Consider the following 112,914-nt stretch of genomic DNA (forward strand, 5'->3'; position numbering starts at 1 on the left):
ACAGACCGCATCTCGTGCAGCGATCACATCCCACCACTACCACACCTGCTTGAACAACGCCTCCTGCGCTCTGCTTGAACAGGGTGCCGCCGTTCGCCCCGGGTTATTGAGCAGTTACGAAATTAGATGTTAAGTCATTGATTTTTCGGGAAACGCAGTCCAGGGAATTCTGGTTCCTCACAGATCTGTAGGAAACCGGAATTAGCCGGACTACAGATCAGTTTGCTGGACTGGAAATCCGGAATTAGCTGGACTGCCGTGCAATTCTCGCCGACGCTGAGCCAGGATCTGTAGGTCAGTTCGCTCTTTGCTCACCGGGCGTGGCTCAAGAAGTCGGCGAGGCGGCCGTCAATACGGGACTCCATTCCGTGTCATCGCCATGCGTTACATCCCGATCCGCGACCAGCACCTCACTATCCTCGCCCGCAACCGCGATGCCTGGCGGGCTCGGGCGGAACGACGCTTTGACGTCGAAGATCTCATTCGGGCATGCGTTCCGGATGCCGCCACTTGCGATCCAAGCATTGTGGCCGACGCGATCCGGGAGTGGTTCGACAGCTTCGACGACGGCACTCCGACATGGCGGCTGTCGTCGCAAGAGCGATAAGAAGCCGGCCCAGGCGGATCCAGCGCCGAGGTTCGGCGTGCTGGGGAGGGCCGTTGTCGGCCATTCTCGGCCGTTCGCTCTCGCGGTCATGCGGTCACTCAAGCGACCGGTCCGTGCCGTCAACGGACCCTGGAGGCAGCACAGCTTGCTTCTCGCCTCGGCATTTGGGCGTTCGGCATTGCAGGGCGGACGACTGTTGTTTCCAGGAAGCGGGCATCCTGTTCGCGCCGGTTCGAACGTCCCTTGTGGGGTCATCTTCTGCCCTACGCAGCCGGTCAAGGAGGAACAATCGGGTTGCGCTCGGCATTGGGCCGCACCCGGCGAGTCTCGGTCGGTCAAGACAATGTATTTGAAAGGCTGAAGTCTGCTCTACTTCAGCCTTTCCTCTTTGGTGTGCAGGCGAACGCGCCATACTAGCGAAGCTGCGCAAGGAGCCCGCACCCGATCCCTACTTGACCCACTGCCTAATCGATTCAGCCATCACGCTTGCTGATATGCCATAGCGCTCGTGCAGCGTTGGGAGCGCCCCTGCATCCAGGAACTCATCCGGCAGACCGATCTGTCGGAACGGTACTACGTAGATGTCGAAGCGCGCAGGGCCGCCATGCATATGCCGCATCACTGCCCCAAGTCGCGCGACCAACTCCAATCCCGTTGCTGCGCCGCCCGCCAGGCCTCCTCACTTTCAGACAGCTTCATCGAGCAACGGGTAGTCGTTGTAGCCAGTTTCGTTATCCGTGTAGAGCGTTTCCGGCTTGATGCTACTGAGCGGCGCACCGCGTCGAAAACGCTCGACTAGATCAGGGTTCGCGATAAACGAACGACCAAATGCCGCCGCGTCCGCCTCGCCCCGTTCGATGGCCAGCTCAGCGCTCTCCCTGGTCAGCCCTTCGTTGAGAATATAGGCCCCTTGGAAGATTCTTCGCACGTCACGACCGATGCGTTCGTCGCCGCGATCCAGCGCCTCGCGCGCAAAAATGAAAGCGATGTTGCGCTCGTTGAGCTGCTCGGCGACATACGTAAACAGCGCGCGCGGATTCGAATCGCTCATCGAGTATGCGCTCGACATCAGGTTCAGATGCACGCCGATGCGGTCCGCCGGCCAAACCGTGAGCAATGCGTCGATTGCCTCAAGCAGGAACCGCGCGCGATTCTCGATCGAACCGCCATAGCGGTCGGTCCGCTGATTTGATCCGTCGTGCAGGAACTGATCAAAGAGGTAGCCATTTGCCGCGTGAAGCTCGACGCCATCAAAACCAGCGCGCTTTGCATTTTCGGCGCCGATCCGAAAATCCTCGACGATCCCGGGAATTTCATCGCTCTCCAGCGCACGCGGTACAGCGTACGGGCGCTGGGGCCGCACTCGACTGACATGGCCTTCCGGCGCAATGGCGCTCGGTGCGACCGGAAGTTGGCCATCATGGTAGACGGGATCGGAAACTCGCCCAACGTGCCACAACTGGGAGACGATCAGGCCGCCCGCATCGTGTACTGCGGCAGTTACCTCGCCCCAGCCAGCGATCTGCCTCTCCGTCCAGATGCCCGGCGTGTTGGGATAGCCAACGCCTTGAGGGGTCACTGAAGTGGCTTCGGTAATGACGAGTCCTGCACTCGCACGCAGCGCGTAATGCCGAACGTTGATGGCACTTGGGCTGCGTTCAGCGAAGGCACGCATGCGCGTGAGCGGTGCCATGACAATGCGGTTCTTCAGCTTTAGCGCGCCAATCTGGACGGGATCGAAGAGTGTGGACATCTGCGGGGTTCTCGTTTCGGTATTGAAGATCAAGGGACGACTGCTTCGTTTCCGTCTGGCTATGGAAACGTCGTAGCGCCTACGCGTATCGGCATTACGTTCGATGTAACTAACTCAGTTACACCGTAAACCATCCTCGCCATCAGCACAAGTCTTTCTTCATGAAGAGTTGACGTCCACGGACAGGAAAACGGTATGGCCGGGTGCTGCATCAAACCATATCGAGTTGACAACCCTTGCTGTAATGAATATGGTTACAACTAAATTGACTAATACAGGCTTCCGATGAGCGCCAATAGCCGCTTGACCGTGGCGACCCACATCCTCGCGTGGATGGCACTCGTCACGAGAGAAAATCCCGACCCGGTGACGTCCGATCGGATCGCTGCGAGCGTTAACACCAATCCGGTGGTAATCCGTCGCACGCTAGGGTTGCTGGCAAAAGGCGGCCTTGTCGAGAGTTTTCGCGGCATCAATGCGGGATGGCGCCTGACCAGGAGCGCGGACGCAATCACCCTGCTCGACGTCTTTGATGCGCTTGAAGAGGGCGCGCACTTTGCGCTTCACCCTTCAAAACCCAGCCAGGCCTGCCCCATCGGGCGAGGCATCGGGTCGACGCTGAGCCACGTCTATGATTCGATCGAAGATGGCGTTCGAAAGTCACTTGCTGCAATCACGATCGAGGCGGTACTTGCAGACACACTTGCATCGCGATCATCAAAACCGCGCCGCTGATCTGTAGAACGATGAGCTTTTGTGTAATCCACCACCACTACCTAGGCGAAAGTTAAAGGGCAGACGGTAGGCAAGGCCGGCTGCGCCATCAAGTTGCCAATGATGTGCGGTCCTAGGTTTTGATACCGTACGGATCTATGACCGCAATGAAGCAAATCATGCGCGATGTGGAGAAACTCGCGTCGCGGATGGGCGCTGACCGCGCTGTGTTCACGAAGCGCCTGCAAAGCGATGGAGCGCGGGAAGCGTTCACGGCCCTCAGCGAAACGCGCCGGCCCGACTTCACCCGGATCAACGGCCCCTAAGCGACTGAAGTTTCCGGAACTGCCCGGGCGGTCATTGGGTCTTCGCCAACTGCCCTTTGCCGCCGCCCTCGGCAACGTATCCGCCCCCCAACACAGTCGCCAGGGTCACCGCCGCATGGATCTGCCGGCTGCGGATCTCGACGGCCTGGCTCTGCTCCGTCAGCACCGGCAGCATCGCCTCTCGCGCTGTGACCTTGTCGAGCAGGCCTCGCCGGTAATGCGCGGTGGCGCTATCCGAAGCAAAGGTGGCGGTCTTTAGCTTGCCGGCCTGCATGGCCTGCTGCTCGCCCAGGTCATCCAGTTCGATGCCGGCTTGCGCAACTTCGCGCACCGCCTTCAGTACCGCTTCGTTGTACTGGGCGATCATCAGATCGCTCTGCGAGCGCGTTGCGGCAAGGTTCGCATTCAGCCGCCCGCTGTCGAGTATCGGCAGGCTCAGCCCCGGAATCAGGTTAATCTGGCGGCTCGACTTGCGCAGCAGGTCGGACAGATGGATCGAATCCAGCCCGATGAATGCGCGGATGTCGAAGCTCGGATAGAACTCGGCCTTCGCCGCGTCGATCTGGTCCATCGACGCCTGCACATACCAGCGCATCGCCTGCAGATCGGGCCGGCGCGCGAGCAGCTCATAGCCGAGCGTCGGCGGGACGCCGCCGACGCTGTCCGGCAGCGGCCGTGGCGCGATCGCGGGCAGGCCATCGGGTCCTGCTCCGGTCAACAGCCGCAGCATTTCATGGAGCGTACGGATACGCGCCTGTGTCGAGCGGATCTGCTGGTCAAGCTGCAGACGCTGGGCCTCGGCGCTTTCCACCTGCGTGCGAGCCACCAGGCCGCGCGCGGCGCGGGTCTGGCTGGCTTGCACCTGCTCCTGCCGAATGTCGCGCGCCTTTACCAGCAGGTCGTGCAGTGCATACGTGGTCTGGATGTCGTAATAGGCATGGACCACCTGCGACGACAGCACTAGGGCCGCCTGTGCGGCCTCGGCCTGGCTCGCCCGGGTCACGCCCAGCGCGGCGTTGACGCGCGCCCTGTTTTTTCCCCACAGATCGACCGAGTATCCAGCGACAAGGCCGATCGTGCCTTCCGTGTACCAGGGACCGGTCGTGCCGATCTGAGGGTTGGTATGGGCGAACGGCCCGAGGAAACCGTTCTCGGACACGCGCTGCCGGTTGACCGATGCAGACAGCCCTACCAGCAGGCCGGTCGACGCATCGACCAGTTTCGCCTGGGCACGACTGGCTTCGACGCGTGCCTGAGCCACCGCCATCGTCGGCGAATCCTGTAGCGCCCGCGCCACCAGCGCATCGAGCCGGTCATCCGCGTAGGCCTTCCACCATTCGGTCGATGGCCAGTCGCCCTGCGGCAACTGGCTGTCCTGGGCCAGGCGAACCTGTTCGGCGGATATCTGTGCCGCCGGGGCCTTCTCCTCGCGGATCAGCGCACAACCGGCGCCGGAAAGCAGCAGCGAGACGGCCGCTGCGATGGCGGCGAGCCGCGTCGGGAAAAGTCGATACGGTGCGCGGGTGTGCATGGTTCAGTCGTGGGTCATATGAGCGGCGGCGACAGACGGTGGTCAAGCTGCGCGATGCGATCCTCCAGCACATGCGCGGCTTGCACGATGTCGGCCAGCGGCTCGCGCAATGCCGCGCTGGCGCCGGCCACGGCCGGGAAGGCGTCGGCCGGGGGCTGCGCCGGCGGGGGCAACACCTGCCCGTCGAGGCGGCCCGCAATCCGTTCCAGCCGAATGGCAACATACTCGTGCCACGCCCGGAACGAATCGGCAATCGGCTGCGGCAGGTTCGGGCCGGCGTGCTGCATTCGGAGATGGAGCCAGTCGACTGCGAACAGGATTTCCTGCGCCTGCGCCAGAGCCGTTGTAATTTCCGGGGTGACCGAGTCGTGCGCATACTGCCAGCCAGGTTCGAGCGCCACGCGCGCCTGCATCTCGCGGTTCTGCGTCAGCAGCGACCAGCCCCGCAGGCGCGCCTTGTCGACCGCGTCGCGCCGGGCGGCAGCGTCCCGGCTGTCGTGCGCGGCGCGCACCAGATCGGCGACGCTGCGCACTAGTCGCCCGAGCATGTCCTTCAGCGCGTCGCCCTCGCGCTCGGGCCAGATCGCCGCAGAAACGGCGATCGACACCGCGACACCGACCAGGATGCCGATCATCCGGTCGCGGATCTCGGTCAGGTCGATGCTCGGCCCGAATTGGCCGAGCTGGGACAGGCCGAAGGCGAAGACAAACTGGAGGCCGATGTAGTTGGTGCGCGGGGAGCCGGCCGCGACCCAGGCGCCGGCCGCGATGATCGGCAGGGTCAAGGCCAACAGGCCGGTGATGGTATCGAGATGCGGAATGATGATGACCGTCGCCGCCAGCGTCACGACACTGCCCAGCGCGCAGCCGACCACGCGCGCCAGCCCTTTGTGCGACATCGCGCCGAGGCTCGGCAGCGCAATGACGAAGCAGGTCAGCATCGCGGTGTGGATGCCCGGCCATTGCACGGCGGAATAGAACAGGTAGCACAGCATGGCGCTCAGCACGGTTTTCAGCGCAAAGCGGCCATAAGCGGGATTGCTGAAGGCATCGGGGTAGACCAGGGGCTCTCTCTTCATGGGCGCCGCGGGCAGCGGTTCCGGCTCGCCAGCCGCCTGCAGCGCATGCCCCATTTCGCTCAGCACGCTGTCCAGCGGGCCGTCGGCGGTGCCGACAGCCAGGGGGGCGCAGGTGAACGGCGTGCCGTCGTGCAGCGATGTGCGCAGCGCCCGGCAATGCGCGTGCAGTACGCCAACCTTTGCGGCCTGCGCCGGCGATAGCGCCCCCATCGGCAGCCGTGACAGGTGCGCGGCGGCGGTGGCAAGACGGTCCATCGCCGCGATGCGCGCCAGATGGCGCGCGCGGTCGCGCCGCCAGGCTTTGTCTCCCTCGACCGCGAAGGCCACGTGACGGTGCAGCAGCAGCACGCCCTGCGCGACCGATGCCATGCTGCGCGGCCGCAACGGAGTTTGCGTGCGGCGCGCCTCGAGCTGGTCCAGCACGTGGTCGAGCTGGCGGCGCATCTCGTCGATCAGCAGGCGTGCCGGGCGGCTCGGCAGGAACAGCAAGTTGACCGTGATCGTCAGGACGATCGCGTAGGTCATCGCGACCCATACCCACAGCAGTGTGCGCACCAGCGCCTCAGGCCCGATCCCCAGGTCGACAAAGCTCTGGAAATAGAAGACGAACATTGCAACCAGGAAGCCGATCGGGCCCAGCTTGCTGATGCGCATGAAATACATGCCGCAGAAGGCGATCGCGCAGGCGCCGAGAATGCGCAGCAGCGGGTAGTCAATGGTGAACTTCACCAGCAGCAGGCCGGCCGCTACCGCCATGACCGCGCCGATCACCAGGATGATCCCCGAGATCCGGGTCAGTACGGTGTTCTCCCTCGCAGTGATGAATACCACTATCAGCGACAGCGGCAGGTTCGGCACCTGCAGCGCCATCGAGATCACGGTGACCAGCGCGGCGCTCAGCACGAAGCGCCACGTCGCTCGCGTACGCCCGGGGAACGGCGCCAGTTCCGCGCGGATCCATGCCGGCATCCATGCCAGCGCCGATGCGCTACTGGCGCCCGGGCGATGGGCGGCTTGCGTGCTCATGGCTCTGCTCCTCAAGAAATGGCAGGGATTACGCCTTGGGCGTCACGATCGCCACGGCCGAAGCGCCGATGCGGAATACTGCCGGGTCGGGTTTCTCGACCAGGATGCGAACCGGGAAGCGCTGCGCCACACGCACCCAGTTGATCGAACGGGGCACGTGGGGCAGCCCGCCCGCGTCGGCGCCGCCATCGTCCGGGAACACGCCGTAGCCGACCGAGTCGACCACGCCGCGGAAGCGCTTGTCCGCCTGGCCGAGCACGTAGACCTGCGTCCGCTGTCCCGGCTTGATATGCGCAAGATCGGTTTCGCGGAAGTTCGCGACCACATACCAGCGGGTGGTGTTGACCAGCGTAAACACCGGATGGCCTGCCGCGGCAAACTGGCCGACCGAGGTCCTGAGGTTGACCACGATGCCGTCGAATGGCGCGCGCACGATCGCGTATTCGAGATTGAGCTCGGCCAGCGCGATTTCGGCTTTGACCACCTCGCGCCTGGCGACCAGCGCATCGACGCCGCTGATGCCGGCGGTGGCGCGCTCCGCATCGAGCACTGCGGCGTTCAGTTGCGCCTGCGCGGAGCGCCTGGCGGTCCGCGCTTGGTCGACTTGTTCGGCCGACACGTATTCGGTGCCTAGCAGCGGCTCCGTGCGGGCCAGGGTATCCTTCGCCTGCTCGGCGGCCGCCCGTGCGCGCTCGATGTTGGCCGCCGCCGCGGCAGCACCGAGTTTCTGCGCGTTGACGGACCGTTGCGTCAGTTCGATCTCGCGATCGAGCGCGGTCAGCGTGGCGCGTGCCTTGGCCAGTTGCATCTCGAACGGCCGCGGGTCGATCCGGTACAGCACGTCGCCGCGCCGGATTGCCTGATTATCCTTGACGGCCAATTCAACGATGCGCCCGCTGACCTCCGGCGCCACATTGATGGTGTCCGCATACGCATAGGCATCGTCGGTGCGCGGGGCGGCATCGAGCCGCCACACGACGAAGACAGCCAGGCCGATCGCCGCCACGGCCAGCAGTATCGCAATAGCGCGGCCATGACGGCTTCGATCTACAGTTTCTTCGGGCATCACCATATCTCAGAATCAGTTTTGGAAGAAGACCAGCCAGCCGGACAACGCCAGGATCGCCGTCAGTGCGGAATAGGCCAGCGGCAGGGTCAGTTCGCCAGGCTGCGGCAAACGGCCGGCGGCACGCAATGCGGTGTGAACCAGTGCGGTCCCGACGATGGCGCCGACAATGCAAAACAGCCAGTCGGGAAAGTAGGCGCCCAGCACGCCGATCGACGGCGCCGTTGCGCAGCCGCTTAACAGGGTCCAAGGGAGCAACACGGCTGCCAGGCGTCTCATTTCGCTCTCCATTGCGAGAAAACCGCGTAAATCAATCGGCAGCCGATTCGCTTTCATCTGCCAAGCCACCCACGCATGGGTGTCGCTCACAAGGCGGACTGCATCAGCATCCCGATGTCATTCCGGTCGCGGCCGAACGCTTGAGCGGGGCGGACCGATTGCGGCAACTCCGAGATGTCGATCTGCGTGAAGCCCAGGCGCGCGAAATAGCCGGACGCACTCCTGGTTTGCAGCACGATCGACTCGACGCCTTGCAGCCGAAGGTCAGCCACGATGGCGGCGATCAACAGTTCGCCAAGGCCTGCGGACCTTGCGCGTTGCACGACGGCGAGTGCCAGAAGCACGCACGTCGTCTCGTACCGCTCAATGCCGGCGCAACCCAGAAGTCCAGCCTTGTCACGGACCACGAGGAACTGCGTGAGGTGCTCGTGCATCCCATCGAGAGCCAGTGACGAAGCGCTCAGAAGCGCTTCCACCTCTGGCCAGTCCTTCTCGGTTGCATAGTGCGGGCGCATAGTGCACTCCTTCAAGCAAGGGCGTCCTCTGACGGATGACGCAATGGGGCTCACCATGCGCTAGCGTAGGACGCAACCCAGGCGCCCAAGGGCAATACTCATGACGTACATCGAACCTGCCAGTACCATCAGTAGCATGGCGGCCGTCAGCGATGCGCTCATGGTCTGGGCGGCAATCGTCGACAGCGATCCGTAGCCACCGGCGCCTGGCCGAGGGCTAAGCCGTTGCCCCGACGTGCTACGCAGCCGACGCACGCCAGGACTGATACCTGGTGCGGATATCCCCACGAAAAGAACCGCACCGTCGCGGCTCATTTTGAGCGTCTCGAACGTCATAGATGACTCCAATGGGTGGGTTGCCAAACCGAAGCGCGAGGCGAATCGCCGAGCAGCGCTGACCGATGCTCCGGCACGGCCTGGCTGTTCGGAAATTTATGCTCCTGCCGATCTGTTGAATAGCTGTAGAATTGAGAACTACCCTCTCATTGGTGGAAGGCCATGGATCGGCTCGAGGCAATGGTGATTCTGCTGGCGGCTACCGATACCGGAAGCCTTTCCGCCGCAAGTCGGAAACTTCGAATTCCTCTGGCCACGGTGAGCCGACGGCAGGGACTGGTCAGCAAGGAGCTCACCCTCGAAGAAGGCATGCAGGCAGCCGAACTGGCGGCGCTCAACGTCCTAGCTCAGATCCCATGCGTGCCTGGGCGGCTGGGAACGCCTGCATCACATTGTCCACAAGTTGCCGTGATCATTGGCGCGTCCCAAGGCATCGGCGCCCAACTGGTCAACGCGTACCGCGAGCGCGCCTACGTCGTCGTCTCCGCCGCCCGCAGCATCTAACCGTGGGAAGACCCGGTCGTGCTGGCCGTCCCCGGCGACATCGCCGACCCGGCTACGCGCGCCGCGTCATCAGATATTCGCCGGCGGCCGTGCGTTCGATTTCCGAGATGTCTACTTCCAGCACGCGCCGGCAGGACGCCACATAGCCGTGCCCGGCTTCCGCCAGTGTCACCTTCCGCGTGCCGCGCACCAGCAAGCGCACATTCAAATGCGCCTCCAGTTCGGACGGTTTCGCGAACATTGCCAGCACCTCAGCGGGGTGTGACACCGCGTACCGGGGGCGTCTGCGTTATTGGCTATCCGGTGGCGGGGGCGGCGGAGCCGCCGCAGCTCCTGAGCACTCGGCGGGGGCCTGTTCAAGAAGGCGCAGGTGCGCAACATGGGGGCAGAGACCGGCCAGGAAGCGCCGTTGCCATTCGCGCACAGCCGGTCATTCAGATGTCGGACATGGCCGCGCTAACGGTCCGCTTCTAGAGGCCAAAAAATAGTCCCATCGGCCTGCCCCCACCTGGGACGCCGGGCAAATAGTGCCCAACGCACAGCCGATTTCCCTCTTTTTTCAAAGATGGAGGCGCCTACTTTGCTTGGCACCTCGTTTCGGCAACACACGACGCGCCTCAGGGTTGTTCTGCCTTGTCAGTCCAACAGTCAGGCCATCGCCGGCGCCCGCAGCAACCCGGATAGCTGATTGGAGATCAGCCCTTCGGCCTCTTCCATGATCCGCGCAATCAATGCGCTTACAGTTGGGATATCGCGGATCAGGCCGACGACCATCCCACAACTCCACGCGCCCGCATCCATTTCGCCCTCCACCATCACTCTCGGATAGACACCTGCCACCTGTTCGTAAATGTCGGAGATCTTCAACGATGCGCCCTTGTCCCGCTCGATTTCCAGCAACTGCTCCACACCGACGTTCTTCAGCACACGCTCTGTGTTTCGCAGCGGCCGCATTACCAGTCGCGTATCAAGCTCCGACGCCGCCACAATGGCCTGTTTGACGTTATCGTGGACCGGCGCTTCAACAGTCGCCACAAAGCGCGTGCCCATGTTGATACCGTCCGCACCCAATGCAAGTGCCGCAACGAGGCTGCGGCCGTCCGCCATGCCACCCGAAGCGATAAACGGAATGGTCAGTTCTTCGGCGGCACGTGGCAAGAGAATCATGTTTGGCACATCGTCTTCGCCAGGATGGCCTCCACACTCGAACCCGTCCACACTGACCGCGTCGCAGCCAATCTTCTCGGCATTCAGTGCATGGCGCACGGATGTGCATTTGTGAATCACTTTGATGCCCGCAGCCTTGAGCAATGGCATGTACTCCTGGGGACTACGCCCCGCCGTTTCGACAATACGTACCCCACCCTCGCGAATGGCGGCAATGTACTCCTCATAAGGTGGCGCATTGAACGAAGGCAGGAACGTAAGATTCACGCCAAATGGTTGATCCGTCATGCTGTGGCAGCGTTCGATTTCGCGGGCCAGAAGCTCCGGCGTCTTTTGCGTCAGGCCGGTAATGATGCCAAGCCCACCAGCATTCGACACAGCGGCGGCCATCTCCGCGAAGCCAACGTAGTGCATACCACCCTGAATGATAGGATGCTGGATGCCAAACAACTCCGTAATACGCGTTCTCATAATGTTTCCGATTGGTTTTCCAAATGCAATCTGCGCGCAGCCCCATAGAGAACCGGCATTACAGCAACTCGACGTCTGCCTCCATCACCACTGCGGCCCCCGCGCGAATCTCGGCGCACAACGCCAGTGTTTCCGGAAGCAGACGCTGGTAGTAGAAGCGTGCAGTCGACAGCTTCGCGGCGTAGATCGGATCGCCAGAATCGAGTTTGCCCAGGGCAATGACCGCCGCGCGCGCCCACATCCAGGCGAGCACCAGGTGCCCAACCAGACGCAGGAACGGTGCAGCGGCAGCGCCCACCGTGTGCGCGTTCCCAGCGGCATCCGAGAAGATGATCCTCGTCGTTGCCTCCACTTCACCGATCAAATCACCGAGAGGTTGCGTGAAAGCCTTGAGCGCGTCTACGCCACCATGCTCGTCGACGAATGCCGAGACCACCTGCAGGAACGTCGCCAGACGGCGGCCCTCGTCCGCAAGGACTTTACGTCCCAACAGATCCATCGCCTGCACGCCGTTTGTTCCCTCATAGAGACCGATGATTCTCACGTCCCGCAAATGCTGCTCTACGCCGTTGTCCCGGATGTACCCATGCCCGCCGTAGACCTGCATGGCGAGTAGTGTCGATTCCACAGCGACATCGCTTGCCATGGCCTTCAGCACCGGCGTCATCAGCCCGAGAAAATCAGTCGCCTGATCGCGCACCACGAGATCAGGATGGAGGCGTTGCGTGTCGCTCAACTGAGCCGTCCACAGTGCGACGGCGCGCAAGCCTTCGACGTACGCTTTCTGCGTCAACAACATGCGCCGGACATCCGGGTGCCCGACGATGGGATCTGCCGCCGCATTCGCCGGATTTCCAGCCGTGCGGCCCTGCACGCGTTCTTTCGCATAGGCCAGGGCCTTCTGATATGCAGCCTGCATGACACCGATTGCAGTAATGCCGACCATGATTCTGGCGTGGTTCATCTGTACGAACATGGCCGCCAGACCTTTGTTCGCCTCGCCGAGCAACCAGCCGATTGAACTGTCGAAATTGAGCGTACAGGTTGAATTTCCGTGAATGCCCATTTTCTCTTCCACGTTCCCGCATGTCACGCCATTGTGACGGCCTGGCAATCCATCCTTGCCCACCTGGAACTTCGGGACGAGGAACAGCGAGATACCCTTCACACCTTTCGGGGCATCCGGCAACCGCGCCAGGACCAGATGCACGATGTTGTCCGTCAGGTCGTGATCGCCACCCGAGATGAAGATCTTGGTGCCCGTGATCTCATAGCTGCCGTCTCCCACGGGGACTGCACGCGTGCGCAACAAGCCGAGATCGGTTCCCGCGTGCGGCTCGGTCAGGCACATGGTGCCAGCCCACTCGCCCGATGCCAGTTTTGGCAGATGTTGCGCCTTCAGTTCCGCCGAGCCATTTGCCTCGATGTTGACGTACGTCGCGTGCGACATACCGGGATAGGCCGCCCATCCCATGTTGGCGCCGCTCAACATCTCGGTGACGGCGCTATCGATCACCGACGGGAATCCCTGGCCTCCATACTCCGGGCTGCAGCCCAGGCCACACCATCCGCTTTCCGAAAACTGGCGATACGCGGCCACGAATCCGGTGGGTGTCGAGACCTTTCCCTCACTATCGAGGCGGCATCCCCTGGTGTCGCCGATGGCGTTCAGCGGGGCAATCACTTCATTCGAAAAAATGCCAGCCGCGTCGAGAACCTGGTCGATAACTTCGACATCGAGCTCCGGCAGACCGCACGCCTTGGATACTTCCGATACCTGGAGCAGTTCATGCAAGACGAACTGAAAATCACGAATGGGGCTTTCGTAGACTGTCATGTTGGTGGTGTGCTGATTGAGTTGAAGGGACTGAAACCAGGAGACAACGACGGATCAAAGCACTTCAAACAGGCCAGCAGCACCCATTCCGCCGCCCACGCACATCGTGACTACAACGTAGCGTGCCCCTCGCCGCTTTCCTTCGATCAGCGCATGCCCTACCAGGCGTGAACCGGTCATGCCGAACGGATGACCGATGGAAATCCCTCCACCGTTGACGTTCAACCTCTGCGGATCGATGCCAAGCTTCTCGCGACAGTAGAGCACCTGACATGCGAAGGCTTCGTTCAACTCCCACAGGCCAACGTCATCCACCTTCAGCCCATGCTGCTTTAGCAGCTTGGGTACCGCGAAGACCGGGCCAATCCCCATTTCCTCGGGCGCCAGCCCGGCTACCGCGATGCCCCGATACACACCCAGCGGCGTCAGTCCCCGCCGCTCGGCGACGGCACGCTCCACCAGGACGCACGCCGACGCACCGTCGGACAACTGGCTGGCGTTGCCAGCAGTAATGCATCCCCCTTCCACTACCGGTTCAAGCTTGGCCAGGCCTTCCATCGTCGTGTCCGGCCTGCTACCTTCGTCCCTGTCCAGCGTGACTTGCCGGTGCGACACGACTCCGGTCTGCTTGTCGGCAATGGCCATGCTGGTCGTGATCGGAACGATCTCGGCATTGAACAGGCCCATCTCCTGCGCATTAGCCGTACGCCTCTGGGCTTCAAACGAATAGGCGTCCTGCGCTTCCCGGCTGATGCCATACCTTTTCGCAACGATCTCCGCGGTTTGCAGCATGGGAATGTAGGCATGTGCCACGCGACCCACGAGCGCGGGATCCACCGTGTCGCCAATCCATTTGAAGAACGGCTGCAGCACCGCGGAGATATTCTCCTGGCCGCCACCGATGACGACATCCATCCCGTCGACCATGATCTGCTTGGCGGCTGTCGCAATGGCCATGAGCCCGGAGGCGCACTGCCGGTCAATCGTCTGGCCGGACACGGTGACTGGCAGTCCGGCTGCCAGCGCGGCCAACCTTCCGATGTTCGAGCCCGCCGTACCCGCTGCCATGGCGGTACCGACTACCACGTCTTCCACTTCGCCCGCCTCGATGCCGGCGCGCAGCACGGCATGATGAATCACGTGTCCCATCAGCGTCGGCGACTTGATGTCATTCAGCGCGCCTCGGAACGCACGTCCAATGCCAGTCCGGGCAGTCGAAACTATGACGGCTTCTCTCATTCTTGATCTCCAGGTTGATCGATGTCGCGTGGTGCAGGCTTCAAGCGGTGTGCAGGACGTAATCCACCAGCATCTCGCGCACTTTTGTTTTCAACATTTTTCCAGTAGCACCCAGCGGAATCGCGTCGACAAACACCACATCGTCGGGCACTTGCCACTTTGCCGCTTTCGAGACATAGAACCGAAGCAACTCTTCGCGCGACACGTCATGGCCCGCGCGTTTCATCACGACAAGGATCGGGCGCTCGTTCCACTTGGGATGGGGTACGCCGATACAGGCGGCCATCTGTACCGCAGGGTGCGCCATCGCGATATTCTCGATTTCTATGGAGCTGATCCATTCCCCGCCAGATTTGATAACGTCCTTGCTTCGGTCCGTGATCTGCATGTAGCCATCTGGATCGATTGTTGCGATGTCCCCGGTACGGAACCAGCCGTCGTGGAGCAGTGGGCCGGCTTCCGCCTTGAAATATTCCCTGACTACCCAGTGCCCCCTGACCTCCAGTTCGCCCTGGGTTTCGCCGTCCCAGGGCGCCTCGTTGCCGTCGCCGCCGATCGTGCGCATGTCGAATCCAAATGCGACCCGCCCCTGCTTGAGCCGTTGCGCCTCCCGTGCGTCGGCAGGCAATCGTGCGTGGGTGTGTTTGGGCGAACTGGCCGTGCCGGTCGGACTGGTTTCGGTCATGCCCCATGCGTGGCGTGCCTCTACGCCTTTCTCATGAAAGGCCCGAACCATGCTGGAGCTTGCCGCCGCACCGCCGATTACCGCCATCTTGAGCGTTGAAAAATTCAGCCGGTTGGCTTGTACATGGTCCAGCAGCATTTGCCATACTGTCGGAACCCCGGCGGTGCGCGTGACGCCTTCCTTTTCGATCAGTTCGTAGATGGATTTTCCATCCATCGCCGGGCCAGGCAGAACCAGCTTGCAGCCAGTCAGCATCGCCACGTACGGAATGCCCCAGGCATTCACGTGAAACATGGGGACGACAGGGAGAACGACATCGAGCGCCGATATTCCGAGCGCGTCCGGGAGCGGCATGGCATACGTGTGAAGCATGGTCGATCGATGGCTATACAGGATGCCCTTCGGGTTTCCTGTCGTGCCACTTGTGTAACACATGCTCGATGCGGTGCTTTCGTCGAACACCGGCCACTCGTATTGCTCGGCGTGACCGCCAATCCAGGCTTCGTAGCTCTCGAGGTTGGGAATACCACTATCCACCGGAAGTTGCTCCGGCTCGCACAGCATCACGTACTTACGGATAGTGGTGCAGCTTGAATGAATCGCCTTGACCAGAGGCAGGAAGGAAGCCTCGAAGCAGAGAATCCTGTCTTCCGCATGATTTGCAATCCAGGCGATCTGGTCAGGCGGAAGGCGCGGGTTGATGGTGTGGAGCACGCGTCCCGAGCTGGACACAGCGGCGTACAACTCCAGATGCCGGTACCCGTTCCACGCCAATGTGGCTACCCGATCCGAGAAGGAGAGCCCTTCCGCATCGATGGCATGCGCGAGTTGATGCGAGCGTCTGGCAACGTCTCGCCATGTGTAGCTGTGCAGCGTCCCATCGGAACGCCTGGTCACGATCTCTCCCTCGGCATGGTGTCGCTTCGCATGATCAATCAGCGAAGAAATCAGCAGAGGATAGTTCTGCATCAGTCCAAGCATGCTGTCTCCTTGAATATGTTCTTCTTGGTGTCGCCTGGCTTCTGGCGTCAGACCATGAGCGCTTCCTTCACGAAATCGAGCTTGTCCTGCCCGAAGAACATCTCACCATTGACGAATGTGGTCGGGGCACCGAAGACGCCCCGCGTCACTGCTTCCTCGGTGGCCGCCTTCAAGGCCTCCTTGATCTGGGGGTCATTGACGAGTCCATCGACCTGCTCGGGTGACAGTCCTGCCTCCGACAACGTGCGGCTTGCGAGTACCGGGTCGTTAAGGTCAAGATCGTCGACCCACATGGCCTTGAAGAGCACCGCGAGCAATGCATGGAAGCGTTCGGGGTGCCGTATCTGCATTCCCGTGACGACACGCATGAGATGAAGCGTGATGATGGGAAAGTGAGAGTTGGTCTTGAAAGGCACGCCATACCTGCGTGCGTAGCGGCCATACTCCAGTTCCACGTAGCGCCCCTTTGCCGGAACCGAAACGGGAGACGCGTTCCCGGTCGCGCGAAAAACACCGCCCAGCAGCATCGGCCTGAAGACCAGCGTGCCCCCTCCTTCATCGCAGATCTTTGGTAGCTGCGTCCAGGCCAGGTACGCAGCAGGACTACCCACGTCGAAAAAGAACTCAACGATCTTGCCCATCCAGACTCCTCCCATTGCCATACTGTCGTTTGGTAAACGGAGACTATGCTATGAAGTATGGTGTGTCAATCGTGATGGGCTAGGAGAAATACCTACGCGAGATTGCGCTTCGAGCCTATGACGCTGGTCGCTTGCCGTGCAGGGTTACCAAACGACCGTCATGCTAAGATCCTTGTATCTACCTACAGCCATATGAGGAAACCCGAGATGCGCTACTCAAGCACCCACAAACAGGAAACACGAAAGAAGCTTCTGGACAGTAGCCGGGCGATCGCAAAGCGGGGCGGCTTCGGCTCCACCGGGATCGATGCGCTGATGGCAGCCATTGGACTGACCGGGGGCACCTTCTATAGCCACTTTGGCTCCAAGGCCGAGTTGTTCGCCGAGATCCTCGAACTCGAACTGGCGAACAGCAGCAGGATGCTGGCCGGAACAGACGACGAAGACTTCGACAGGTGCATCCGGAATTATCTGAGTAGCTGGCACGCGCAACATCCTGAATCGGGCTGTGTGTTGCCCGCCTTGGGGGCTGAGATTGCCAGATCCAGTCCGGAGGTCCGCGGCATTGTCGAGCGGAGCGCAAAGGGGCTTCACAGCGAATGGCAGAAACGGCTGGGGGATTCCGAAACAGCCTGGGCCTTACTTGCCCAGTGTGTGGGAGCCATCCTGCTGTCTCGCGTGATGGAAAACGAAAAGACACGGCAACAAGTTCTCGCATCCAGTCGCCATTTCCTCGGAGAGGCAATCGAGCAACTGGAGGCGCTCCGAAAAAGCTGACCGTTCGCTTGACGCCGAAGCCCCCGATGAAGTAACGTCCGTTTACCTAACGATCGTTTAGTTAAACAGGAGACTGGGATGACGGCAAAGGAACGGAAGGTTGCGCTTGTAGTAGGAGCCGGCGACTCGACTGGTGGAGCAATTGCCAAGCGATTTGCTGCGGAGGGCATGATTGCCTGCGTGACACGCCGGTCGGCGGACAAGCTTGAGCCACTGTTGGAGGCTATCCGGGAAGCGGGCGGTACTGCCTATGCATTCGGCACCGATGCGCGCAAGGAGGAGGAGGTAGCCGCGCTCATTGAAAAGATCGAGGCCGAAATTGGGCCCATTGAGGTACTGGTTTTCAATATTGGAGCCAATGTTCCCTCCCCTATCCTGGAGGAGACCGCGCGAAAGTACTTCAAGATCTGGGAGATGGCATGTTTTTCTGGCTTCCTGAACGCCAGGGAGGTCGCCAGACGCATGGTCCAGCGCGAACGCGGGACCATCATATTTACCGGAGCCACCGCAGGGCTCCGCGGCAAGGCAAATTATGCGGCGTTCTCAGGCGCCAAGCACGCTTTGCGTGCGCTTGCACAGAGCATGGCTCGGGAACTCGGTCCGAAGAACATCCATGTGGCGCACGTTGTGGTGGATGGAGCCATTGATACGGAGTTTATCCGCACGAACTTCCCGGACCGCTACGCGTTGAAGGATCAGGACGGAATTTTGAATCCCGAACATATTGCCAACAACTATTGGTACCTTCACACACAGCCACGGGACGCATGGACTTTCGAGCTTGACCTGCGGCCCTGGATGGAAAACTGGTGATTGCTTCACCATCCTGGTGCTGAAGATCGCCATCGTTGCGAGCCGTGCTCATCGTTCCTGTGAGCGCGGCCTTTCGGCAAGACACACACAACTGTCTTGTGAATGCGATGGCATAGCCACAACATTGGCCATAGCGCACCGCATCATCTTCGCACTAGATGTATCTCCCTGAAGGCGAAGCCTCTTGGGTTGCCGTAGACCGCATTAATTCGTAGACGCTAAGCACCGGGATTTCCGATCGCGGTCCATGAAAGGCGGCCCTGGCCGCAGGGATACCCCGGCCGCGGCAGGCGGGGCGTCGTGCGGGTCACCGCCCTGTCGGCGGCGAGGCCACCTTGCCGACGAAGGCGCGTACCGCCTCGAAATGGTCCTCGCTCATCGCCGATTCCACCAGCCGGACCGCCTCGCGATCCAGCGCCTCCTCGAACCCGAGCGCCAACGCGTCGTCCAGGTTGTCCTTCATATGGCCAAAGACGGTGCCCGGGCCGTTGGCGAGGCCGCGTGCCATGGCAAAGGACGCCTCAGGTAGCTGATCATCGGGCACCACCCGGTTGAACAGCCCGAGCGACTCGCAGCGCCCCGCGTCGACCCGTTCAGACAGGAACATCAGCTCCCGGGCGCGGCTGGTCCCCACCAGGCGCGTCAGCAGCCAGGCGATGCCGTAGTCGCCACTGAGCGCGATTCTGGCGTAACCCGTGCTGATGAACGCGGACGCCGCGCCAATGCGAAGATCGCAGGCCAGCGCGATCGACAAGCCGGCGCCGGCCGCCGGGCCGGGCAGCGCCGCGATCGTTGGCTTGCGCAGCGCCACGATCGCGCCGGTCAGGCGGCGCTGCTTGTCCTGCAGGTCCAGGATCCGCTCTTCCGGCGTGCGTTCGCGCCGGGTATCGGCGTCGCCCATTCCCTTGACGTCGCCACCGGCGCAGAACGCCTTTCCGGCACCGGTGATCAGCATCGCGCCAACCTCGGGATCGTCCCCGCAGACGCGAATCATGGTCCGCAGCGCGGGCGTCAACCGGTCGGACAGCGCATTACGCGCCTGCGGCCGGTTAAGCGTGATCACGGCGACGCGCTCGCGGACTTCGCATTGCAACTCTTCTGTGCCGGTGTCCACCGGGCGTGGTGATGCAGTGTGCATGGCTAGGTTTCAGTCAGGTTGGGTGGTCAGCTTGGAGTGAGGCAATGCTGCGGAGGCGGCGTGTGGGAGATGGACAGGGCTGCCGAGCCTGCCTGCCCGTGCCACTATCGAGTAGCTGCGTGCAGTCACGTCGTCGGTCTACCGTTAGTCACCCGCATGCTTGAAATACACCGAGGTTGCCGTAGCCACAACCTCCCGTTCGACCTGGACTTCTACCTCCACTGTGGTAAAAATCCCCCTTTCGACTGTCTTCACGACACGATTCAGCGAGGTGAAATCTGTTACGGCAGTCGCCCGAGCGTGATAGCGAATGAACAACCAGGTGGGTAAGTCTCCGGCGATGCGCAGTAGATCGTCTTGGAGGACCTCGCAGGCCCTCGTCACTTGGAGAACCGATTTACTCTCGGTTACACCCGTGGCCCTGTTCGGGACCGGACACCCTTTCCCCCACGGCACGTAGGAAATTGAAGGGTCCAGGCACTCCAATACAACCGAGGCGAAGCCCACCGGATCGCCCTCTTGAATAAGTTCCAGTTTCCAGAACTGCAATCCCGCATTGCCGCGAGTCAACTCGGGGACGACCTCCACAGGCACGCCCGGCAGGAGCGGCGATGCAAGCTGAAGAGAGACCGACACTGGAACTGCGCCATGCATGGCAGCGTGCATTGCCGCATTGAGTACGACCGCTCCGATCCCCCTTCCCTCACCGGCTGCGAAGCCGATAGATGCATCAAGGCCAAACCTTGACCCGGTTAGAGTTACCCGAGATTGCTCCATCATGTCGTATCCCCTTTCATGCAAAACCAAAGTCATAAAATCTCCTCGGTCTGCCGCATCTATTCGCGTTCAAGTTTGATATCGCTTGCCAGACGTGCGAAACGGCTGGATTCCTGGCGGTAGTAGGCAGAGGCCTGTTCCAGGCTCATAGGCGTCCCTGCCGAATTACCTTGCTCGGTTATCCAGTCTCGATAGCTTGGTTGGCTAACGATGCGGTTGACAGCCTTGCCAATTTCCTCAGCCGTCGCCTCCGGAACCTTTGGCGACACGAATAGACCGTTCCACAATGCGTGGTGGAAGCCGCGCAACGCCGGGATGTCATCCACCGTTGGGACATTCGGCATGCCTGCGTGTCGCTCCGCCGAAAGCACGCCCAGTACCTTGATCTTCCCGGCCTTTGCCGACTCGATGGAGTTCGGGATTAGCGGCAGGAAGGTGACATCTATCTGGCTACTCATCACATCCTGTAGTGCGGGTGCGCCCCCCTTGTAGGGCACGTGGGTCATAGGGATGTTCAGACGTCGACCAAAATCGACACCAACCAGATGGAAGATGGAGCCTACGCCCGTGCTGGCAAATGACAAAGGCCGCGCGCCGGGTTGCTTCGCCTTCTCGATGAACTCCTTTAGATTATTGGCTGGATAGTCAGGTCTTGCGATGATGGCCAGCACGCCGCTGCTGAGCAGTGCCACCATGCGAAAATCCTCGGGCTTGTAGCGCACGCTCTTCATCGCGAGCGTAGGCAGCGTCAGTTCGTTAGGCGATGCCAACAGCATCGTCAGCGTTTTGCCGTCGGAGTTGAGCAGTCGCTGTGCACCAAGAGAACCGGAAGCGCCACCGTTGTTCTCCACGATGACCGTCTTGCCCAGGCTCGTGCCCAGGTCGGTCTGAATGCGGCGCGCCACCATGTCGAACGCACTTCCCGCAGGATAGGGAACAATCAGCGATGCCGCGGCACGCGTCAGCGCTTGAGCCATCACGCCAGTACCCATGCTCATAGCGGCAACCAGTAGAGACGCAGTAGCTACACCGCGTCCGAGTCTCTGCAGAAGAAAAGCCATTGTGTTGTCTCCAATCTCTGAAGAACTATGCCCGCGACATACCAAGCAAGCGAGCCTCGATGATTTCCTCAGCTTCTCGGATGATTCTGTCGATCAGATCTTTGACCGACGGTACGTCGTCGATCAGACCGGCGACCATGCCGCACGACCAGGCGCCTGCGTCCATTTCTCCTCCTTTCATGACCCGGGGATAGACGCCACCGACTTCTTCCACGATGTCCTCGAACGTGATGTCCGAACCCAGTCGTTGCTCCTTCTCGAGCAACCGTTCTACGCCGACGTTGGTCAACACCCGCTCGGTGTTTCGGAGGGGGCGCATCACCAGGCGAGTGTCCAGTTCCGTTGCAGCAACGATTGCGTCCTTGACGTTCTGGTGAACCGGCGCGTCTTTCGTCGCCACGAATCGTGTTCCCATGTTGATTCCCGCGGCTCCCAATGCCAGTGCCGCCACTAACGAGCGACCGTCAGCCATCCCGCCGGAGGCTACGAATGGCACCTTGAGTTCGTCCGCCGCACGGGGAAGAAGGATGAAGTTCGGAACATCGTCCTCACCTGGGTGCCCGCCACACTCGAAGCCATCTACACTGACGGCATCGCATCCGATACTTTCGGCCTTAAGCGCATGACGTACCGAGGTACATTTGTGGATGACTTTGATGCCAGCCTCGTGGAGCGTGGGCAGCCATTTCTGGGGGTTGTTGCCGGCAGTTTCGACGATTTTGATGCCGCCATCGATGATTGCGCGGATGTACCCCGGGTAATCGGGTGGATTGCGCGCGGGAAGGAACGTCAGATTGACACCAATAGGCTTGTCTGTCCGTTCACGTGCTTTTCGAATCTCGTTCGCAAGCGCCTCCGGCGTAGGCTGGGTCAAAGCCGTGATGATTCCAAGCCCACCAGCGTTCGAGACCGCAGCCGCGAGTTCGGCGAAACCGACGTAGTGCATCCCGCCCTGGATAATTGGGTGCTCAATTCCAAAGAGTTCGGTGATCTGTGTTTTCATGATGTTCTCTTTGTTGAAATACTCAGAAGAGCTCGGCGGGCAGGTCCATCAGGCATGCCGCGCCAGTCTTCACCCGGTTGCTCAGTGCGAATACCAGCGGCACTTCGCGTTCAAACCAGTACCGACACAACGCCATCTTGCGCTCCAGGAACGTTGCGTCTCCCGCCTGTTCCAATTTGGATACCGCGGCAATACCCATTCGCGCCCACATCCACCCACAGGCGACGATCCCGACCATCGTGAGAAAGTCGTGGGACGAGCCGCCGGCGTCGTACGCGTCCCTGGACGGATCGGCAAACCAGCCCACACAGCTTCTGATGGCATCGGTTGATCGCCTGAGGGTCTCCCCATGCACGCGCATGTCCTTGTAGGCCAGCGCCTCTTCGGCTGTCTGTTCGACGAGCTCGAGAAAGTCTCTAATCGCCTGGCCGCCTCCTGCCGGCAGCTTGCGTAGAACGAGATCGAGCCCCTGGACGCCATTTGCGCCCTCATAGAGCTGGAAGATGCGAGAGTCGCGCACAAGCTGCTCGACGCCGTTGTCGCGGATATAGCCGTGCCCGCCCATCAATTGCATGGCGTCGTTGGCCGATTCGAAGGAGCGATCACTGAAGAATGCCTTGACGACCGGCGTCAGCAGGCTGCCGATCGCGCTCCGTTTGGCGCGCAGCGCCTCGTCGGGTTCGCCGAGCAGCGCCGTCACGTGAAGCGCGAGGGCACGGGCGGCTTCGATGAAGGACACCTGCTTCAGCAGCAGCCGGCGCACGTCAGGGTGAACGACGATCGGGTCCGCCGCGCCGCCCGTGCGATCCTCCACCTTGGCGGCCCGGCCGGCCAGCCGCTCGCGGGCGTAGTTGACCGCATGACCGTAGGCGCGGCTTGCCGACGACAGTGCCTGCATCCCGGTGCCGAGGCGCGCCGAATTCATCATGTCGAACATGCCGCTCATGCCAGCCGACGACTTGCGATTCGCGCCGCCCGGCTGGCTCGATTCCCGCAGTGGATACGCCAGCGCATCCTCGAATGACAACGTGCAGGTCGCGCTGCCTTTCAGGCCCATCTTGTGCTCGATCCCGGCCACGACGACGCCGTTCGATCCGCCCAGCATGCCGCTATCGGGGTCCACCACACGCTTGGGCACCAGGAAAAGCCGGATCGTTGACAGGTCGTCGCTGATACGTCCATCCTCGCCCGGGACCTTCGCCAGCACGAGGTGGATGACATTCTCGGTCAGATCCTGGTCGCCGCCGGAAATGAAGATCTTGGTGCCGCTGAGGCGCCAGCTACCATCAGGCTGCGACACCGCACGCGTCTTCATCAGCCGCAGGTCGGTCCCGCAATGCGGTTCGGTCAGGCACATCGTGCCGGCCCAGCGGCCCGCCACCATCGCTGGGACGATGTGCTCCAGCATCCACGGTTCGCCGGTGCGGCGGAGCGTCGCATTCGCTTCGGCGGTCAGCGCCGCATAGAGGCCGAGTGCATTGCAGGCCGAGGTGGAGAACTCACCCACGGCCCGACCGATCACCTCCGGCAGGCCCGCTCCACCAGATTCCTCCGGGGCCGAAACTCGGTTCCAGCCTGCCTCGCACAGCGCGGCGTATCCGGCCCGGTAGCCGGACGGCGTTCTGACCGCGCCATTGTCGAAGTGGCAGCCTTCTTCGTCCCCGGGACCGTCCAGAGGTGCCCAGACTTTCTCGAAGAAATGCGCGGCCTGTTCGAGTACCTGCCGCGTGTCGTCCCGCGCCATACCTTCCAGCGCATGTGGGGCGGTGTGCGCGAGCACGTCGTGCAACAGAAACACGTAGTCGTCGACGGGCGCCTTGTAGTTTGTAGACACGGTAGTTCCTTTTTGATAAATGCAATCGATGGTCGGACGTTGGCCGGTCAGGCGTCGCTGCGGCGATGGCCGATGTCGGGGGCGAACTTTGCCAAGGCGGCGCTGGCGAACAGCCGCTTGCGGGCTGTTCTACGGTCGATGCGTCGGCTCATGTGTCAGGCCCCTTCGACAAGTCGAACCGCATAGGGAATGGTGAAGGCGCGCAACGCGCCATCCAGGGCCGCATCGTCGGCGTCAAGCGTCGGCACACGGATCTCCACGAAGAAGCCGCTGCTGCCCCGGTCGGTGACGTGCACCTCCGCGCTTCGGCCAATGTCGTCGAGTGCCGCGCGGAACATCCGCTCAATGGCGTCGACGCGCAGCAGGTTCTTCTGGATCTTGCCGACCGACGTCTTCGGCATTTCTGGCAGCACGAAGCAGTGTTTTGGAATTGCCGCGCGTTCTAACGTGTGTTCGGCGGCGTACCGTAGAACGCTGTCCGCCGAGGCGCTCGCTCCCGGCTTCAGCACCACATAGGCGACCGGCATCTCGCCGGCGTGCGCATCGGGCGCACCGACCACGGCGGCATCCTGGATCGCCGGGTGGCCGAACAGCACTTCCTCCACCATCTTCGGATCGATGTTGTGTCCGCCCCGTATGATCAGGTCCTTGGAGCGGCCAGTGATCCACAGCCAGCCGTCGGCGTCGAAGTAACCGAGGTCGCCGGTATCCAGCCAGTCGCCATCGAGCCAGTTGGCAGCCTGCTCCTGCCCCAGGTAGCCGGGGAAGACCGAAGGCCCGCGCACCACAACCAAACCTGGCTCGCCGCGCGCGCAGTCCCGCGCCACGTTCCCGGTGCCGTCCGGCACCACTACGCGGACCTGCTGGTACGGCAGCCGTATGCCAGAGCTGCCAACCTTTACCTGCCCGACACGTGGCGTGATGCAGGTGACCGCCGTGGTTTCGGTCATGCCCCAGCTTTCACGAATGCGGTGACCGGTCATGCGATGAAAGGCGTCGGCGACGGTGATCGACAGAGGCGCGGTCGACGAAGCGACGTAGGCCAGCGTCGAGATGTCCGCGTCATCCAGCGGAATCGACAGCACCTGGTTCACCAACGTCGGCACGAGGGTCAGCATGTTGGCCCGATACGCGTCGACAATCCGCCAGAGGTTCGGCAGCACGGACGGATGGCGGAATCCGGCAGACGTCATCAACACGACTGTCGCCCCCCTCACCAACGGGCTGAAACAGGCGGTCACCGCGCCGGCGACGTGGAAAACCGGGACACCGACCACCTGCACCTCGGTCAAGTCGAATCCCAGCATGCACTTTGCCGCCCACACCCAAAACACCTGGTTTCGGTGCAGGTTGCGTGCCAGTTTCGGCGCACCGGTCGTGCCGCCGGTATGGAAGAGCGAGGCGGTGTCGTCAGGCGAGAAGATCCGCTCGGAGACAAGGCGGTCGGAGGGATACCGTTCGATGGCTTCGGCGAAATCCATAACGCGCACGCCGGCGACCTTCGCCGGACCCGCTCCGCCGACGCGAACCACCGCCGCCAGCGACGGGAGTTCTCGCGCTACGGCCTCCGCCTTGGCCCAGATCTCGGCGTGCTCGTCGCCACCAAACGCGACCAGTACCCTAGTCCCGGCCGAGCGGAACATCTGGACGAGGATGTCCGACTCCAGCATCCAATTGACCGGATTCACGATCCCGGCCGCCTGAGCACCCCACAGGACGAACTGCGATTCAGGAGTCGCTGGCATCAGCATCGAGACGACATCGTCCTTGCCGACGCCAAGGTCGTTCAGCAGATTTGCCGTCTGGTTGACCTTGGCGCGCAACTCGGCATAGGTCACCTGTCGTTCAGTCTCGAGGGGATGAGCGCCGTCGGTGAAGAAGCGGATGGCAATCTTCGACGGGTCGATGGCGCAGCCATCCATCAGCATTTCGTAGGTAGAGGCCGGCAGATTGCGATCCGCAAGCGGAACGCGTTCGAAGCGGGCTACGTCGTCTTCGTTCAACAGGAGGTCGGGGGTCCAGTAGGCTGGCATTGGTGCAGTCACGGATAACTCCTTTGTGTCGCTGATTCTCGTTCGAGGTTAATGTCGCGTGCCAGACGCAAGAAGCGCCTGGAGGCCCGGCGGTAATACGAGTCGGTCTGGTCATGATCCATGACGGCTCCTGCCGAATTGGCGTTTGTCGTTGAGGTGAAAGCCGGTGGATGGATCAATCTTTCGATGCGGCTAGACTAAATCGTCTAGACTGATTGGTCAACGTCTCGTGAGAGGGGAAAAACCCGTAGCCGGACGCATGAATGCACCCTGCGATGAAGGTGATAAAATCTGGACGAAACGGTCCAACAAGGGATATTGGCCATCTCGATGCGACCTTGGAGAACGCAATGAACGCTACAGTCAAGTCACCCGCGCCTTCGCATCGGGAGCGGCTGCTGAAGGAAGGTTTGCGCAGCTTCTACGCGACGGGATTTCACGGCACGAGCGTTGACGAACTGCTGGCAGCCGCCGAGGCACCGAAGGGCTCGTTCTATCACCACTTCGGCTCGAAAGACGAGTTCGCCAAGGCGGTGATCGCCGAGTATTCGGCGGCGCAGATGGCGTTGCTGGACAAGTTCGCTTCGAGAGAAGACCTGACTGCCTATCAGAAGATCATTGCTTACTTCGAAACGTTGCTGGGGCGCTTCGAGCGCTCCCAGCACAAAGTCGGTTGCCTGGTTGGAAAATTTTCGACCGAACTGGCCCCGAGTTCCGATGCGTTCAGTGCCATCCTCGCCGAATCGATGAAGGATTGGCGCGCGGGTCTCGCGAAGATCACGCAGGAAGGCCATCGGGACGGCTCCATTCGCACCGACATGCCGGCAGGGCAGCAGGCGGTTCTCCTGCTCTCGCTGATTCAGGGTAGCCTCGTGGTTGCCCTGGCCGAACGCAACCATGACAGCCTAACGGCGGTGCGCGCCAGCCTGCCCAAACTGCTGAGCGCCAGGTACGGCACTCCGTCTCGCGCCACCGCGGGCAAGTGAGTGCGGCCCTGGCGCCGCCCGGGCACTTCGTGCCGGTTTGGTTTCCCATCACCTTTGTGAAGTTCCGCGGGCAGTGCTTCTCAGGTACTGGGATGGATCCGGAACAGCACCTTCCCGCCCTGCTGAGCGCGCGTGAACGCGAGCCTGGCCTCATCGAGGCTGAACTCGCCGACGACAGGCGTGTGCAGCTTGCCTTCGGCGACAAGGCGCGTGGCCTGCGCGACAGCCTGGGCGATCAGCGCATGGCCGTGCCATCTCGGATGCTCCAGCCAGAATCCACGCAGGCTCACGTCCCGGAAGATCACGTGCAGCGCACTGATCTGCGCCAGCTTTCCGCTGATGCCCGAATACGCGACCACCGTGCCCTCCGGCGCCAGGCACGACGCAATCGAAGCCGTTGATTCGCCGCCCACGCCATCAAGAGCGAGCCGAATCTTCGCGCCACCAGTTGCTTCTGCCACTGCCTTGCTCAACTTGGGCTGATCGACCAGCACGGCATCCGCGCCTGCCGCCATCAGTTCGGCCACAAGCTCGGGACGCCGGACCACGCTCACCACCTTCAGTCCGCGCTCCCTCGCGAAGGCAATCACGCAGCGGCCCACGCCCGAGTTCCCCGCATTCTGGATCACCCACTCGCCTGGCTGCAGGTCGACGTACTGGCTCAGCAAGAGAGCCGCCGTCGGCGGATTCGAGCGCAGCATGGAGAGCTGCCGCGGATCGGCATCGATGGGAACAGCGATCAGTTCCCCGGCGGGCAGCACCACCCGCTCCCGCCACGTTGCGCCGTCCAGGGGCATGGACACGCGGTCGCCGATCGCAATATTGCGCACGCCGCGGCCGACCGCGAGAACGATGCCGACGCCTTCTTGGCCCATCCCGAACGGCAGTGCCGGACGTACGCCATACATGCCGCGAACCATCAGCAGCTCTGAGGGGTGAACCGGCGCGTACTCCAATTGGACCAGCGCTTCACCTTCACCCGGCCCGTCCGGCTCCGGAAGCTCGACCAGGCCAATCGACTCCACCGGATCGCCGAACACATTCAACTGCAGTGCTTTCATGTGAACTCCTTCATGCGTCCTGCATGCGAACTGTCATCAGCGCCCCTGGAACTTCGCGGCACGGCGCTCGACGAACGACTGGATGCCTTCCTTGAAGTCTTCCGTAGCAAAGACCGTCTCCTTGATCTCGGGGATGCAATCGATGGCCGCCTTCTCCGCGGCCTCGATGTATTTCATCGCCGCCTTCTTGGTGGCGCGCAAGCCAATGGGCGCGCATTCGCAGATAACAGCCGCAATCTCCCTGGCGCGCTCCAGGTGACGGCCAGCCGGATGCACTTCCTGCACGAAGCCCAGTTCCAGCGCGCGAGCGGCATCGAATTCGTCGCACATGAACAGGTGATACATCGCATTGCCCCAGCCGGTACGCGTCAGGTAGCGGAAATGCGCGCCGCCCAGCGGCGCAATGCCGCGACGCGACTCGAGCTGCTGGAAGCGTGCGTTGTCGGCGGCAATCACGATGTCGGCTGCCAGCATCATCTCGATGCCGATGGTGAAGGTCATTCCCTGAACGACCGCGATCACCGGCTTTGTGCAGCGGCGCTCGAGGGAAAACGGATCCACGAGGCCCGGCCTGCGCTTGTTCGGCTCGGCCGTCGGGCCGAAGAAGCGCGGCATGTCGAGGCCGGCGGTGGTGTGATCACCGGCCGCGCAGAGGATCGCAACCCAGAGTTCGTCGCTCTCTTCATAGGTCGTCAGATGTTCGGCCAACTGGTCCATCATGGCCGGCGTAAAGGCGTTCTTCTTCGCCTGGTTGTCTACGGTGATGGTGCATACGTGGCCGTCGATCTGGATCGACACCTTTCCGGCGTCGTTGTTGGTGCTGGAGTTGCTCATGATGTGTTCCTTGCGTCTGTGGAGGATGGAGTGCGATCGGCTCGGGCCTACATGGCCATCAGGCCGCCATCGATTGCCAGGATCTGGCCGGTGATGTGCTTGCCGGCCGCGCTGCAGAACAGCAGCGCCGCGCCTTTGAGGTCATCCTCATCGCCGATGCGGCTCAGCGGGACGTCTGCGGTCATCTTCTCGAGGCCCACGCTCTCGATGACGCCTTTGGTCATCTTCGACAGAAAATAGCCCGGTGCCAGCGCGTTGACGTTGATGCCGTACTTGCCCCATTCGCTGGCCAGAGCCCGCGTCATGTTGACCACTGCGGCCTTGCTGGTGTTGTAGGCGAGTGTGGGGATCGAATGGGGATGGTTGCCGCGCAGACCGGCAATCGACGCGATGTTGAGAATCTTGCCGCCACCATTCGGAATCATCGAAATCTTGCCGATCTGCTGGGTCAGATAGAAGATCGAACGCACGTTCAGGTTCATCAGCTTGTCCCAGGCGTCGAGCGAATGGTCTTCGGTCTTCGCGCCCCAGGTCGCTCCTGCGTTGTTGACTAGGATGTCGATGCGACTGCTCCTGGAAAGCGCCTGCTCCACCAGCCGGTCGATCTCCTCGATCTTCTGGCTGTCGGCGGCGAACCAATCGGCCTTGATGCCCATTCCACTCAAGTGCTTCTGTGCATGCTCCAATTCCTCCGCCTTGCGCGCGCTCAGGATCACGTGCGCGCCCTGCTCGCCGAGCACCTCCGCGATCTGCAGTCCGAGGCCGCGCGAGCCTCCAGTGATCAGTGCTGTCTTGCCACTCAGGTCGAGCGCTTGCTTGATGCTTGCCATCTTTGGGTCCTTTGGGATGTGTTGATTCGCGGCCTTAGGCTGCGATGTGGGTGTGGGTGTACAGACGGGAGACGGACTCGGCCACGCAAACGGGTTTTGCAGCGCCCTCCATCTCGACGACGACGTCGACCAGCACTTGGGCTCCGCCCGGGATTGGCTCGAGGCCGGTCAGCTTCAATTGGCCCCGAACCCGCGAACCTGCGGGAACCGGAGAAGGGAACCGGACCTTGTTGAGCCCGTAGTTCATCATCGTGGTCACGTCGGCCACTTCAAAGGCCGAATAGATCATTGCGGGAAGCAGCGAAAGCGTCAGGAAACCGTGTGCGATGGTGGTCCTGAAGGGCCCCGTCTTCGCGCGCTCGACGTCGAGATGGATCCACTGGTGATCGTCGGTGGCATCGGCAAACTGTTGTATCCGGGCCTGGCTGATGGAGAACCAGTCGCTGGTGCCGATCGTCTGCCCGAGCATTGATTCGAGTTCGGTGAGGCGTTGGTAGGTCTTCATGCCCCGGCTTCCGCGCGCTCGTCGATGCCGCTGAGCTGGATGACTTGCAGCGGGCCGTCGATGAATGGCCCCATTGCGCGGCCGAGGGTTCGGAAGTGGTCAGTCTTGCGGTGCGCCTGTGCGGCCTCCGGGTCTCGGTAGCGCTCGAGGAACGCGTAGCGACCTTCACCCTCCGAGAGTAGCTCATAACCGAGGCAGCCCGGCTCCTGGCGGGATGCCAGAACCAGTTGCCCGGCGGTATCGAGAAACTGCTGTGTCAAGGTCGGGTGAATGGCCAATCTGGCCAGGACGACGATCATATGAACTCCAGTGGTTGTGTCATTGTCGGAACGCCGTTCACGGCACCTCGAAGACTCACGCGGTGCCCAGGCCGCCTCCGGCGAACATCTTCACGGCGACCCGCTTGGCGCCGCGCCGCTTGCCTTCGATCAGTGGGCAGGCCTGTCGGGCGCTGCCCGCATCACGCCGTGCGGATGCACACCGCGACGGCGCCCCCGCTCACATTGAGGCCGTCCGCGGGAAATGCGCCACTCGCGTACAAATAGACTATATAGTCTAGACTAACTGGTCAACACCACACGCACTGATGAAAACCCTTACTGGAGACCGAGCCAACACGGTGGAAACGATGCGTGCAGTCGCGAGCATGAAGGCAGCGGCACGCTAAAATTGCAAAATTCCTACAAGTGCACTGCTGCTCTACAGCATCACGCTCGGTACGAAAGCTCGGCGGCCGGCGAGTTGGGGAAACAGTTCTGGAGCGAAACTTGAAGCGTACGGCGATGGAGACAACGAGACGACATGAGCCTGACATTGACATCGAGGCTGTTCGACTCCTGGTCAGCATCAGTGAGCTGCGGTCCTTCAAAAGTGCCGCTGAACGTCACCGAATGACGGTGTCCAATGTCAGCAATCGAATACGAAAGCTGGAGAGCGATTTCGGCGCGCAGGTTCTGAGAAGGACGACAAGAACGCTTGAGCTCACGCCGCTAGGGCATCGGCTGGTCGGGCTGGGTGAAAGCATTGCCCATGAACTTGCGGTGGCTGAAGGCGAGCTCGCAAGGATTGGTAGCCAGTTCGGAGGGACTCTGACCGTAAGCGTTACCGACGAACTCATGACCTGGCTCGCACCTCTCATCCTTCAAGTTGCTCAGGACAATCCGCGTCTTCGTGTGAGCCTGATTTCGGACAGTCAAGCGGGAACGCAGACGGACATACGGGTGAAGCGAGTGAGCAAGTCGTCGACGAGGGGTACCCCAATATCGATGGTCATTTGTCAGTCGATGGGGGCTGCTATAGCACCGGGCACGTATTCCGCCGCAGATTTATTGGCCCTGCCCATATGCGCGCTGGGACATACGACAGCCGCGCTGGCAATTGACCTCAACACGGCTCGATCAAGGGTTCAAGTCGAAGTGACGCCATGCTTTATGACAACCGATATCGAGGTGCTGCTGCAGGCGGTGGAACATGGCGTCGGTCTGGGCTTGATTCCCGAGTTGGTGTTTAGGTCATCGGCATCCCGGTCGCGATTCAGACTGTTGCTGACAGACCATCGCATGGAGCTGTCGACAGACGCCTATGACGTCGTGGTCTCCGACCGTGAGCATAGCAAGGCTGTCGTACGCCATGTGTCCAGCATGCTTGAACAGCAGTTGAAAGCCACGCGGCCGGCATAGCCAACTCCGCGTTAACTTCTGTAAAAGAATCCATTGAATCGTTGACGATTGGCGTGAAGATGACCTGAGCCGAGAATCTGGATACCAAAACGACATTGGAGACGGTAATGCCTTTCTACAACATCATTTGCCCCCCGGGTAAGCCCAACGCGGAGGAGATGCGCGCAATTGCCGCTGACATCACCGAAGCGCATTGTTCGCTTACGGGCGCTCCAAAGCAGTTCGTACATGTAATCTTCTCGTCATACGACCCGCGGGCGGCGTTCTCGGGAGGAAAGCCCTCAAACGCGATTCTGGTGCGCGCAAACGTGCGCGCTGGCAGGACTCAGGAAGTAAAGGAGCAACTGCTGAATCGCCTGACCGACATCATCAAAGGGAACGTCAGCATCGACCCTAAGGATGTGTTGGTGACATTGATGGAGACTCCGGGAACAAATGTCATGGAAGGCGGTGTCTTGCTCTCCCACCCGGACTATGACGCGCAGTGGTTCGCACTTCACGGTCGCCAGGAGGGGTAAATGAGGCCACACCTTTCCTTCCTTCGTCTAGTGCTCGCAGCTTTGATAGTGTCCGCCACCTCGAGCACGATGGCCGCATACCCCGATAAGCCCATCCGACTGGTCGTGCCCTATGCCGCTGGCGGGTCAAGCGACTACATGGCGCGGATGGCTGCGCCTCTTATCTCGGAACGGCTTGGCGTGCCCGTTGTGGTGGACAACAAGCCGGGAGGAAACTCCATCATCGCAACACAGATCGTGGCTAAAGCAGCTCCGGACGGTTACACGTTGCTGGTGTTTGGTTCAGCGCTCGCGGTCCTCAATCCTTTGGTCTACCGGAAGCTTCCAGTAGACGTCTGGACAAAGCTGACTCCGGTAGCGCTGATGGTCAATTCACCGGTGGCGCTGGTCGTCAATGCGAATTCCCCCCTGTCCGACTACGCCAAACTCAAACAGAAGGCCAGCACAGACGACGGAATAACCTATTCGATGTCCGGGACAGGAAACCCTATGCACCTCATTGGCGAGATGCTGGCCAAGAAGAGTGGTATGCGCTTGCGACCGGTACCGTATAGTGGTGGTGCGCCCGCTGTATCTGCAATTGTGGCCGGTCAGGTCGATGCGAACATTGAAGCGATCAGCACGACTCTTCCTTTCATCAACAGTGGGCGTTTGCGACCAATTGCCGTAACAGGTGCGAAGCGCAATTCATTGCTGCCCGCTGTCCCGACGTTGCAGGAACTTGGGCTCAAAGGATTTGATGCCTCCACCTGGTTTGGAATCATGGCTCCCGCAGCGACGCCAAAACCCGTCCTCGACCAGTTGAACAGGACGTTGAACGAACTACTGCAAGATAGTAAGTTCCGCAAGACTATGGCTGGCCAGGCATTGGATACCTATCCTCCGCAGTCGCGCGAAGCGGTGTCTGCGTTCCTAAGGGCCGAGAGCAGCAAGTGGCGTGAGCTCGTCGAGGCCAACAAGATTGTGATTGACTAGATGAAGGCCAAGGACGGCATCTCGGCGGATGCGGCGCTGTTTGTTGGAAGGCTTTTGACCGCGGGCGGCATCTCCAAGCTTGCACGAGAGCTTGGAGTTTCGCCCGCGAGCATCAGCATGAAGCTGTCCAGGCTAGAGCAGCTTCTTGGTGTAGTTTTGGTAAGCCGATCCAGTTCCAGATGGGAACCTACGCCACAAGGCATGGTGATTGGTCGAGCAGGTCTCGCGCTAGAGGCTGAGCTGACTGCGGTTCGGGACTGGTCGTCCGGGGGTGCGCTGGAGCGTGAGTGGGTGCGTGTGTGCGCGCCTACCGGACTTGCCCGGTATGTTATCGGCGATATTCTTGTCGATTTCTCAAGGCAGCATCCCGACGTTGGGTTGTCGGTTCGCTTCGAGAACGCAGTGGATGATTTGATTCAAAAGGAGGTCGATATCTCGTTGCGGGTTGCCGACTCGCCTCCGAAGTCGATGATTGCCCATCGACTTTTTTCAATACCCTATGTTCTATGCGCTGCTCCGGGACTGCTGGTACAGCATCGAGACATTGAGCATCCGCTGCAACTTGAGGAGACTCCTTTCGTCGGTGCGGAATTTGTCGGCAAACACCATAGGGTATCGGGGCAGCACGAGCATTCAAAAGAGTCTGTGGATCTCTACATCACGCCCACATTGCAGGTGTCCGAGTTCAACGTAGTAAAGCAGGCGACCGTCCAGGGAATCGGTTTTGCCTTTTTGCCTGTCTATATGGTGCAAGAGGAGCTCAGAGACGGGAGTCTGCGCGAACTGTTCACTGATTGGCGGTTTCATCCATACGGTGACTCAGTTTTCCTGCTGCGACTTCGGGAGCGCTATGTAGGTCCTGCGGTGATGCAGCTTTCCGCCTTCATCCGTGCCGAGTGTGCCCGGAGAGAAATTCCTGCAACACGATAGGCAACATGAGGCGTTTTCAATCCGCGAAGATGCCGCGCATGCGTCGCGCATCAAGGGCGCGCTGCTGGCATGTCCTCCCGATTTTGAACGCCCCATGCCGGACGGCTACCCGACTGGCCTTGATCCAGTCGAGCGGATGGCTTCCAATGCCGCGCCCTCGGCTTCCGTTCCCGACATTGGTCGCCACAAACCAGAACGATCCTCTGGATGAGCTTTCGAAGGTGCTCGAGCTCGCGCGGGCTTGGGGAAGCGATACGGTCGATCTAGGCCACGTCGGACATCTGAACCCGGCGTCCGGCTATGGCCCCTCGCCGATGCCCGGGCAGTTGATTAGCCGGCTTGATGCGACTTGCTGACCGACTCTGCAAGGAACATCTCGTAAGCCCGCCTGCCGGGCAATCACCGGAGGCGTCTCTCCGTGTAAGCGCCGCCCCGTACAGGAGACTCATATGAAGTTTCACACGGACGGAGGGCATGCTTTACAGCATGCCGCTGACCATGCCGAGGTGCGCAACCACGATAGCGATCATGAAAGTGTCGGCGCCATATGCGAGGAAGGCGGCGGCCGATATGCCGCAGAAGACAGCGAGCAAATAGGCAAGCACTGCGCTCATGGCAGCTTCTCCCAAAATGGAGCGCCAACAGTCAGGAGCTCCGATCGCTGGTCCGGCTCGAAGCGGACCAGCGGTTCTTTCCGATCTGGGCCAGTCAGGCTTTGATGAAAGCCAGGAGGTCCGCGTTGATGACCGCCGCCTGCGTCGTCGGCATGCCGTGCGGGAAGCCCTTATAGGTCTTCAGTGTGCCGTTTTTCAGGAGTTTGGCCGACAGCGGCCCGGAGTCGGCGTAGGGCACGATCTGATCGTCGTCGCCGTGCATTACCAATACAGGCAGGCTGATCTTCTTCAGGTCCTCGGTGAAATCGGTCTGTGAGAACGCGACGATGCCATCGTAGTGCGCCTTTGCGCTACCCATCATGCCTTGCCGCCACCAGTTCTGGATAATGCCTTCCTGGGGTTTCGCGCCTGGCCGGTTAAAGCCGTAGAACGGCCCCGCCGGGAGTTCCCGGAAAAACTGGGCCCGGTTGGTGGCGGTCTGCCGCTGCAGGTCGTCGAACACGGTCTTCGGGAGTCCACCCGGATTAGACGCGGTCTTGACCATGAGCGGCGGTACTGCGGCGATCAGGCAGGCTTTCGAGGCTCGCTTCTCGCCGTGGCGCGACAGGTAGCGTGCCACCTCGCCGCCGCCGGTGGAATGGCCCACGTGGATGGCGCCCGTGAGGTCGAGATGATTTACCACGGTGGCCAAGTCATCAGCGTAATGATCCAGGTCGTGCCCGTCCCAGACCTGCGACGAACGGCCATGACCTCGCCGGTCATGGGCGACGACGCGATAGCCCTTGGAGAGGAAGAACAGCATCTGGGCATCCCAGTCGTCGGAGCTCAACGGCCATCCGTGCGAGAAGACGATGGGCGTTGCGTTGGCGGGACCCCAATCCTTGTAGAAGATCTGGACACCGTCTTTGGTGGTGACGTAGCTCATGGCGAAGTTTCCTTGCGAGGCGCAATTCGGCGTCGTGGAGACGGCGGAAGATGCGGACGGGAGGGCGGCAGTCACCGCTGCGCCCGTGCCAAGAATCAGCAATTGGCGGCGGCTGATTTCCGGTAGGACAGGCTGCGGTAGTGCGGACTCTGGCTTCATGGGATCAATTCCTTTCATGGGTTGGTACAGTGGTAGTCGGCAAGGTCAATGTAGATGCTTGCAATACCGACGCTGCTGACAGCGAGCGCCGCCGCCGCGCCTTCCAATGGCTGTTAGAGGTGCTTCGTGAACCAGTCGACCGCCTCGCGCGACGCGCTTGCCAGCCCCGACAGGTATGGGTCGAAGTGGCCGCCCTTCAGCAAGACCAGCCGCTTGGGTTCCAATGCCTGCTGGTAGGCCTTGAGCGCCAGATCGGTGACAGCGATGTGATCCCGCTCGGCTATCAGCATCAGCAGCGGGGTTGGCGAGACGCGGTCGATGAACTCACCCGGTGAATACATGCGGGCCCAGCGTACCGAACGCAGCGTCAGTGCGTTTTCCCAGATGCCCTCCGGCACCGACTGAAGGTAGAAGCTGACTGCGTCCACGGCCCTGTATGCGGCAGGCCTGGCCGGATCGTGGGTCACGATCGCCTGCGTTGCCGGCGGTTCGCCATTGAGTTGCGCGCGCTCGTCGACTGCGAACCTTGCATCAAGGTCCGCGATGGCCTCGGGCGGAATCCTACGCAGTGCCGTGGCGTAGCCATCGATGGCGGGCACCTGGGCCACGACAGCTTTCAATCGGCGGTCTGTCGCGCCCAGAACCAGGGCGTGGCCACCGGCGTAGCTCGTGCCCCAGATGCCAATGCGGTTCTCGTCCACTTCCGGTCGCGCCTGGATGTACGAGATGGCGCGGCGCCAGTCCGCAATCTGTTGCCAAGGGTTGACGTCTTGCCTGGGCGTGCCGCCACTGTCGCCAAAGTTGCGATGGTCGTGCAGCAACACGGCAAAGCCGGCCTCCGCAAACGCTTCGGCAAACGGCTCGATGCCGTGGTATTTCGTTCCCGCGAAGCCGTGTGCCATCGTGATGGCCGGCAGCGGTCCATTGCCATGCTTCGGCACGAACAGCCATGCCGACAACTCCACGCCACCCTCGGCCGGGAAACGCACTTCCTTTTTCTCGAACATCGGTACACCCTCGCAGTCATGCATCGAGCTGGTCCAGCAAGCGGACAATGTCCAGCTCTGCTCCGCGCGTCTGGAAGCCCCGCGCCATGGCAACGGCCATCCGGCGCTGCACCGGCTCCGAGAGCATGCATTCCAGGAACAGGTCAGAATCCTTGCGGAAATCGTCCGCGCCAGCCAGTGAGATGGCATTGACCCGCTCCTTGACGATAGCCTGCCCTGCCGCCGGGAACCGTGCGATGCGTCGGGCGAGCGATGCAACGAATTCGCCGAGCTGGTCCGCAGGCAATGCCCGGTTGATCCAGCCATAGCGTTCGGCAATGTCCGCGTCGTAGTCCAAGGCGCTGAGCATGACTTCGATCGCCCGGCCACGCCCCATCAGCCGGGTCAGGTATTGAATCGCGCCGGCGCCCGGGATCAAGCCGAATGCGGTTTCCATTTGGCTGAACAACGCGGTTTCCCGCGCTGCGAAGCGCATGTCACATGCCAGCACAAACTCGCTACCGACACCACGCACCCGGCCTTCGATCTGCGCGATAGTGACAAGCCGGCTGGCACTCATGTGGCGAAGCAACATTGCCACGGATCGCTCGCCATTCAGCTTCGCGGCCGCCTCGCGATAAGCCTTCACCTGTGTGACGTCGACATGCGATATGAAATAGTCGGGATCGGCGCTCCTGAACACGAGGATCCTGACGCCTTCGTCAGCTTCGGCGTCCTGAATCAGGCTTACCAGATCGCGCACCACGTCGACGCCGAGCAGGTTCATCGGGGGTGCGGATATCTCCACGAAAAGAACCGCATCGTCGCGGCTCATTTTGAGCGTCTCGAACGTCATAGATGACTCCAATGGGTGGGTTGCCAAACCGAAGCGCGAGGTGAATCGCCGAGCAGCGCTGACCGATGCTCCGGCACGGCCTGGCTGATCGGAAATTTATGCTCCTGCCGATCTGTTGAATAGCTGTAGAATTGAGAACTACCCTCTCATTGGTGGAAGGCCATGGATCGGCTCGAGGCAATGGTGATTCTGCTGGCGGCTACCGATACCGGAAGCCTTTCCGCCGCGAGTCGGAAACTTCGAATCCCTCTGGCCACGGTGAGCCGACGGGTGTCCGAACTGGAGGCGCATTTGAATGTGCGCTTGCTGGTGCGCGGCACGCGGAAGGTGACACTGACGGAAGCCGGGCACGGCTATGTGGCGTCCTGCCGGCGCGTGCTGGAAGACATCTCGGAAATCGAACGCACGGCCGCCGGCGAATATCATGCGGCTCAGGGGGAGTTGGTGATCAGCGTCCCGCCTGTGATGGGACGCATCCACGTGATGCCAGTGGTCACTGAGTTCTTGCGCGCCTTTCCGCAAATCCGCATGCGGGTGCAGATGACGGACCGCCTTGTCAACCTGCTGGAAGAGCGCGTGGATGTGGCGCTGCGTACGGGCACGCCTCCGAGCAGCCGTCTGGTCGGCGTGCCCGTTGGCCTGCTCCGGCAAGTAGTGTGCGCGAGCCCGCATTACATCAAGTTACGCGGCACACCCAGAAAGCCAGAGGATTTGCTGTCGCACGACTGCGTAGCGTATGAAGGATACGCAGTGGGTGGCAACTGGGAATTCCTTTCGAGAGGCCGCACATGCAAGGTCGAGGTACCTTCCCGGCTTGTCGTGGACTCGGTGGAAGCTGCCGTCGTTGCCGCGACCGAAGCAGCCGGCGTGGCACGTGTCACGTCCTATCAGATCGAGGGGCATGTTAAATCGGGCAGCTTGGTAAAGCTGCTGGAGGACTATGAACCGAAGCCAGCACCGATCAATCTGCTGTATCTGGGGCAAGGCCGAATTCCACTGAAACTCCGCGCCTTTCTCGATTACTCGGTGCCGAGATTGCGGCAAAGGCTGGGCTATACAGGCGCATCGGATCTCCGACCTCCGCGGAGAGATCAAAAGCTGCCGGTGCGGTCTTAGGTCATCGCGTCAACATAGGGAAAGGCGCTGGCGGGTCGGTCACTTGATGGCCCCATCGTCAAGAATGCACGACTCCATCGAGCCAAGCCGACAGCGAGTGCGAATCCGTCGCACGCCGGGCGCGGTGCAGGCAAGAAGCGCCCACCACCGGAGACGGATGGCGGGCGTGACAGCAAACGTTGCAGGGTCATTGCACGACGATGCGCGATCCAATCTCAGCGATGGCCATTTGCGTGATGTGGAAGAAGCCGGCCACGTTCACGCCGATCGCGGTCGCATAGTCCTCGGCGGTGTAGCTGGTGAAGGGCTTCGCGATAAAGACGCCGGCGTTGTTGACCAGCGAGTCGATGCGGCCGAATTTCGCCAGCGCTGCGTCGATGACGCGGCGCGCGATGTCGCCGGAGACGGCCGGCACGACCGGGTCTTCCCACGGTTAGATGCTGCGGGCGGTGGGGACGACGACGTAGGCGTGCTCGCGGCACGCCTTGACCAGTTCGGCGCCGATGCCTTGGGACGCGCCGATGATCAGGGCAACTTATGGACAATGTGATGCAGGCGTTCCCAGCCGCCCCGGCACGCATGGAATCTGAGCGAGGACGTTGAGCGCCGCCAGTTCGGCTGCCTGCATGCCTTCTTCGAAGTTCCTTGCTGTCCAGTCCCTGCCAGATCACCTTGCCGCCCGCCTGCGGCAACTGGCCTGAGACAAACAGCCGGTCGCCAGCCTGGCTCACCGCCGATTAGCTGCCGAGAGGTTTGAGCGGTTCATGCAGTGTCAACCAGCCCTGGACCGTTTCTCGTTCTGGCCAGTGTTCAGCACCATCCTTAGTGTTGCTCCATCCGAGTCAAAGTCTGACCCTGGCATCGTAACGCTGCAAAGCGAAACGAGGTGTGGATCGTCTCTTCCGACTCAGTAAGCGGCCATAGAGACTGAGTGTGGTCGAGCGGCCGAGACGGGTCGGTAAGAGCCGACCGGCGAGCCGGGGGGCGGGCGTCACTTCCCGGCCATCTCCTGCCGCTCGCCTTCGCGCTCCAGCAGACATCTCAACGGCTGTTCAGCCACAAATAGCAGACGCGCGTCCGTCGTTCGCATGTGCCTAATACCTGCGCGGCGACATGCTGTGCTGCCGTGTGTTCGCAGCGCCATCGCGCTGCCAGCAACCCAAGACCACTGCGGGGCGACACAGGAAAGTTATCCATTGTGAATGAGCTGGCCAAGGCTGCGACACCGTCCACAGGCATCGGCCTTGCCAGTGCATATCTCTGGCCTGCGTCGGCCCCGAGAATTGCGGCCGCCCGGATCCTTACATCGTCGCCTGGAAGTTGGCAGCTACACGCTGGCGCAGGTAGTCCTCCGCGCTGATCGGCGCGTACTTGCCGGACGGGCTTTCGATCATCACGTCGCGGTTGGCCTGGCAAAAGAACGCCAGGCTGTAGCGCGAGCCCTGGTATTCATGCGGCTGCGGGTTGCGCACGCGGTGGAAATTGGAGGGCAACTGGTCATCGCTCCAGCGCATCAGCATGTCCCCAATATTGCAGGTGATGATGTCATCCGCCGGCTCGATGCTGGTCCATTCCTGGCCGTCCATCTCCTTGCCCGGACACAGTTGCAGGCCGCCCTGGCCCGCACGCTGGAACAGCAGCGTCAGGCAGTCGAAATCTGTATGTGCGCCGGCGCGCCACAGTCCGGATGGCACCGAGGGGTCGCTCGGGAAGTAGTGCAGCAGGCGCAGCGTGCTCTGGTAGGTAGGTCGGGACGGGTCGTGCGCGCGGGTGAAGAAGTCGCGCGCGAAGCCGAGCTTCTCGGCGAAGCAAGACAGCACGCGCATGCCGACCTGCCAGCATTGCGCCTCGAACGCCAGCATGACAGCACGAAATGCCGGCAGCTCGTCTTCGGTCGGCCACAGCGGCGCCATGTGCGGCAGCGTGATCTGGTATGACTCTTTCTGGTCGTGTGTGCCCGTGGAGGGGCGCACCTGCGCCTTGCTCTCCCAGCCGCTGTTCAGTGCCCGCTGCAAGGGGTACTGCGCCTTGACGCCGTCCGGCAGGGCGAAGAAGCGCTGTGCCATCTCGAACGCTCCCTGGACCTGCGTCAGGTCGATGCCGTGGTTGACGAGCTGGAAAAAACCGACGTCGGTGGCGGCTGCCCACAGCGCTTCGGTGATCTGCGTGCGGCGCGCTTCGAAGTTGGACAGGTCAATACGGCGGACTTCACGCGCATGGGTCTCGGAACCCTGGCCGCCCATGCAGGCTTCCTTGTCGAGTTCGGTCAGTGTGTAAGGAGAGGCAGTCAGCGTAGTCATTTGTGCTCCGTGCGAAGGAAGGTCGATGGGTGTCGGACCGGGAGCAGCAGGCAACGCGTGGAAGCTTGAGCAAGCGATCCGGGCAGCAGTCTTGAAGCTCCGACGGCAAGCAAGCCAAGCCGCTGCGGCCCGACCTGTTCCGACTTCAAGAGCAATTCCCGGCCAGCCGGCACGATATGTGCCACTGGTGAACGCTTCTACTCTCGCCTGCGACTACGCAAAGTCCACGCCAGGCTGCGAGGTCGGTCAGATGAGGGGGAATTACCCGGGAGACGCACCAGCGGAAATCCCGGCGCACCGCCAGCGTGCATGCCATGCACACCGATGGCGTGTCGGCATGGGGGGCACGGCACCCATATACACGCCCCCCCGCACCGCCGCGGTTGGCATGGAAGTTGCGGGAGTACAAGCGAGAGTAGAAGCGTTCACTGTCGCGCCGGGAACCGAACAGCATTTCGGATAATCAGCGCGACAGCCGGAAATTGCTCTTGAAAGCCGCGCCTGCGTGTCCGCTAGTTCGGGCCGAGGCCGTGCCTTCATGACGCATGCCCGGCATCTATGGAAGCGCTCGGGCTCTCATCATGGCGCGACCGCAGGCGTGTTGAACGACAGCTCAAACCGCGCCCCGCCATGACACCTCGCCTCTTGCTCCGCCGCCTGCTCGGGTTGGCAGCCATTGCCGCCACCTGCTGGTCCGCCAGCGCCTTCGCACTCGACAAGGTTGTTTTCCTCACCTCCTGGTACGCCCAGTCCGAACACGGCGGCTTCTACCAGGCCGTTGCCACCGGCCTCTACAAGAAATATGGCCTCGATGTGCAGATCCGCATGGGCGGGCCGCAAGTCAACGGCATGCAGATCCTGACCAGCGGCCAGGCAGACTTCCTGATGGGCTATGACCTGCAGGTGCTCAAGAGCGTCGAGCAGGGCGTGCCTGTCACCACGGTCGGCGCCTCGATGCAGACCGACCCGCAAGGCATGATGACGCATGAAGACGTGAAGAGCCTTGCGGACCTGAAGACGCGCACCGTCCTGGTCTCCACCTCCGGACGCACGACCTGGTGGCCGTGGCTGCGGGCCAAGTACAAGCTCGATGAATCGCAGTCGCGCGTCTACACGTTCAACCTGCAGCCATTCTTTGCTGATCCCAATGCCGCGCAGCAGGCCTACGCGTCGTCGGAGCTGTTCAGTGCCGACAAGGCGGGCGTGAAGGCGCGCTTCTTCCTGTTTGCCGATGATGGCTACCCGCCCTACGGCACCACCATCGTGACGATGCAGAAGACCGCCAGGGAAAAGCCGGAGCTGGTCGCTCGTTTCGTGCGTGCCTCGATGGAAGGCTGGAAGAGCTACCTGGCCGACCCGGCGCCCGCCAACGCGCTCATCAAGCGTGACAACCCGAACATGAAGGACGACCAGCTCGCCTATGGACTGGAGAAGCTCAAGCAGTTCCGCATGATCACCGGCGGGGACGCCGCCACGCAGGGCATTGGCGTGATGACCGACGCGCGCTGGCGCAAGACGCGTGATTTCATGGTCGAGGTGGGTCTGCTCAAGGCCGATCTTGACTGGAAGCGTGCCTACACCACGCAGTTCGTCAAGGACCTGAAGGTGATGCCATGAAGACCGCATCGCATGCCGAATCCGTGTTCTATTGGGGAGGCCGCCATGTCGCTCGTCTTTCGTAGTAGCAGCCGCGCTGCTGCCGTCCCGCAAGCGGGTGGCAGCCCGCTTCCGCTGGATGGCGTGCGTGCCGCCGATGCCCCGGCGTTGTTCGCCAACCAGGTCGAGAAGACGTATCCGAACGGCACCGTGGCCCTCGAGCGGGTCAGGCTAGCCATCCAGCCGGGCGAGTTCGTCTCACTGCTCGGGCCGTCCGGCTGCGGCAAGAGCACGCTGCTCAAGCTGTTTGCCGGACTTGAACAACCGTCGGCCGGCCATGTGCGCTGGTGGGGCGGCCCTGCGCTCGCCGCAGGTATCGGCGCGCCAGGACGCACGCTCGCGATGGTATTCCAGGAGGCAACGTTGATGCCATGGGCGAGCGTGGCGGACAACGCGCGCCTGCCGCTCGATCTGGCCCGCAAGCCGCGCGCGGAGGCCGACGAGCGCGTACGGCGCGCCCTCGCGCTCGTCGGCCTCGGTCACTTCGGAAAAGCGTACCCGCGCGAGTTGTCCGGCGGCATGCAGATGCGCGTGTCGATCGCGCGTGCCCTGGCCGTGCATCCCGACCTCCTGCTGATGGACGAGCCCTTTGGCGCGCTGGACGAGTTTACGCGCAACAAGCTCGATGCCGACCTGCGCGCACTGTGGGCCGAGCGCGGGCTGACGGTGGTGTTTGTCACGCACAGCATCTACGAGGCGGTCTATCTGTCGAGCCGTGTGATCGTCATGGCAGCTCGCCCCGGCCGGGTCATTGCTGACGTGCCGATCGAAGGCCCGGCCGTGCGCGACGATGCCTTCCGCGTGTCGCCGGCCTTCATGCAGTACTGCGCGCAACTGTCGGCGCTGCTGACACAGGCCAATACCGGTGCACCGGCGGCCGACTGATCTTTGGAGAACCCATCATGAACCCTCCGTTGTTGTCCCGTCCGGCCGTACAGCGCGTGGCAGCGCCGCTGGCCGTGGGGATCGTGCTGTTGATCGCCTGGCAGTCCGTCTGCATGGCATTCGACGTGCCGTCCTACCTGGTGCCGTCGCCCGTGGCCATCGGCAAGACGCTGGCTGAAGACTGGTCCCTGTTGTTCGGCTCCCTGTGGGTAACGCTGCGCATCACGTTGCTGGCGTTTGCGCTGGCCGTGGTATGCGGCACAGTCGCTGCATTCCTGTTCGTGCAGAGCCGGTTGATCGAGGCGACCCTGTTTCCCTATGCAATCCTGCTGCAGGTCACCCCGGTGGTGGCGATCGCGCCGCTGATCATCATCTGGGTCAAGGAGCCGACGCTGGCGCTTGTCATCTGCGCGACGCTGGTGGCGGTGTTTCCGATCATCTCGAACACTGTGCTCGGCTTGCGCAGCGTCAACCCGGGGCTCGCCAACCTGTTTCGCATCAACCACGCGAGCCGTTGGGACACGCTGGTGCGTCTGCGTATTCCCAGCGCACTGCCGTACTTCTTTGGCGGACTTCGCATCTCGTGCGGTCTGTCGCTGATCGGCGCGGTGGTGGCGGAGTTCGTGGCCGGCACGGGCGGCACCGGTGCCGGGTTGGCGTACCAGATCCTCCAGGCGGGCTTCGCACTCAACATTCCCCGGCTGTTTGCCGCGCTGCTCCTGATCACGGTGACGGGTATCGCCCTGTTTGTGGCCATGGTTGCACTGTCGCGGCTTGCGCTGTCCCACTGGCATGAAAGTGAACTGGCATGACGACTCCTTTTGAACAACGCCCCTCCCTGCTGATCCGCAACGCTGCCGCCATACTCACCGGGCAGGACGGTAGCCCGGGCCGGCCCGAGCGCAGTCCCGGACCCGATCTACGCATCGTGGACGGCAGGATAGACGCAATCGGCCATCTGCGGCCCCAAGCCGGTGAACGCGTCATCGATGCAACGGACTGCGTCGTCTATCCCGCCTGGATCAACACGCACCACCATCTGTTCCAATCGTTGCTCAAGGGCGAGCCGCAGGGGCTGAACCTGACGCTGACGCCTTGGCTGGGTGCCACGCCCTACCGGTTCCGCGCGGCGTTCGACGAACATACCTTCCGTCTGGCTGCCCGCATCGGCCTGGTCGAACTGGTGCGCAGTGGCTGCGGTACGGTGGCGGACCACAACTATCTGTACCACCCCGGCATGCCGTTCGACGGCTCGGCGATCCTGTTTGAGGAAGCCGATGCATTGGGGCTGCGTTTCGTGCTCTGCCGCGGCGGCGCGACGCACACGCGCGGGCTAGAGAGTGCCTTGCCGCAGGCATTGCGCCCGGAAACGCTCGATGCCTACCTGGCCGACTGCGAACGGCTGGCCGCCCGCTATCATCAATCCGGGCCGGGGGCGATGCGCCGCGTGGTCATGGCGCCCACGACGCCACTGTATTCGATGTCACCGGAGGAGCTGCGTACGTGCGCGCGCACGGCACGTCGCCTTGGCATCCGGCTGCACAGTCACCTGTCCGAAACGGTGGAATACCAGAACGCCGCCAGCGCCCTGCACGGCACGACGCCAGTCGCTTTTTGCGGCGAGTATGAGTGGCTGGGGCCGGATGTCTGGTTCGCCCATCTCGTCAAGCTCGCGCCGGCGGAAATCCGGATGCTGGGCGAAACCGGGACAGGCATTGCGCACTGCCCGCAGAGTAATGGACGACTCGGCAGCGGCATCGCCGACATTCCGGCACTGGAGGCAGCCGGCGTGCCGGTGTCCATCGGTGTTGACGGCGCGGCCTCCAACGAGGCGGCGGACATGATTTCCGAAGCCCATGCCGCATGGCTGATGCAGCGTGCCAGGCGCGGTGAACTGGCGCGCTCGCAGGCCGATGGCGGCCAGGGCGAACGCGGCGCCGATGCCGCGCGTGTGGAGGACGTGGTGCGCTGGGGCAGCGCCGGCGGCGCGGCAGTACTGGGGCTGGAGGGCGTCGGCACCATCGCGCCTGGGCAGGCTGCTGATCTCGCGGTCTACCGACTCGACGATCCGCGTTACTTCGGGCTACACGATCCGGCCATTGCGCCGGTGGCCAGCGGTGGCCGGCCAGCGCTACGAGCGCTGCTGGTAGGCGGTCGCGTGATCGCCGAGGACGATGCGCTGCCGGGTGTGGACCTGGCTGAATTGGGCGCACAAGCGCGCGAAGCCGTTGCGTTGCTGAAGGGGCGGGTACTCGGGGGTTAGTATCCGCCCGAAAAAAAAGCGTCACTGTATAACAAAAAACGATGCACCCGATGCCGCCGGCACCCAAGCACCACCACACCGAGCCCCCGCCAGTTGGCACGAATAAAAACACGAAGACATAAAACGAGCCCGACAGGGCCCCACTACACAACGTTCCAGGCGGAATCAAACCACTGAGGTCTAAACATGCAGAAGCAGTACAAGCCGGCAATGAAGCTGGCAGCGGCAGCGGTTACCCTTCTTTCCGGCGCAGCCATGGCCCAGTCGAGCGTCACGCTCTACGGCCAGGCCGACATGTTCATTGGCGGCGTCAAGAGCCCGGGCACGGGCGAGCGCGCTTGGGTCGCCAACTCGGGCGGGATGCAGACTTCCTACTGGGGTATCAAGGGCGCGGAAGACCTGGGCAGCGGCACCAAGGCCATCTTCGACCTGAACGGCTTCTTCCGCACCGACAGCGGCAGCAGCGGGCGCTTCAACGGTGACTCCCTGTTCAGCCGCGGCGCCTATGTCGGCCTGCAGAACGACACCGCGGGCACGATCAAGCTGGGCCGCAACACCACGCCGTACTTTATATCGAGCATCCTGTTCAACCCGCTGGTGGACTCGTACGTGTTCTCACCGACCATCTTCCACACCTACTTCGGCGCGACCAGCGGCGGGGTGAGCGATCCCGGCATCATCGGCGATTCGGGCTGGAACAACTCGGTGCTGTACTCCACGCCGAACTTCGGCGGCCTGACCGCCAATTTCATCTACGCCTTCGGCGAGCAGCCGGGCGCGGCCGGCAAGAACAAGTGGGGCGGCAACGTCCTGTATTTCGGCGGCCCGTTTGCGGCGACCGTGGCATACCAGCAGGTTCGCTACAACAATGTGCCGACCGACCTCGCCAGCGCCGGCCTGTCGCGCCAGGACGCGGCCCAACTGGGCCTCTCCTATGACTTCAAGGTGGTCAAGCTGTTTGCCCAGGGCCAGTACATCAAGACCCGCGCCACCACGGCGCCCTCCGGCGACATCAAGCACGTCAACGGCCAGTTCGGCGCCTCGGTGCCCATCGGCGCCGGCAGCCTGCTGGTATCGTACGCTTACGACAAGACCGACAACTCGCTGGGCGATTTCAAGCGCAACACCTTTGCCGTCGCCTACGACTACAACCTGTCGAAGAGGACCGACCTCTACGCCGCCTACTACTACGACAAGATCACCGGCATCGAGCACGGCGACACCTTCGGCGTGGGCGTGCGCCACAAGTTCTGAAGGCGTCCACCGTCTCACCGGCGGTACCGATGATGGTCCGCCAACCATCAAGGATTCACGGTCAGCGGCAAGGCATGGACGCACGGGCCACAAACATCCACACAGGAACGAAGATGAGAGCGTTTGAATACCTCGAACCCGGAACGCTTGCAGAGGCGGCGGCGCTGCTGCACTGTTGCGGCGGTCGGGCCAGTGTTCTGGCGGGCGGCACCGACCTGCTCGTGCAGATCAAGGAATCGCACCGGCAACCGTCCCACGTCATCAATATCAAGAAGATCCCGGGCATGGATGCGCTGGCGTTCGACCCGGTCGATGGCCTGAGAATCGGCGCGCTGGTCACGACGCGCGTAGTGGAGACGTCCGATGTTGTGCGGCGCCACTATGCCAGCCTGGCCAAGGCCGTGACCGACTTTGCCTCGATCCAGGTGCGCAATCGCGCCACCGTCGTGGGCAATGTGTGCCGCGCATCGCCATCGGCAGATTCGCTCGCGCCGCTGATTGCCGACCGGGCTGCCGTTCACCTCTACGGCCTACGGGATTCGCGCTCGATGCCGGTGGAGGATTTCGTGACTGGCGCCGGCAAGACCGCCCTGGAAACGGGCGAACTGGTCTCGCGCATCACGATTCCTGCGCCACGGCCGAATACCGGCAAGGCCTACATCAAGCATGGCCGGCGGGTGCAGATGGAACTGGCCACGGTCGGCGTGGCGGTCTCGATCACGGTGGACCGCGGGCATTGTACCGACGTCGGCATCGTGCTGGCGGCAGTCGGGCCCACGCCGATTCGCGCCACGCATGCCGAAGCCGTGCTGCGCGGGCACTCGATCAGCGAGGCGCTCGTCCTGCAGGCCGCACGTGCGGCCATGGAAGACGCGCGGCCGCTCAGCGATGTCCGCGCCAGCGCCGAATACCGTCGCGACATGGTCGGTGTGCTGACGCGCCGCGCCATCGTCCAGGCCATGGAGATACTGTGATGCGCAAACTGATCGAGGTCGAAATCAATGGAGAACTGCGCGAGCTGACCGTCGAGCCGCACAGCACACTGCTGGACGCGCTGCGCTACGACGCCGACCTGACCGGCACCAAGAGGGGCTGCGACGTGGGCGAGTGCGGATCTTGCACGATCCTTGTGGATGGCATGCCGATGAATAGCTGCCTGATGCTGGCGCCCGAAGCCCACGGCCGCAGGATCACCACGATCGAAGGCATTCAGCCAAACGCAGACACCGTCCACCCGATCCAGGAACAATTCATGCGCTGTGGCGCGGCGCAGTGCGGCTTCTGCACGCCGGGTTTCGTGGTGGCCGCCAAGGCGCTGCTCGATGCGAATCCGAACCCGACCCGTGACGAGATCCGCTTTGCCATCGCGGGCAACATCTGCCGCTGCACCGGATACACCAAAATCATCGAGGCGATCGAGAAGGCCGCCGAGGGCATGGCGCACTTCTCCGATTCCCACTGCGCAACGGAGAACACACGATGAGCCACACCGTGATCGGACACAGTGTCAAGCGCACGGACCTGCTCGACAAGGTCACCGGCAATGCGAAATATGTCGCCGACATGCCCTTCGCGGGCCTGCTTCACGGCAAGCTCAAGCGCTGCAACGTGGCGCACGCCCGCATCCGTCGCATCGACACCTCGGCGGCGCTGGCGCTGCCCGGCGTGAAGGCCATCCTGACGCACGAGAACGTACCGCGCGTGCTCCACGCCGGATCACCGCACCCGCGCTCGGTATCGGTCACGTGCGACCAGTACATCCTTGACGACAAGGTTCGCTACTGGGGCGAAGGCGTGGCTGCGGTGGCCGCCACCACCGAAGAGATCGCCGCGCGCGCCGTCGAGCTGATCGAGGTGGAGTATGAGCCGCTGCCCGCGATGTTCACCGTGGAAGACGCCGCTGCCCCGGGCGCCGCGCTGATACACGACCGCGAGCCCGGAGGCAACTTCGTGCTGCCGCCGGTGCGGATCGAACGCGGGGATGTAGACAAGGGCTTTGCCGAAGCCGACTTCATCCTGGAAGGCGTCTATGAAGGCGGGCGTCCCACGCCGGCCTACATGGAGCCGAACGTGCTGACCTGCAAATGGGACGGCAACGGCAATCTGACCGTATGGATCTCCACGCAGGCGGCGTTCATGGTGCGCGGCATCATGGCCGAAGTGCTTGGCCTGCCGCTGCACAAGGTGCGCGTACTGGTGGATCACATGGGCGGCGGTTTTGGCGCGAAGCAGGACCTGTTCCAGTGCGAATTCCTGTGCGCGCTGCTGTCACGCGAAACGCACCGCCCTGTGCGCATGGAATACACGCGCGAAGAGACCTTCCTCGGCGGCCGCACGCGCCATCCGGCCAGGATCTGGCTACGCCAGGGCTTCCGCAACGACGGCACCATCACCGCGCGCGAAGCGAAGGTGGTATTCAACTCGGGTGCCTACGGTTCGCATGGGCCCGGCGTGACCAACGTCGGCACCGCGGCGCTGATGTCGCTGTATCGCTGCGAGAACGTGCGCCTGGAAGGCCGCTGCGTCTATACCAACAGCCCCATCGCCGGGGCGTTCCGTGGCTATGGCGTGGTGCAGACCTACTACGCGCTCGATATCCAGATGGACGAGGCCGCCGAGCGCCTGGGCATGGACCCGGCCGAGATCAAGCTCAGGAACGCCGTGCGCGAAGGCGATATCGCGCCGTCGAACCATCCTGTGATTGGCCACGGACTCGAGGCGTGCATCGCCAAGGGCATGGAAGTGGTCGACTGGGCCGCGCGCCGGACGCAGACGCAGCATCAGCAGGGGGTAGTTCGGCGCGGCTGGGGCGTGGGCTGCGAGATGCACGGCAGCAGCGCCTATCCGGGCATCAAGGAACAAGGCAACGCGATCGTCAAGATGAACGAGGACGGCACCGTGGTGCTGCTGACGGGTGCCGCCGGCCTCGGCACGGGTGCCCACACGGCGCTGGCGCAGATCGTGGCCGAGGAACTGGCCATCCCGTTTGAGAGCGTCAGCGTGGTCCATGGCGATACCGACGTCGTGCCGTGGGATATCGGCGCATTCGCGAGCCACACCACGTACATGGTCGGACGCGCCGCCCAAATGGCGGCCGGCGAGATCAAGAAGCAGATCCTCGCCCGCACGGCAAGGCAGATGGAAGCGGAGCCGGAGGAACTCGAACTGAGCAACGGCGCGATCGCCGTGCGCGGGCGCGAAGGCCCGACGATGACAGTGCGCGAAGCGGTCATGCCGCGCAAGGGGCTGCCCGCCGCGCAACTGGTGGCTACCGCCACCTATCACCCGACCAAGTCTTATTCGTTCGCCGCGCACTTCGTCGAAGTCGAGGTCGATACCGAAACGGGCTTCATCACCGTGAAGCAGGTGGTGCCGGTGCACGACATCGGCAAGGTGATCCACCCTGTTGCGGCGGCCGGACAGATCGAAGGCGGCATCCAGCAAGGCATCGGTCACACACTCTACGAGGACTACCAGATCGACATGAAGACCGGGCGATCGCTCAACGCCAACTTCGTCGACTACAAGATGCCGCTGGCGATGGACATGCCCGAGATCCACACCATCCTACTGGAAGCCGCACCCGACCCCGGCGGGCCGTTCGGCGCCAAGGGCGTAGGGGAGGACCCGATCGTCGCCATTGGCCCCGCCATTGCCAATGCTGTGTTTGATGCCATTGGCGTGCGCTTCCGCCACTATCCGATCAAGCCCGAACAGGTGCTGCAGGCACTGGCGGCGAAGCGGGCCGCGGAGCTCGGCGCATGAGCACGCAGCAGACTTGTGGTGGCCATCACCGGTGGCTGCTGTGGCCAACACCCGCAGTTGGCTTGACGAGCCCACTCATGGCAGAGAAGGGTCGGTCAGAGACGGCCACGCTTTCGCAGCGTGCATCCGACCGAGACCGGCCAGAAGCGGCCAGTCGATTTCAGGTCGACTTCGGGACCAAGATCGTCAACAATCCCGCCACACACGCCGGCGCTAGCCTGCCTCGATAGTCGACTGGTCAAGTTTGCTGCAATATATGGCGGACTCCATCAGCAGCGTCAGAGCAATATTGGGTGGTAGCACTTTTTCTACGTCTCGAATTGGGCGATAGGAAGCTTGCGCGGTGATGGCTGCCCACCTTGGTACGGGGGCAGGAAACTCACGAGGGGCACCAGGAATTTTTCCGGCAAAGCAGAAGACGGCAATAGGCCAGACTAATTTAAGAAGATCACGCGCAGGTAGATGGGCTTGATGCTGAGCGGGGACCGAAGATCTACCTTCATTTGGCCCGCCAATTGTTGACGCGACGTGTTTGAACATCGCATCGAGACTCGGAATTTGATGACTTTGCAGGCCTGCACTTATTGCGCCGCTTGCAGCCAGCGACCAGACACAGCGGTTTCCATCAGCTTCTGTCTGTGGCACCAACATGTGGTTTAGAGCATCGCCAAACCAATACTCTCCGCCGGACTTCGTGGTCAAACGATGGATGTTGGTCCCTACATCCGGCGGACTCTTGGCGAACAGCGCGCGCTGCGCTGCGTAGCCTGCGATTGCCCCGGCGGCCGAGACGTAGGTTTCTGCATGGACGCGACCGTCAATCTTCAGTCGTTCCGGCAGGTTTCTAACGAGATGCCCTAGTGCGAAATTGCACTCGATGGCATCTTGGTCATTCTTCCAAGGTACTTCGTTAGTAGCGATTTTCATCCTGTCTCCATTGATATAGGCCAGGTGACGTTCATATCGTCGATAAATCTTCGCTCGAAGAACCGCTATCTTGCGATAGTAACACCGGTGGTGTTCCGCCCCGAGGGGCACAAGTATGAATTTGATGCCGGCGATCTGCTCTTCATGTCAGCTACGTAGTACAGCTCTGTGAGAACTCTCAAAGTTGGGGATCTTTTGGGAGGGGCATGGAGGGCGGTGCTCGGGTGTGCGCATGTCCGCTTTCAGGCTAAGCGGATGTCTCTAGTGGGTCGGGAAGAGCCGACTGGATTTGTGACGGTAGAGGGTGTCATCCGGCAAATGATCGCCAATTGGTACTGCCCCACTGTTGTCGATACCAAGGCACGTAGCCGGCGGGATCTGCATGAACGCACGAGCGGTTTTAGGCATACCTATAGAAGATGTCAGAACCGCCCTTGCGTCGACATCTATAGGGATGCCTGAGTCCGAACGAGCAGCGCGCCGTCGGAAAACGACGATGTCAGGAACGGCTTCTATACCGACGCCGGATAATTATCCGCCCACGGATAATTAGGTATAAGAACGGACGGGCTCAGCCCTCGTTGCGCCAGGTGAGCCATCTCGCCCCAAACGCGCGGATCCGCCGGCTCGCCACGCGCAGTAGCACTGAGAGCGGCGCGAACTCCGTTAAGAGCGCTGGGCCATGCACTTCCCAGCGCGGCGCCAGCGAACGTCCTGCAGTTCAACTACGCCGAGCTGCCGTCGCACATCATTGCGCCGCCGACTACCCCCGTCTGGCCGGCGGGCGACCCGTGCGCGCCTTCTGCGCGCGGTCGCGGCCACGATGCTTGGCCGCCTCATCCTCTGCCTGGCGTAAAACGTCCGACGCGCGGACGCCCAAGGCGTCGCACAGGTCAAAGAAGGACGCGATCCGCAGGCCCTTGCGGTGGGTCTCGACGTTGCTGATCGAGGTGCTGGACATGGAGGCGAGATCGGCGACAACGAGTTGCGTAAGCCCCTTGTCTTCTCTGATTCGTCTCAGCACGCGGCTGAGGGCCTCGGTCCGGTCCATGCGTTCGCTCAAGTGATCTAGAGCGAATTTTCACGCGGCGGTTGCACTGAAACTCCAACTAAAGTTAGAGTTTGCTAACTTTATTTTGAGGTCTGAGGCGGCGTGCTTTGTGCTTTGCCGGCCATAAATCGTGCCCGACGGTTTCCCGGTGTCGATTTCCCAAATCTGGCAATGCTTCAGTTTCTACCGCAGTCAACGATGAGCGCATTCAACTGGCCAGTTTCTAATACCCGCAGTTTGCAACCTAGCAAGTATCTGCCGCCCGACCTGCGCAAGCTGATCCTTGCCCTGGGCGGGGAAATACGCGTGGCGTTCGCGGGCGCTACGTACTTAATAACGCCGGCGCCGCTGGAAGGCGAAACGGGGTTACGCGCGGACTACCTGCACTATCACCTCGATCGCCTGGTCGCGCTGCTGCGGACGCTGCCCAGTGGCGAGCGTCCGGCGGTGCTGGCTGACCAGTGCCGCCTCTTAGGTGAGACGGATCTGAACCACGACGAGGTCGGCCTGATCTGCCATCTGGTCGAGGCATATCTCCCGCGTCTCGAACCGGCTCCGATGGACGATGGAGAGGGCCACGTGGTCGCCGACCTCCTGGAAGTGCGTGGTGCGGTCCTGCGCGGACGTGTGCGCGATTTCTTTCGTAGCGCCATCACGGCTGGGGCACTTCAGCCCTGGCGCGTACCGCAGTAGATGGCCGCCCTCCTCAGTTTTCTTCTTAACACCTAGCCATCGACGCACATCCCCATGTTTCTCAGTAACTGCGCTGTCCAACCGGATGCTTGGTGCGCAATATCGCCCTCACCTCCTCTTTTGCACGGCACTGGTATGGCCTACTGGATCGACTTGGACGAGCAAGCATTGCGCCAGTACCTTGATGCCAAGGCCGTATTCGAAGCCTGCGAGGCGGCTCGCTCTCGCGTCGATGCATTCAGTGGCGGCATGCTGTGGCGGACCAGCAAGGGTCATGAGTATCTGATCCAGACCAGCAGTGATAATCGCCAGCGCTCCCTTGGTCGTCGGTCGGCCGCAACCGAATCCACGTATGAGCAGTTTGTGACCCGAAAACGTGCGGCGCAAGACCGCCTGCGGGCGCTACGCCAACAGATGGCGACGCAGTACAGCATGAACCGAGCCCTGCGTGTCGGCAATGTGCCGGCGCTACTGGAGCGGATCCTCTCGGCGATAGATCGACTCCGCCTGCACGACGATGTGCTGGTTGCCGGCGACTGTGCACTGTTTGCCTACGCGGCTCAAGCGGGCGTGCGCATGTGTGCCCCGCCAGATGCCGGTGATTTACCGGTGCCACTGAGTCTCCATCTCTGGGCCGCAAGCGACTCAGCAAAGGTTCTGGCATTCAACGCGCTACGCGCGGCTGACAAGTCGTTCATCGCGCGTGAGGTCACGGCGGATCGCCTGCAGGCCACGAATGCGCAGGGCGTGACCGTGTGCATTCGTCACGACAAGCTGGTCGCCGCATTGGTGGCGGCACCTGGTCCACTGATCTTGCGGAAGTTCTCCGCCGCAGTGGTGACAGCAGCCGGCCGTATGGCACGCATGACGACGATTCCGCCGAAGCAATACATCTTGGATGTTTTTGATCAGGCCGCCCGTGTGGACTTGACGCCGGTGCAATCTGCTTTATACACATGGCGCGCGCACGCGGCGCAACAACTGGTGGAATACCGCTTGCCCAACTGGGACGAGGCGTTGGGAACCCGCCCAAGGCGCGCTTAATTCACTGCAATTCGAGAAAGCGACTATGACAGACGATCGCCCTTCCCTAAACGAAAAAGAGGTATGGCTTCACGTGGCCGCGCCTTCATTGAAGTCCTTTGAATCCAATGAGTCCACCGGGAAATGGTGCATATTCCGTTCCGAGCACGAGATTGACCAGTCATGGGCAACCGTCAAAGACCTTGCCGCTGCAGAGAAGATCCTCCTTGCAAAGGTCTCGACCGCGATCGGCCGCCGATACCACGACGGTCATGTTATCTGCATCTACACGTTGGACTGGAATAATCATGCGGACCTCATGACTGTACGTGAAGTACTGCGTGCGGCTGGTTTTACGGAGGAAATGGGCTACAAGCGCGATGTCGACACCACCAGACGCATCTATGGGTCGAACGAGTGGTATGCGAGGGCTTGAAAGGAGGTCTGTACGAGTCATCCCAGCCTCCCTGCTATGCCTGCAAACGCGGGCTGTATCGACGTTTCTTGCATACTATGCCTGCTATTCGAAGCGCATTGACAGGCGACGAGATCGCCCAAGAGATTGGCATGCGGCTGCGCTGCCGGCGCTTGGAGCGCAATATCACCATCGAGGCCCTCGCAAAACGATCGGGAGTCGGTCGGTCAGCGGTTGGTGACATCGAAGCCGGTCGCGATGTCCGTTTATCGACCCTCATCAAGGTAATGCGCGGGCTGGGCGTGCTCAGCAATCTCGATGCCGCGTTCCCAGATACCTTGCCGACGTCGCTAGCGTTGACGAAGCGACGGCAACTACGAATGCGCGCGTACGTGAAAAAGACGCTTAATGGCTGACATGCGCATGCCGTTTGCGCAGATGCCATCGTTGCCCACTTCAGGGGCCGGCCGCTCAACTGCGCGATTGTCGAATCATTGCGACGTTCAAGTGGTGGTTCATCGGAGCAGTTTGAACCCCACTGCACCGCGCACATTCTTGTGGTAAACGCGCGACGACCTGAAAAATTCTCTCTCCATTCTGCTTTCAATAGTAGGCGTTATCGACAGAATCTGTTCGATGTGCCTGCTATTGGAATCATATTGATTAGCCGCGTCGCCGTGAGTGGTGTGTGCGGTCTTTCAAGCCGCATCGCTCTTCCTTAATAATGCTGTCAGACCTGCTGCGTCGAGCTGAAGGATTGCAGAGCACTCAAAAATAAGAGGGCCGAGCCATATTGTGGGGCGGCGGACGTAAATTGCACAGTATTCGCGGACGAAATTTTCACACTCGGGCAACGTGGCGATTCTGCAAGAATCCGTGCAGCCGCCCATGTATGGGAGGGAACTGCCGGCTTGGCGACACCTATCCGGTGGCTACACAATTCGTCGCCGGTCATTTGTGGCAAGGTGGGGGTATGGAATAGGCATGTCGATGGACCAATGACTCCCAGCGCACGACTGAGGAACTGCGGCCGCCCAACTCCGTAGAAGCCTACCTAAGTCAGGCCAGCTTAACCGCCCAACGGAAAGCCCGGAGACAGGCATCAAGGAAGAAGGGCGCCACGCTGCCCTGACCGGAAGAAAGATCTGACCATCGATATCTGAGACATCAGTACGCCTCAAGGAAGCGTGCGGGTCGTTGTCCGCCCTAACATTTTTGGGCGATTTCGCCCGACATCACAGAGCCAACGTGGCATATAGAGGATGAGGATGGCGGCCGTGTTGCCCCGTCTTAACCAAGTGCTGCGGCGAAGACTGCTCCTGACGCGAAACACCGACATGAAAGCTAGCTCACCGACCAATTGTGGATAACTTTGTGGATTGGCTGTGGATTAATGTGGATAACTTGATGTAGTCGTTGACCAGTCCATTTGTTGCAATCACGAGATGGACACCCACCTCGTTCATAAGCCCTTGTTTTTAAAGGAGTCGTAGATGTCCATTTTTGAAAAACTTATTCGTGAACTCAGCTACAAGATCGAGCTGATCGAGCGCCATTCCACCCGCGACGCCAGCCGTCCCTGACGCACGCTCGCCGTGAGCACGCAAACCCTGACCCGGCAGCCGCTCGACGGCATTGCCGTGGGCCTGATGGTGGTGCTGTGCGCCGCCTGGGGGCTGCAGCAGGTGGTGATCAAGGTCACTGCGCCATTGATGGGCGCGGTGCTGCAGGCCGGCGTGCGCTCGGCAGTGGCAGCGCTGCTGGTATTCGGCTTTGCCGCATGGCGCGGCACGCCGCTGTGGCGGCGCGACGGCACGCTGAACGCCGGCTTGCTGGCCGGGCTGCTGTTCGGCGCGGAGTTCTTCTGCATTTTCGTCGGGCTGGGGCACACCACGGCCTCGCGCATGGTGGTATTCCTGTACACCGCACCGATCTTCACCGCGCTGGGACTGCATTTCGTGGTGCCGGGCGAGCGGCTGCACACCGGGCAATGGCTGGGCGTGGCGCTCGCGTTCGCGGGGATGGCGCTGGCCTTTGCCGATGGCATTGCTGCGCCGTCGGCGCAGGGCAGCACGCTGCCGGGCGATGCGCTCGGCATCCTCGCCGGCGCGCTGTGGGCCGCCACCACCGTGGTGGTGCGCGCCAGCCCGCTGGCCAGCGCCCCGGCCAGCAAGACGCTGCTCTATCAACTGGCGGTGTCCGCGGTGATGCTGCTGGCGCTGGCCAGCGCTGCCGGCCAGACCGTCACCGTGCAGATCGACGGGGTGGTGCTGGCAAGCCTGTTCTACCAGTCGGTGCTGATCGCGTTTGCCAGCTACCTGACCTGGTTCTGGCTGCTGCAGCGCTACCTGGCGTCGCGGCTGTCGGTGTTTTCCTTCCTGACGCCGCTGTTCGGGGTCGCCTTCGGCGTGGTGCTGATGCACGACGCGGTGGGCCCGCGCTTTGCCGTGGCGGCAGTGCTGGTGCTGGCGGGGATCGTGCTGGTCAATCGCCGCGCCTGAGTGGCGCGGCTAGCGCAATGCGGCGGCGGCCCGGAGCCGCCGCTTCCTGACGCTCAGCGGCGCGCCTCGAACGAGAACATGCCGAGCGCATCGCGCACTTCGTCCAGCGTCTGCTGGGTCAGCACGCGCGCCTTTTCGGTGCCCTGGCGCAGGATGTCGAACACATAGTCCGGATCCTTGGCCAGTTCTTCGCGGCGTGCGCGGATCGGGGCCAGCATGTCCTGCAGGACGCCCTCGATGCGGCGCTTGAGCACCATATCTCCCAGGCCGCCCTTCTGGTAGTGCTCCTTCAGCGCCTTGACTTCCTCGGTGTTGGGGTCGAACGCATCCAGGTAGGTGAACACCACGTTGCCCTCGACCTGACCCGGGTCCGACACGCGCAGGTGGTTGGGGTCGGTGTACATGCTGTGCACCGCGGCCTTGATCTGCTCGGGCGAGGCGCCCAGCGCGATCGCGTTGCCCATCGACTTGCTCATCTTGGCCTTGCCGTCCACGCCGGGCAGGCGGCCGAACTCGGGGATCAAGGCCTTGCATTCGGGCAGCAGTTCGCGGCCAACCTGGTGGTTGATGCGGCGCACGATCTCGTTGGTCTGCTCGATCAGCGGCGCCTGGTCCTCGCCCACCGGCACCACATGGGCCTTGAACGCGGTGATGTCCGCGGCCTGCGACGCCGGGTAGCACAGGAAGCCGGCCGGGATATCGCGGCCAAAGCCGCGGGCCTGGATCTCTTCCTTGATGGTCGGGTTGCGCTCGAGCCGCGCCACCGTGACGAAGTTCAGGTACATCAGCGTCAGTTCGGCCAGCGCGGGCAGGTGCGACTGCACGGTGATGGTGGTCTTGGCCGGGTCGATGCCGACGGCCAGGTAGTCCAGCGCCACCTCCAGCACATTGCGGCGCACCTTGTCGGGATCGTGCGCGTTGTCGGTCATGGCCTGGGTGTCGGCCAGCAGCAGGTATTGCTCGTGCGTATCCTGCAGCGCCACGCGGCTCTTCAGCGAGCCGACATAGTGGCCGAGGTGCAGCGGGCCGGTGGGACGGTCGCCGGTCAGGATCACGGGACGCCGGTTGGTTTGGGTCTGGGCTGTCATGGGGCGGTCTTGCACGGAAATAGTCGCGGGAGATTCAGGATTCGTCGGAATTCGGGGGGATCGGCCTCGGTCAGGCGGCCTGGCCGGACGCCTTGTCGCCCAGGCGCCGGGCCAGCTCGACATACTCGCCGACAGGCACTTCCTCGGCGCGGCGGCCAAGGTCGAAGCCCATCGCGTCGAAGTCGACCTGGTCGCGCAGGAACGACAGCGTGTTGCGCAGCACCTTGCGCCGCTGCGAGAACGCCGCGGTGACCACGTCGCCCAGCACGGTGATGTCACAATCGGCATGCGGCGAACGCAGCCGGCCGTCGCCGTGACGCGGCCACGGGATCATGCGGACCACGGCGGAATCGACCTTGGGCGGCGGGTTGAAGGCGCCCGGCGGCACATCCAGCACGTGTTCCATGTAATAACGCACCTGCAGCATGATCGACAACCGGCCGAAGGCCTTGCTGCCGGGCTCGGCCACCATGCGCTCGACCACCTCTTTCTGCAGCATGAAATGCTGGTCGCGCACGTGGTCGGCGAACTCCATCAGGTGGAACAGCAGCGGGCTGGAGATGTTGTACGGCAGGTTGCCGACGATGCGCAGCGGGCGCCCCGGCACGGCAAGCTTGTCGAAATCGAATGCCAGCGCATCGCCGGCGTGGACCTGCAGGCGCTCGCCGTAGCGGCGGCGCAGGCGCTCGACCAGGTCGCGGTCCAGCTCGACCACCTGCATCTGCGGGATCCGTTCGAGCAGCGGGTCGGTCAGCGCGCCCAGCCCGGGCCCGATCTCGACCAGCACGTCGTCGGCCTGCGGGCTGATGGCATTGACGATGCCGTGGATGATGGTGTCGTCGACCAGGAAGTTCTGCCCGAATCGTTTGCGGGCCACATGGCCCTGGTGCACGTTTGAACGCATGATTTATTCGTCCGGCTTCAGCTTGGCGGCTGCGTGCCGGAATGGGTGTGGCCGGAATGGCCTGTGGCGCCCTGGCTGCCAGAATGCCGGCCGTTGGCGTGGCCAGCCATGGTAACCGCACTGCGGATGGCCTCGATCATGCTGCCGTGCTCGGCCTGGCCGGTGCCGGCGAGGTCGAGCGCGGTGCCATGATCCACCGAGGTGCGGATGAAGGGCAGCCCCAGCGTGATGTTCACGCCATGGCCGAAGGTGCCGTATTTCAGCGGCGCCAGCCCCTGGTCATGGTACATCGCCAGCACGCAGTCGGCATCGCGCAGGTGGCGCGGCTGGAATAGCGTGTCGGCCGGAAAGGGCCCGCGCGCGTCGATGCCGGCATCTTTCGCCTGCGCCAGCGCGGGCGTGATGATATCGATCTCTTCGCGGCCCATATGGCCGCTTTCGCCGGCGTGCGGGTTCAGGCCCGTGACCAGAATGGTCGGCCGCGCGATGCCGAAGTAGCGCCGCAGGTCGGCATCGATGATCGTCAGCGTCTGCACCAGCAACGGCACCGACAGCGCATCGGGAACCGCCCGCAGCGGCAGGTGGGTGGTGGCCAGCGCCACGCGCAGCATGGCACCGTCGTGCGCCGGCTGCGGGCCGGCCAGCATCATCACCACGCGCGGCACGCGGGCGCGCTCGGCCAGGTATTCGGTATGGCCGGTGAAGGGCACGCCGGCGTCGTTGATGGTGCTCTTCTGCACCGGCGCCGTGACCATCGCTGCATACCGGGGCGCGGCCTTGCGCCGCCCCCGGCAGCCGTCGATGGCGGCGTCGAGCAGCTTCAGCACATAGGGGCCATTGCGCGCGTCGAGGCGCCCGGCCTCGCACGCCACCGCCAGCGGAATGTCCTCGACGACCACGTCGCCGTCGGCAATACGCCGCTCCCAGGCATGCGTAACGCCCAGCGCCGCGGCGCGGTCGGCCAGCAGGCGGGCATCGCCCAGCACATGGAAGCGGTATTGCCCGCCGCCGACGCCATTGTTGGCGCCCGCCAGTTGCAGCAACGCCCCGATGGTGATATCGGGACCGATGCCGGCGGGTTCTCCGGTCGAAATGGCAAGGGCAAGAGGATCGGGCATGTCAGGTCAGCGGATCGGGGGGGCCGGCGCTTCAGCGCTGCCGGTTGACCCGATACTCCACGTACGCCTGCGAACGCAGCTGGCGCACCCAGTCATCATAGGCGGCGCGCAGCTTCTGTTCGCGGACTTCGGCACGGGCAAAGTCGCGCTGCTTCTCGGGGGACAGCTCGGTCTCGCGGCGGTTCAGCACCTGGATCAGGTGCACGCCAAACTGCGTGACCACCGGTTCGGAGATCTCGTTCGGGCGCAGCCGGCTCATGGCCTGCTCGAACTCGGGCACCAGCTCGCCCGGCGAGACCCAGCCGAGATCGCCGCCGTTCTGCGCCGAGCCGTCCTGCGAGAAGCGCTTGGCCGCGTCGGCAAAGTCGCCGCCGTGGGTAATGCGGTCGCGCAGCGTGTTGAGCTGGCGGCGTGCCTCGGCCTCCGGCATGTTGGGGCCGGTGCGGATCAGGATGTGGCGCACCTGGGTCTGGGTGATCTTCGAGGCCGCGGCCGGGCCGGATGCCGGTGCCGCGCGCTTGGCCAGCAGCTTGACCACATGGAAGCCGGCGGCACTCTCCACCACCTGCGGCGCTACCCCACCGGTCTGCAGGTCGACCACGGCGTTGGCGAACAGCGCCGGCAGGCGGCCAATCTCGCGGAAGCCCATCGCGCCGCCCTGGGCCGCTTCGGGAGCCTCGGAATTGGCCTGGGCCAGCTGCGCGAAGTCGGCGCCGCCCTGGGCCTGCTTGAGCAGCCCCTCTGCCTTGGCGCGCAGCGCCTGCTTCTGCGCGTCCGAGGCATCATCGGGCACGCGCACGAGGATCTGCGCCACGTTGTATTCGGTCGGGCCGCTGGCAGCGCCCTGGCCACCGCGGGCCGCCAGGTAATTGTCGATTTCGCCGTCGTAGACCTGCACCTTGGAATCAACCTCGCGCTCGCGCAGGCGGATCACCTGCACCTGCTTGCGCAGCTCGTCCCGGTACTTGGTCCAGGTCATCCCGCTGGCCTCCACGCGGCGGCGCAGGTCGGTCGCATTCATCTGGTTCTGCTGCGCCACCGATTCGATGGCGCGGTCGACTTCCTGGTCGGTCACGCGGATGCCGGCATCCTGCGCGGCCTGGGTCTGCACGCGCTCCATCACCAGCCGCTCGAGCACCTCTCCCAGCAGGTCGGCACGCGCGGGCACCGGACGGCCGGCGGCACGCAACTGGCCTTCGATCTCGTCGGACCGGTCGAGCAGTTCGCGCCGCGTGATCACACTGTTGTTCACCACCGCCACCACCTCATCGACCAGCTGCGAACGCCTCTGGCCATCGGCCGGCGGCACGCCCAGCTTGGGCTGGCTTGACGGCGCCGTGACGTCAGACGCCTGTGGCACGAAGATGCCGCTGGTGCGCGGCCCCCCGGGCGCCTTGAGTTGCGCGGCGGCAGGCACCGTCATCGCGGCCAGCACGGCCGGCAGCAGCAGGCGCTGCCAGGACGTCAGCAAAAAGGAAAGCACGGCGAATTCTTGACGTTTCATCGTAATCCGTCATTCATAGTGATCGAACTGGGTGGTCGGCACCGGCTTGGCGGACACGGGCTCGTAGCCCGGCACGTTCAGCCGGAGGATATCCAGCGGGTTGGAACCGATCTTGGAAAGGCCACGGAACTCCACCTGCAGGAAGATCCGCCCGGTGTAGCCCTGCGTGGTGTTGCGGTAGCGCTGGTAGACCACGCGGCCGACCCAGCAGTCCGCGGCGTATTCGACGCCGGCCAGCGCATCGACCATCTGGTTGGCGTTCAGGTCAAAGGCGAAGCGCGCGAGGCCATAGGCACGGCGCGTGATCGGCCATTGGCCCGACAGTTCGAACTGGTCAATCGCGGTGTTGTCGGTCACCGAGGTCGCGCGCCGGTAGCGGTAGCCCGCATTGAACACCTTGCGCGACTCGGGGCGGTATGAAAATGCCACGTTGCCGTAGTTGACCCGGTCCGAGTCCGGGTTGTACTGCACGCCGGCATCCAGATAGTAGCCCCGGAACATCTGGATGGTGGTGGCAGCCAGCAGGTCCGAGGAACCTGCCATGGGGTCCGTCAGCGTGCCGTTGATCTGCACGCGCTGGCCGGTGAAGTCGTAGCGCTGCGCGAGGGTGCCGCGGAAGCGCTCAATGCCGGTATCGGCCTCGATCAGGCGGGTGGTCACGCCAGCGGTCAGCTTGTTGTTGTCGGCGATGCGGTCATAGCCGGAGAACGGATTCTCGGTAAATATCGTTCCATAGCCAAAATCCGCCTGCACCGTATCGAACAGCGGAAACTGGCTCTGATCCCTGAATGGCGTATACACGTAGAACAGGCGCGGCTCCAGCGTCTGCACGTAGTTCACCCCGAACAGGCGGCTGACGGTCGGCGCTTCGCGCTCGAAGGTCATGCCCGAATCCAGGCTGATGGTCGGGATCGCACGCGAAAAATTGTTCTGCGCCGTGGGCGTGTTGGAGGCCGACTCCATCTGGTACTGCGCCGCGTTGAAGATGACCTTCGGCGTCACGTACCAGCCTGCCCGCACGATCGGGTAGCTGATGCTCGGCTGGAAATACATGCGCTCGCCCTGCGGCTGCTGGAAGCCGGTGGACGTCAGCGGAATGCGGAAACGCGTGTAGTCCGCTTCCACCTGCACATCGAAGCCGCCCAGGTCATAGCGGATGTACTTGCCGTTGAGCTGCGGCACACGCTCGTAGGACGGTTCGCTGGGGCGCAGCGTCTGGAATTTCTGCACCCGCGCCAGCAGCGAGAAATCCTGCCAGTTATAGGTGACGCCGCCTTCTTGAATGTACTGGCGCAGCGTGGATTGCGACACGCTGCGGGTGAAGTCGTCCGGGTACTGGTCGTCCGACACCCGGTTCAGGTTCAGGTAGGCATTGAGGCCCTTGGCCAGGACCTGGTTGTGCTGGATCGAGTAGGCCCAACGGTTCGAGTTGGTCTTCTTGTCGTCGGGCAGGAACTCGGCGCGCAGCCGCCCGGAGTAGCCCTGCCCCAGGTAGCGGTACTCGCCGCCGAGCTGCACGCCGCGCTCGGTCATCACGCGCGGATAAAGGGTCAGGTCGCGGTTCGGCGCAATATTGACGTAGTACGGCGTGGTCAGGTCGAAGCCCGAACGCGAGCCGTAGCCCATCAGCGGCGAAAGGAAACCGCTGCGGCGTTCAGCGTTCAGCGGAAAGCTGAAGGCCGGCGCTGCCGCAATCGGCACGCCGAAGAAATTGAGCACGCCGCCGTAGGCCACGCCCACCTGGCGGTCGCTGTCCAGCTCGATCCGGTTCGCGCTGAAGTACCAGTCGGCGTTGTCCGGCGAGCACGTGGTGTACGACGCGTGCTTGATGCTGCTGCGATCCTTGTCCAGGAAGTCGATGCGCTCGGCCTTGCCGGTGCCACCGGTCTGCTGGAAGTAATAGTCCGGCGACAGCATGTAGCCTTCATTGGCCTCGACCTTGAGCCGCGCCTCGGGGCCGACCGCCAGCGTGCCGCTACGCAACAAGCGCACGTTGCCCTGCGCAAAGGCCTCGTCGGTGTCCTGGTCATAGGTCAGCTTGTCGCCCTTGACCACGCCGCCGTCGCGGCGCAGTTCGGCATGGCCCTCCAGTTCGACGCCGCGCTCGTTGTAGCCGGTCATGCGGTCGCCCTCAATAAAGGTGGGGGCGTCGGGATTGGAATCGCCCTTCTTGGCGGGCTCGGCCAGGCGCGGCACCAGTTCGCCGGATTCCACCGGCAGTGGCGGCGCTTTCGGTGCGGCCTCGAACACCGGCTCGACCTGGTCGAGGTCGGGGATCGCCGAGCCGGACATCTGTGCATGGGCGCCCGCCGACAGGCCGGCCATGGCCAGCACCAGCGGCCGCAGCGCGCCCGCGTGCAGGCCGCCGGCGCGCCTGGCTCTGGCAGGAACGCTGGTGGGGGCAGGCGAAGGCAAGGCCCTGTTGTTCGGTGATCGTCGTTGTTCGGTCATTCGCACGGGTTGTCAGTCTCGGCGTCGGCTGCGGCTCGCCTGCAAGCCGCCAGCCCCCGCCGGGGCAGGCTGCGGGGCAACGAGGGCCCCTCCCGGAGGCCGCCCGGCGCCCGGGTCTGGTCGGGTATTATACGGGGCAACCCGGGGTGCTCTTCCCGCTTACTTGCGGTTTCATTTACGGGTTTCACTTTCGTTCCACTCCGCGCCCCTTCCCCACACGTATCTGTATGGCAGCTCTCCCCCACGACCCGCGCCTTGACCAGCTCAAGGCCTGGGTGTCCGGACTCGGACCGGCATGGTCCGCCGATCCCGATTCCTGCGCCCCGGCCTCGGCCGATGCCAGCTTCCGGCGCTATTTCCGCGTCCGCACCGGCCACCCGGCGCACCCCACCGCCATCGTGATGGACGCCCCGCCCACGCACGAGGACTGCCGCCCCTTCATCCATGTGTGCGGGCTGTTCGGCGCCGCCGGCGTGACCGTGCCGACGGTGCTGGCGCAAGACCAGGACCAGGGCTTCCTGCTGCTGGCCGACCTTGGCAACCAGACCTACCTGTCGCGGCTGGATGATTCCACCGCCCACGGCATGTATGCCGACGCGGCCGCCGCGCTGGTGCGCATCCAGGCCGCCACGCGCCCCGGCGAACTGCCCGCCTACGACCGCGCGCTGCTGCAGCGCGAGCTCGACCTGTTCCCGCAGTGGTACGTGGCCAGACACCTGGGCGCCACCCTGACCGACGCCCAGCAGGCCGACCTGCGGGAAGTGACGGAAACGCTGCTCACCAACAACCTGGCGCAGCCCCAGGTCTATGTGCACCGCGACTTCCACTCGCGCAACCTGATGGTGCTCGACGGCACCGCCAATCCGGGCGTGCTGGACTTCCAGGATGCGGTGATCGGCCCGATCACCTATGACGCGGTCTCGCTGTGGCGCGATGCCTATATCGAATGGGAGGAAGAGCAACAGCTGGACTGGCTGATCCGCTACTGGGAGCGCGCGCGCAAGGCCGGGCTGCCGGTCAGCGCCGACTTCGGCGAGTTCTACCGCGACTTCGAGTGGATGGGACTGCAGCGCCACCTCAAGGTGCTGGGAATCTTTGCCCGCCTGTACCACCGCGACGGCAAGGACGGCTACCTGGCCAACCTGCCGCTGGTCATGAAATACACCCGCCAGGTGGCCGGCCGCTATACCGAACTGCGCAAGCTGATCCGGCTGCTAGACGCGCTCGAAGGCGTGGCCAGCCCGGCCGGCTATACCTTCTGACCGTTCTGACGCCATGGTCGACAAAGCCCCCACTCCGCACGACAACGATGCGCCCGCCATCACCGCCGCCGGCGAATGGCTGGCCGGCGCGCGCGCGCTCGCGCCGATGCTGCTGGGCGTGGTGCCATTCGGGCTGATCTACGGCGTGCTGGCGGTCGGCGCAGGCATGCCCGCGTGGCTGGCCTGCGCGATGAGCGCGATCGTGTTCGGCGGCGCCTCGCAGATGATCCTGACCCAGCTGTGGACCGCCGGCACCCCGGCGGTCGTGATCACGCTGACAGTGGCCATGGTCAATCTACGCCACGCGCTGTATTCCGCCACCATCGCCCCCACGCTGGCGCACCTGCCGCGGCGCTGGAAAGCGCTGATCGCCTACCTGCTGACCGACGAGGCCTTTGCCGCGATGACGCACCGGCTGGGCGATACCGGCCCGCGCGCCCGCTACCGCCACTGGTATTACTTCGGCGGCGGTTTCGCGCTGTGGGCCAGCTGGCAGCTGTCGACACTGGCCGGCGTGCTGGTCGGCGCCCAGGTGCCGCGCGACTGGCCGCTGGACTTCTTCCTGCCGCTGACCTTCATCGGCATCATCGTGCCTGGCCTCAAGCACCGCTCACACGTCGCTGCGGCGCTGGCTGCCAGCGTGCTGGCGGTGGCCTGCTACAGCCTGCCGCACAAGCTCGGCCTGATGGTGGCGGCGCTGGGCGGCATTGCCGTGGGCATGCTGGTGCTGGGGCGCGGCAACCGGCCCGGACCACGCGCGGCCAGCCATGCCGGCAAGCCGGGTGCGGCCGGCAAGGAGGCCACATGAATTCCATGACCTTGCTCTGGGTATTCCTGGCTGCGGGCCTGGCGACCTTCCTGATCCGGCTGTCGTTCATCGCCGTCGAAGGCCGCGTGCACCTGCCGCCCTGGTTCCGCACCGCGCTGCAGTTCGTGCCGGCAGCGATGCTGTCGGCGCTGATCGCCCCTGACCTGCTGATGCAGCATGGCGAACTCGCCCTGACCCCAACCAACGCAAGGCTGGTGGCCGGCGTGGTCGCCATCCTGATCGCCGCACGAACCCGCAGCGTGAGCTGGACCATTGCCGGCGGCATGGCCACGCTGCTTGCCCTGGAGGCTCTCTTCTGATGAAGGCCATGATCTTCGCCGCCGGCCGCGGCGACCGCATGCGTCCGTTGACCGATACCTGTCCCAAGCCGCTGCTGGCGGTGGGCGGCAAGCCGCTGATCGTCTGGAAGATCGAGGCGCTGGCGCGCGCCGGCCTGCGTGACATCGTCATCAACCACGCCTGGCTGGGCGGACAGATTGAAGCGGCGCTGGGCGACGGCAGCCGCTTCGGCGTGCGCATTGCGTATTCGGCTGAAGGCGAAGCGCTGGAAACGGCAGGCGGCATCGCCAAAGCCCTGCCCTTGCTGTCACACGAACCAGCGCGCGGAGAAATCTTCCTGGCCGTGTCCGGCGATATCTTCTGCGACTACGACTTCCGCGCGCTGTTGCCGCGTGCGCAGGCACTGGCGGGCGCGGCCGAGCCGCGCATGCATCTGGTGATGGTGCCGAACCCGCCGTTCCATCCGCGTGGGGATTTCGCGCTCGATGCGCAAGGCCGGTTGTCGATGGATGAGCATCCCTTGCAGGGCGAACGTCTCACCTTCGGCAATATCGGGCTGTATGACACGCGGCTGTTCACCGGCATCGCCCCGGGCACCCGGGTGGCGATGACGCCGGTCTACCACGCTGCCATCGCGGCGGGCACTGCAAGCGGTGAGCGCTTTGACGGGCGTTGGGAGAATGTGGGGACGCCGGCGCAGCTGGATGAGTTGAATGCTTTGGTGAATGCGGATCTGGGGGTGGCGCCTGCGGCGGCTCATGGGGGGTGATTGGGTTGGGCGGGTTGGGTTGGCGCCATGTGGTTGGTTTGGGGCTCTTGGCCGGGGGGGCTGCTGGTCGTTGGGTTGGGTATGTCGGTCGGGTTCCATGTTGTCGTAGGATTAACCGCCTGGTTCCGCCCTGCTGGGCGGGTCACTTTTTGTCCGAGCGACAAAAAGTAACCAAAAAGCGCGTCGCATCAGGCGGCTGGCCATCCATTCCTCGGTGTTGGTGGTTCGGGCGGTGGTGCTTGCCGTTTGGCGTGGTTGGCCGTTCGGGCCTGCTACGCACCCTGTCTGTGCCCACATCAACGGACTATTGGACGAACCCGACTTTAGGCGGTTGGCAGCCTGCTAAGCACCGCGTCGGTGGGACGCCTTCGGCTGCGCTTCGCGCCGGCCCTAACGTGGCAGGCGGACGGCCACGTCCTAATTTGCGCTCTTTTTTTTGGGGCCCTGCATCACGACCGCCCCATGCGAGCGCAGCGACGCACTCCGTGCCAGGGCACCCGACCTACGATACTGAGTGCGCGCAGCGCAGCCGAAGGCGTCCTACCGATGACCTCGTTAGCAGGCTGCCAATAGCCTAAAGTCGGGTTCGTCCAATAGTCCGTCGACGTAGGCACCGGACAGGGTGCGTAGCAGGGTCGAACCACCAACCCCATCGAACGGAAATCACCGCCGCTCGCCCCACCAACACCGAGGAATGGATGGCCAGCCGCCTGAGGCGACGCGCTTTTTGGTTACTTTTTGTCGCTCGGACAAAAAGTGACCCGCCCAGCAGGGCGGAACCAGGCGCTTAATCCTACGACAACATGGAACCCGACCCACGCCCGCCAAGCACGCCAAAGCAACCGCACACCCCCGAGCCCAAACACCAACCCCACACGCGGTAGAATCCCCCCAGATCCCCCTCACCCCAGACCCCACCATGTCCGCACCCGACAACGCCCTCCTCGCCGCCTGCCGCGACCGCCGCGCCCGTGTGCTGCAGCACCTGCGCGCCGGCGGCGGTGGCGTGGCGATCCTGCCCACGGCGCCGGAAGCCATGCGCAACCGCGACAGCGACTACCCCTACCGGCACGACAGCTATTTCTATTACCTGAGCGGCTTCACCGAGCCCGACGCAGTGCTGGTGCTGGTCGCCGGTGCGCCGGGCGACCCCGCCGAGGCCGACCGCAGCATCCTGTTCTGCCGCCCCAAGCATGAAGAACGCGAGATCTGGGACGGCTTCCGTTTCGGTCCGGAAGGCGCGCGCGCCGCGTTCGGCTTTGACGAAGCGCATTCGGTCGAAGAGATCGACGCCGCGCTGCCGCCGCTGCTGGCCAACCGCACACAACTGGCCTACCCGCTGGCCGATTCGACCCGTACCGACATGCAGATGCGCCGCTGGCTCGACGCCGTGCGCATGCAAGGCCGTGCCGGCGTGGCCGCGCCGTCGGTCGCCATCGACATCCGCACACTGCTCGATGAAATGCGCCTGTTCAAGGACGCGGGCGAACTGGCCACCATGCGCCGCGCGGCCGCGATTTCGGCCGGCGCCCATGTGCGTGCGATGCAGGCCACCCGCGCCGGCCTGCGCGAATACCACCTGGAAGCGGAACTGCTCTATGAATTCCGCCGCCATGGCGCACAGAGCGTGGCCTACAACTCGATCGTCGCGGCCGGCCCGAATGCCTGCGTGCTGCACTACCGGGCCGGTCCCGCCGAACTGAAGGACGGCGACCTGTGCCTGATCGATGCCGGCTGCGAGTTCGACGGCTACGCCTCGGACATCACGCGCACCTTCCCGGTCTCGGGCCGCTTCTCGCCGGCGCAGCGCGAGCTGTATGACCTGGTGGTGGCCGCGCAGGACGCCGCCATCGCCGAGACCCGCGCCGGCGTGCCCTACAACGTGCCGCATGACGCCGCCGTGCGCGTGCTGGCGCAGGGCATGCTCGATACCGGCCTGCTCGACCGCAACAAGGAAGGCACGCTCGACGACGTGCTGGCCAGCGGCAGCTACCGCCGTTTCTACATGCACCGTACCGGCCACTGGCTCGGCATGGATGTGCACGATGTCGGCGAATACCGCGTCTCGGGCCACAGCGGTGAAGGCGAGCGCCCGTGGCGGCCGCTGCAGCCGGGCATGGTGCTGACCATCGAGCCCGGCATCTATGTGCGCCCGGCCGAAGACGTGCCCGAGCGCTACTGGCATATCGGCATCCGCATCGAGGACGACGCCGTGGTCACCGATGGCGACTGCGAGCTGATCACGCGCGGCGTGCCGGTGCTGGCCGACGAAATTGAGGCACTGATGCGCGACAACGCAAGCGCCGCCGGAGGTCTGCGATGATCGGCTGGCTGCGCAGGATCTTCCCGGGCCAGGCCCGCGCCGGCAGCAAAGCTGGCAACACCCGTCGGCCCGATCCGTCCGAACCCTTCATCATCAATCTGTACGACGACCGCGTGGTGGTGCACCGCCCCGACGGCCAGCGCGAGGAGATCGCCTGGGACGTGCTCGAGCGCGTGGTGGTGCGCGTGTCCGACCGCGCGCCCTGGGCCGGCACCGCCTGGCTGATCCTGATCGGCGCGCCCGACTCGGGCCAGGGCTGCGTGGTGCCGCTCGACGCGGCCAACCATGCGGCACTGGTGGAGCGGCTGCGCGCGCTGCCGGGCTTCAGCGAACAGAAGCTCGACAATGCGCTGCGCGACGCCGCGGCGGGCAAGTCGCGCTCGGATGCGATCTGCTGGAAACAGGGCGCGCAAGCACAACCGGCGGCCGATGGGGAGCATGCTGGAGGCAGCGACGATGCCGGCCGTGCCGCCTGACTTCCACGGCCTTCGCGATATCGCCATCGTTGGCGGCGGCCCGGTCGGGCTGGCGCTGGCCTGCCAGTTGCTGCGCACCACGGACTGGCGCCTGACGCTGGTCGATGCCGCCACGCCGGCGCGCGCCGCACGCGATCCGCGCGCGATCGCGCTGTCGCACGGCAGCCGCCAGTTGCTGGAGCAGATCGGCGCCTGGCCGGTGCCGGGCAGCCCGATCGAACATATCCACGTTTCGCAGCGCGGCCGCTTCGGCCATGTCCGGCTGCACCATGACGACTACGACGTGCCGGCACTCGGCTACGTGGTGCGCTACGGCGAGTTGTGCAACGTGCTGGAGCGTGCGCTTGCTCACGCCGCGCAGGCCGCTGGCGCGGACCGCATGCAGCGCGTGTTCGAAACCCGCATCGGCCAGATCGAACAGGACCCGGTGCCGCGCGCTGCCGGCGAGGCCGATACGGGTATCGTTCACCTGACCGGCACTGGCCATGAAGGCCAGACGGTGCGCCTGGCCGCGCGGGTGGCGGTCCAGGCGGAGGGCGGGCTGTTCCATGAACAGGCCGCGCACCAGGGCCGTGGCGCGCGCACCCGAGACTACCGCCAGACCGCCGTGATTGCCCACGTGACCTGCTCACGCCCGCAACCGGGCTGGGCCTGGGAACGCTTTACCGACGAAGGCCCGCTCGCGTTGCTGCCGCATGAGGAACACGGCGCGCCGGGCTACGCGCTGGTGTGGTGCTGCCCGCCGGACGAGGCGGCGCGGCGCATCGCGCTGCCGGAGGCCGAGTTTGCCCTGGAGCTGGGCCGTGCCTTCGGCGACCGCATGGGCCAATTCATGCTGGCGGGCAAGCGCCATGCCTTCCCGCTGGGGCTGAACGCCGCGCCGGTGACGGTCAATGGCAGCGTGGTGGCGGTCGGCAATGCCGCGCAGACGCTGCATCCGGTGGCCGGACAGGGGCTCAACCTGGGCCTGCGCGATGCCTTTGCGCTGGCCGACTCGCTGCGCAGCGCGTGCACGCCGCAGGCGCTGCAGGCCTTCGCCAGCCGGCACCGCGTGGACCGCGCCGTCACCATCGGCGTCACCGACCTGCTGCCGCGCGTGTTCGGGATTTCCTATCCGCTGGCGGCCCATGCCCGCGGGGCGTCGCTGGCCGCGCTGGCCTGCCTGCCACCGCTGCGGCACGCGCTGGCGCGCCACATGATGTTCGGAATGCGCCGCTAACCGCCACCAGTGCCTGGTCAGTGGCGCTTGCGCCACTGACTGCACTCCAATGCGCCGCGAATGCTCAAATCTTGAGCAACGGTGACCGATTGGCGGTAGAATCCTGCCCTCGCACATGTCCCGATCCATCGCCGGCAGCTGTTTCGGCAGGGACATGTTTTTCCGTTTCGTCTCTGTTTCGTCTTCCGCCTCAGAGCAGGCTGACCCGATCCCATCGCGGCGCATCGCGCCGCGAAGCAACTCGGGCCGCCAGGACGGGCCATCAGAGCCGCCGCCCAGTGGTTGCCTAATTCGTCACCTAATTCGTCGCCCAACGTCGTGCAGATCGGACCTCACCAACTCCGCAACAACCTGTTCGTCGCCCCGATGGCGGGCGTGACGGACCGGCCCTTCCGCCAACTGTGCAAGCAGCTCGGCGCGGGCTATGCGGTGTCGGAAATGGTGGCGTCCAACGCACAGCTGTGGAAGAGCGAGAAGACCATGCGCCGCGCCAACCATGCCGGCGAGGTCGAGCCCATTGCCGTGCAGATCGCCGGCGCCGAACCGTCGATGATGGCCGAAGCCGCGCGCTACAACGTGGACCGCGGCGCGCAGATCATCGACATCAACATGGGCTGCCCGGCCAAGAAGGTATGCAACGTCGCCGCCGGCTCGGCCCTGCTGCAGAATGAACCGCTGGTGGTGCGCATCGTCCAGGCAGTGGTCGGCGCCGTGGGCGACCGGGTGCCGGTCACGCTCAAGATCCGTACCGGCTGGGACCGCGAGAACCGCAATGCGCTGCGCGTCGCGCGCATGGTCGAGGACGCGGGCATCAGCATGCTGACCATCCACGGCCGCACCCGCGCCGACCTGTACCACGGCGACGCCGAATACGAGACCATTGCCGCGGTCAAGGCAGCGGTCTCGATCCCGGTGGTCGCCAACGGCGACATCACCACGCCGCAAAAGGCAAAACAAGTGCTGGCACTGACCGGCGCGGACGCGATCATGATCGGCCGCGCAGCACAGGGCCGGCCCTGGCTTTTCCGTGAAATCGAGCACTTCCTGAAGACCGGCGAGATGCTGCCGTCGCCGGAAGTGGTCGAGATCCGCGCCATCATGAACGCGCACCTGGAAGACCACTACGCCTTCTACGGCGAGTTCACCGGCGTGCGCACCGCGCGCAAGCATATTGCCTGGTACACGCGCGGGCTGCGCGGCGCCAACCTGTTCCGCCACCGCATGAACACGCTGGAAAGCACCGCCGAGCAGCTGGCGGCGGTCAATGCGTTCTTCGACGAGCAGGCGCAGATCTCTGACCGGCTGGTGTACGTGGACGAAGCCACGCAAGACAAAGACGAAGCGAACAACAACAAAAACGGGGAGTTGCTTGCCGCATGAGCCGCAACGCTATCGACCAGTGCATCCGGGAAAGCCTGGACACTTATTTTCGCGACCTGGACGGCGAAGAGCCGTCGAATATGTACAACATGGTGCTCGAGGCCGTCGAACGGCCGCTGCTGGAAGCCGTGATGTTGCGCGCCGAGCGCAACCAGTCGCTGGCAGCCGCCTACCTGGGCATCAATCGCAATACGCTGCGCAAGAAACTGCAGCAGCACGGTTTACTTTGAATTTGAAGCGTTTCCCACAGCCATGATCAAGCAAGCCCTACTCTCTGTTTCCGACAAGACCGGCATCGTCGATTTCGCGCGCGAACTGAACGCGCTCGGCGTCACGCTGCTTTCCACCGGCGGCACCGCCAAGCTGCTGGCCGACAGCGGCCTGCCCGTGACGGAGGTGGCCGACTACACCGGCTTCCCGGAAATGCTCGACGGACGCGTCAAGACGCTGCACCCGAAGGTCCACGGCGGCATCCTCGCACGCCGCGACCTGCCCGAGCACATGGCCGCGCTGGCCGAGCACGACATCCCGACGATCGACCTGCTGGTGGTCAACCTGTACCCGTTCCAGCAGACCGTGGCCAAGGATGACTGCACCCTGCCCGACGCGATCGAGAACATCGACATCGGCGGCCCGACCATGCTGCGCTCGGCGGCCAAGAACCACCGCGACGTGACCGTGATCGTGGATCCGGCCGACTACGCCGTAGTGCTGGGTGAAATGCGCGCCAACGCCAACAGCGTCGGCTACGACACCAACTTCCGCCTGGCCACCAAAGTATTCGCGCACACCGCGCAATACGACGGTGCCATCACCAACTACCTGACCAGCCTAGGCGCCGACAAGTCGCACCAGGCCCGCAGCGCCTACCCGCAGACGCTGAACCTGGCCTTCGACAAGGTGCAGGAAATGCGCTACGGCGAGAACCCGCACCAGTCCGCCGCCTTCTACCGCGACCTGAAGGCCGTGGACGGCGCGCTGGCCAACTACTTGCAGCTGCAGGGCAAGGAACTGTCGTACAACAACATCGCCGACGCCGACGCGGCCTGGGAATGCGTCAAGTCGTTCGACGCCGCCAACGGCGCCGCCTGCGTCATCATCAAGCACGCCAACCCGTGCGGCGTGGCGGTGGGCGCCAACGCGCTGGAAGCGTACGACAAGGCCTTCAAGACCGATTCGACCTCGGCCTTCGGCGGCATCATCGCCTTCAACGTCGAACTGGACGAGACCGCCGCGCAAGCCGTGGCCAAGCAGTTCGTCGAAGTGCTGATCGCCCCGTCGTTCAGCGCCGGCGCGCGCGCCGTGTTCGCGGCCAAGCAGAACGTGCGCCTGCTGGAGATCCCGCTGGGCAAGGGCATCAACCAGTATGACTTCAAGCGCGTCGGCGGCGGCCTGCTGGTGCAGAGCCCGGACGCCAGGAACGTGCAGCCGTCCGAGCTGCGCGTGGTGACGCGCCGCCACCCGACCCCGAAGGAAATGGACGACCTGATGTTCGCCTGGCGCGTGGCCAAGTTCGTCAAGTCCAACGCCATCGTGTTCTGCGGCGGCGGCATGACGCTGGGCGTGGGCGCGGGCCAGATGAGCCGCGTGGATTCGGCCCGCATTGCCAGCATCAAGGCACAGAATGCCGGCCTGACGCTGGCGGGTTCGGCGGTGGCGTCGGACGCGTTCTTCCCGTTCCGTGACGGCCTGGACGTGGTGGTTGACGCAGGTGCCACCTGCGTGATCCAGCCGGGCGGCTCGATGCGCGACGACGAAGTGATCGCCGCCGCCGACGAGCGCGGCATCGCCATGGTGCTGACCGGCACGCGCCACTTCCGCCACTGAGCACGGCACGCTCGCGGTCTTGCACAGCAAGACCGCCGCAAACGAAGCGGTTTCGCTCCCATGTGGGGAACGAAACCGCTTTTTGCTTGGTGCACCCGCAACGCCAGCGCGAACGCCCCGGCAAAAAGCAATACACTAGCAACGGCATCCACCCTACCCACCCAATGCGAATCCTAGGCATCGACCCCGGCCTGCGCACCACCGGCTTCGGCGTGATCGAGAAGCACGGCAACAAGCTTGCCTACGTGGCCTCGGGCACGATCAAGAGCGACGGCAATTCGACCCTGCCGGAACGGCTGAAGACGCTGTACGACGGCATCAGCGAAGTGTCGCGCACCTACGCACCCGACTGCGCGGCGATCGAGAAGGTCTTCGTCAACGTCAACCCGCAATCGACGCTGCTGCTCGGCCAGGCCCGCGGCGCGGCGATCTGCGGGCTGGTGGGCTACGGGCTGCCGGTATTCGAATACACCGCGCTGCAACTCAAGGTGGCGGTGGTCGGCTATGGCCGCGCCAACAAGGCACAGGTGCAGGAGATGGTGACGCGGCTCCTGATGCTGCCCGGCCAGCCCGGCAGCGATGCGGCCGATGCGCTCGGCGTGGCGATCTGCCATGCCAACGGCGGCGATACGCTGGGCACGCTGGCGGGCCTGGCGCCCGACCTGGTGCGCAAGGGCATGCGCGTGCGGCGCGGGCGGCTGGTCGGCTGAGCACGTCGGCAGGAAACGGCTTTCGCCGCGCTGGCATTCCCGTCTTTTACAATCGGGCATTCGTTTCACCATTGGAAAGCTGCATGCCTAGCCAGTCCCGACTGAGCGCGCCGCGCTCGCGCGCCGCCGGCCTCTTCCTTACTCTTGCCGCCAGCCGGCGATGGCTGTTCCCCGCCGCCGCGTGCGCCGTGCTGGTCGCCGGCTGCGCCACCGCGCCGCGCCCCAGGCCCGCCACGCCCCCAGCGCCCCCGGCCCCCGGGCCTGCCCCGAGCGCCGCGCCCGCGGCTGCCGCCCAACCCAAACCGCTGGTGATCGCCCATCGCGGCGCCAGCGCGCTGCGTCCCGAACATACGCTTGCCGCCTACGCCAAGGCGATCGAGGACGGTGCCGACGCCATCGAGCCCGACCTGGTCATGACACGCGACGGCGTGCTGGTGGCACGCCACGAGAACGACATCACCGGCACCACCAACGTGGCCGAACTGCCGCAGTTTGCCGAACGCAAGCGCACCAAGGTGATCGACGGCGAGCGCCTGACCGGCTGGTTCACCGAAGACTTCACACTGGCCGAACTCAAGACGCTGCGCGCGCGCGAGCGCATCCCGCGCCTGCGCCCCGCCAATGCGCGCCTGAACGACCAGTTCGAGGTGCCGACCTTCGACGAGATCGTGCGCCTGGCCGAACAGGCCGCGCTGCGCACCGGCAAACCCATCGGCATCTATCCCGAACTGAAGCACCCGAGCTATTTCCGCGGCATCGGACTACCGCTCGAGGACAAGCTGGCGGCAGCGCTGCGCGCGCAGCCCTACCTGCGAAATGCGCCGGTGTTCATCCAGTGCTTCGAGAGCGGCAGCCTGCGCGCGCTGCGGCGCACGCTTGGCAGCAACCTGCCCAACGTCAAGCTGGTGCAGCTCATCGGCAATCCGCGCAAGGGCCCGGCCGACTGGAAGCTGGCCGGCGACGGCCGCACCTTCGGCGACATGCTGAGCGCGACCGGCCTGCGCGAGGTGGCGGCCTACGCCGACGGCATCGGCCCCGAGAAAAGCAGCGTGGTGCCGCGCGATGCGCAGGGCGCCCTGGCTGCGCCGACGGCGGTCGTGCACCAGGCGCATGCCGCCGGGCTGTTCGTCCATCCGTACACCTTCCGCCCGGAAAACAGCTTCCTGCCCAAGGCGCTGCAGACCGGCGGCGACGAGGCCACGCGCAGCCCGTCAGGCATGGAGCGCGAGGTGCAGGCCTTTATCGCGGCCGGCATCGACGGCTTCTTCACCGACGACCCGGCGCTGGGCCGGCGCGCGGTGGATACGCCCGCGCGCTGATCCGGCCGGGCAGCCGCTGGGCTACACTTGCGGCCGCCGCTTCCCTGACACCCCACTCCACCCCACCCCAATCTCCCCTCCGCACCATGATCGGACGCATCGCCGGCACCCTTATCGAGAAGAATCCCCCGCACCTGCTGGTCGATTGCCACGGCGTCGGCTACGAGGTGGACGTGCCGATGAGCACCTTCTACAACCTGCCCGCGGTGGGCCAGCCGGTGACGCTGCTGACGCAGCTGATCGTGCGTGAGGACGCGCACCTGCTGTACGGCTTCGGCAGCGCGGCGGAGCGCAATACTTTCCGCGAGCTGATCAAGATCACCGGCATCGGCGCGCGCATGGCGCTGGCGGTGCTCTCTGGCATGTCGGTCCCCGAGCTGGCGCAGGCCATCACGCTGCAGGAAGCCGGGCGCCTCACGCGCATTCCCGGCATCGGCAAGAAGACTGCCGAGCGGCTGCTGCTGGAGCTCAAGGGCAAGCTGGGCGCGGAACTGGGCCATGCGCCGGGCACGCCGGCGGTGCCGGACAACGCCGTCGACGTGCTCAATGCGCTGCTGGCGCTGGGCTATTCGGAGAAGGAAGCCGCCCCCGCGATCAAGCAAGTGCCGGCCGGCACCGGCGTGTCCGAGGGCATCAAGCTCGCGCTCAAGGCATTGTCCAAGGCTTGAGACCAGGATAGACGCGTAGAATGGCGGACTGTTGCCGCTGTTCGGGCCCCTGACCGCCATGATCGAAACTGACAAGCTTGCCGCCCCCGCCCGCGTGATCGCCGCCACCCCCGCCTCGTCGCACGAGGAGGCGTTCGAGCGCGCGCTGCGGCCCAAGCTGCTGGACGAGTATGTCGGCCAGGAAAAGGTGCGCGGGCAGCTCGATATCTTCATGCACGCCGCGCGCAACCGGCGCGAGGCGCTGGACCATGTGTTGCTGTTCGGCCCGCCGGGTCTGGGCAAGACCACGCTGGCCCACATCATCGCGCGCGAGATGGGGGTCAACCTGCGCCAGACCTCGGGGCCCGTGCTGGAGCGCCCGGGCGACCTGGCCGCCCTGCTGACCAACCTGGAAGCCAACGACGTCCTCTTCATCGACGAAATCCACCGGCTCTCGCCGGTCGTCGAGGAAATCCTGTATCCGGCGCTCGAGGACTACCAGATCGACATCATGATCGGCGAAGGCCCGGCCGCGCGCTCGGTCAAGCTCGACCTGCAGCCGTTCACGCTGGTGGGCGCCACCACGCGTGCCGGCATGCTGACCAACCCGCTGCGCGACCGCTTCGGCATCGTCGCGCGGCTGGAGTTCTATACCGCCGAGGAGCTGGCCCGCATCGTCACGCGCTCGGCGCAGCTGCTGCATGCCCACATCGATCCGCAGGGCGCGCTGGAAATCGCCCGGCGCGCGCGCGGCACGCCCCGGATCGCCAACCGGCTGCTGCGCCGGGTGCGCGACTACGCCGAGGTCAAGGGCGACGGCACCATCACGCGCCAGATGGCGGATGCCGCACTGGCCATGCTGGACGTGGACAGCGTGGGCTTTGACCTGATGGACCGCAAGCTGCTGGAAGCCGTGCTGCACAAGTTCGGCGGCGGCCCGGTGGGCGTGGACAACCTGGCCGCGGCCATCGGCGAAGAGCGCGACACCATCGAGGACGTGCTCGAGCCCTATCTGATCCAGCAAGGCTATCTGCAGCGCACCCCGCGCGGGCGCGTGGCCACGGCCGCGGCCTACCGACATTTCGGACTGGCCAGCCCGCAAGCCGCCCAGGGCGGAGCGGGCGAACTGCTTGGCGACGCCTGAGATTGTGCTGCGGCGCAACAGAAATGCGCCGCTTCCGCCTCTCAGTGGGACCAATTAAACGTTTTAATTTCGCGCTCCAAATTTTTTCGAAGTGGATTGCTGGCCCGTGGCCGATTGTCCACAATGGCTTTATCGGCACCGGCCCGGTGCTGCGATGGCCGTGCCCCGCCAGGCACGGCACCTTCACAAATACGTCAAGGAAAGCCAATGATTCGCCATTCGTCCAGCCTGCTCGCCGCAGCCCTCGCCGCCACGGCGTTCGCCGCCGGCAGTGCCAACGCCCAGCGCCCGCCGGCGCCGGTCGGCGTGGCCGAAGAAGCGGTCATCAGCGGCAAGATCGTCGATATCGATCCCGAATCCAAGGCCGTGCTGGTCCAGGGCCCGCGCGGCAATGTGGTCGAACTGGTGGCTGGCGACGAAGCCCGCAACTTTGGCCAGATCCGCAAGGGCGACATCCTCACCGTGGCGCGTGGCGCCGCGCTGGTCGCCGCGCTTGAGCCGGTCGACAGCAAGGCCACCGCACTGGCCGAATCGGTCGACCGCACCACGCGCGCCGCCGAGGGCGGCAAGCCCGGCATCATGCGCGAGATCACCACCACGGTGACCGCACAGATCACCAAGGTCGACCCGGCCAAGCGCCTGATCACCTTCCGCGGTCCGCGCGAGACGCTGCGCACCGTGAAAGTGCAGGACCCGGCCATCGACCTGAACGGCATCAAGCAGGGCCAGATGGCCAAGATCGTCTACCGTGAAGTCGTGGCCATTACGGTCAAGGCACCCGCGGCAGCCGCAGCCAACTGAGCCACTGAGCCAGACGCGGTACTTTTCCCATCAGGAGGTTACCTATGAATCGTCGCCACTTTGTTACCCGGGTTGCCGGATCGGGCCTGCTCGTCGCTACGGTGATGGCTACGGGCTGCACCACTACCGGCACCAGCGCCTCGAAGGACCCGGTCGCCAAGAAGCAGGAAATCGATGCAGGGGTGGACGGAGCGCTGAACCGGCTGTTCTCCACCAACGCCGGCGCACGCGACCTGGCGCAGCGTGCGCAAGGGGTCCTGGTGTTCCCGCGTGTCATCTCGGCCGGCCTGGTGGTAGGCGGCGAGTACGGCGAGGGTGCGCTGCGATCGAAGGGCGCGACGGTCGGCTACTACAGCACGACGCAGGCCTCAGTCGGGCTGACCGCCGGCGGGCAGTCCAAGGCCGTCATCATCATGTTCATGACCCCGGAGGCCTACAACAAGTTTGTTTCCAGCAAGGGCTGGACCGCCGGCGCCGATGCCAACGTGGCGGTGGCCAAGATCGGCGCGGACGGCAGGCTCGACACCCTGACCAGCCAGCAGCCGGTGATTGCCTTCGTGCAGACCAATGCCGGCCTGATGTTCGACGTCTCGGTGAACGGCGCCAAGATCAGCAAGCTGGAAATCTGACGCGGCCACCCGGCTGCGCCGCTCCACCTGAAGTTCCCGGCTTCGGCCGGGAATTTTCATTTCAGGCGGCCGCAGCAACGCTTGCGCACGCCGCGGCAGCCGCGGCGGAATCCGGGGCCCGCTGGCATAATCGCGCCCAAAACACCGCGCGCCAGCGCGTCCGACCGGGAGCCCCCATGTCCGCCGTCCCCGCCAGCACGACCCAACCGGGCCGTGTCTACCGCTACTATGACTTAGTCATGGTGGCCTTTGTCACCGTGCTGCTGTGCTCGAACCTGATCGGCGCGGCCAAGGCGGCGCAGGTGACGCTGCCGGTGATCGGCACGGTGACTTTCGGCGCCGGGGTGCTGTTCTTCCCGATCTCCTACATCTTCGGCGACGTGTTGACCGAGGTCTACGGCTACGGCCGCGACCGGCGCGTGGTCTGGGCCGGCTTCGCCGCGCTGGCGTTCGCCACCTTCATGAGCCTGGTGGTGCTGAACATGCCGGTCGCGCCCTTCATGGCGGACTACCAGAAAAGCCTGCAGGAGGTGTTCGGCAACACCTGGCGGATTGCGCTCGGGTCGCTGATCGCCTTCTGCTGCGGCAGCTTCACCAACAGCTACGTGCTGGCCAAGATGAAGCTGTGGACGTCGGGGCGGTGGCTGTGGACACGCACCATCGGCTCCACGCTGGCCGGGGAGCTGGTCGATTCGTCGCTGTTCTACGTGATCGCCTTCTACGGCATCTGGCCGCTGGAGAAGGTGATCCAGGTGGCGGTGGCGCAGTACGTGCTGAAGACCGGCTGGGAAGTGGTGATGACACCGGTGACGTACAAGGTGGTGGGGTTTCTGAAGCGGGCCGAAAACGAGGATTACTTCGACCGCAATACCGACTTCACCCCGTTCCGCGTCCGCGTGTAGCGCTACGGCACGCGCCGGTCCACCTCGTCCAGCGCCAGGTTTTCCAGGTGGCTGACATCGCCCCACTGGGCCAGCGTCAGGTGGGTGCTGTCGCTGCGTAGCCGGTTGACGCTGGCATTGAGCAGTTCATGCTGGCGCGGCGCTTCCAGCGTCATGCCGGTGGCCTCGCGGTAGAGGCAATCGAGCACGCCGCCGTGCGCCACCAGCGCGATGCGCTCGCCCGGGTGCCGGCGCGACAACGCCAGCACCGCATCGACCGTGCGCTCATGGAAGCCCAGCAGCGACTCGCCTTCGGGCGGCGCGTAATCCGGCACGCGCGCCTGCCAGCGGGCGAAGTCCTCGGGCAGGTGCTCGGCCACCTCGGCGTAGGTCTTGCCCTGCAGCGTGCCGTAGCTGCGCTCGCGCAGGCGCGCATCGGGGCGCACCTGCAGCCCCAGCGCCTCGGCCAGCGGCGCAGCGGTTGCCATCGCACGCGACAGGTCGCTGGCATAGACCGCGTCGATCGGCTCGCCCGCCAGCGCCGTCGCCAGCGCGCGCGCCTGGGCGCGGCCGGTCTCGTTCAGCGGAATGTCGAGCTGGCCCTGCAGCCGGCGCTCCCGGTTCCAGGCCGTTTCGCCGTGGCGGATCACGATCAGGTGGGTATAGGCCAGCGAATGCGGCCCAGGGCTTTGCAACATGCCATTTCCTTCGGGATTTCCTGCGGTGCTTGCTTGAGGCCGGTGCCGCGGCTGGCGCGGCACCGGCCCGGCGTTACTTCGCCAGCTTCGGGTTCAGCGTATAGGTGCCGGTGAGGCTGGCCTGCGCCAGCACGTGGCCCTGGATTGCCTCGCGCACCTGGGTGCCGGTAAAGGTGCCGTCCAGCGGCAGCCGGTCAAGGTCCAGTGCATACAGCGTGAACACGTAGTGGTGCAGCAGCGTATCGTTCCACGGCGGGCACGGGCCATCATAGCCGTAGTAGTCGCCCTTCATGTCGGCATCGCCGGCGAACCAGCCGGTGTAGTCGTTGATGCCGTGCCGCAGGCCGCCCGCGGTGGCGGTGCCGCCGGTGGCTTCGGGACCCGGCTTGCCGCGCGCGATCACGCCGTCGCTGTGCGAGCCCGCCGCGATCGAGGTCAGGCCCGGCGGGATGTCGACCAGCACCCAGTGGAAGAAATCCACGCGCGGCAGCGAGGCCGGCACTTCGCGGCCTTCCTGGTTGACGTCGTCGCCCTTGCTGGGGACGTCGCGGTCGTGGCAGATCAGCACGAACGAGCGCGTCTCGGCCGGGGCGTCTTCCCAGTGCAGGTCGGGATTGCGGTTGTTCGACAGGGCCACGTGGGCGGCTGCGTCGGGCACGCAGAAGGCGAACTCGCCGGGAATCGGCGCGTTGTCGTTGAAGGACTTGCTCCAGAGTTTCATTTGTCTCTCCTGTCTTGGTGCCGCGGCTGGGCGCGGCAGCTTGGAATCGGTTCAGGCCGGCGGCACGCGCAGCCAGAAAGTGACCGGGCCGTCGTTGACCAGGCTGACCTGCATCATCGCGCCGAACTCGCCGGTCTGCACCTGCGGATGGGCGGCGCGCGCCTGCGCGACAAAATGCTCGTACAGGCGGCGGCCGTCCTCGGGCGAGGCAGCGGGCGTAAAGCTGGGCCGCGTGCCGCTGTTGGTATCGGCCGCCAGCGTGAACTGCGACACCACCAGCAGGCCGCCGGGGTTGCCGTTGCCGTCCATGTTCTGCACCGGCAGGTTCATCTTGCCGGCCGCGTCGGAAAACACCCGGTACGACAGCATCTTGGCCAGCAGCCGCTCGGCCTGAGCCTCGGTGTCGCCGCGCTCGGCGCAGACCAGCGCCAGCAGGCCGGCGCCGATTTCACCAGTGGTGCGGCCTTCGACCGTGACGCGGGCCTGGGCCACCCGCTGGATCAGCGCGATCATCCCGGCCCCGCCTCAGGCCAGCGTCACGCGCGCAAAGCGGCGCTTGCCGACCTGCACGACGTAGGTGCCCGCGGCCACCCTGGTGGCCTTGTCGCTGACCGTGGCGCCGTCGATCTTGACGCCGCCCTGCTCGATATTGCGGTTGGCCTCCGAAGTGGACGGCACCAGGTTGGCCTGCTTGAGCAGCTGGGCGATGCCCAGCGGCGCGCCGCTCAGGCTCACTGCCGGGATATCGTCCGGCACGCCGCCGCGGGCGCGGTGATTGAAGTCTTCCAGCGCCTTCCCGGCATCGGCCTGGCTGTGGAAGCGCGCCACGATCTCCTGCGCCAGCAACACCTTGCAGTCGCGCGGATTGCGGCCACCGGCGATTTCCTGCTTCATCAGGTCGATCTCGGCGAGCGGGCGGAACGACAGCAGCGTGTAGTACTGCCACATCAGGTCGTCCGAGATGCTCATCAGCTTGCCGAACATCTCGTTGGGCGCCTCGGTCACGCCGACGTAGTTGCCCTTGGACTTGGACATCTTCTCGACGCCGTCCAGGCCCACCAGCAGCGGCATGGTCAGGATGCACTGCGGCTCCTGGCCGTATTCCTTCTGCAGCTCGCGCCCGACCAGCAGGTTGAACTTCTGGTCGGTGCCGCCCAGCTCCAGGTCGGACTTGAGCGCGACCGAGTCATAGCCCTGCATCAGCGGGTAGAGGAACTCATGCACCGAAATCGGAATCCCGGAGCGGAAGCGCTTGGTGAAGTCGTCGCGCTCCATCATGCGGGCCACGGTGTACTTGGCTGCCAGCTGGATCATGCCGCGCGCGCCCAGCGGATCGCACCACTCGCTGTTGTAGCGGATCTCGGTGCGGGCCGGGTCGAGCACCAGGCTGGCCTGGCGGTAGTAGGTCTGGGCGTTGGCCTCGATCTGCTCGCGCGTCAGCGGCGGGCGCGTGCTGTTGCGGCCCGACGGATCGCCGATGGTCGAGGTGAAGTCGCCGATCAGGAAGATGACCTGGTGGCCGAGGTCCTGCAGCTGGCGCAGCTTGTTCAGCACCACGGTATGGCCGATATGGATGTCGGGCGCGGTCGGGTCCAGGCCCAGCTTGATGCGCAGCGGCACGCCGGTGGCCTCGCTGCGCGCCAGCTTCTGCGCCCATTCGGATTCGATCAGCAGTTCGTCGCAGCCTCGCTTGGAGACTTCCAGGGCCTGCATCACCGACGGCGTCAGGGGGTATTTGGCCGTGGGGCCCGAGGCAACTTCAGTCATGACGTAAGTCTTTGAAATACTTGAAATTTTAGGAAATTTCCCGACAGCCGCCAGGGCCGGATTTTGGTATAATCCGCGTTTCCCGGCGCCCACGGGAGTCTTTTCCGTGCGCCACCCGCCACTTTGTGAAGCAAGGCAGGCGGCCAAATAATACTGAACACTGACCAGCACGCGCCGCACCTCGGGGGAGGAAGGCAGACGAGACACATCGTCCCCGGCAGCGGGCTCAGACCAAGGTTGAATTTTACGTGATGTGGTCCAGACTCCGCGAAGTTTTCGCGCGTGAGCTGGTGGTTCTCGTCGATCCGACCAACCCCCAGCACGCGCGGCGGCGCAAACAACTGACAGCCTCGGTAGGCGCAATCTTCACGCTCGGCATGGCCGCGGCGATGGGTGTCGCGCCGCGCAGCGCCTATGATGATCCGCGTGCCCCGCGCACGCAGCAAGTGCTGCGCATGCCCGACGTGCGCGAGCAGCTCGAACAGCTTACCGATAACGAAGCCGTCTACGTGCGCGAAGAGCGCATGCAGCGCGGCGACACCATAGCCAGCCTGCTCAGGCGGCTGGGCGTGGACGATGCCGATGCGCAAGCGTTTATCGTCAAGAACCCCACCGCGCGCGGCCTGTTCAACCTGAACCCGGGCCAGGCGGTGCAGGCGGAGATCGACGAAAGCAATACGCTGGTGTCGCTGCAGGCCAACCTCGGCGGCGACGCCGCGGCCTCGCGCGAGCTGGTGATCGAGCGCGTGCGCCCGGCCGACGGCGACACCGCCGCCGCCTACAAGGCCAAGGTGGAGCGCGTCGACAACGACGTGCACTACGAGATGGCCTCGGGCGCGATTGCCGCCGGCGGCTTCTTCAAGGCCATGGATGCGGCCAACGTGCCCGACGAAGTCGTGCAGCAGATGCTGTCGATCTTCTCCGGCGTGATCGACTTCCACCACGATATCGCCAGCGGCGACCGCTTCCGCATCATCTATGAAGCGGGCTTTCGCGACGGCACCTTCGTGCGCAACGGCCGCGTGGTCGCGGTGGAGCTGATCAACCGCAACCAGCTGCACCAGGCGCTGTGGTTCGCGCCCGAGGACAGCAAGGACGGCGGTGCCTACTACACCTTCGACGGGCGCAGCATGAAGCGGCCGTTCCTGCGTTCGCCGGTGGAGTTCTCGCGCGTATCGTCGGGCTTCGGCGGCCGCGAGCATCCGCTGCATCATGACTGGGCGCAGCACAAGGGCGTCGACTTCGCCGCCCCGACCGGCACCAAGGTGCTGGCCACCGGCGACGGCGTGGTCGAGTTCGTGGGCCAGCAGAACGGCTACGGCAATATCGTCATCCTGAACCACGCCAACGGCTACTCGACCTACTACGCGCACCTGTCCGGCTTTGCCGGCATGCGCCAGGGGCAGCCGGTGCGCCAGGGCCAGCTGATCGGCTATGTCGGCTCGACCGGCTGGGCCACCGGCCCGCACCTGCACTACGAGTTCCGCTTCAACGACGTGCCGCAGAACCCGCTGACCATCACGCTGATGGAGTCGCCGGCGCTGACCGGCAAGTCGCGCCAGGAATTCCTGACGTATACCAGCGGGCTGCTCAGCCGCATCAATGCGCTGCGCACCTACAACGTGCTGACCGCCTCCAACTGACCGCGCCCACCGTGACCCAGCCCGTGCCTGGCAGCGAACGCTATATCGGCATCATGTCCGGCACCAGCATGGATGGTGCCGATGCGGTGCTGGTGGACTTCAGCGGCGCCCGGCCCGTGGTGCTGGCCGCCGCCAGCCAGCCCTTCCCCGGCACGCTGCGCGCGGCCTTTGGCGCCCTGCAGCAGCCCGGCGAGGACGAGATCCGTCGCGAGGCGCTGGCGGCCAATGCGCTGGCGCAGGTGTATGCGGACTGCGTCGCCACCCTGCTGCGCGAGGCCCGCATCGACGCCGCCTCGGTGGCCGCCATCGGCGCCCATGGGCAGACCATCCGCCACCGGCCGGGGCTGTATGACGGCATCGGCTACACCCGCCAGAGCCAGCATCCTGCACGGCTGGCCGAACTGGCCAAGATCGACGTGGTGGCGGACTTCCGCAGCCGCGATATCGCCGCCGGCGGCCAGGGCGCGCCGCTGGTGCCAGCGCTGCACCATGCGCTGTTCGGCAGCGAGGCTGAAACCCGCGTTGCCTGCAATATCGGCGGCATCTCCAACATCAGCATCCTGCCCGCGGCCGGCGGCGCCGTCAGCGGCTTCGACTGCGGCCCCGGCAATGCGCTGCTCGACTACTGGATCGGCCGCCACCGCGGCCTGCCCTTCGACAGCAACGGCGACTGGGCCGCCAGCGGGCGCGTCGACGCCGCGCTGCTGGCGCAGTGCCTGGCCGAGCCCTACTTCAACGCCGCGCCCCCCAAGAGCACCGGGCGCGACCTGTTCCATCCGGGCTGGCTCGATACTCGCCTCGCCGCGTTCCAACACCTCGCGCCTGCCGATGTGCAGGCGACGCTGGCCGCGCTGACGGCCGAGGCCATCGCACGCGACGTGCGCACCTGCGCGCCCGACGCGCGCCGCCTGATCGTCTGCGGCGGCGGCGCCCGCAATGCGTTCGTGATGGCCCGGCTGGCGCAGGCCTTGCCCGGCGTGGCCATCGAGACCTCGGAAGACTACGGCGTGCCGGTGTCGCAGGTCGAAGCGATCGCCTTTGCCTGGCTGGCGCGCCAGTGCCTGCTGCGCCTGCCCGGCAACGTGCCCACCGTGACCGGCGCCGCCGGGCCGCGCGTGCTGGGCGCGATCTATCCGCGCTGAGCCCTACGGCTGGCGCATCGCGCCACCGCCCTCTTTCTCAACCCAATCCATGAACGCCTGCGTCAGCGGCGAGGCCCGCATGGCCGGCGAATGCGCCAGCACCACGCGCTGCGGCGTCACCGGCTCGCGCAGCGGCAGGCAGGCGATCGGCACGCCGTCGTAGCTGTGGTCACCAGCCGGGCGCGTGCACGACAGCGCCACGCCATAGCCGTGCGCCACCAGTCCGCGCTGCATCTCGAAGGTCTGTGTGTACTGGTGCAGCATAGGGTGCAGCCCGTGGGCCCAGAACAGCGACAGGAAGTACTCGCGCGTCTGCGGGATGTCTTCGAGGATCAGCCGCTCGCCGGCAAGGTCGGCCAGGCTGACTTCCGTACCGCCTGCCAGAGGATGGGCGGCGGGCAGCAAGGCGTAGGGCGCCAGCTCCGCCAGCGTGTGGCGTTCGGTGCGGGCGTCGAGCCCCAACTCATAGGTCAGCGCCAGTTCGGCCTTGCCCGCCTGCAGCGTGCGGTGGACGGTTGCCAGGTCGGCTTCGAACAGCGTCACCGAGATGCGGGGATGGCGCCGGCGCAGCCCCGCCAGCAGGCGCGGCACGAAGTACGGCCCGAGGTCCTGGAAGCAGGTCAGCGACAGTTGGCCGTTTAGGCCCCGGCCGGTGCCGTCATCCACGGTAAGGCCGGCGGCCAGCGCAAGGATGTCGCGGGCGCGCCCAAGCAGGCGCTGCCCGGCCGGTGTCAGGGATAGTCCACGGCTGACCTGGCGCAGGAAGAGCGGCTCGCCCAGCGTGTCTTCCAGCTGGGCGATGGCGGTGGACACCGAGGGCTGCGACACATGGCGCGCGCGGGCGGCGGCGCTGATGCTGCCGTGCTCGGCCGCGGCGACGAAGTATTCGAGCTGACGGAAGGAGAAAGGGATCATGATTTCCTATATCGCAACATAGGAAATATATGCTTTTCCTATCCCCGGTGCATGGCGATACTGGGCGCGTCGCCCCTCACACAACTTCGCCATGGACATCACCCAGGAACAGATCGACACCTACCAGCGCGACGGCGTGCTGGTGCTGCGCGGCGCCTTCGCCGACTGGGTCGAGCGGCTGCGCGACGGTTTCGCGCAGAACCTCGCCGAGCCCGGCCCCTTCGCCATCGAGAACGTGCGGCCCGGCGAGGGCGGGCGCTTTTTCGAGGACTACTGCAACTGGCAGCGCATCGCCCCGTTCGATGCCTTTATCCGCCAGTCGCCGGCGGCGGCCATTGCCGCACGCATCATGCAGTCGCAGGCGGTGCAGGTGTTCCATGAGCACATCCTGGTCAAGGAGCCCGGCACGTCCAAGCCCACGCCGTGGCACCAGGACCTGCCTTATTACTGCGTCGACGGTACCCAGACCGCGAGCTACTGGATCCCGCTCGACCCGGTGACGCAGGCCAATACGCTGCGCGTGGTGGCGGGCTCGCACCGCTGGCCGCGGCTGGTGCGCCCCAAGCGCTGGGCCAGCAACGAGAACTTCTATGGAGGCGACGATGCCTTCATGGAGATGCCCGACGTGGAAGACGGCAGCTACACGCTGCTCGCCCCCGAGCTGGAGCCGGGCGATGCGGTGGTGTTCGACTTCCGCACCGTGCACGGCGCCGCCGGCAATACCGGCACCGGGCGGCGGCGCGCGTTCTCGGCCCGTTTCCTGGGCGACGACGTGCGCTTCATGCAGCGGCCCGGGCGTACCTCGCCGCCGTTCCCCGGCATCGGGCAACAGAGCGGCGAGCGCATGCGCGAGGACTGGTTTCCCGTGGTCTGGCGCGCCGCGCGGTAATCCGGCCCGCAAAAGAAAAAACGCACCCGAAGGTGCGTTTTTTCCAGGGACCGGGGGAGATCAGACCGAGAACGACGAGCCGCAACCACAGGTGGTCGAGGCATTCGGGTTCTTGATCACGAACTGCGCGCCGTTGATGTCTTCCTTGTAGTCGATCTCGGCGCCGACCAGGTACTGGTAGCTCATCGAGTCGATCAGCAGGGTGACGCCGTTCTTGACCATGGTGGTGTCGTCTTCGTTGACTTCCTCATCGAAGGTGAAGCCATACTGGAAGCCGGAGCAGCCGCCGCCCTGCACGAACACGCGCAGTTTCAGTTCGGCATTGCCCTCTTCCTCGATCAACTGCTTGACCTTGTCGGCGGCGCTGTCGGTAAAGACGAACGGTGCCGGCACGTCCTCGGTAACGGGTGCCTCTGCGACTGCGTTCATGGGGTGTTCTCCTGTTTAGTTGGGTAGGGACAGGTCATTGCTGACCCATCCCCCCCTAAGAACCGTACGTGCGAGTTTCCCCGCATACGGCTCAAGCCTTTCAAAGTACGGTTTATTGTACCGGTTTCACTACGGGTCTGCCGTGGTGGTGCACTTGCTTGTGGCAATCAGGGTGTAGCAGCACACGATTCCCTAGAGCGTCCGAGCCTCCGTATGTACGGTACTCGATGTGATGGTCTTCCCATCCTGTCTCTTTGGTGATCTTGCACTCACATACCGCACACAAGCCCCGCTGGGAAATGTAGAGCTTAATCCACTGCTTCCGGTGCGACATGTTGTTTAACATCCGCTCCTGACGCAGCGTTTCGCCGTATCTTTCCTGCGCTGGGTCGAAGGGGTGATAGCCCCCTCGAACCTTCTTGTGCCTTTGGATAGGCGTACCCGCAAGGGAATAAAGCCCCACCCATCGGCTATTGCCGCCGTCATCCACGATCGTGGTTCCAAACACCCAACTCCGATCCCCGACTGGCGCGTAGTACTTCTTCCGCACCCAATCGGTGGTGTTCTGTGGATGTCGCCGTTTCGCCCACCGCCATAGAGCCTTGGATACTGCATACTCCAAGCGGTTGAACGTGGCCTTCGCAACCACCGGGCTGTGATACTGCGCCCAGCCCCTAAGCATCGGGTTCAGCAAGTTGATGATGTTCACTTGCTTCGCCGTCTTGTTGGCACTGATGACCCCTTTCACCTTGCGATAGAACGTTTGCACATTCTTCTTGCTCGGCTTAATGAGCAGCGTTCCCGAATACTTCCGGAAATTCCACCCGAGGAAGTCAAAGCCATCAGCGATATTGACGATCCGCGTTTTCTCCGTCGATAGCGTCAGCCCCCGTACTGCCAGGAACTGTTCCACCCACGGCTTCACTTCGCTTTCTAGGATCTCCGGCGTACTGCCAGTGATCACGAAGTCGTCCGCATAGCGCACCACATTCACTTTTAGCTTCTTCGTGTTGACCACGCCCAGTTTAGTCTCGAGAGACTTAACCAGTTGTCGTTCCAACCCGTTCAGCGCAACGTTTGCCAGAGTGGGGGAAATGATGCCCCCCTGCGGTGTTCCGGCTTTGGTCGCCTGAAGCTGGCCTTGAAATACCACGCCAGCTTTCAACCACTTCCGAAGGATTGCTTTGTCCATAGGGACATTGCTCTCCAGCCAGTCGTGACTGATATGGTCAAAGCAGCCTTTGATGTCCGCTTCCAAGATCCATTGGGCCGAAGCCTTTCTGGACAGGTTTAGGAATAGCTGAGACATGGCGTCCGCGGTAGAGCGGTTGATCCGAAACCCATAAGAGTTCGGATCGCTCGTCCCTTCGGACACCGGCTCCAGGGCCAGCAAATACAGCGCTTGCATGGCTCTGTCCAACATGGTCGGAATGCCCAAAGGGCGCTCCTTCCCATTGGCCTTGGGGATAAAAACCCTCCGTAGTGGCAAAGGTCTATATCCCCGGCGCTTCAACCGCCCGATGGCTTCCCATCGGGTTTCAGGCGAGTCCCATTTTTCGCGATCGACGCCTGCCGTTCGCTTACCTTGGTTCTCCGTCACTCGCTTCACTGCCGATGCTTTGGCAGAAAACGAGCGGGTCAGAGACCGTTGCAAAGTTTTCACCCTGCGCCAATCCCCTTCCTGTGTCGCCTTCGCAATTCGAATCTGCATCTCTTGGACGTTCCGCTCCACGCGGTGCCAATCAATGGCACCCCAGGTTTGCGGCCCGCCGGAGAGCGCAGATTCATCCTTGCGGATCAATGCTTCCATGCTGCTCTCCTATCTTGAGGATCTTCCCCAACATCAAGAGACAGCACGCCCCTTGAGGGACGTGTTGCCCCTCAAGGGAAGAAAATTTAAACAAGCGAGATTAGTCAGCCGTCCTGCGACGATTGACCAGTTGGAATTCTGCCCGCTTTCGCGTGGGATGATGTTTCAATCCCTATCCGAGCCATTACAGCCCGGCATTCGCTTTCTCCAACCTCCCATACCCGCACAGCCAACAGCGTTCCTTGCGGTTCGCCTGCCTGAGCCAAACTGCGCTCCGGCAGCCATACGGGCTTACCACGTTCCCTGCGCATTACACGACTGGGTTAGGGCCTGCCTTTCCGCCGGCGGTTGTATGGCGACGTGTTCCGGCGTACCAGCGGAACAACCAACCGCACACCTTTTGGTTGATGCCTATCAGCAGCTTTGGCACCTCAATACTGACGACGTTTACCAGCAGTTCACATACGTTGCCCATGCCAGCCAGCCTAGCTCCTCAACCCCAATTGCTGCTCGGAGTCTCTGCCGTCCAGTCTCACGACTAGGCGACACCCTTGCGGGGGAAACATTGTCAGGAGAGCTTCACACCCCACCGTTACCAGTGACGCATGTCCCCTTAGGCTACTGCTAGTCGCATAGCAGGTTCTCTATCGAAACACCCTCACAGGCACATTCGACCGAACCATAACGCGCAGAGCTTGCGCTCCGGGACCTCACTTCCTACTTCATGTGCTCCCATATTGGCGAGCGCTTGACGGTGGGTGAGCTCTTTCGAGCGCAGACCTCCGTCCCAAGGCGTACAGCGCCGACCCGACTGGTTCGGTTTAAATGCCGTATAGCGACTTCGCAACCAAACTGACGTTGCGCAACCGCCCGCACCCTCCGTAGAGGAGGCGTTTACAAAGAAACTCGCCCAAAGGCGAGCGTCCCCGCCCTTGGGCAATGGCTGGAAATTCATCCAGCAGAAACCAAGCCGCGGGTAACCAATACTCCGGCTCCCGCAGCACATCGGACTCCCCCTGGCTGTTCGGCTGGGTTCGTCTAAGCAAGAAATTGGTTGGAATTAGACGGTCTGGCCGAAGCCTTTCCGTGTCCCAACAAGGTCGATGCTCCTTACGTTGGAGCTGCCCGGACACGATAAGTGCGTGTCGCACGATACGCCTGTATTCTAAGCGCTACTGGAAGTTCGTGCCGAAACCCTGCATTTTCAAGGGGTTCCCGGCGTGCAAGGTGCCACTCAGGCAGCCTTTTCGGTGGGACTGGCGTCGGCAGCGGGGGTTTCGTCTGCGGTGGCGGCAGTGCCATCAGCCGCTTCCGTCACTTCGACAGCCGGCATAGCCTCGACCAGGTTCGGCAGCGCCTTGATCTCGCCCTGCACCAGTGGCATCAGGCGGCCTTCGACCAGCGCACCCTGGTGCATTTCGAGCGCCGCATAGCGCACGTCGCCGAGCACCCGCGCATGCGGCTGCAGTTCAAGCAGGTCGGTGGCCTGCACCGGGCCCTTGACGGTGCCGTTCAGCACCAGGTGGCCGACGCTGATCTCGCCCTCGACCATACCCTTCTCGCTGACCACCAGCATGCTCGGCTTGCCCGGCGCCGCAGTGACGTTGCCGCGCACGCGGCCATCGAGGCGCAGGCCGCCGGCAAACACCAGGTCGCCGTCGATGGCGGTGTCTTCGCCGATCAGCGTATCGATCGAAAGGCCCTTCTTTTTCGAAAACAGCATGACTCTCACTCCTCTCTCGTTCGTGCCGAACCCTCCGGCCGCGGCGCATTCGCGCCGGCAAGCTGCACTTGCCGATGGCGACAGGGCGTGATTGTAGCCGCGTGCAGTCCATACCCCACAAAAGTATGGTCAACCCGCTCGCTTTTTCGGCAGACCAGTGCATTCCCGTACCCTGCGGGCGAAAAAAAACCGCACGGCCAGCGTGCGGTTTTTTCTAGTCTCGCAAGATCCGGCAGGGCCGGACCCGCGAAAACGCATCAGCGCTTCGAGAACTGCTTGCGGCGACGCGCCTTGTGCAGACCGACCTTCTTACGTTCGACTTCACGTGCATCGCGCGTGACGTAGCCAGCCTTCGACAGGGTAGGCTTCAGGGTCGCATCGTAGTCGATCAGGGCACGGGTGATGCCGTGACGCACTGCACCGGCCTGGCCGGTTTCGCCACCGCCGGTCACGTTGACCTTGATGTCGAACGTTTCAGCGTGAGCGGTCAGTTCCAGCGGCTGGCGCACGATCATCAGCGAGGTTTCGCGAGCGAAATACTCTTTGATGGGCTTGCCGTTGACGATGATGTCGCCCTTGCCCGACTTGATGAAGACACGTGCCACAGCGCTCTTGCGGCGGCCAGTACCGTAATTCCAGTTACCGATCATGGATTGGCCTCCTTAGATTTCCAGCGCCTTGGGCTGCTGCGCTTCATGCGGATGCTCAGCTTCGGCGTAAACCTTCAGCTTCTTGATCATCGCGTAGCCCAGCGGACCCTTCGGCAGCATGCCCTTGACAGCCTTCTCCAGGGCACGGCCCGGGAAACGCTGCTGCATCTTGCCGAACGTCGTTTCGTAGATACCGCCCGGGTAGCCCGAATGGCGATAGTACTTCTTGTCCGTTTCCTTGGTACCCGTGACACGCAGCTTGGCTGCATTGACGATGATGATGTAATCACCCGTGTCGACGTGCGGAGTGAATTCCGGCTTGTGCTTGCCGCGCAGACGGCGTGCCACTTCGCTGGCGACACGGCCGAGGACTTTGTCCGTCGCGTCAATCACGTACCAGTCGCGCTTTACCTCATGAGGCTTGGCGGAAAAGGTCTTCATGATTTTTCCTGACTATTAGTTCGTACCCGAAATCCGACTCGCGAAGGCTTGTGCTCGCCCCTGCAAGTCTTGTGGCTGGCCCGTGAAGGCTGGCCTGGTCCTGCTTCTTCTTCCGCGGGTATGACGGAAAGCCTTCCATTATACTGGCGTCCACGGGGACCGCACAAGCAAAGCCTGACCTTTTCGTCAAGATCGTTGCAGTTGGCGGCCGAACCAGCGCAGCGCAGTGCACTTGGCAACGTGCGGCGCGCGCCGGAGCGTAGGGGCGAAAAAAAACCCAAGCCGTTGAGCTTGGGTTTGAATCCACCAAAGGAGGAGGGTGGAGGAGACACTTGGAGATCGACGGAGAGACTGGCGGGCGGTGCGGCGACCTGGCCCGGAGGCTTCGGTTTCGCACTCTGGCGCGCTGTCAGCGCCGTCGTTCAATGATTGGAATTATACCTAGGGTTTATCCGGATGCAAGGGGAATCTGCACTACGAAATACGATTTCGCATCATGGAAAGTTGGAAAGACCTTGCGAATCTACGCTATTCACTTAAAAATCAATAACTTAGGAAGATGCCTGGCGTGTCACGGATCTGACTGATTAGAGGAAACCCTCGGGATTTCTAAGGTTATCGGCATCGAAAGCGTGGACTTGACGGTGCCATATACTGAGAATTGCAAGATTCGTGATCACGCGCTTGTGACCGGAAACACACAATATAAACGACAGGAACGAACAAAATGGAATGCAAAGTGACATGGATGGGTGCCGACGGCATGAGCTTCGTGGCCCAGACCGGCAGCGGCCATATCGTTGCCATGGACGGTGCGCCCGAGGGCGGCGGCCATAATCTGGCACCGCGGCCGATGGAAATGGTGCTGCTGGGCACCGGCGGCTGCACCGCCTATGACGTGGTGCTGATCCTCAAGCGCGGCCGCCAGGACGTCACCGGCTGCAGCGTGCAGCTGCAGGCCGAGCGCGCCGGCGAGGACCCCAAGGTCTTCACCCGCATCAACTTCCATTTTGTGGTGACCGGCAAGAATCTCAACCCCGCCACGGTCGAGCGCGCGATCAAGCTGTCGCACGAGAAGTACTGCTCGGCGTCGATCATGCTGGCCAAGACGGCCGAGATCACGCACACGCTGGAAATCGTCGAGGGCTGACTTCCGGATCCTTCTGCAGGAACGGTGCCGTCACGCGCGCCGCACCCTGCGGCCAAGCTGCAGGTGCAGCCAGAACAGCAGCCCGAGCGTCACGCCTGCAGTCCAGTGCAGCCACTCGGTGATGCTGCGCACGTCCTCGCCATTGAAGTAGTAAAGGCCGTAGCCGGTCATGACCAGCAACGCCGTGCCGGCGGCGAACAGTCCGCCGGCGAGCCGGTTGCGGCGGCGCATCCAGGCATGGCGGATATGCGCGGACCAGATCGAGCCCAGCAAGAACATGGCTGCCAGCGCCGCGGCGCCATGTGCCTTCATGCTCCAGGCCATCCAGGGTGCCTGCACCTCCGGTTCGGCCACCAGCCAGCGCAGCAGCAGCCACGCCGCGCCGGTCAGCAGCAGCAGCCCGAATGCCGCATACAGCGCGATGCGGCGCTGGCGCTGAATACGGAAGGCCTGCCGAGGCGGGTGCGTCAGGAAATGTCTGTCGTGCATCTCGTCAGGGCTACGGGTCAGGAAAATGGAATGGCGCCAGCCGGCAGTGTGCCATCGCCGTAGACCAGCGTACAGGCGCCAAGCCTGGCGAGCAGCGGATGCCGGGGCGCGCCGGCCGCCAGCACCACCTTGGTCAGGGCGTCGGCAAGCATACAACTGGGCGCCAGTACGCTGGCGCCGGCGCTCGCCGGCAACGGCGAACTGCGCGGTCGGCCAGCAATGCGCGGGGCCTGCCCACGCGCGGGCGTCAGGCCGCCGACTGCCGAACTGGCAATGGCGGCATTGCGCAGGGTCCAGGCCAGCACCGTGCGCGCCGGCGCACCGGGATCACGCAGTGCCACCTGTGCCGGCACCGCGCCGGCATGACGCATGTCGCCGCCAGCGTTGACCAGCAAATAGCTGAGCGTCTCTCCGGCTAGTGCGGCTCGCGCGGCCTCGATCGCGCAATCCACCGCATAACCCTTGGCAATCCCGCCCAGGTCAAGCTGCGCGGGACCATGCCTGAGCACGGTCTCGCCCTCGATGCTCCAGGAGGGCTGGTCGCGCGCCCTATCGGGCTCAACATCGGGCTCAGCATCGGCCGCCCCACCGTATGCACAATCGAAAGCGCCCTCGCTGGCCGCGTGCAACGTCGCGGCCAGCTCCAGCACGCGCAGCGTGCGCGCATCCACCCGGACCGGAACCCCGACGGGCGCTGCATTCAGCCGTCCGATATCGCTGGCCGGACTGTGGCGGCTCATCAGTTGATGCACCTGTTCCACGGCCGCAAATGCAGCCGCCAGGGCCAGCGCAGCCCCGGCACCGCGCGCCTCGATCTCCACCAGGGTGCCCAGCAGCGGGCGGGCGCGGCGCAATCGTTCCGGCATGGCGTGACGCCCGGCGTCGCCTATTGCGGACCCAGCGCCATCTGCGCCATCACGGCGATGCGGCGGATACCGTCGGTGAGGTGGGTGCAGGACAGCGTCGCGCCGCTGATGTTCTCGATATCGTCGCCGATGCGCAGCGCCGAGCGCGCGGACTTGCCGGTGAACTGACTGCGCCACGGCTTGTTGCGGACTTCATAGCCATGGCTCTCGCGGTAGGCCAGGATCTCGACGTCGCGGATCTCGCCAGCGGGGGTCAGCGCCACGGCATAGTTGATCAGCTCAAACTTGCCGATCACCGCGTCGGCCACCACGTAGCCAAGCAGCTTCGTGCCCTGGCGCGCCTGCCAGATGCGCCAGGCACCCGTCCGGGCCGGGCCACCAGCACGTTCGGCCAGCTGCCTGAGCTGGTCCGGGTTGAGCGCCACCATCACGGGCGTGAATTCGGTGGCGTCCGCGAACATCTGCTTCTGGCTCTCGGCAACGCTCATGTACTCGGCGGCATGCACGCTGGTCACGACAAAGCCGCCCGACAGCGCGGCGGTGCAGACAAGCAAGGTGGGAACAGGCTGATAGCGCATTGGTGCTTCCTTGCCCCGCACGGCCCAGCCGGGCCGTGCGGGAATTGCGGATCAGGGCGTCAGAACGAAACGCCCAGGCCCAGGTCGAGGCGGTTGAAACTACTATTGGTGCGGAACCACTGATAGTCGATCTTGAACACGACGTTCGGGTTCAGATAGAAGTTCATGCCTGCAGTCCAGACCGTGTCATAAGGCCTGGCAAATGTAGCGCCGTCGGCAGTGACCGGTCCGCTGGGCGTTGCCGAAAAGCCGGGGGCAATGCCTTCGTACTTGGCGCCCATGTTATAGCGCTCGTAGCGCAGGAACGGCGTGGCGCGGTACTTGTCATGCTGCCAGACGTTGTACGCAGCCTGCAGGTACCAGCCGTAGAACGAAGCCGGCATGGGGTTGGCCGTGCCCGGGAACTGCGCATTGACCTGCGCCGTATTGCTGATGCTGCCTTGCGCATAAAGCGCGGACAGGTCCCATTTGCCCGGCGTCCAGCGCGCGTGGGTTTCCCACAGCGTGGCACGCTGGCTGCCCGCACCCGGCGCCGGATTGGCATTGCCCGTGAAGACCGAGCCGCCCAGCAGCAGCCCCGGCACGCCGCGATAGTTCAGCGACAGGTACTGCGAGGCATTCTTCGCATTGGCCAGGCTCATTTCCTGGTGGGTGGCCTGCATCGGCCCGATGCCGTTGGTCTGCAGCGAAAGCGCGGAGTTGTAGAGCGGCGTCTCCGGCGTGAAATTCCACTTGGACAGGTCAAGCCCGGTGGTGAGGCCAACATTCCAGTCCAGGCCGAAGTCGGTGTTGCCGTGCAAGGCAAAGCCGCCTTCGCGCCAGGTGGTCGGGATGATCAGCGTCTCGATGAAGTTGCGGTACACGCCATAGTAGGCGGTGGGTTCGTGATGTTCGTTGAGCAGGCCCACCGGCATCAGGAACACACCGGCCGTCATGCCGACCTTGTCGGTAAACATATGGTCGATGTAGAGCTGTTCCACTTCGAACTCGCCGGCATCGGACGACGAGGCAATGGCGTGCTCCACCTCGAACTCCGAAGCAAAGCGCGTCTTTTCGTCAAAGCGGTAGCCAAAGCCGAACACCGCCCGGCCAAGGTCGGCCCGCGTATCGTTGGTATTGCGGCTGGGCCGCGAATAGTTGATCTCGCCATACCCGAACACGCTCAGGTTGTCGAGCGGCGAGGGCTTGGCGGCGACCTGTTGCAGGGTCTCCTGCGAAGCCTGCAACTGCGCCACCTGGGCGGTCTGCTCGGCCTGCTGCTGCGACTGCGCCTGCTGTTGCGATGCCAGCGTGGCGTTCTGCGCCTTCATGGCCTTGAGTTCGGCCTGCAGCGCCTGCAGCTGGCTGGCCATCTCGTCGACCTTGCGTTCGAGCTGCTGCACCGTTGCCGGGCTGGCGCCTGCCGTTGCGGCGAACGCCGGCGTGCCTGCCACGGCAAGCACCGCAGCGGCAATCATGGTCCTCTTCATCCCACTCCCCTTCCTGGTTTATCTGTATATGTGTGTCTTACTTTGCGGTGGCCGCCGCGCCTGCGCGCGTGGCGGCCACGCTGGCCTCGGTGGCATTGCACTGGGCCGGTACCGTGTAGGCCGACGGATTGGCTGGATCGAAGCCATCGGTCAGCGTGCAGAGAAAGCGCACGAGATCGGCCATCTCGCTGTTGGTCAGCGTCGGCGCCAGGCCCGGGATATATGGCACCTCGCTGACGTTGACATTGCCGGCGTAAGCGGTCGGCAGGTCGTTGTACTGGATGTCCGGGGTGCCGTCCGCCTTGGTGTACCAGCGGCCAGGGTCGGTGTCGCGCGTGATGTACCACGCCACGACTTCCTCCAGCGTGTTGAACACGCCGTTATGGAAGTACGGTCCCGTCAGCGCGATATTGCGCAACGTGGGCACCTTGAAGGCGCCGCAGCGCGACGTGCGCGAGGCCAGGTCATCGCGCAGCGGGCCGCACAGGCCGAGGTCGTAGTAGTCGTGATTGGGCTCGCCCAGCGCGGTGCCGTTCTTCGGCACATAGCTGAGCGTATTGCCGTCGAGGTTGGCCGGGATCTTCCAGTTGCGCGGAATGCCGACGTTGTCATAGCTGAAGTCGGTAAACAGCGCCGGCGTGGTGGCAGTCGGCGTGGACACGTGGCAGGCCGTGCAGTTGCCCTTGGCCGGATTGTTGAAGAGCGCCAGGCCATTCAGTTCCTGCGGCGTCAGCGATGCGCTGCCCTTCAGGTAAGCGTCGTACTTGCTGGAAAACTGGCGGAACGCCGGGTCTTCCTTCTGGTACTGGGCCAGGGCCTGGCCGATGTTGTGCAGCGCAGTGGTGGCATCCTGCACGGACGCCTTGCCGAACACCGCCGTGAACTGGTCAAGGTAGGGCCGCGTCAGCAACCGCCCAAGCAGTTCTTCCGGCGAAGCATTGGCCATTTCAAACGGCGTGAAGAAAGGCTTCTCGGCCTGGTCGGCCAGCGACGGCGAGCGGCCGTCGCGGAAGAAGCCGCCCACCGCCTTGCCGTCGGCCCCGATACTGAAGCTTGGCGTGAACTGGTTGTAGGCCAGCGCAGGCGTGTTGCGCAGGCCGGGCAGGTCCATGCCAGGGCCGCCCAGCGGCACTGCCAGCGGATCGTCGCCCGCAAAGGCACGGCTTGCCACGTGGCAGGTCGCGCACGACTGCCTGCCGGAGGCCGACAGCGCGGTATCCGTAAAAAGCTTCTCCCCGACTTGCGCCATGGCGGACAGTTGGCTGCCGGCGGGTGTCGCGCTGGCAGCGTCGCTGCTGCCCGTGCCGTCGCCGCCGCCGCAGCTGGCCACCAGCCATGCGCACAGTGCAGTAGCCAGTCCGGCCAGCGCACGCACGCCTCCCCTGTGGCAGCGCGCGCGTGCGCTGCCGTTATTCGTTGTCATGGATTTCCTGGCTCTTGGGATTGCGGACGCCTTTTTATATTGCTGCTCAGGCGTCACACGCGGGTTCGTACTAGTAATACGAACAATTTTCGTTACGGATTATATGGAGGAGAGCCAGGCCTGGATTTGCTTCACCGCAAAAAAATCGCACGGACGCATCAAAGTGTTGCCGCCATGCCGCACTTACAGGGCAATCCATGTGGATTTAAAAGAAGAACGACGATCTTGCCTTCTCTTAAAAACATTGATGCTCGTTAATGATGTCTTATATATAAGACTTTAGAATACGGATCTGAATGTCTTGCATCGATAACCAGACGTGACGATGCGAGCATTTACAGATGCTGACGCATGACAGTTGCGGGAAATAGCCTGGGGATGTGATTCAGTCTGCCAATGCGGCGACGACTGAGATGCGGGAATTCCGCCGGCCGGGCCGGGTCATCCCGAAGAAGAAGCAAAGCAGGCCGATAAGCCGGATTCTGTGCGCCCCGCCCGCCTTGCGGCACACGGTGCGTGACAACCATTCCTCTAGGCCGGCTGTTACCAGCCGGCTCCAGCTCCCTACCCGCAGACTCAGCGGGCCGCTTCATCGCCTGCCTATTTGGGATTGCTCCAGGTGGAGGTTACCGCGTTTCACCCTTGCCGCCGGGCGAACCCGGCGGCAAGACTCGTCTCTGTGGCCCTATTCCGCACGTTGCCGTGGATGGCTGTTAGCCAACACCCTGCCCTGTGGAGTCCGGACTTTCCTCCCCTTGCACCTTACGATGCAAGCAGCGGTTGTCTGGCCTGCTTTGCGGCCCGCAGTCTAACACCGATTGGCGGCGACTTCAGCCGGCGCGGCGTCCCGGCCGGAATACCGTGGTATCCGCGTAGAAGCCAGGTTTGGCGTTGTCGTCGCACCAGCCCGGGATGCCCATCACCGGCAGCGGTGCAAAGCTGCGCCCGCCGCGCAGCGCGCCAGCCCGGGTCGCGCCAACGAGGGATTCCGCCAGCATAGCGTCAAGCGACGTGCCTGCAGCCTGATTTGGCGCCAGCGGCAGCACCCACGCATGCGCGGTGACCGACTTGTACGGCTGCACCAGTTTTTCCAGCAGCGCATGGCCGAACGGCACCACCGCGCAATCGCTGCCCCAGGCCTGCCGGGCCTCGACGAAGAGGCGCTGCCACGCAAACCCTTTCAGCGCATCGGCCAGTCCCGGCACGACACTGACGAACAGCACCGCATTCTCGTCGAACAGGGTCGCCGCATCGCGCACGCCGCCGCGCGCGGTCTGCACGCCTTCGCGCGCGATGACTTCGGCCTGGATCTGGTTGAGCACGCGCTTGGCCTGCGGGAAATGCAGCCAGATCAGCGCGTTAAAGAAATCATGGAGATTGTCCCGGGTGGGGACTTCGCCCGTGGCGTGGATATGCGCCTCATAGGCGCTGCCTTCGGGCAAGGCCTGCTGGGCGATAAAGCGCAGCGGCAGGCCGCGCGCATTGCGCAGCCCGAGCCGGGCGGCATGCGCGTCGAGCTGCACGCGCAGGTCGGCGCCGCCCTGCACGGCCGCGGCCAGCGCGGCACCCTGCGCCGCAAATGGCTGGAACCACGGCCGGGACCAGTCGATCCCGGCCAGCGCGGCGACGAAGGGCTCGTCCGCCGCAAGACCCTGCATGGGCAAGGCCTCAGCAGCGTTTAGCGCGCTTTCCAGCGCAGCGTCTCGCCGCCGCGCAACGGCACCAGCGTGGTGTCGCCGTAGGGCAGCTCGGCCGGCAGTTCCCAGTCCTCGCGCTCCAGCGTCAGCGTGCCGGTGTTGCGCGGCAGGCCGTAGAAGGCGGGACCGTTGAAGCTGGCAAAGGCTTCCAGCTTGTCCAGTGCGCCGGCGGCGTCGAAGGCCTCGGCATACAGCTCCATCGCATGCAGTGCGGTATAGCAGCCGGCGCAGCCGCAGGCGTGCTCCTTCAGCCCGCGCGCGTGCGGTGCGCTGTCGGTGCCCAGGAAGAAGCGCGGGCTGCCCGAGATGGCGGCCGCCACCAGCGCCTCGCGATGGGTTTCGCGCTTGAGCACCGGCAGGCAGTAGTAGTGCGGGCGGATGCCGCCGGTGAAGATGGCGTTGCGGTTATAGAGCAGGTGATGCGCGGTGATGGTGGCGCCGACCGGGCTGCTGGCATCGCGCACGTATTCGGCAGCGTCCTTGGTGGTGATGTGCTCGAACACCACCTTCAGCTCGGGCATGTCGCGGCGCAGCGGCGTCATCACGCGGTCGATGAACACGGCTTCGCGGTCGAAGATGTCGATGCTCGGGTCGGTCACCTCGCCGTGCACCAGCAGCGGCAGGCCCGCGCGCTGCATCGCTTCCAGCGCCGGGTAGCAGCGGCGGATATCGGTCACGCCCGCGTCGCTGTTGGTGGTGGCGCCCGCCGGGTACAGCTTGACGCCGTGCACGAAACCGCCGGCCTTGGCCGCGGCGATCTCTTCGGCCGTGGTGTTGTCGGTCAGGTACAGCGTCATCAGCGGCTCGAACTGCATGCCGGCCGGCAGCGCCGCCAGGATGCGGGCGCGGTAGGCCTGCGCCTGCGCCACCGTGGTCACGGGCGGCTTCAGGTTGGGCATGATGATGGCGCGTGCGAACTGGCGCGCCGTGTCGGGCAGCACGGCGGCCAGGGCGGCGCCGTCGCGCAGGTGCAGGTGCCAGTCGTCCGGGCGGGTGATGGTGAGCTTCTGGGTCATGGCTAGCTTGGGCCTGCCGCGGCGGCGGCGGGCGTTCGTCGAAATCAGAGAATCAGGATGGCGCGGTAGTCGTTCACGTTGGTGCGCGTCGGGCCAGTGACCACCAGGTCGCCAATGGCATCGAACAGGCCCCAGGCGTCGTGCGCGTCGAGCTGGCGCAGTCCCGGCAAGCCCGCGGCCGCGGCACGCACCAGCGTAGTCGGATCGGCGAGCGCACCGGCATTGTCCTCCGAACCGTCGATGCCGTCGGTGTCGGCCGCGATCGCATGCACGCCGGGCATGCCGTCCAGCTCGACCGCCAGCGACAGCAGGAACTCGGAGCAACGCCCGCCACGCGCCTTGGCGGCACCGCCGCCGGCCGGCAAAGTGACGGTGCACTCACCTCCGGAAATCAGCACTACGGGCGCGGCGAACGGCGCATTGTACGCGCGAATCTCGCGCACCAGCGCGGCGTAGACGCGGGCGACTTCGCGCGCTTCGCCGGTCACGGTATCGCCCAGCACCACCGGCGTGATCCCACGATCGCGGAACAGCGCCGCGGCCGCCTCCAGGCTGCCGTGGGCGGTGGCGATCATGCGGTTGTCGACCTGTGCGAACAGCGCGTCACCCGGCTTGGGCGTCTCTGGCACCTCGCCGCGGGCGCCGCGCTCCAGGTGCGCCTGGACGCTCGCCGGCACCTGCGCGCCCCAGCGGCGCAGAATCTCCAGCGCATCGGCAAAGGTGCTCGGATCGGCCACGGTCGGGCCCGAGGCGATCGCGCTGGGATCGTCGCCGGCCACGTCCGAGACGATCAGCGTGGTCACCGGCGCGCGGCTTGCCTGCGCCAGCCGCCCGCCCTGGATGCGCGAGATGTGCTTGCGCACGATATTCATCTCGGTGATCGGTGCGCCACAGCGCAGCAGTTCCCGCGTGGTCGCCTTCAGGTCGGCCATGGGGATGCCCTCGGCCGGCAGCGACAACAGGCTGGAGCCGCCACCGGACACCAGCACCAGCAGCCGGTCCTGCGGCGTCAGCGACTGCACGCTGGCCAGGATATCGGCGGCGGCCTGCTCGCCGGCCTCGTCGGGCACCGGGTGGCCGGCCTCGATCACGCGGATATGGTCGGTCGGCAGCCCGTGCGCGTAGCGCGTGACCACCAGCCCTTCCAGGGTGGCCTTGCCGGCATAGGCACGTTCGACCGCCGCGGCCATCGACGCCGCCGCCTTGCCCGCGCCGACCACCAGCGTGCGGCCGCCCGCATGTGGCGGCGGCAGGTGCTGCGCCACGATCTGCAGCGGATCGGCCGCCGCCACGGCGGCGTGGAAGCTGTCCAGCAGGAGGGCGCGGGGATCGCCCGCGAATGCCCCGCTCACAGCGCCTCCGCGATGGCCAGGCCCAGGTCGGCCGTGCCGGCCGTGCCGCCGATGTCGCGCGTCAGCGGCGCATGATCGGGTCCGGCTGCCAGCACTTTCTCGATCGCGCCAAGCACCGCGGCACCGGCCTCCTCATGGCCGAGGTGCTCCAGCATCATGGCGCCGCACCAGATCTGGCCGATCGGGTTGGCCACGCCGCGCCCGGCAATGTCCGGGGCCGAGCCGTGCACCGGCTCGAACAGGCTGGGGAAGGTACGGTCCGGATTGATATTGCCCGACGGCGCGATGCCGATGGTGCCGGTGCAGGCCGGCCCCAGGTCGGACAGGATGTCGCCGAACAGGTTGCTGGCCACCACCACGTCGAACCAGTCGGGGTGCTGGACGAAATGCGCGGTCAGGATGTCGATGTGGTACTTGTCGACCTTGATGCCGGGGTAGCTGGCCGCCATCGCCTCGACGCGCTCGTCCCAGTACGGCATGGTGATCGAGATGCCATTGGATTTGGTCGCCGACGTCAGGTGCTTCCTGGGACGCTTCTGGGCCAGCTCGAAGGCAAACTTCAGGATGCGGTCGACGCCGGTACGGCTCATCACGGTTTCCTGCACCACGATCTCGCGCTCGGTGCCCGGGAACATGCGCCCGCCGATGCTTGAGTACTCGCCCTCGGTGTTCTCGCGCACCACGTAGAAGTCGATGTCGCCAGGCTGGCGGCCGGCCAGCGGGCTCCTGATGCCTGGCATCAGCCGCACCGGGCGCAGGTTCACATACTGGTCGAACGAACGCCGGAACTGCAGCAGCGAGCCCCACAGCGAGACATGATCGGGCACGGCGTCAGGCCAGCCCACCGCGCCGAAGTAGATGGCATCGTACTTGACCAGCGTGTCGAACCAGTCGTCCGGCAGCATCTTGCCGTGGCGGGCGTAGTAGTCGCAGCTGGAAAAGTCGAAGTGGTCCCACTGGAAGTCGATGCCGAAGCGCCGCGCCGCGGCGTCCATCACGCGGATGCCCTCGGGCATGACTTCCGTGCCGATTCCGTCTCCGGGAATCACGGCGATCTTGTATTGGCGCATGGTTATTGGGGAGGTACGAGCAGGATGGCCGGTCGCCGCGCGCGGTCCGGGCCACGCTGCTTGGCAGCGGCCCGGGGGCGCGGGATAATGTCTGCATTCTATTGCAAAGTGGCAGCCCGCTGCCGACCGGTGCCCCGATATGTGCCAGCTGCTAGGCATGAACTGCGCCACGCCGACCGACGTGACGTTCTCCTTCACCGGCTTTGCCGCGCGCGGAGGTCTGACCGACCACCACGCCGACGGCTTCGGTGTCGCCTTCTTCGAGGACAAGGCCTGCCGCCTGTTTATCGACAACCAGTCCGCCGGCACCTCGCCGGTGGCGGACCTGATCAAGCGCTACCCGATCAAGTCGAAGAACGTCATCTCGCATATCCGCAAGGCGACGCAGGGCACGGTGCTGCTGGAGAACTGCCACCCCTTCATGCGCGAGCTATGGGGCCGGCACTGGATCTTTGCCCACAACGGCGACCTCAAGGGTTTCTCCCCGTTCCTGTCCGGCGTCTACCAGCCGGTGGGCGACACCGACAGCGAGCTGGCCTTCTGCACGCTAATGCAGGGCCTGCGCAAGCGCTTTCCGGGCTCGCAGCCGCCGCTGAACGAACTCGGCCATGCGCTGGCCGACATCACCCGCGAAATCACGCTGCACGGGGTCTTCAACTTCCTGCTGTGCAATGGCCAGGCGCTGTTCGCGCATTGCTCGACGCACCTCTACTACCTGGTGCGGCAGTGGCCGTTCTCGACCGCGCACCTGATCGATGCCGACCTGTCGATCGACTTCGCCCAGGTCACCACGCCGGACGACCGCGTGGCGGTGATCGCCACCCAGCCGCTGACCGACAACGAGACCTGGACCCGCTTCGCCCCGGGCGAGCTGATCATGTTCGAGGACGGGCGCCCCACCATGACGCTGACGGTGCCGATCCCGCCGGAGGTGCAGGCGAAGAACGCGGCCAACACGGCCTGCACGTGATCCGCCGCGCGGGCGCCGGCGCAGGCCGGTCGCTCACGCCAACCAGGCCGCCCACGCCAGCCACCGAACGCGCGCACGGTGTCAGAAGTACCTCGGGTCCACTGGCTTTACTGGCCAGGGCAGGTCTTTCGGCAGCCAACGCTCCAACTCCGGCGGGATGAAGCTGACAATCGGATGGTACAAAACGCCGCCCGCGATGCTGCGCATCGTCGATGTCTCTAGCCCTTCCATGCGGGCCAAGTCTTTGATGGCAAGTGTGGTCATGATGGTCTCCTGGAGATGATGGGTGAGCGCCCTGGACATCGCGCTCACCAACCGCCCAGCATGGACCATGCCAAAAGCTCCGCGCACACAACTGTGCCCACCGACTCATCGTCATCGACCAGAACGCCTTGGCTGTGTTGGTAAATCTCCTCCGGCCCGCCTGAGGAGTCTGGTGTTTCCCAACACTCCGCGGCTTCCTTGCACAACCGCGCGCGGGGAAAGGGCGGCGACGCGCGCGGGTCGTCCCCGATCGCGGCACAGCAGGCCACTTTGCAAGGCGATTGGCACGGTAGCTGCATTGTTCTGCAGCGAGCGTTACCCGACGTTCGATCCTATCCCGGGCCCTTCGCCCTTTCTTTGTTGGAGACTGCAATGACAACCATGACCGTTAAAGACCTGAGCGCTGAACAGACCCTGGACAGCAGCCAAATGCATGCCGTGCAAGGCGGCCGCATGAAGATTCCAGGCCAGCAACTCTCCCCTGGCGTCCTGCTGACGACGCCGGACGGCGATCCGCTACCTGTCTACGTTGACGGGCAGCTCATCAACTCGGTGGGCGATGGCTTTGTCCACCTCCGGTGAAACATGCGAAAGGGGGCGGGTCCGCATCGCCCTCCTCGCAATCATCCAGCGCATTCAATCAGGTGCGGATGGAGTCCGTGGCAGGCCGCGGCATTCCAAATAAAACGCGGGACCAGCCTTATCGCCGATCCCGCGCTTTCAACACCCTTCTTTTGGCAGCAGGGCCGAGGCGCCCCGTTTTCCTCGTACTGCCAGGCCGTTCAGTGATGCAGGATCTTCGACAGGAACTGGCGCGCGCGCTCGGAGCGGGCTTCGATATTGCCGAAGAACTCTTCCTTGTCGGCGTCTTCGACGATCTTGCCCTGGTCCATGAAGATCACGCGGTTGGCCACCTTGCGCGCGAAGCCCATTTCGTGGGTCACGCACATCATGGTCATGCCTTCCTGCGCCAGCTGCACCATCACGTCCAGCACTTCGTTGACCATCTCCGGGTCCAGCGCCGAGGTCGGCTCGTCGAACAGCATGCAGATCGGGTCCATCGACAGCGCGCGTGCAATCGCCACGCGCTGCTGCTGGCCGCCCGACAGCTGGCCGGGGTACTTGTCGGCCTGGCTCCTCAGGCCCACGCGATCCAGGTACTTCAGGCCCTTCGCCATTGCCTCGTCCTTGGAGCGGCCGAGCACCTTCATCTGCGCAATGGTCAGGTTCTCGGTGATCGACAGGTGCGGGAACAGTTCGAAGTTCTGGAACACCATACCCACGCGCGAACGCAGCCTGGGCAGGTTAGTCTTGGGATTGCCCACCGAGGTGCCGTCGACCAGGATATCGCCCTTCTGGAACGGCTCGAGCGCGTTGACGGTCTTGATCAGCGTGGACTTGCCCGACCCGGACGGGCCGCACACCACCACCACTTCACCCTTGGCGACCTTGGTGGTGCAGTCGGTCAGCACCTGGAAGGCGCCGTACCACTTGGAGACATTGTTGATTTCGATCATACAGCCACCTTTTTCTGGTAACGCTTGACCAGCAGCGAAGCGGAGAAGCAGATAAGGAAGTACACCAGGCCGGCAAACAGCAGCATCTCGACGATACGGCCGTCACGTTCGCCGATGCCGTAGGCCTGGCCGAAGAAGTCGGCCAGCGCGCTGACGTAGACCAGCGACGTATCCTGGAACAGGATGATGCCCTGGGTCAGCAGCAGCGGCACCATGTTGCGGAACGCCTGCGGCAGGATCACGAGCCGCATCGACTGGCCGTAGGTCATGCCCATCGCCTGCGCCGCGAACATCTGCCCGCGCGACACGCTCTGGATACCCGCGCGGATGATCTCGGAATAGTACGCGGCCTCGAACAGCGCAAAGGCCACCAGCGCGGACGTCATGCGCAGGTCGGTCGCCGGCGACAGGTTGAACAGGTTCTGCAGCACCTGCGGGATGATCAGGAAGAACCACAGCAGCACCATCACCAGCGGGATGGAGCGGAAGATGGTCACGTACCCCTGCGCAAACCAGTTCAGCAGCCGGAACGACGACAGCCGCATCATCGCCAGGATGGTGCCCCAGACGATGCCCACCACCACCGCGGTGACGGTGATCTTGAGCGAGACCATCATGCCCTCGCCCAGCACATGCAGCGTAGAGGGGTTGATCGAGGTGAAATCGAAGGAATAAGCCATGGCGCCCCCTTACTTGCCGCCGATGAAGCCGGGCACGCGCGTGCGGGCTTCCACCCAGCGCATGATCAGCATCACCGTCACGTTGATCAGCGCATACATCACCGTGACCGCGATAAACGATTCATACGGGCGCGCAGTGTAGTCCACCAGTTGCCGGCCCTGTGCCGCCAGTTCCAGCAGGCCGATGGTCGACGCCACCGCCGAGTTCTTGAAGATGTTCAGGAATTCGGAGGTCAGCGGCGGCACGATCACGCGGAAGGCCATCGGCAGCAGTACATAGCGGTATGTCTGCGGCAGCGAGAAGCCCATGGCCAGGCCGGCGTTCTTCTGGCCGCGCGCCAGCGAGTTGATGCCCGAGCGCACCTGTTCGCAGACCCGCGCGGCGGTGAAGGTGCCCAGGCACAGCATGGCGGCGATGAACTGCTGCGCAAACGGGTTCATCTGCTTGATCGCCTCGCCGCCGGGCAGCAGCTCGGGCGCGACGAAATACCAGATGAACAGCTGCACCAGCAGCGGGATGTTGCGGAAGATTTCGACGTAGGTGGCGGCGATGCCCGCCAGCCACTTGTTGGGCACGGTGCGCAGCACGCCAAGCACCGAGCCGATGACCAGGGCGATGACCCAGGACGAGAGTCCCAGCGCGAGCGTCACCTTCAGGCCCGAGATCATCCAGTCCAGGTAGGTCTCGTTCTGGGCGGCCTGTTCGAGGAAGACTCCCCAATGCCAGCTGTAGTTCATGATGCGTCCTCAAAAAGAAACGGAAGGACATGCCTTCCGTTTCGCACTACTGTCAACGGCAGGTCAGTCCAGCGCCTTGTCGTTAGGCGCCTTGATCAGCGCCTTCATGTCGTCGGACAGCGGGAAATCCAGGTTGAGGCCCTTCGGCGGCACCGGTTGCATGAACCACTTCGTGTACAGGGTGTTGACCGCACCGTCCTTCATCATGCCGGAGATAACCGTGTCAGACAGCTTCTTGAACTGCGGATCGTCCTTGCGGATCATGCAGCCATAGGACTCGCGCGATTGCGGCTTGGCCACGACGATCCAGTCGGCCGGGTTCTTGGCCTTGGCGCGTTCGCCATACAGCAGCGCGTCGTCCATCATGAACGCGACCGCGCGGCCCGACTCCAGCGTCAGGAACGACTGGCCGTGGTCCTTGGTGCTGATGATGTTCATGCCCAGCTTCTGGTCGTCGTTCATCTTGCGCAGCAGGCGCTCCGACGTGGTGCCGGCGGTGGTGACGACGTTCTTGCCCTTCAGGTCGGCCCAGTCCTTGATACCCGCATCCTTCTTCACCATGATGCGCGTGCCGATGATGAAGATGGAGTTGGTGAAGGCAACCTGCTTCTGACGGTCCAGGTTGTTGGTGGTGGAGCCGCACTCGATGTCGATGGTGCCGTTCTGCAGCAGCGTGATGCGGTTCTGCGAGGTGATCGGGATTTCCTTGACCTGCAGGCTCGGCAGCTTCAGCTGGTCCTTGATGGCTTCCACGATCTTCATGTTGATATCGTAGGAGTAGCCAACTTGCCGCACGCCGCCCAGGTTGTAGTTGAACGGAATCGACGACTCGCGCACGCCGAGCGTAATGACGCCGGTGTCCTTGATCTTCTTCAGCGTGCCCGTCAGTTGATCAGCTGCCTGTGCCGTCCCGCACATCACGCCCCCGGCAATCATCAGGGCAGCCAACTTGGCAAAATTCATAACATCTCCTTGACCATGAAGAGAAAGCGGGAATCTAGAGATAAACCCCCTACTGGTGAAACAGTATTGCGCAGCATCCGCCGCAATACAACTGGGTTTTCTCCTAGAACCCCACTTCAGGGCAATCACTGCGCACGGCGTCCGGATACGACAACGCGGTCTCCGGCGCTTGCCGAAGACCGCGTCTGGCGGTCATGACCCAGGGGACGGGACGATTATTGCATTGCACCATGGCGGTGCCTCGCCCCGTTTCCCTTGCCCTGATCAGGGATACAGGCCGCGCATCTCGCGCGCCTGCAGGATCCGCGTGCAGGCCACGATAAACGCCGCCGTGCGCAGCGTCACCTTGTTGTCCTGTGCCACTTGCCAGATTGCCCGGAAGGCTTCTTGCATGATCCGTACCAGGCGCTGGTTGATCTCTTCCTCGGTCCAGAAGAAGCTGGAGAAATCCTGCACCCATTCGAAGTAGGACACGGTCACGCCGCCGGCGTTGGCGATCACGTCCGGGCACACCAGGATATTGCGCTCGCGCAGGATGTCGTCGGCTTCCGGCGTGGTCGGGCCGTTGGCGCCCTCGATCACCAGGCGGGCCTTGATCTGCGGCGCGTTCTGGGCCGTGATCTGGCCTTCCAGCGCGGCCGGGATCAGGATGTCGCAGTCGACTTCCCAGAACTGGCCGGTGCGCAGGACTTCGCCGCGGAAGCCTTCGATGGTGCCGCTGTGCGAGGCGTATTCCATCATCGCCGGCACGTCCAGGCCGGCCGGGTCGAACAGCGTGGTGCGGTGGTCCTGCACCGCCACCACCTTGGCGCCGGCTTCATGGAACAGCTTGGCCGCCACGGCGCCCACGTTGCCAAAGCCCTGCACCGCCACGCGCGCGCCCTTGATTTCCAGGCCCAGGTTGCGGGCGGCTTCGGAGCCGACCACGAACACGCCGCGGCCGGTGGCTTCATGACGGCCCAGCGAGCCGCCCAGCGAGATCGGCTTGCCGGTCACCACGCCGGTGGCCGTGCTGCCGGAGTTCATCGAGTAGGTGTCCATCATCCAGGCCATGACCTGGGCGTTGGTGTTCACGTCCGGCGCCGGAATGTCCTTGCTCGGCCCGATGATGATGTTGATTTCGCTGGTGTAGCGGCGCGTCAGGCGTTCCAGTTCGGCGTGCGACAGCGTGCGCGGGTCGACGCGGATGCCGCCCTTGGCACCGCCGTAGGGCACGTTGACCGCGGCGTTCTTCACCGACATCCAGGCCGACAGCGCCATCACCTCGGACAGCGTCACGTCCTGGTGGAAGCGCACGCCGCCCTTGCCCGGGCCGCGCGACAGGTTGTGCTGCACCCGGTAGCCCTCGAAGTGGGCGATGGTGCCGTTATCCAGCTCGATGGGAACGTCGACGATCATGGCGCGCTTGGGGCGCTTCAGCGTTTCGACCCAGCGTGCCAGCGAGCCCAGGTAAGGCGTGACACGGTCAACCTGCTGCAGGTAGATGCCCCAGGGGCCGAGATTGTCGACGTTGAGGTAAGACGGGAGTGCGTGCTTTTGGCCAGCAATATTGGTCGGTGCTGCGGAAGACATCGGTGGGTTCCGGTGTGAAGAATGCCCGCAAGCTTAGGGGTGGCGCCACGCCTGAATCCAATGCCGTTTGCTCATCCGGCCATGCAAAACCTGCATAACCTTGTCATCTGGCGGAAACCTGGGCCCCGGCTGGCTGGCTGGCCTGAGCTGACTGCGCCGCCGACAAGGTCGACCACACATGGTCGACCAGCTGGCGCTTGCGGCGCGCCCCGGCGCGGCGTTCGTTGCCGTTCTCGCCCGGACGCTCGCGGTACAGGCGGATTTCCATGTCGATCGACAATGGCAGCCCGCGCGCCGACTCGGCCCGTACCAGCCGCCCCGCGGCCACGTCCTCGTGCACCGCGCTTTCGGGCAGGAAGGCCATGCCGTGGCCGGCCAGCGCCATCACCTTGAGCGCCTCGGCCATGTCGGTCTCGTAGCATTTGTCGAGCTTGAGCGCTTCGGAGGTATCGGCCAGCAGCAGGTCGACCATGCGGCCAAGGAAGGCGTTGGGCGTGTAGCTGAGGAAGGGCACCGGCTTCTTGTCCGAGCCCGGCAGCCGGAACTGCGGCTTGCCGGCGGCATCCGGCACGCTGTAGGGCGACAGCCGTTCGGTACCAAGCACCAGCATGTCGTACCGTGACGGATCCAGCTGGATGGCCTGGCGCGCGTGGTGGTAGACCATCACCAGGTCGCAGCCGCCCTCCACCAGCATCAGCACCGCGTCGTGGACGTTGAGCGCGCGCAGCCGGCACGGCAGCGTGCCGATCTTGCGTTCCAGCGCCTTGAGCCATTCCGGAAAGAAGGTCAGCGACAGCGTATGCGGCACCGCG

110 protein-coding genes, 1 other RNA gene and 3 pseudogenes (1 of these 114 only partly in view) are annotated in these 112,914 nt (G+C 63.9%); 49 read left to right on the plus strand and 65 right to left on the minus strand.

Translation table 11 applies throughout. The features are described 5' to 3' along the window. Positions 1–379 precede the first annotated feature (379 nt). Entirely contained in the window at positions 380–607 is a 228-nt protein-coding gene (locus tag DN412_RS03450; RefSeq protein WP_115013249.1) for a hypothetical protein, read from the plus strand. Between the two features lie 448 nt (positions 608–1,055). Here the strand turns inward: DN412_RS03450 and DN412_RS44360 are convergent. Together DN412_RS44360 and DN412_RS03460 are read right to left on the minus strand one after the other, a co-directional pair. Continuing rightward, positions 1,056–1,178 (minus strand): annotated as a pseudogene (locus DN412_RS44360) (transketolase family protein); the annotation flags it as partial. Between the two features lie 114 nt (positions 1,179–1,292). Further along, positions 1,293–2,360, minus strand: coding sequence for an alkene reductase (locus tag DN412_RS03460; protein WP_115013455.1), 1,068 nt, complete (start codon positions 2,358–2,360; stop codon positions 1,293–1,295). 285 nt (positions 2,361–2,645) lie between these two features. Here DN412_RS03460 and DN412_RS03465 point away from each other — a divergent pair, with 285 nt between their 5' ends. Then, a complete protein-coding gene (locus DN412_RS03465; RefSeq protein ID WP_115013250.1) occupies positions 2,646–3,095 on the plus strand; it encodes an Rrf2 family transcriptional regulator in 450 nt (149 codons plus the stop codon). 146 nt (positions 3,096–3,241) lie between these two features. Then, positions 3,242–3,400: a hypothetical protein gene (locus tag DN412_RS43330; protein ID WP_161563970.1), complete on the plus strand. Its 159-nt coding sequence runs from the start codon at positions 3,242–3,244 to the stop codon at positions 3,398–3,400. Between the two features lie 31 nt (positions 3,401–3,431). Here the strand turns inward: DN412_RS43330 and DN412_RS03470 are convergent, their stop codons facing one another. From DN412_RS03470 to DN412_RS03490, 5 genes are read right to left on the minus strand one after another with little or no spacing between them, the layout of a single operon-like run. Then, positions 3,432–4,931 carry an efflux transporter outer membrane subunit gene (locus DN412_RS03470; RefSeq protein ID WP_115013251.1) on the minus strand — a complete coding sequence of 500 codons (1,500 nt, stop codon included), beginning with the start codon at positions 4,929–4,931 and terminating at the stop codon, positions 3,432–3,434. 14 nt (positions 4,932–4,945) lie between these two features. Beyond that, positions 4,946–7,036 carry an FUSC family protein gene (locus tag DN412_RS03475; protein WP_115013252.1) on the minus strand — a complete coding sequence of 697 codons (2,091 nt, stop codon included), beginning with the start codon at positions 7,034–7,036 and terminating at the stop codon, positions 4,946–4,948. Positions 7,037–7,064: 28 nt separating this feature from the next. After that, on the minus strand, positions 7,065–8,102 hold the full coding sequence (gene mdtN / locus DN412_RS03480) for a multidrug transporter subunit MdtN (RefSeq protein WP_167471067.1): 1,038 nt from the start codon (positions 8,100–8,102) through the stop codon (positions 7,065–7,067). Between the two features lie 15 nt (positions 8,103–8,117). Further along, positions 8,118–8,471 carry a YtcA family lipoprotein gene (locus tag DN412_RS03485; protein WP_244222554.1) on the minus strand — a complete coding sequence of 118 codons (354 nt, stop codon included), beginning with the start codon at positions 8,469–8,471 and terminating at the stop codon, positions 8,118–8,120. Beyond that, positions 8,468–8,896, minus strand: a complete 429-nt coding sequence (locus DN412_RS03490; RefSeq protein WP_115013255.1) for a GNAT family N-acetyltransferase — start codon at positions 8,894–8,896, stop codon at positions 8,468–8,470. The genes DN412_RS03485 and DN412_RS03490 overlap by 4 nt, the downstream gene beginning before the upstream one ends. 498 nt (positions 8,897–9,394) lie before the next feature. Between DN412_RS03490 and DN412_RS45790 the strand changes: the two genes are divergently transcribed. Further along, positions 9,395–9,736, plus strand: a complete 342-nt coding sequence (locus tag DN412_RS45790; RefSeq protein WP_425267394.1) for a helix-turn-helix domain-containing protein — start codon at positions 9,395–9,397, stop codon at positions 9,734–9,736. Positions 9,737–9,788: 52 nt separating this feature from the next. Here the strand turns inward: DN412_RS45790 and DN412_RS03505 are convergent, their stop codons facing one another. The 6 genes from DN412_RS03505 to DN412_RS03530 all read right to left on the minus strand — a co-directional run bounded on the left by DN412_RS03505 (position 9,789) and on the right by DN412_RS03530 (position 16,757). Then, positions 9,789–9,977, minus strand: coding sequence for a hypothetical protein (locus tag DN412_RS03505; protein WP_115013256.1), 189 nt, complete (start codon positions 9,975–9,977; stop codon positions 9,789–9,791). A gap of 407 nt (positions 9,978–10,384) precedes the next feature. After that, positions 10,385–11,374, minus strand: coding sequence for an NAD(P)H-dependent flavin oxidoreductase (locus tag DN412_RS03510; protein ID WP_115013257.1), 990 nt, complete (start codon positions 11,372–11,374; stop codon positions 10,385–10,387). Positions 11,375–11,432: 58 nt separating this feature from the next. Next, positions 11,433–13,211 carry an acyl-CoA dehydrogenase C-terminal domain-containing protein gene (locus DN412_RS03515; protein WP_115013258.1) on the minus strand — a complete coding sequence of 593 codons (1,779 nt, stop codon included), beginning with the start codon at positions 13,209–13,211 and terminating at the stop codon, positions 11,433–11,435. Positions 13,212–13,265: 54 nt separating this feature from the next. After that, positions 13,266–14,450: an acetyl-CoA C-acyltransferase gene (locus DN412_RS03520; RefSeq protein ID WP_115013259.1), complete on the minus strand. Its 1,185-nt coding sequence runs from the start codon at positions 14,448–14,450 to the stop codon at positions 13,266–13,268. A gap of 40 nt (positions 14,451–14,490) precedes the next feature. Then, the gene (locus DN412_RS03525; RefSeq protein WP_115013260.1) at positions 14,491–16,116 is read right to left on the minus strand and encodes a 3-(methylthio)propionyl-CoA ligase; all 1,626 of its coding nucleotides are present in this window, start codon (positions 16,114–16,116) and stop codon (positions 14,491–14,493) included. A gap of 47 nt (positions 16,117–16,163) precedes the next feature. After that, positions 16,164–16,757, minus strand: a complete 594-nt coding sequence (locus DN412_RS03530) for a 2-hydroxychromene-2-carboxylate isomerase (protein WP_115013261.1) — start codon at positions 16,755–16,757, stop codon at positions 16,164–16,166. A gap of 207 nt (positions 16,758–16,964) precedes the next feature. Between DN412_RS03530 and DN412_RS03535 the strand changes: the two genes are divergently transcribed. Then, entirely contained in the window at positions 16,965–17,534 is a 570-nt protein-coding gene (locus tag DN412_RS03535) for a TetR/AcrR family transcriptional regulator (protein ID WP_115013262.1), read from the plus strand. A 78-nt stretch (positions 17,535–17,612) separates the two neighbouring features. Continuing rightward, positions 17,613–18,347, plus strand: coding sequence for an SDR family oxidoreductase (locus DN412_RS03540; RefSeq protein WP_115013263.1), 735 nt, complete (start codon positions 17,613–17,615; stop codon positions 18,345–18,347). A 307-nt stretch (positions 18,348–18,654) separates the two neighbouring features. Here DN412_RS03540 and DN412_RS03545 read toward each other — a convergent pair whose 3' ends face one another. The 6 genes from DN412_RS03545 to DN412_RS03570 all read right to left on the minus strand — a co-directional run bounded on the left by DN412_RS03545 (position 18,655) and on the right by DN412_RS03570 (position 26,205). Continuing rightward, positions 18,655–19,461 (minus strand): enoyl-CoA hydratase-related protein, encoded by an 807-nt coding sequence (locus DN412_RS03545; protein WP_208647559.1) that lies wholly within the window; start codon positions 19,459–19,461, stop codon positions 18,655–18,657. A 168-nt stretch (positions 19,462–19,629) separates the two neighbouring features. Then, complete coding sequence (locus tag DN412_RS03550) at positions 19,630–20,298, minus strand: acyl-CoA thioesterase domain-containing protein (RefSeq protein ID WP_115013265.1); 669 nt, start codon at positions 20,296–20,298, stop codon at positions 19,630–19,632. Between the two features lie 23 nt (positions 20,299–20,321). Next, positions 20,322–21,323: a tripartite tricarboxylate transporter substrate binding protein gene (locus DN412_RS03555; RefSeq protein WP_115013266.1), complete on the minus strand. Its 1,002-nt coding sequence runs from the start codon at positions 21,321–21,323 to the stop codon at positions 20,322–20,324. Positions 21,324–21,348: 25 nt separating this feature from the next. Continuing rightward, positions 21,349–22,326, minus strand: a complete 978-nt coding sequence (locus tag DN412_RS03560; RefSeq protein WP_115013267.1) for an NAD(P)H-dependent flavin oxidoreductase — start codon at positions 22,324–22,326, stop codon at positions 21,349–21,351. 22 nt (positions 22,327–22,348) lie between these two features. Further along, entirely contained in the window at positions 22,349–24,160 is a 1,812-nt protein-coding gene (locus DN412_RS03565) for an acyl-CoA dehydrogenase C-terminal domain-containing protein (RefSeq protein WP_208647560.1), read from the minus strand. A 155-nt stretch (positions 24,161–24,315) separates the two neighbouring features. After that, positions 24,316–26,205 (minus strand): acyl-CoA synthetase, encoded by a 1,890-nt coding sequence (locus tag DN412_RS03570; protein WP_133303023.1) that lies wholly within the window; start codon positions 26,203–26,205, stop codon positions 24,316–24,318. Between the two features lie 338 nt (positions 26,206–26,543). Between DN412_RS03570 and DN412_RS03575 the strand changes: the two genes are divergently transcribed. Continuing rightward, entirely contained in the window at positions 26,544–27,179 is a 636-nt protein-coding gene (locus DN412_RS03575; RefSeq protein WP_161563971.1) for a TetR/AcrR family transcriptional regulator, read from the plus strand. Positions 27,180–27,259: 80 nt separating this feature from the next. Here the strand turns inward: DN412_RS03575 and DN412_RS03580 are convergent, their stop codons facing one another. From DN412_RS03580 to DN412_RS44365, 6 genes and pseudogenes are all read right to left on the minus strand, one after another. Further along, positions 27,260–28,240 carry a zinc-dependent alcohol dehydrogenase family protein gene (locus tag DN412_RS03580; protein ID WP_115013270.1) on the minus strand — a complete coding sequence of 327 codons (981 nt, stop codon included), beginning with the start codon at positions 28,238–28,240 and terminating at the stop codon, positions 27,260–27,262. Between the two features lie 36 nt (positions 28,241–28,276). Beyond that, a complete protein-coding gene (locus DN412_RS03585; protein WP_115013271.1) occupies positions 28,277–29,074 on the minus strand; it encodes a crotonase/enoyl-CoA hydratase family protein in 798 nt (265 codons plus the stop codon). Positions 29,075–29,121: 47 nt separating this feature from the next. Beyond that, entirely contained in the window at positions 29,122–29,904 is a 783-nt protein-coding gene (locus tag DN412_RS03590; RefSeq protein WP_115013272.1) for an SDR family oxidoreductase, read from the minus strand. Positions 29,905–29,938: 34 nt separating this feature from the next. After that, entirely contained in the window at positions 29,939–30,409 is a 471-nt protein-coding gene (locus DN412_RS03595; RefSeq protein ID WP_115013273.1) for a MaoC family dehydratase, read from the minus strand. Continuing rightward, the gene (locus DN412_RS03600; protein WP_115013274.1) at positions 30,406–30,708 is read right to left on the minus strand and encodes a putative quinol monooxygenase; all 303 of its coding nucleotides are present in this window, start codon (positions 30,706–30,708) and stop codon (positions 30,406–30,408) included. Before DN412_RS03600 ends, DN412_RS03595 begins: the two co-directional genes overlap by 4 nt. A 55-nt stretch (positions 30,709–30,763) precedes the next feature. After that, positions 30,764–30,932, minus strand: a pseudogene (locus DN412_RS44365) (acetyl-CoA C-acyltransferase); the annotation flags it as partial. Between the two features lie 244 nt (positions 30,933–31,176). Here DN412_RS44365 and DN412_RS03605 point away from each other — a divergent pair. From DN412_RS03605 to DN412_RS03625, 5 genes are all read left to right on the plus strand, one after another. Continuing rightward, positions 31,177–32,088, plus strand: coding sequence for a LysR family transcriptional regulator (locus tag DN412_RS03605; protein ID WP_133303024.1), 912 nt, complete (start codon positions 31,177–31,179; stop codon positions 32,086–32,088). Between the two features lie 107 nt (positions 32,089–32,195). After that, complete coding sequence (locus tag DN412_RS03610) at positions 32,196–32,606, plus strand: tautomerase family protein (protein ID WP_115013276.1); 411 nt, start codon at positions 32,196–32,198, stop codon at positions 32,604–32,606. 69 nt (positions 32,607–32,675) lie between these two features. After that, on the plus strand, positions 32,676–33,581 hold the full coding sequence (locus DN412_RS03615) for a Bug family tripartite tricarboxylate transporter substrate binding protein (protein ID WP_161563972.1): 906 nt from the start codon (positions 32,676–32,678) through the stop codon (positions 33,579–33,581). Continuing rightward, entirely contained in the window at positions 33,582–34,511 is a 930-nt protein-coding gene (locus DN412_RS03620) for a LysR family transcriptional regulator (protein ID WP_115013278.1), read from the plus strand. Between the two features lie 146 nt (positions 34,512–34,657). After that, on the plus strand, positions 34,658–34,867 hold the full coding sequence (locus DN412_RS03625; RefSeq protein ID WP_425267395.1) for an alpha/beta hydrolase: 210 nt from the start codon (positions 34,658–34,660) through the stop codon (positions 34,865–34,867). A 123-nt stretch (positions 34,868–34,990) separates the two neighbouring features. On the opposite strand, the gene DN412_RS45425 is transcribed toward DN412_RS03625, so the two are convergent. From DN412_RS45425 to DN412_RS03640, 4 genes are all read right to left on the minus strand, one after another. Further along, entirely contained in the window at positions 34,991–35,125 is a 135-nt protein-coding gene (locus DN412_RS45425; RefSeq protein WP_279635119.1) for a hypothetical protein, read from the minus strand. Positions 35,126–35,219: 94 nt separating this feature from the next. Further along, positions 35,220–36,050: an alpha/beta fold hydrolase gene (locus DN412_RS03630; RefSeq protein ID WP_115013279.1), complete on the minus strand. Its 831-nt coding sequence runs from the start codon at positions 36,048–36,050 to the stop codon at positions 35,220–35,222. 272 nt (positions 36,051–36,322) lie between these two features. Continuing rightward, a complete protein-coding gene (locus DN412_RS03635) occupies positions 36,323–37,216 on the minus strand; it encodes an alpha/beta hydrolase (RefSeq protein ID WP_115013457.1) in 894 nt (297 codons plus the stop codon). Between the two features lie 16 nt (positions 37,217–37,232). After that, positions 37,233–38,051: an enoyl-CoA hydratase/isomerase family protein gene (locus DN412_RS03640; protein WP_115013280.1), complete on the minus strand. Its 819-nt coding sequence runs from the start codon at positions 38,049–38,051 to the stop codon at positions 37,233–37,235. Positions 38,052–38,213: 162 nt separating this feature from the next. Between DN412_RS03640 and DN412_RS03645 the strand changes: the two genes are divergently transcribed. Then, positions 38,214–39,167, plus strand: a complete 954-nt coding sequence (locus DN412_RS03645; RefSeq protein ID WP_115013281.1) for a LysR family transcriptional regulator — start codon at positions 38,214–38,216, stop codon at positions 39,165–39,167. 211 nt (positions 39,168–39,378) lie between these two features. Here the strand turns inward: DN412_RS03645 and DN412_RS03650 are convergent. Together DN412_RS03650 and DN412_RS03655 are read right to left on the minus strand one after the other, a co-directional pair. Next, positions 39,379–39,696 (minus strand): annotated as a pseudogene (locus DN412_RS03650) (SDR family NAD(P)-dependent oxidoreductase); the annotation flags it as partial. A gap of 772 nt (positions 39,697–40,468) precedes the next feature. Further along, the gene (locus tag DN412_RS03655) at positions 40,469–41,467 is read right to left on the minus strand and encodes an isopenicillin N synthase family dioxygenase (protein ID WP_115013282.1); all 999 of its coding nucleotides are present in this window, start codon (positions 41,465–41,467) and stop codon (positions 40,469–40,471) included. Between the two features lie 630 nt (positions 41,468–42,097). On the opposite strand from DN412_RS03655, the gene DN412_RS03660 reads away from it, so the two are divergent. From DN412_RS03660 to DN412_RS03695, 8 genes are all read left to right on the plus strand, one after another. Then, entirely contained in the window at positions 42,098–43,084 is a 987-nt protein-coding gene (locus DN412_RS03660) for an ABC transporter substrate-binding protein (protein WP_115013283.1), read from the plus strand. Between the two features lie 45 nt (positions 43,085–43,129). Further along, entirely contained in the window at positions 43,130–44,008 is an 879-nt protein-coding gene (locus DN412_RS03665) for an ABC transporter ATP-binding protein (protein WP_029049460.1), read from the plus strand. Between the two features lie 17 nt (positions 44,009–44,025). Further along, positions 44,026–44,820: an ABC transporter permease gene (locus tag DN412_RS03670; RefSeq protein ID WP_115013284.1), complete on the plus strand. Its 795-nt coding sequence runs from the start codon at positions 44,026–44,028 to the stop codon at positions 44,818–44,820. Beyond that, a complete protein-coding gene (locus DN412_RS03675; protein WP_115013285.1) occupies positions 44,817–46,271 on the plus strand; it encodes an amidohydrolase family protein in 1,455 nt (484 codons plus the stop codon). Before DN412_RS03670 ends, DN412_RS03675 begins: the two co-directional genes overlap by 4 nt. 186 nt (positions 46,272–46,457) lie before the next feature. Next, on the plus strand, positions 46,458–47,525 hold the full coding sequence (locus DN412_RS03680; RefSeq protein WP_115013286.1) for a porin: 1,068 nt from the start codon (positions 46,458–46,460) through the stop codon (positions 47,523–47,525). Positions 47,526–47,638: 113 nt separating this feature from the next. Continuing rightward, a complete protein-coding gene (locus tag DN412_RS03685) occupies positions 47,639–48,499 on the plus strand; it encodes an FAD binding domain-containing protein (RefSeq protein WP_115013287.1) in 861 nt (286 codons plus the stop codon). Beyond that, positions 48,499–49,008 (plus strand): (2Fe-2S)-binding protein, encoded by a 510-nt coding sequence (locus DN412_RS03690; protein ID WP_115013288.1) that lies wholly within the window; start codon positions 48,499–48,501, stop codon positions 49,006–49,008. The genes DN412_RS03685 and DN412_RS03690 overlap by 1 nt, the downstream gene beginning before the upstream one ends. Beyond that, complete coding sequence (locus DN412_RS03695; protein ID WP_115013289.1) at positions 49,005–51,290, plus strand: xanthine dehydrogenase family protein molybdopterin-binding subunit; 2,286 nt, start codon at positions 49,005–49,007, stop codon at positions 51,288–51,290. The genes DN412_RS03690 and DN412_RS03695 overlap by 4 nt, the downstream gene beginning before the upstream one ends. Positions 51,291–51,503: 213 nt before the next feature. On the opposite strand, the gene DN412_RS42960 is transcribed toward DN412_RS03695, so the two are convergent. Together DN412_RS42960 and DN412_RS03700 are read right to left on the minus strand one after the other, a co-directional pair. Next, positions 51,504–52,217, minus strand: coding sequence for a hypothetical protein (locus tag DN412_RS42960; protein ID WP_133303025.1), 714 nt, complete (start codon positions 52,215–52,217; stop codon positions 51,504–51,506). Between the two features lie 763 nt (positions 52,218–52,980). Further along, positions 52,981–53,268 carry a helix-turn-helix domain-containing protein gene (locus DN412_RS03700; RefSeq protein ID WP_115013290.1) on the minus strand — a complete coding sequence of 96 codons (288 nt, stop codon included), beginning with the start codon at positions 53,266–53,268 and terminating at the stop codon, positions 52,981–52,983. A gap of 198 nt (positions 53,269–53,466) precedes the next feature. Here DN412_RS03700 and DN412_RS03705 point away from each other — a divergent pair, with 198 nt between their 5' ends. From DN412_RS03705 to DN412_RS03725, 5 genes are all read left to right on the plus strand, one after another. Then, entirely contained in the window at positions 53,467–53,961 is a 495-nt protein-coding gene (locus DN412_RS03705; RefSeq protein ID WP_133303026.1) for a hypothetical protein, read from the plus strand. Positions 53,962–54,096: 135 nt separating this feature from the next. Further along, on the plus strand, positions 54,097–55,005 hold the full coding sequence (locus DN412_RS03710) for a nucleotidyltransferase family protein (protein WP_115013292.1): 909 nt from the start codon (positions 54,097–54,099) through the stop codon (positions 55,003–55,005). Positions 55,006–55,030: 25 nt separating this feature from the next. Beyond that, on the plus strand, positions 55,031–55,420 hold the full coding sequence (locus DN412_RS03715) for a putative phosphothreonine lyase domain-containing protein (protein ID WP_115013293.1): 390 nt from the start codon (positions 55,031–55,033) through the stop codon (positions 55,418–55,420). Positions 55,421–55,518: 98 nt separating this feature from the next. Then, positions 55,519–55,815: a helix-turn-helix domain-containing protein gene (locus DN412_RS03720; protein ID WP_244222555.1), complete on the plus strand. Its 297-nt coding sequence runs from the start codon at positions 55,519–55,521 to the stop codon at positions 55,813–55,815. Positions 55,816–57,048: 1,233 nt separating this feature from the next. Continuing rightward, entirely contained in the window at positions 57,049–57,900 is an 852-nt protein-coding gene (locus DN412_RS03725) for a DMT family transporter (RefSeq protein WP_425267396.1), read from the plus strand. A 53-nt stretch (positions 57,901–57,953) separates the two neighbouring features. On the opposite strand, the gene trpS is transcribed toward DN412_RS03725, so the two are convergent. The 5 genes from trpS to DN412_RS03750 form a co-directional block, all read right to left on the minus strand. Beyond that, a complete protein-coding gene (gene trpS, locus DN412_RS03730) occupies positions 57,954–58,988 on the minus strand; it encodes a tryptophan--tRNA ligase (protein ID WP_115013296.1) in 1,035 nt (344 codons plus the stop codon). Between the two features lie 70 nt (positions 58,989–59,058). Continuing rightward, the gene (rsmA, locus tag DN412_RS03735) at positions 59,059–59,892 is read right to left on the minus strand and encodes a 16S rRNA (adenine(1518)-N(6)/adenine(1519)-N(6))-dimethyltransferase RsmA (RefSeq protein ID WP_078195315.1); all 834 of its coding nucleotides are present in this window, start codon (positions 59,890–59,892) and stop codon (positions 59,059–59,061) included. Positions 59,893–59,909: 17 nt separating this feature from the next. Then, positions 59,910–61,010, minus strand: a complete 1,101-nt coding sequence (gene pdxA / locus DN412_RS03740) for a 4-hydroxythreonine-4-phosphate dehydrogenase PdxA (protein ID WP_115013297.1) — start codon at positions 61,008–61,010, stop codon at positions 59,910–59,912. A 31-nt stretch (positions 61,011–61,041) separates the two neighbouring features. Continuing rightward, the gene (locus DN412_RS03745; RefSeq protein WP_115013298.1) at positions 61,042–62,514 is read right to left on the minus strand and encodes a peptidylprolyl isomerase; all 1,473 of its coding nucleotides are present in this window, start codon (positions 62,512–62,514) and stop codon (positions 61,042–61,044) included. Between the two features lie 9 nt (positions 62,515–62,523). After that, positions 62,524–64,965, minus strand: a complete 2,442-nt coding sequence (locus tag DN412_RS03750; RefSeq protein ID WP_115013299.1) for an LPS-assembly protein LptD — start codon at positions 64,963–64,965, stop codon at positions 62,524–62,526. Between the two features lie 227 nt (positions 64,966–65,192). Here DN412_RS03750 and DN412_RS03755 point away from each other — a divergent pair, with 227 nt between their 5' ends. From DN412_RS03755 to DN412_RS03835, 17 genes are all read left to right on the plus strand, one after another. Further along, positions 65,193–66,227 carry an aminoglycoside phosphotransferase family protein gene (locus DN412_RS03755; RefSeq protein ID WP_115013300.1) on the plus strand — a complete coding sequence of 345 codons (1,035 nt, stop codon included), beginning with the start codon at positions 65,193–65,195 and terminating at the stop codon, positions 66,225–66,227. Positions 66,228–66,240: 13 nt separating this feature from the next. Then, entirely contained in the window at positions 66,241–67,035 is a 795-nt protein-coding gene (locus tag DN412_RS03760) for an AzlC family ABC transporter permease (protein WP_115013301.1), read from the plus strand. Beyond that, complete coding sequence (locus tag DN412_RS03765) at positions 67,032–67,355, plus strand: AzlD domain-containing protein (RefSeq protein WP_115013302.1); 324 nt, start codon at positions 67,032–67,034, stop codon at positions 67,353–67,355. Before DN412_RS03760 ends, DN412_RS03765 begins: the two co-directional genes overlap by 4 nt. After that, positions 67,355–68,104, plus strand: a complete 750-nt coding sequence (murU, locus tag DN412_RS03770; RefSeq protein WP_115013303.1) for an N-acetylmuramate alpha-1-phosphate uridylyltransferase MurU — start codon at positions 67,355–67,357, stop codon at positions 68,102–68,104. Before DN412_RS03765 ends, murU begins: the two co-directional genes overlap by 1 nt. Before the next feature lie 919 nt (positions 68,105–69,023). Next, complete coding sequence (locus DN412_RS03775) at positions 69,024–70,427, plus strand: aminopeptidase P N-terminal domain-containing protein (protein WP_115013304.1); 1,404 nt, start codon at positions 69,024–69,026, stop codon at positions 70,425–70,427. Further along, positions 70,424–70,903, plus strand: coding sequence for a hypothetical protein (locus DN412_RS03780; protein ID WP_078195306.1), 480 nt, complete (start codon positions 70,424–70,426; stop codon positions 70,901–70,903). Before DN412_RS03775 ends, DN412_RS03780 begins: the two co-directional genes overlap by 4 nt. Further along, entirely contained in the window at positions 70,884–72,122 is a 1,239-nt protein-coding gene (locus DN412_RS03785) for a UbiH/UbiF/VisC/COQ6 family ubiquinone biosynthesis hydroxylase (RefSeq protein WP_115013305.1), read from the plus strand. Before DN412_RS03780 ends, DN412_RS03785 begins: the two co-directional genes overlap by 20 nt. A gap of 318 nt (positions 72,123–72,440) precedes the next feature. After that, positions 72,441–73,502: a tRNA dihydrouridine synthase DusB gene (gene dusB, locus DN412_RS03790; protein ID WP_115013306.1), complete on the plus strand. Its 1,062-nt coding sequence runs from the start codon at positions 72,441–72,443 to the stop codon at positions 73,500–73,502. Next, positions 73,499–73,732, plus strand: a complete 234-nt coding sequence (locus DN412_RS03795) for a Fis family transcriptional regulator (protein ID WP_022533577.1) — start codon at positions 73,499–73,501, stop codon at positions 73,730–73,732. Before dusB ends, DN412_RS03795 begins: the two co-directional genes overlap by 4 nt. Before the next feature lie 22 nt (positions 73,733–73,754). Beyond that, positions 73,755–75,329, plus strand: a complete 1,575-nt coding sequence (gene purH, locus DN412_RS03800) for a bifunctional phosphoribosylaminoimidazolecarboxamide formyltransferase/IMP cyclohydrolase (protein ID WP_115013307.1) — start codon at positions 73,755–73,757, stop codon at positions 75,327–75,329. 164 nt (positions 75,330–75,493) lie between these two features. After that, positions 75,494–76,039, plus strand: a complete 546-nt coding sequence (gene ruvC, locus DN412_RS03805) for a crossover junction endodeoxyribonuclease RuvC (protein WP_078195302.1) — start codon at positions 75,494–75,496, stop codon at positions 76,037–76,039. A gap of 83 nt (positions 76,040–76,122) precedes the next feature. Further along, positions 76,123–77,358, plus strand: coding sequence for a glycerophosphodiester phosphodiesterase (locus DN412_RS03810; RefSeq protein WP_115013308.1), 1,236 nt, complete (start codon positions 76,123–76,125; stop codon positions 77,356–77,358). An 86-nt stretch (positions 77,359–77,444) separates the two neighbouring features. Continuing rightward, a complete protein-coding gene (gene ruvA, locus DN412_RS03815) occupies positions 77,445–78,026 on the plus strand; it encodes a Holliday junction branch migration protein RuvA (protein WP_115013309.1) in 582 nt (193 codons plus the stop codon). A 58-nt stretch (positions 78,027–78,084) separates the two neighbouring features. Continuing rightward, positions 78,085–79,149 (plus strand): Holliday junction branch migration DNA helicase RuvB, encoded by a 1,065-nt coding sequence (gene ruvB / locus DN412_RS03820; protein ID WP_078198461.1) that lies wholly within the window; start codon positions 78,085–78,087, stop codon positions 79,147–79,149. 207 nt (positions 79,150–79,356) lie between these two features. Next, on the plus strand, positions 79,357–79,950 hold the full coding sequence (locus tag DN412_RS03825; protein ID WP_010813893.1) for a hypothetical protein: 594 nt from the start codon (positions 79,357–79,359) through the stop codon (positions 79,948–79,950). Between the two features lie 44 nt (positions 79,951–79,994). Then, entirely contained in the window at positions 79,995–80,579 is a 585-nt protein-coding gene (locus DN412_RS03830; protein ID WP_115013310.1) for a BPSL1445 family SYLF domain-containing lipoprotein, read from the plus strand. Positions 80,580–80,755: 176 nt separating this feature from the next. Next, positions 80,756–81,481, plus strand: coding sequence for a queuosine precursor transporter (locus tag DN412_RS03835; RefSeq protein WP_013955577.1), 726 nt, complete (start codon positions 80,756–80,758; stop codon positions 81,479–81,481). 2 nt (positions 81,482–81,483) lie between these two features. On the opposite strand, the gene DN412_RS03840 is transcribed toward DN412_RS03835, so the two are convergent. The 4 genes from DN412_RS03840 to tyrS form a co-directional block, all read right to left on the minus strand. Next, complete coding sequence (locus DN412_RS03840) at positions 81,484–82,158, minus strand: histidine phosphatase family protein (RefSeq protein ID WP_115013311.1); 675 nt, start codon at positions 82,156–82,158, stop codon at positions 81,484–81,486. 73 nt (positions 82,159–82,231) lie between these two features. Beyond that, positions 82,232–82,879, minus strand: coding sequence for a YbhB/YbcL family Raf kinase inhibitor-like protein (locus tag DN412_RS03845; RefSeq protein WP_115013312.1), 648 nt, complete (start codon positions 82,877–82,879; stop codon positions 82,232–82,234). A gap of 51 nt (positions 82,880–82,930) precedes the next feature. Beyond that, positions 82,931–83,392, minus strand: a complete 462-nt coding sequence (gene dtd / locus DN412_RS03850) for a D-aminoacyl-tRNA deacylase (protein ID WP_078195294.1) — start codon at positions 83,390–83,392, stop codon at positions 82,931–82,933. Positions 83,393–83,404: 12 nt separating this feature from the next. Then, a complete protein-coding gene (gene tyrS, locus DN412_RS03855; RefSeq protein WP_115013313.1) occupies positions 83,405–84,646 on the minus strand; it encodes a tyrosine--tRNA ligase in 1,242 nt (413 codons plus the stop codon). 251 nt (positions 84,647–84,897) lie between these two features. Between tyrS and DN412_RS03860 the strand changes: the two genes are divergently transcribed. Both DN412_RS03860 and DN412_RS03865 read left to right on the plus strand, forming a co-directional pair. Next, positions 84,898–86,289 (plus strand): M23 family metallopeptidase, encoded by a 1,392-nt coding sequence (locus DN412_RS03860; RefSeq protein WP_115013314.1) that lies wholly within the window; start codon positions 84,898–84,900, stop codon positions 86,287–86,289. An 11-nt stretch (positions 86,290–86,300) separates the two neighbouring features. After that, positions 86,301–87,431: an anhydro-N-acetylmuramic acid kinase gene (locus DN412_RS03865; protein WP_115013315.1), complete on the plus strand. Its 1,131-nt coding sequence runs from the start codon at positions 86,301–86,303 to the stop codon at positions 87,429–87,431. 3 nt (positions 87,432–87,434) lie between these two features. On the opposite strand, the gene DN412_RS03870 is transcribed toward DN412_RS03865, so the two are convergent. Continuing rightward, positions 87,435–88,346 carry a LysR family transcriptional regulator gene (locus tag DN412_RS03870; RefSeq protein WP_115013316.1) on the minus strand — a complete coding sequence of 304 codons (912 nt, stop codon included), beginning with the start codon at positions 88,344–88,346 and terminating at the stop codon, positions 87,435–87,437. 91 nt (positions 88,347–88,437) lie between these two features. Here DN412_RS03870 and DN412_RS03875 point away from each other — a divergent pair, with 91 nt between their 5' ends. Next, positions 88,438–89,235 carry a phytanoyl-CoA dioxygenase family protein gene (locus tag DN412_RS03875; protein ID WP_115013317.1) on the plus strand — a complete coding sequence of 266 codons (798 nt, stop codon included), beginning with the start codon at positions 88,438–88,440 and terminating at the stop codon, positions 89,233–89,235. A gap of 60 nt (positions 89,236–89,295) precedes the next feature. Here the strand turns inward: DN412_RS03875 and erpA are convergent, their stop codons facing one another. From erpA to rplM, 5 genes are all read right to left on the minus strand, one after another. Continuing rightward, the gene (erpA, locus tag DN412_RS03880; RefSeq protein ID WP_010813904.1) at positions 89,296–89,664 is read right to left on the minus strand and encodes an iron-sulfur cluster insertion protein ErpA; all 369 of its coding nucleotides are present in this window, start codon (positions 89,662–89,664) and stop codon (positions 89,296–89,298) included. A gap of 112 nt (positions 89,665–89,776) precedes the next feature. Then, a complete protein-coding gene (ltrA, locus tag DN412_RS03885) occupies positions 89,777–91,474 on the minus strand; it encodes a group II intron reverse transcriptase/maturase (RefSeq protein ID WP_115013318.1) in 1,698 nt (565 codons plus the stop codon). 1,234 nt (positions 91,475–92,708) lie between these two features. Continuing rightward, positions 92,709–93,197: a bactofilin family protein gene (locus DN412_RS03895; protein WP_115013319.1), complete on the minus strand. Its 489-nt coding sequence runs from the start codon at positions 93,195–93,197 to the stop codon at positions 92,709–92,711. A gap of 257 nt (positions 93,198–93,454) precedes the next feature. Further along, positions 93,455–93,847 (minus strand): 30S ribosomal protein S9, encoded by a 393-nt coding sequence (gene rpsI, locus DN412_RS03900; protein WP_008646004.1) that lies wholly within the window; start codon positions 93,845–93,847, stop codon positions 93,455–93,457. A 12-nt stretch (positions 93,848–93,859) separates the two neighbouring features. Then, positions 93,860–94,288 carry a 50S ribosomal protein L13 gene (gene rplM / locus DN412_RS03905; RefSeq protein ID WP_010813907.1) on the minus strand — a complete coding sequence of 143 codons (429 nt, stop codon included), beginning with the start codon at positions 94,286–94,288 and terminating at the stop codon, positions 93,860–93,862. A 727-nt stretch (positions 94,289–95,015) separates the two neighbouring features. On the opposite strand from rplM, the gene DN412_RS03910 reads away from it, so the two are divergent. Further along, positions 95,016–95,438, plus strand: coding sequence for an OsmC family protein (locus DN412_RS03910; protein ID WP_018008793.1), 423 nt, complete (start codon positions 95,016–95,018; stop codon positions 95,436–95,438). A 30-nt stretch (positions 95,439–95,468) separates the two neighbouring features. Here the strand turns inward: DN412_RS03910 and DN412_RS03915 are convergent, their stop codons facing one another. The 10 genes from DN412_RS03915 to DN412_RS03960 form a co-directional block, all read right to left on the minus strand. Further along, positions 95,469–95,927 carry a hypothetical protein gene (locus tag DN412_RS03915; protein ID WP_115013320.1) on the minus strand — a complete coding sequence of 153 codons (459 nt, stop codon included), beginning with the start codon at positions 95,925–95,927 and terminating at the stop codon, positions 95,469–95,471. 17 nt (positions 95,928–95,944) lie between these two features. Next, positions 95,945–96,793 carry an FAD:protein FMN transferase gene (locus DN412_RS03920; protein ID WP_115013321.1) on the minus strand — a complete coding sequence of 283 codons (849 nt, stop codon included), beginning with the start codon at positions 96,791–96,793 and terminating at the stop codon, positions 95,945–95,947. 20 nt (positions 96,794–96,813) lie between these two features. Then, positions 96,814–97,371, minus strand: a complete 558-nt coding sequence (locus DN412_RS03925) for an FMN-binding protein (RefSeq protein ID WP_115013322.1) — start codon at positions 97,369–97,371, stop codon at positions 96,814–96,816. A gap of 59 nt (positions 97,372–97,430) precedes the next feature. Then, on the minus strand, positions 97,431–98,840 hold the full coding sequence (locus DN412_RS03930) for a porin (RefSeq protein WP_115013323.1): 1,410 nt from the start codon (positions 98,838–98,840) through the stop codon (positions 97,431–97,433). Between the two features lie 37 nt (positions 98,841–98,877). Beyond that, complete coding sequence (locus DN412_RS03935) at positions 98,878–100,263, minus strand: cytochrome-c peroxidase (protein WP_208647561.1); 1,386 nt, start codon at positions 100,261–100,263, stop codon at positions 98,878–98,880. Between the two features lie 455 nt (positions 100,264–100,718). Beyond that, positions 100,719–101,059, minus strand: an RNA gene (gene rnpB / locus DN412_RS03940) — RNase P RNA component class A. Between the two features lie 34 nt (positions 101,060–101,093). Then, positions 101,094–101,921, minus strand: a complete 828-nt coding sequence (locus DN412_RS03945; RefSeq protein ID WP_115013324.1) for a DUF3025 domain-containing protein — start codon at positions 101,919–101,921, stop codon at positions 101,094–101,096. A gap of 20 nt (positions 101,922–101,941) precedes the next feature. Then, positions 101,942–102,976, minus strand: a complete 1,035-nt coding sequence (gene pyrC, locus DN412_RS03950; RefSeq protein ID WP_115013325.1) for a dihydroorotase — start codon at positions 102,974–102,976, stop codon at positions 101,942–101,944. Between the two features lie 44 nt (positions 102,977–103,020). Beyond that, a complete protein-coding gene (locus DN412_RS03955) occupies positions 103,021–104,328 on the minus strand; it encodes a glycerate kinase type-2 family protein (protein WP_115013326.1) in 1,308 nt (435 codons plus the stop codon). Continuing rightward, the gene (locus tag DN412_RS03960; RefSeq protein WP_115013327.1) at positions 104,325–105,398 is read right to left on the minus strand and encodes a tartrate dehydrogenase; all 1,074 of its coding nucleotides are present in this window, start codon (positions 105,396–105,398) and stop codon (positions 104,325–104,327) included. The genes DN412_RS03955 and DN412_RS03960 overlap by 4 nt, the downstream gene beginning before the upstream one ends. Before the next feature lie 139 nt (positions 105,399–105,537). On the opposite strand from DN412_RS03960, the gene DN412_RS03965 reads away from it, so the two are divergent. Further along, positions 105,538–106,368, plus strand: coding sequence for a class II glutamine amidotransferase (locus DN412_RS03965; RefSeq protein ID WP_042884080.1), 831 nt, complete (start codon positions 105,538–105,540; stop codon positions 106,366–106,368). 81 nt (positions 106,369–106,449) lie between these two features. Here DN412_RS03965 and DN412_RS03970 read toward each other — a convergent pair whose 3' ends face one another. Next, complete coding sequence (locus DN412_RS03970) at positions 106,450–106,632, minus strand: hypothetical protein (protein ID WP_133303027.1); 183 nt, start codon at positions 106,630–106,632, stop codon at positions 106,450–106,452. 372 nt (positions 106,633–107,004) lie between these two features. Between DN412_RS03970 and DN412_RS03975 the strand changes: the two genes are divergently transcribed. Then, positions 107,005–107,214: a hypothetical protein gene (locus tag DN412_RS03975; RefSeq protein WP_115013329.1), complete on the plus strand. Its 210-nt coding sequence runs from the start codon at positions 107,005–107,007 to the stop codon at positions 107,212–107,214. 200 nt (positions 107,215–107,414) lie between these two features. On the opposite strand, the gene DN412_RS03980 is transcribed toward DN412_RS03975, so the two are convergent. The 6 genes from DN412_RS03980 to DN412_RS04005 all read right to left on the minus strand — a co-directional run. Further along, a complete protein-coding gene (locus DN412_RS03980) occupies positions 107,415–108,149 on the minus strand; it encodes an amino acid ABC transporter ATP-binding protein (RefSeq protein ID WP_115013330.1) in 735 nt (244 codons plus the stop codon). Next, complete coding sequence (gene gltK / locus DN412_RS03985; RefSeq protein ID WP_115013331.1) at positions 108,146–108,829, minus strand: glutamate/aspartate ABC transporter permease GltK; 684 nt, start codon at positions 108,827–108,829, stop codon at positions 108,146–108,148. The genes DN412_RS03980 and gltK overlap by 4 nt, the downstream gene beginning before the upstream one ends. A gap of 9 nt (positions 108,830–108,838) precedes the next feature. Then, a complete protein-coding gene (locus DN412_RS03990) occupies positions 108,839–109,567 on the minus strand; it encodes an amino acid ABC transporter permease (RefSeq protein WP_078195276.1) in 729 nt (242 codons plus the stop codon). Between the two features lie 63 nt (positions 109,568–109,630). After that, complete coding sequence (locus DN412_RS03995; protein WP_115013332.1) at positions 109,631–110,530, minus strand: glutamate/aspartate ABC transporter substrate-binding protein; 900 nt, start codon at positions 110,528–110,530, stop codon at positions 109,631–109,633. A 264-nt stretch (positions 110,531–110,794) separates the two neighbouring features. Beyond that, complete coding sequence (locus tag DN412_RS04000) at positions 110,795–112,102, minus strand: Glu/Leu/Phe/Val family dehydrogenase (protein WP_115013333.1); 1,308 nt, start codon at positions 112,100–112,102, stop codon at positions 110,795–110,797. 103 nt (positions 112,103–112,205) lie between these two features. Next, a protein-coding gene (locus tag DN412_RS04005) for a LysR substrate-binding domain-containing protein (RefSeq protein ID WP_115013334.1) crosses the window boundary here: on the minus strand, positions 112,206–112,914 show its 3' portion. Its footprint extends 284 nt past the window's final position; only the last 709 of its 993 coding nucleotides appear in the window; its start codon lies beyond the right edge, outside the window; it ends in the stop codon at positions 112,206–112,208.

Source organism: Cupriavidus lacunae, from assembly GCF_003353055.1.
GTDB classification, from domain to species: Bacteria; Pseudomonadota; Gammaproteobacteria; order Burkholderiales; family Burkholderiaceae; genus Cupriavidus; species Cupriavidus lacunae.

What these genes read in the sequence shown, in the direction of transcription:
- DN412_RS03945 (WP_115013324.1), bottom strand. Translation starts at nt 101,921, where the DNA reads ATGCAGGGTCTTGCGGCGGACGAGCCCTTCGTCGCCGCGCTGGCCGGG.
- DN412_RS03765 (WP_115013302.1), top strand. Translation starts at nt 67,032, where the DNA reads ATGAATTCCATGACCTTGCTCTGGGTATTCCTGGCTGCGGGCCTGGCG.
- rplM (WP_010813907.1), bottom strand. Translation starts at nt 94,288, where the DNA reads ATGAAGACCTTTTCCGCCAAGCCTCATGAGGTAAAGCGCGACTGGTAC.
- DN412_RS03625 (WP_425267395.1), top strand. Translation starts at nt 34,658, where the DNA reads ATGCCGCGCCCTCGGCTTCCGTTCCCGACATTGGTCGCCACAAACCAG.
- DN412_RS45790 (WP_425267394.1), top strand. Translation starts at nt 9,395, where the DNA reads ATGGATCGGCTCGAGGCAATGGTGATTCTGCTGGCGGCTACCGATACC.
- DN412_RS03675 (WP_115013285.1), top strand. Translation starts at nt 44,817, where the DNA reads ATGACGACTCCTTTTGAACAACGCCCCTCCCTGCTGATCCGCAACGCT.
- DN412_RS03635 (WP_115013457.1), bottom strand. Translation starts at nt 37,216, where the DNA reads ATGTTCGAGAAAAAGGAAGTGCGTTTCCCGGCCGAGGGTGGCGTGGAG.
- DN412_RS03460 (WP_115013455.1), bottom strand. Translation starts at nt 2,360, where the DNA reads ATGTCCACACTCTTCGATCCCGTCCAGATTGGCGCGCTAAAGCTGAAG.
- DN412_RS03990 (WP_078195276.1), bottom strand. Translation starts at nt 109,567, where the DNA reads ATGAACTACAGCTGGCATTGGGGAGTCTTCCTCGAACAGGCCGCCCAG.
- purH (WP_115013307.1), top strand. Translation starts at nt 73,755, where the DNA reads ATGATCAAGCAAGCCCTACTCTCTGTTTCCGACAAGACCGGCATCGTC.
- DN412_RS03760 (WP_115013301.1), top strand. Translation starts at nt 66,241, where the DNA reads ATGGTCGACAAAGCCCCCACTCCGCACGACAACGATGCGCCCGCCATC.
- DN412_RS03810 (WP_115013308.1), top strand. Translation starts at nt 76,123, where the DNA reads ATGCCTAGCCAGTCCCGACTGAGCGCGCCGCGCTCGCGCGCCGCCGGC.
- tyrS (WP_115013313.1), bottom strand. Translation starts at nt 84,646, where the DNA reads ATGACTGAAGTTGCCTCGGGCCCCACGGCCAAATACCCCCTGACGCCG.
- pdxA (WP_115013297.1), bottom strand. Translation starts at nt 61,010, where the DNA reads ATGCCCGATCCTCTTGCCCTTGCCATTTCGACCGGAGAACCCGCCGGC.
- DN412_RS03745 (WP_115013298.1), bottom strand. Translation starts at nt 62,514, where the DNA reads ATGAAACGTCAAGAATTCGCCGTGCTTTCCTTTTTGCTGACGTCCTGG.
- DN412_RS03830 (WP_115013310.1), top strand. Translation starts at nt 79,995, where the DNA reads ATGAATCGTCGCCACTTTGTTACCCGGGTTGCCGGATCGGGCCTGCTC.
- ruvA (WP_115013309.1), top strand. Translation starts at nt 77,445, where the DNA reads ATGATCGGACGCATCGCCGGCACCCTTATCGAGAAGAATCCCCCGCAC.
- dtd (WP_078195294.1), bottom strand. Translation starts at nt 83,392, where the DNA reads ATGATCGCGCTGATCCAGCGGGTGGCCCAGGCCCGCGTCACGGTCGAA.
- DN412_RS03465 (WP_115013250.1), top strand. Translation starts at nt 2,646, where the DNA reads ATGAGCGCCAATAGCCGCTTGACCGTGGCGACCCACATCCTCGCGTGG.
- DN412_RS03780 (WP_078195306.1), top strand. Translation starts at nt 70,424, where the DNA reads ATGATCGGCTGGCTGCGCAGGATCTTCCCGGGCCAGGCCCGCGCCGGC.
- DN412_RS03525 (WP_115013260.1), bottom strand. Translation starts at nt 16,116, where the DNA reads ATGCTTGGACTGATGCAGAACTATCCTCTGCTGATTTCTTCGCTGATT.
- DN412_RS03505 (WP_115013256.1), bottom strand. Translation starts at nt 9,977, where the DNA reads ATGTTCGCGAAACCGTCCGAACTGGAGGCGCATTTGAATGTGCGCTTG.
- gltK (WP_115013331.1), bottom strand. Translation starts at nt 108,829, where the DNA reads ATGGCTTATTCCTTCGATTTCACCTCGATCAACCCCTCTACGCTGCAT.
- DN412_RS03925 (WP_115013322.1), bottom strand. Translation starts at nt 97,371, where the DNA reads ATGCGCTATCAGCCTGTTCCCACCTTGCTTGTCTGCACCGCCGCGCTG.
- DN412_RS03960 (WP_115013327.1), bottom strand. Translation starts at nt 105,398, where the DNA reads ATGCGCCAATACAAGATCGCCGTGATTCCCGGAGACGGAATCGGCACG.
- rsmA (WP_078195315.1), bottom strand. Translation starts at nt 59,892, where the DNA reads ATGCGTTCAAACGTGCACCAGGGCCATGTGGCCCGCAAACGATTCGGG.
- DN412_RS03710 (WP_115013292.1), top strand. Translation starts at nt 54,097, where the DNA reads ATGGCCTACTGGATCGACTTGGACGAGCAAGCATTGCGCCAGTACCTT.
- DN412_RS03640 (WP_115013280.1), bottom strand. Translation starts at nt 38,051, where the DNA reads ATGACGTTCGAGACGCTCAAAATGAGCCGCGACGATGCGGTTCTTTTC.
- DN412_RS03575 (WP_161563971.1), top strand. Translation starts at nt 26,544, where the DNA reads ATGAACGCTACAGTCAAGTCACCCGCGCCTTCGCATCGGGAGCGGCTG.
- DN412_RS03840 (WP_115013311.1), bottom strand. Translation starts at nt 82,158, where the DNA reads ATGTTGCAAAGCCCTGGGCCGCATTCGCTGGCCTATACCCACCTGATC.
- DN412_RS03585 (WP_115013271.1), bottom strand. Translation starts at nt 29,074, where the DNA reads ATGAGCAACTCCAGCACCAACAACGACGCCGGAAAGGTGTCGATCCAG.
- DN412_RS03715 (WP_115013293.1), top strand. Translation starts at nt 55,031, where the DNA reads ATGACAGACGATCGCCCTTCCCTAAACGAAAAAGAGGTATGGCTTCAC.
- DN412_RS03550 (WP_115013265.1), bottom strand. Translation starts at nt 20,298, where the DNA reads ATGACTTTGGTTTTGCATGAAAGGGGATACGACATGATGGAGCAATCT.
- DN412_RS03510 (WP_115013257.1), bottom strand. Translation starts at nt 11,374, where the DNA reads ATGAGAACGCGTATTACGGAGTTGTTTGGCATCCAGCATCCTATCATT.
- DN412_RS03755 (WP_115013300.1), top strand. Translation starts at nt 65,193, where the DNA reads ATGGCAGCTCTCCCCCACGACCCGCGCCTTGACCAGCTCAAGGCCTGG.
- DN412_RS03555 (WP_115013266.1), bottom strand. Translation starts at nt 21,323, where the DNA reads ATGGCTTTTCTTCTGCAGAGACTCGGACGCGGTGTAGCTACTGCGTCT.
- DN412_RS03665 (WP_029049460.1), top strand. Translation starts at nt 43,130, where the DNA reads ATGTCGCTCGTCTTTCGTAGTAGCAGCCGCGCTGCTGCCGTCCCGCAA.
- rpsI (WP_008646004.1), bottom strand. Translation starts at nt 93,847, where the DNA reads ATGATCGGTAACTGGAATTACGGTACTGGCCGCCGCAAGAGCGCTGTG.
- DN412_RS03610 (WP_115013276.1), top strand. Translation starts at nt 32,196, where the DNA reads ATGCCTTTCTACAACATCATTTGCCCCCCGGGTAAGCCCAACGCGGAG.
- ltrA (WP_115013318.1), bottom strand. Translation starts at nt 91,474, where the DNA reads ATGGAAGCATTGATCCGCAAGGATGAATCTGCGCTCTCCGGCGGGCCG.
- DN412_RS03845 (WP_115013312.1), bottom strand. Translation starts at nt 82,879, where the DNA reads ATGAAACTCTGGAGCAAGTCCTTCAACGACAACGCGCCGATTCCCGGC.
- DN412_RS03620 (WP_115013278.1), top strand. Translation starts at nt 33,582, where the DNA reads ATGAAGGCCAAGGACGGCATCTCGGCGGATGCGGCGCTGTTTGTTGGA.
- DN412_RS45425 (WP_279635119.1), bottom strand. Translation starts at nt 35,125, where the DNA reads ATGAGCGCAGTGCTTGCCTATTTGCTCGCTGTCTTCTGCGGCATATCG.
- DN412_RS42960 (WP_133303025.1), bottom strand. Translation starts at nt 52,217, where the DNA reads ATGAAAATCGCTACTAACGAAGTACCTTGGAAGAATGACCAAGATGCC.
- DN412_RS03645 (WP_115013281.1), top strand. Translation starts at nt 38,214, where the DNA reads ATGGATCGGCTCGAGGCAATGGTGATTCTGCTGGCGGCTACCGATACC.
- DN412_RS03490 (WP_115013255.1), bottom strand. Translation starts at nt 8,896, where the DNA reads ATGCGCCCGCACTATGCAACCGAGAAGGACTGGCCAGAGGTGGAAGCG.
- murU (WP_115013303.1), top strand. Translation starts at nt 67,355, where the DNA reads ATGAAGGCCATGATCTTCGCCGCCGGCCGCGGCGACCGCATGCGTCCG.
- DN412_RS03690 (WP_115013288.1), top strand. Translation starts at nt 48,499, where the DNA reads ATGCGCAAACTGATCGAGGTCGAAATCAATGGAGAACTGCGCGAGCTG.
- DN412_RS03595 (WP_115013273.1), bottom strand. Translation starts at nt 30,409, where the DNA reads ATGAAGACCTACCAACGCCTCACCGAACTCGAATCAATGCTCGGGCAG.
- DN412_RS03535 (WP_115013262.1), top strand. Translation starts at nt 16,965, where the DNA reads ATGCGCTACTCAAGCACCCACAAACAGGAAACACGAAAGAAGCTTCTG.
- DN412_RS03825 (WP_010813893.1), top strand. Translation starts at nt 79,357, where the DNA reads ATGATTCGCCATTCGTCCAGCCTGCTCGCCGCAGCCCTCGCCGCCACG.
- DN412_RS03980 (WP_115013330.1), bottom strand. Translation starts at nt 108,149, where the DNA reads ATGATCGAAATCAACAATGTCTCCAAGTGGTACGGCGCCTTCCAGGTG.
- DN412_RS03775 (WP_115013304.1), top strand. Translation starts at nt 69,024, where the DNA reads ATGTCCGCACCCGACAACGCCCTCCTCGCCGCCTGCCGCGACCGCCGC.
- erpA (WP_010813904.1), bottom strand. Translation starts at nt 89,664, where the DNA reads ATGAACGCAGTCGCAGAGGCACCCGTTACCGAGGACGTGCCGGCACCG.
- DN412_RS03930 (WP_115013323.1), bottom strand. Translation starts at nt 98,840, where the DNA reads ATGAAGAGGACCATGATTGCCGCTGCGGTGCTTGCCGTGGCAGGCACG.
- DN412_RS03670 (WP_115013284.1), top strand. Translation starts at nt 44,026, where the DNA reads ATGAACCCTCCGTTGTTGTCCCGTCCGGCCGTACAGCGCGTGGCAGCG.
- DN412_RS03680 (WP_115013286.1), top strand. Translation starts at nt 46,458, where the DNA reads ATGCAGAAGCAGTACAAGCCGGCAATGAAGCTGGCAGCGGCAGCGGTT.
- DN412_RS03895 (WP_115013319.1), bottom strand. Translation starts at nt 93,197, where the DNA reads ATGCTGTTTTCGAAAAAGAAGGGCCTTTCGATCGATACGCTGATCGGC.
- DN412_RS03835 (WP_013955577.1), top strand. Translation starts at nt 80,756, where the DNA reads ATGTCCGCCGTCCCCGCCAGCACGACCCAACCGGGCCGTGTCTACCGC.
- DN412_RS03965 (WP_042884080.1), top strand. Translation starts at nt 105,538, where the DNA reads ATGTGCCAGCTGCTAGGCATGAACTGCGCCACGCCGACCGACGTGACG.
- DN412_RS03530 (WP_115013261.1), bottom strand. Translation starts at nt 16,757, where the DNA reads ATGGGCAAGATCGTTGAGTTCTTTTTCGACGTGGGTAGTCCTGCTGCG.
- DN412_RS03470 (WP_115013251.1), bottom strand. Translation starts at nt 4,931, where the DNA reads ATGCACACCCGCGCACCGTATCGACTTTTCCCGACGCGGCTCGCCGCC.
- DN412_RS03590 (WP_115013272.1), bottom strand. Translation starts at nt 29,904, where the DNA reads ATGGCAAGCATCAAGCAAGCGCTCGACCTGAGTGGCAAGACAGCACTG.
- DN412_RS03540 (WP_115013263.1), top strand. Translation starts at nt 17,613, where the DNA reads ATGACGGCAAAGGAACGGAAGGTTGCGCTTGTAGTAGGAGCCGGCGAC.
- DN412_RS03655 (WP_115013282.1), bottom strand. Translation starts at nt 41,467, where the DNA reads ATGACTACGCTGACTGCCTCTCCTTACACACTGACCGAACTCGACAAG.
- DN412_RS03520 (WP_115013259.1), bottom strand. Translation starts at nt 14,450, where the DNA reads ATGAGAGAAGCCGTCATAGTTTCGACTGCCCGGACTGGCATTGGACGT.
- DN412_RS03995 (WP_115013332.1), bottom strand. Translation starts at nt 110,530, where the DNA reads ATGAATTTTGCCAAGTTGGCTGCCCTGATGATTGCCGGGGGCGTGATG.
- DN412_RS03975 (WP_115013329.1), top strand. Translation starts at nt 107,005, where the DNA reads ATGACAACCATGACCGTTAAAGACCTGAGCGCTGAACAGACCCTGGAC.
- DN412_RS03870 (WP_115013316.1), bottom strand. Translation starts at nt 88,346, where the DNA reads ATGATCCCTTTCTCCTTCCGTCAGCTCGAATACTTCGTCGCCGCGGCC.
- DN412_RS43330 (WP_161563970.1), top strand. Translation starts at nt 3,242, where the DNA reads ATGAAGCAAATCATGCGCGATGTGGAGAAACTCGCGTCGCGGATGGGC.
- DN412_RS03725 (WP_425267396.1), top strand. Translation starts at nt 57,049, where the DNA reads ATGGTGGTGCTGTGCGCCGCCTGGGGGCTGCAGCAGGTGGTGATCAAG.
- DN412_RS03920 (WP_115013321.1), bottom strand. Translation starts at nt 96,793, where the DNA reads ATGCCGGAACGATTGCGCCGCGCCCGCCCGCTGCTGGGCACCCTGGTG.
- DN412_RS03915 (WP_115013320.1), bottom strand. Translation starts at nt 95,927, where the DNA reads ATGCACGACAGACATTTCCTGACGCACCCGCCTCGGCAGGCCTTCCGT.
- DN412_RS04000 (WP_115013333.1), bottom strand. Translation starts at nt 112,102, where the DNA reads ATGTCTTCCGCAGCACCGACCAATATTGCTGGCCAAAAGCACGCACTC.
- DN412_RS03615 (WP_161563972.1), top strand. Translation starts at nt 32,676, where the DNA reads ATGGCCGCATACCCCGATAAGCCCATCCGACTGGTCGTGCCCTATGCC.
- DN412_RS03910 (WP_018008793.1), top strand. Translation starts at nt 95,016, where the DNA reads ATGGAATGCAAAGTGACATGGATGGGTGCCGACGGCATGAGCTTCGTG.
- ruvC (WP_078195302.1), top strand. Translation starts at nt 75,494, where the DNA reads ATGCGAATCCTAGGCATCGACCCCGGCCTGCGCACCACCGGCTTCGGC.
- DN412_RS03560 (WP_115013267.1), bottom strand. Translation starts at nt 22,326, where the DNA reads ATGAAAACACAGATCACCGAACTCTTTGGAATTGAGCACCCAATTATC.
- trpS (WP_115013296.1), bottom strand. Translation starts at nt 58,988, where the DNA reads ATGACAGCCCAGACCCAAACCAACCGGCGTCCCGTGATCCTGACCGGC.
- DN412_RS03970 (WP_133303027.1), bottom strand. Translation starts at nt 106,632, where the DNA reads ATGACCACACTTGCCATCAAAGACTTGGCCCGCATGGAAGGGCTAGAG.
- pyrC (WP_115013325.1), bottom strand. Translation starts at nt 102,976, where the DNA reads ATGACCCAGAAGCTCACCATCACCCGCCCGGACGACTGGCACCTGCAC.
- DN412_RS03875 (WP_115013317.1), top strand. Translation starts at nt 88,438, where the DNA reads ATGGACATCACCCAGGAACAGATCGACACCTACCAGCGCGACGGCGTG.
- ruvB (WP_078198461.1), top strand. Translation starts at nt 78,085, where the DNA reads ATGATCGAAACTGACAAGCTTGCCGCCCCCGCCCGCGTGATCGCCGCC.
- DN412_RS03685 (WP_115013287.1), top strand. Translation starts at nt 47,639, where the DNA reads ATGAGAGCGTTTGAATACCTCGAACCCGGAACGCTTGCAGAGGCGGCG.
- DN412_RS03660 (WP_115013283.1), top strand. Translation starts at nt 42,098, where the DNA reads ATGACACCTCGCCTCTTGCTCCGCCGCCTGCTCGGGTTGGCAGCCATT.
- DN412_RS03630 (WP_115013279.1), bottom strand. Translation starts at nt 36,050, where the DNA reads ATGAGCTACGTCACCACCAAAGACGGTGTCCAGATCTTCTACAAGGAT.
- DN412_RS03600 (WP_115013274.1), bottom strand. Translation starts at nt 30,708, where the DNA reads ATGATCGTCGTCCTGGCCAGATTGGCCATTCACCCGACCTTGACACAG.
- mdtN (WP_167471067.1), bottom strand. Translation starts at nt 8,102, where the DNA reads ATGCCCGAAGAAACTGTAGATCGAAGCCGTCATGGCCGCGCTATTGCG.
- DN412_RS03750 (WP_115013299.1), bottom strand. Translation starts at nt 64,965, where the DNA reads ATGACCGAACAACGACGATCACCGAACAACAGGGCCTTGCCTTCGCCT.
- DN412_RS03785 (WP_115013305.1), top strand. Translation starts at nt 70,884, where the DNA reads ATGCCGGCCGTGCCGCCTGACTTCCACGGCCTTCGCGATATCGCCATC.
- DN412_RS03935 (WP_208647561.1), bottom strand. Translation starts at nt 100,263, where the DNA reads ATGACAACGAATAACGGCAGCGCACGCGCGCGCTGCCACAGGGGAGGC.
- DN412_RS03860 (WP_115013314.1), top strand. Translation starts at nt 84,898, where the DNA reads ATGTGGTCCAGACTCCGCGAAGTTTTCGCGCGTGAGCTGGTGGTTCTC.
- DN412_RS03580 (WP_115013270.1), bottom strand. Translation starts at nt 28,240, where the DNA reads ATGAAAGCACTGCAGTTGAATGTGTTCGGCGATCCGGTGGAGTCGATT.
- DN412_RS03700 (WP_115013290.1), bottom strand. Translation starts at nt 53,268, where the DNA reads ATGGACCGGACCGAGGCCCTCAGCCGCGTGCTGAGACGAATCAGAGAA.
- DN412_RS03515 (WP_115013258.1), bottom strand. Translation starts at nt 13,211, where the DNA reads ATGACAGTCTACGAAAGCCCCATTCGTGATTTTCAGTTCGTCTTGCAT.
- DN412_RS03695 (WP_115013289.1), top strand. Translation starts at nt 49,005, where the DNA reads ATGAGCCACACCGTGATCGGACACAGTGTCAAGCGCACGGACCTGCTC.
- DN412_RS03475 (WP_115013252.1), bottom strand. Translation starts at nt 7,036, where the DNA reads ATGAGCACGCAAGCCGCCCATCGCCCGGGCGCCAGTAGCGCATCGGCG.
- DN412_RS03705 (WP_133303026.1), top strand. Translation starts at nt 53,467, where the DNA reads ATGAGCGCATTCAACTGGCCAGTTTCTAATACCCGCAGTTTGCAACCT.
- DN412_RS03450 (WP_115013249.1), top strand. Translation starts at nt 380, where the DNA reads ATGCGTTACATCCCGATCCGCGACCAGCACCTCACTATCCTCGCCCGC.
- DN412_RS03795 (WP_022533577.1), top strand. Translation starts at nt 73,499, where the DNA reads ATGAGCCGCAACGCTATCGACCAGTGCATCCGGGAAAGCCTGGACACT.